This is a genomic window from Kumtagia sp. (assembly GCF_059502445.1).
The window spans coordinates 1-114,248 of record NZ_JCACER010000012.1 but is presented as its reverse complement, the minus strand read 5'-3'; the positions used below and the strand labels follow the sequence as shown (position 1 = coordinate 114,248).

Annotated in this window: 107 protein-coding genes (1 of these 107 running past the window's edge); 55 read left to right on the top strand and 52 right to left on the bottom strand. The window is 67.3% G+C overall.

Annotated features, from left to right (window positions below):
• Positions 1-2,196 carry the 5' portion of a S8 family serine peptidase gene (locus AC5JDC_RS06070; RefSeq protein WP_495840034.1) on the bottom strand. Its footprint begins 588 nt before the window's first position, so only the first 2,196 of its 2,784 coding nucleotides appear in the window; its start codon is at positions 2,194-2,196; its stop codon lies off the left edge, out of view.
• A 542-nt stretch (positions 2,197-2,738) separates the two neighbouring features.
• Complete coding sequence (locus tag AC5JDC_RS06065) at positions 2,739-3,932, bottom strand: YcaO-like family protein (protein WP_495840032.1); 1,194 nt, start codon at positions 3,930-3,932, stop codon at positions 2,739-2,741.
• 300 nt (positions 3,933-4,232) lie between these two features.
• Between AC5JDC_RS06065 and AC5JDC_RS06060 the strand changes: the two genes are divergently transcribed.
• Complete coding sequence (locus AC5JDC_RS06060) at positions 4,233-6,269, top strand: AfsR/SARP family transcriptional regulator (protein ID WP_495840030.1); 2,037 nt, start codon at positions 4,233-4,235, stop codon at positions 6,267-6,269.
• A gap of 83 nt (positions 6,270-6,352) precedes the next feature.
• Here AC5JDC_RS06060 and AC5JDC_RS06055 read toward each other — a convergent pair whose 3' ends face one another.
• The 11 genes from AC5JDC_RS06055 to AC5JDC_RS06005 form a co-directional block, all read right to left on the bottom strand.
• Positions 6,353-6,757, bottom strand: a complete 405-nt coding sequence (locus AC5JDC_RS06055) for a hypothetical protein (RefSeq protein ID WP_106771347.1) — start codon at positions 6,755-6,757, stop codon at positions 6,353-6,355.
• 17 nt (positions 6,758-6,774) lie between these two features.
• Positions 6,775-8,526: a peroxidase family protein gene (locus AC5JDC_RS06050; RefSeq protein WP_495840028.1), complete on the bottom strand. Its 1,752-nt coding sequence runs from the start codon at positions 8,524-8,526 to the stop codon at positions 6,775-6,777.
• 401 nt (positions 8,527-8,927) lie between these two features.
• The gene (locus tag AC5JDC_RS06045) at positions 8,928-9,296 is read right to left on the bottom strand and encodes a hypothetical protein (protein ID WP_495840026.1); all 369 of its coding nucleotides are present in this window, start codon (positions 9,294-9,296) and stop codon (positions 8,928-8,930) included.
• Between the two features lie 230 nt (positions 9,297-9,526).
• Positions 9,527-10,363 (bottom strand): sulfite exporter TauE/SafE family protein, encoded by an 837-nt coding sequence (locus AC5JDC_RS06040; RefSeq protein WP_495840024.1) that lies wholly within the window; start codon positions 10,361-10,363, stop codon positions 9,527-9,529.
• A 298-nt stretch (positions 10,364-10,661) separates the two neighbouring features.
• On the bottom strand, positions 10,662-11,405 hold the full coding sequence (gene pldH, locus AC5JDC_RS06035; protein ID WP_495840022.1) for a pyridoxal 4-dehydrogenase, SDR-type: 744 nt from the start codon (positions 11,403-11,405) through the stop codon (positions 10,662-10,664).
• A gap of 22 nt (positions 11,406-11,427) precedes the next feature.
• Positions 11,428-12,612: a pyridoxamine--pyruvate transaminase gene (ppaT, locus tag AC5JDC_RS06030; protein WP_495840020.1), complete on the bottom strand. Its 1,185-nt coding sequence runs from the start codon at positions 12,610-12,612 to the stop codon at positions 11,428-11,430.
• 25 nt (positions 12,613-12,637) lie between these two features.
• Positions 12,638-13,444, bottom strand: a complete 807-nt coding sequence (gene pldA / locus AC5JDC_RS06025) for a 4-pyridoxolactonase (RefSeq protein WP_495840018.1) — start codon at positions 13,442-13,444, stop codon at positions 12,638-12,640.
• Between the two features lie 54 nt (positions 13,445-13,498).
• Complete coding sequence (locus AC5JDC_RS06020; RefSeq protein ID WP_495840016.1) at positions 13,499-14,434, bottom strand: putative B6 ABC transporter permease subunit 1; 936 nt, start codon at positions 14,432-14,434, stop codon at positions 13,499-13,501.
• 4 nt (positions 14,435-14,438) lie between these two features.
• Complete coding sequence (locus AC5JDC_RS06015; RefSeq protein ID WP_106771355.1) at positions 14,439-15,536, bottom strand: putative B6 ABC transporter permease subunit 2; 1,098 nt, start codon at positions 15,534-15,536, stop codon at positions 14,439-14,441.
• Positions 15,533-17,107, bottom strand: coding sequence for a putative B6 ABC transporter ATP-binding protein (locus AC5JDC_RS06010; protein ID WP_495840014.1), 1,575 nt, complete (start codon positions 17,105-17,107; stop codon positions 15,533-15,535). Before AC5JDC_RS06010 ends, AC5JDC_RS06015 begins: the two co-directional genes overlap by 4 nt.
• Before the next feature lie 70 nt (positions 17,108-17,177).
• The gene (locus tag AC5JDC_RS06005; RefSeq protein WP_106771357.1) at positions 17,178-18,203 is read right to left on the bottom strand and encodes a putative B6 ABC transporter substrate-binding protein; all 1,026 of its coding nucleotides are present in this window, start codon (positions 18,201-18,203) and stop codon (positions 17,178-17,180) included.
• A 99-nt stretch (positions 18,204-18,302) separates the two neighbouring features.
• Here AC5JDC_RS06005 and AC5JDC_RS06000 point away from each other — a divergent pair, with 99 nt between their 5' ends.
• On the top strand, positions 18,303-18,722 hold the full coding sequence (locus tag AC5JDC_RS06000; protein WP_495840012.1) for a hypothetical protein: 420 nt from the start codon (positions 18,303-18,305) through the stop codon (positions 18,720-18,722).
• A gap of 13 nt (positions 18,723-18,735) precedes the next feature.
• On the opposite strand, the gene AC5JDC_RS05995 is transcribed toward AC5JDC_RS06000, so the two are convergent.
• The 9 genes from AC5JDC_RS05995 to AC5JDC_RS05955 form a co-directional block, all read right to left on the bottom strand.
• Positions 18,736-19,749: a TRAP transporter substrate-binding protein gene (locus AC5JDC_RS05995; protein WP_495840010.1), complete on the bottom strand. Its 1,014-nt coding sequence runs from the start codon at positions 19,747-19,749 to the stop codon at positions 18,736-18,738.
• Positions 19,750-19,769: 20 nt separating this feature from the next.
• The gene (locus AC5JDC_RS05990; RefSeq protein WP_495840008.1) at positions 19,770-21,041 is read right to left on the bottom strand and encodes a TRAP transporter large permease; all 1,272 of its coding nucleotides are present in this window, start codon (positions 21,039-21,041) and stop codon (positions 19,770-19,772) included.
• Positions 21,038-21,586 (bottom strand): TRAP transporter small permease, encoded by a 549-nt coding sequence (locus AC5JDC_RS05985; protein WP_495840006.1) that lies wholly within the window; start codon positions 21,584-21,586, stop codon positions 21,038-21,040. The genes AC5JDC_RS05990 and AC5JDC_RS05985 overlap by 4 nt, the downstream gene beginning before the upstream one ends.
• A 3-nt stretch (positions 21,587-21,589) precedes the next feature.
• Positions 21,590-22,519: a 5-formyl-3-hydroxy-2-methylpyridine 4-carboxylate 5-dehydrogenase gene (gene fhmpcd1, locus AC5JDC_RS05980; protein ID WP_495840004.1), complete on the bottom strand. Its 930-nt coding sequence runs from the start codon at positions 22,517-22,519 to the stop codon at positions 21,590-21,592.
• A 2-nt stretch (positions 22,520-22,521) separates the two neighbouring features.
• Complete coding sequence (locus AC5JDC_RS05975; protein WP_495840002.1) at positions 22,522-23,148, bottom strand: glutathione S-transferase family protein; 627 nt, start codon at positions 23,146-23,148, stop codon at positions 22,522-22,524.
• A gap of 33 nt (positions 23,149-23,181) precedes the next feature.
• Complete coding sequence (locus AC5JDC_RS05970; RefSeq protein ID WP_106771363.1) at positions 23,182-23,592, bottom strand: RidA family protein; 411 nt, start codon at positions 23,590-23,592, stop codon at positions 23,182-23,184.
• Between the two features lie 11 nt (positions 23,593-23,603).
• On the bottom strand, positions 23,604-24,731 hold the full coding sequence (locus AC5JDC_RS05965) for an LVIVD repeat-containing protein (protein ID WP_495840000.1): 1,128 nt from the start codon (positions 24,729-24,731) through the stop codon (positions 23,604-23,606).
• A gap of 75 nt (positions 24,732-24,806) precedes the next feature.
• Positions 24,807-25,958 carry a cupin domain-containing protein gene (locus tag AC5JDC_RS05960; protein ID WP_495839998.1) on the bottom strand — a complete coding sequence of 384 codons (1,152 nt, stop codon included), beginning with the start codon at positions 25,956-25,958 and terminating at the stop codon, positions 24,807-24,809.
• A 264-nt stretch (positions 25,959-26,222) separates the two neighbouring features.
• A complete protein-coding gene (locus tag AC5JDC_RS05955; protein ID WP_495839997.1) occupies positions 26,223-27,836 on the bottom strand; it encodes a GMC family oxidoreductase in 1,614 nt (537 codons plus the stop codon).
• A 222-nt stretch (positions 27,837-28,058) separates the two neighbouring features.
• On the opposite strand from AC5JDC_RS05955, the gene AC5JDC_RS05950 reads away from it, so the two are divergent.
• Positions 28,059-28,736, top strand: coding sequence for a FadR/GntR family transcriptional regulator (locus AC5JDC_RS05950; RefSeq protein ID WP_495839995.1), 678 nt, complete (start codon positions 28,059-28,061; stop codon positions 28,734-28,736).
• Between the two features lie 74 nt (positions 28,737-28,810).
• Here the strand turns inward: AC5JDC_RS05950 and AC5JDC_RS05945 are convergent, their stop codons facing one another.
• From AC5JDC_RS05945 to AC5JDC_RS05925, 5 genes are all read right to left on the bottom strand, one after another.
• Entirely contained in the window at positions 28,811-29,521 is a 711-nt protein-coding gene (locus tag AC5JDC_RS05945; RefSeq protein WP_495839993.1) for a hypothetical protein, read from the bottom strand.
• Positions 29,522-29,569: 48 nt separating this feature from the next.
• On the bottom strand, positions 29,570-31,690 hold the full coding sequence (locus tag AC5JDC_RS05940) for a S8 family serine peptidase (RefSeq protein WP_495839991.1): 2,121 nt from the start codon (positions 31,688-31,690) through the stop codon (positions 29,570-29,572).
• Between the two features lie 12 nt (positions 31,691-31,702).
• Positions 31,703-41,584, bottom strand: a complete 9,882-nt coding sequence (locus AC5JDC_RS05935) for a hypothetical protein (RefSeq protein WP_495839989.1) — start codon at positions 41,582-41,584, stop codon at positions 31,703-31,705.
• On the bottom strand, positions 41,578-44,001 hold the full coding sequence (locus AC5JDC_RS05930; protein WP_495839987.1) for an OmpA family protein: 2,424 nt from the start codon (positions 43,999-44,001) through the stop codon (positions 41,578-41,580). Before AC5JDC_RS05930 ends, AC5JDC_RS05935 begins: the two co-directional genes overlap by 7 nt.
• A 198-nt stretch (positions 44,002-44,199) precedes the next feature.
• Complete coding sequence (locus AC5JDC_RS05925; RefSeq protein ID WP_495839985.1) at positions 44,200-45,003, bottom strand: carbon-nitrogen hydrolase family protein; 804 nt, start codon at positions 45,001-45,003, stop codon at positions 44,200-44,202.
• 143 nt (positions 45,004-45,146) lie between these two features.
• Between AC5JDC_RS05925 and AC5JDC_RS05920 the strand changes: the two genes are divergently transcribed.
• Positions 45,147-47,408 (top strand): heavy metal translocating P-type ATPase, encoded by a 2,262-nt coding sequence (locus AC5JDC_RS05920; RefSeq protein WP_495839983.1) that lies wholly within the window; start codon positions 45,147-45,149, stop codon positions 47,406-47,408.
• Between the two features lie 536 nt (positions 47,409-47,944).
• Positions 47,945-48,358 (top strand): MerR family transcriptional regulator, encoded by a 414-nt coding sequence (locus tag AC5JDC_RS05915; protein WP_495839981.1) that lies wholly within the window; start codon positions 47,945-47,947, stop codon positions 48,356-48,358.
• Positions 48,359-48,871: 513 nt separating this feature from the next.
• Here the strand turns inward: AC5JDC_RS05915 and AC5JDC_RS05910 are convergent.
• Complete coding sequence (locus AC5JDC_RS05910; protein ID WP_495839979.1) at positions 48,872-50,107, bottom strand: amidohydrolase/deacetylase family metallohydrolase; 1,236 nt, start codon at positions 50,105-50,107, stop codon at positions 48,872-48,874.
• 39 nt (positions 50,108-50,146) lie between these two features.
• Positions 50,147-50,512 carry a RidA family protein gene (locus AC5JDC_RS05905; protein WP_495839977.1) on the bottom strand — a complete coding sequence of 122 codons (366 nt, stop codon included), beginning with the start codon at positions 50,510-50,512 and terminating at the stop codon, positions 50,147-50,149.
• Positions 50,513-50,764: 252 nt separating this feature from the next.
• On the opposite strand from AC5JDC_RS05905, the gene AC5JDC_RS05900 reads away from it, so the two are divergent.
• The 3 genes from AC5JDC_RS05900 to AC5JDC_RS05890 are packed head-to-tail and all read left to right on the top strand — an operon-like array spanning position 50,765 to position 53,128.
• Entirely contained in the window at positions 50,765-51,520 is a 756-nt protein-coding gene (locus tag AC5JDC_RS05900; protein WP_495839975.1) for an SDR family oxidoreductase, read from the top strand.
• Between the two features lie 39 nt (positions 51,521-51,559).
• Positions 51,560-52,618, top strand: coding sequence for a D-TA family PLP-dependent enzyme (locus tag AC5JDC_RS05895; protein WP_495839973.1), 1,059 nt, complete (start codon positions 51,560-51,562; stop codon positions 52,616-52,618).
• 24 nt (positions 52,619-52,642) lie between these two features.
• The gene (locus AC5JDC_RS05890) at positions 52,643-53,128 is read left to right on the top strand and encodes a hypothetical protein (protein ID WP_495839972.1); all 486 of its coding nucleotides are present in this window, start codon (positions 52,643-52,645) and stop codon (positions 53,126-53,128) included.
• 130 nt (positions 53,129-53,258) lie between these two features.
• Here AC5JDC_RS05890 and AC5JDC_RS05885 read toward each other — a convergent pair whose 3' ends face one another.
• Entirely contained in the window at positions 53,259-53,945 is a 687-nt protein-coding gene (locus tag AC5JDC_RS05885) for a D-lyxose/D-mannose family sugar isomerase (RefSeq protein ID WP_495839970.1), read from the bottom strand.
• A 379-nt stretch (positions 53,946-54,324) separates the two neighbouring features.
• Here AC5JDC_RS05885 and AC5JDC_RS05880 point away from each other — a divergent pair, with 379 nt between their 5' ends.
• Both AC5JDC_RS05880 and AC5JDC_RS05875 read left to right on the top strand, forming a co-directional pair.
• Positions 54,325-55,038 carry a helix-turn-helix transcriptional regulator gene (locus tag AC5JDC_RS05880; RefSeq protein WP_495839968.1) on the top strand — a complete coding sequence of 238 codons (714 nt, stop codon included), beginning with the start codon at positions 54,325-54,327 and terminating at the stop codon, positions 55,036-55,038.
• Positions 55,035-55,784, top strand: coding sequence for a helix-turn-helix transcriptional regulator (locus AC5JDC_RS05875; RefSeq protein WP_495839966.1), 750 nt, complete (start codon positions 55,035-55,037; stop codon positions 55,782-55,784). The genes AC5JDC_RS05880 and AC5JDC_RS05875 overlap by 4 nt, the downstream gene beginning before the upstream one ends.
• A 5-nt stretch (positions 55,785-55,789) precedes the next feature.
• On the opposite strand, the gene AC5JDC_RS05870 is transcribed toward AC5JDC_RS05875, so the two are convergent.
• Genes AC5JDC_RS05870 through motA form a run of 6 tightly spaced genes read right to left on the bottom strand, consistent with a single transcriptional unit; the run spans position 55,790 to position 60,575 of the window.
• Positions 55,790-56,221, bottom strand: a complete 432-nt coding sequence (locus tag AC5JDC_RS05870; RefSeq protein ID WP_106771381.1) for a BspJ family T4SS effector nucleomodulin — start codon at positions 56,219-56,221, stop codon at positions 55,790-55,792.
• Positions 56,218-57,297 (bottom strand): flagellar biosynthesis protein FlhB, encoded by a 1,080-nt coding sequence (flhB, locus tag AC5JDC_RS05865; protein WP_495839964.1) that lies wholly within the window; start codon positions 57,295-57,297, stop codon positions 56,218-56,220. The genes AC5JDC_RS05870 and flhB overlap by 4 nt, the downstream gene beginning before the upstream one ends.
• Positions 57,298-57,314: 17 nt before the next feature.
• Complete coding sequence (locus AC5JDC_RS05860; protein WP_106771383.1) at positions 57,315-58,316, bottom strand: flagellar motor switch protein FliG; 1,002 nt, start codon at positions 58,314-58,316, stop codon at positions 57,315-57,317.
• Positions 58,317-58,335: 19 nt separating this feature from the next.
• Positions 58,336-58,707 (bottom strand): flagellar motor switch protein FliN, encoded by a 372-nt coding sequence (gene fliN, locus AC5JDC_RS05855; RefSeq protein ID WP_106771384.1) that lies wholly within the window; start codon positions 58,705-58,707, stop codon positions 58,336-58,338.
• A gap of 24 nt (positions 58,708-58,731) precedes the next feature.
• A complete protein-coding gene (locus tag AC5JDC_RS05850) occupies positions 58,732-59,667 on the bottom strand; it encodes a FliM/FliN family flagellar motor switch protein (RefSeq protein ID WP_495839961.1) in 936 nt (311 codons plus the stop codon).
• A 26-nt stretch (positions 59,668-59,693) separates the two neighbouring features.
• Complete coding sequence (motA, locus tag AC5JDC_RS05845; protein WP_106771386.1) at positions 59,694-60,575, bottom strand: flagellar motor stator protein MotA; 882 nt, start codon at positions 60,573-60,575, stop codon at positions 59,694-59,696.
• 140 nt (positions 60,576-60,715) lie between these two features.
• Here motA and AC5JDC_RS05840 point away from each other — a divergent pair, with 140 nt between their 5' ends.
• The 38 genes from AC5JDC_RS05840 (at position 60,716) to AC5JDC_RS05655 (ending at position 93,826) form a co-directional block, all read left to right on the top strand.
• Positions 60,716-62,527 (top strand): DUF1217 domain-containing protein, encoded by a 1,812-nt coding sequence (locus AC5JDC_RS05840; RefSeq protein ID WP_495839959.1) that lies wholly within the window; start codon positions 60,716-60,718, stop codon positions 62,525-62,527.
• A 3-nt stretch (positions 62,528-62,530) separates the two neighbouring features.
• Positions 62,531-63,256, top strand: a complete 726-nt coding sequence (flgF, locus tag AC5JDC_RS05835) for a flagellar basal-body rod protein FlgF (protein WP_495839957.1) — start codon at positions 62,531-62,533, stop codon at positions 63,254-63,256.
• A gap of 118 nt (positions 63,257-63,374) precedes the next feature.
• Positions 63,375-64,739 carry a flagellar protein export ATPase FliI gene (fliI, locus tag AC5JDC_RS05830; protein ID WP_495839955.1) on the top strand — a complete coding sequence of 455 codons (1,365 nt, stop codon included), beginning with the start codon at positions 63,375-63,377 and terminating at the stop codon, positions 64,737-64,739.
• Positions 64,720-65,355 (top strand): hypothetical protein, encoded by a 636-nt coding sequence (locus AC5JDC_RS05825; RefSeq protein WP_495839953.1) that lies wholly within the window; start codon positions 64,720-64,722, stop codon positions 65,353-65,355. The genes fliI and AC5JDC_RS05825 overlap by 20 nt, the downstream gene beginning before the upstream one ends.
• Positions 65,356-65,431: 76 nt before the next feature.
• Positions 65,432-65,812: a flagellar basal body rod protein FlgB gene (flgB, locus tag AC5JDC_RS05820; protein ID WP_495839952.1), complete on the top strand. Its 381-nt coding sequence runs from the start codon at positions 65,432-65,434 to the stop codon at positions 65,810-65,812.
• A gap of 4 nt (positions 65,813-65,816) precedes the next feature.
• Positions 65,817-66,236, top strand: a complete 420-nt coding sequence (gene flgC / locus AC5JDC_RS05815; RefSeq protein WP_495839950.1) for a flagellar basal body rod protein FlgC — start codon at positions 65,817-65,819, stop codon at positions 66,234-66,236.
• Complete coding sequence (fliE, locus tag AC5JDC_RS05810; protein ID WP_495839948.1) at positions 66,233-66,541, top strand: flagellar hook-basal body complex protein FliE; 309 nt, start codon at positions 66,233-66,235, stop codon at positions 66,539-66,541. The genes flgC and fliE overlap by 4 nt, the downstream gene beginning before the upstream one ends.
• A gap of 11 nt (positions 66,542-66,552) precedes the next feature.
• Complete coding sequence (gene flgG, locus AC5JDC_RS05805) at positions 66,553-67,341, top strand: flagellar basal-body rod protein FlgG (RefSeq protein ID WP_106771396.1); 789 nt, start codon at positions 66,553-66,555, stop codon at positions 67,339-67,341.
• A gap of 4 nt (positions 67,342-67,345) precedes the next feature.
• Complete coding sequence (flgA, locus tag AC5JDC_RS05800; protein ID WP_495839945.1) at positions 67,346-67,801, top strand: flagellar basal body P-ring formation chaperone FlgA; 456 nt, start codon at positions 67,346-67,348, stop codon at positions 67,799-67,801.
• Positions 67,801-69,003, top strand: coding sequence for a flagellar basal body P-ring protein FlgI (locus tag AC5JDC_RS05795; protein WP_495839943.1), 1,203 nt, complete (start codon positions 67,801-67,803; stop codon positions 69,001-69,003). Before flgA ends, AC5JDC_RS05795 begins: the two co-directional genes overlap by 1 nt.
• 10 nt (positions 69,004-69,013) lie before the next feature.
• Positions 69,014-69,532 carry a MotE family protein gene (locus AC5JDC_RS05790; RefSeq protein ID WP_495839941.1) on the top strand — a complete coding sequence of 173 codons (519 nt, stop codon included), beginning with the start codon at positions 69,014-69,016 and terminating at the stop codon, positions 69,530-69,532.
• Entirely contained in the window at positions 69,529-70,233 is a 705-nt protein-coding gene (gene flgH, locus AC5JDC_RS05785) for a flagellar basal body L-ring protein FlgH (protein WP_106771400.1), read from the top strand. The genes AC5JDC_RS05790 and flgH overlap by 4 nt, the downstream gene beginning before the upstream one ends.
• Positions 70,234-70,244: 11 nt before the next feature.
• Positions 70,245-70,745, top strand: a complete 501-nt coding sequence (locus tag AC5JDC_RS05780) for a flagellar basal body-associated FliL family protein (RefSeq protein WP_495839939.1) — start codon at positions 70,245-70,247, stop codon at positions 70,743-70,745.
• Positions 70,742-71,473, top strand: coding sequence for a flagellar type III secretion system pore protein FliP (gene fliP, locus AC5JDC_RS05775; RefSeq protein WP_106771402.1), 732 nt, complete (start codon positions 70,742-70,744; stop codon positions 71,471-71,473). Before AC5JDC_RS05780 ends, fliP begins: the two co-directional genes overlap by 4 nt.
• Positions 71,474-71,654: 181 nt before the next feature.
• Entirely contained in the window at positions 71,655-72,641 is a 987-nt protein-coding gene (locus tag AC5JDC_RS05770) for a flagellin N-terminal helical domain-containing protein (protein ID WP_495839937.1), read from the top strand.
• 301 nt (positions 72,642-72,942) lie between these two features.
• Positions 72,943-73,932, top strand: a complete 990-nt coding sequence (locus tag AC5JDC_RS05765; RefSeq protein WP_106771404.1) for a flagellin N-terminal helical domain-containing protein — start codon at positions 72,943-72,945, stop codon at positions 73,930-73,932.
• Positions 73,933-74,138: 206 nt separating this feature from the next.
• Positions 74,139-75,134: a flagellin N-terminal helical domain-containing protein gene (locus AC5JDC_RS05760; RefSeq protein ID WP_495839935.1), complete on the top strand. Its 996-nt coding sequence runs from the start codon at positions 74,139-74,141 to the stop codon at positions 75,132-75,134.
• A 130-nt stretch (positions 75,135-75,264) separates the two neighbouring features.
• A complete protein-coding gene (fliF, locus tag AC5JDC_RS05755; protein ID WP_495839933.1) occupies positions 75,265-76,899 on the top strand; it encodes a flagellar basal-body MS-ring/collar protein FliF in 1,635 nt (544 codons plus the stop codon).
• Complete coding sequence (locus AC5JDC_RS05750; protein WP_495839931.1) at positions 76,899-77,528, top strand: hypothetical protein; 630 nt, start codon at positions 76,899-76,901, stop codon at positions 77,526-77,528. Before fliF ends, AC5JDC_RS05750 begins: the two co-directional genes overlap by 1 nt.
• Positions 77,525-78,751: a MotB family protein gene (locus AC5JDC_RS05745; RefSeq protein WP_495839929.1), complete on the top strand. Its 1,227-nt coding sequence runs from the start codon at positions 77,525-77,527 to the stop codon at positions 78,749-78,751. Before AC5JDC_RS05750 ends, AC5JDC_RS05745 begins: the two co-directional genes overlap by 4 nt.
• Entirely contained in the window at positions 78,748-80,109 is a 1,362-nt protein-coding gene (locus AC5JDC_RS05740) for a MotC family chemotaxis protein (protein ID WP_495839927.1), read from the top strand. The genes AC5JDC_RS05745 and AC5JDC_RS05740 overlap by 4 nt, the downstream gene beginning before the upstream one ends.
• Positions 80,106-81,692, top strand: a complete 1,587-nt coding sequence (gene fliK / locus AC5JDC_RS05735) for a flagellar hook-length control protein FliK (RefSeq protein WP_495839925.1) — start codon at positions 80,106-80,108, stop codon at positions 81,690-81,692. Before AC5JDC_RS05740 ends, fliK begins: the two co-directional genes overlap by 4 nt.
• Positions 81,616-82,209: a transglycosylase SLT domain-containing protein gene (locus AC5JDC_RS05730; protein WP_106771409.1), complete on the top strand. Its 594-nt coding sequence runs from the start codon at positions 81,616-81,618 to the stop codon at positions 82,207-82,209. Before fliK ends, AC5JDC_RS05730 begins: the two co-directional genes overlap by 77 nt.
• Before the next feature lie 225 nt (positions 82,210-82,434).
• Positions 82,435-83,100, top strand: coding sequence for a response regulator transcription factor (locus tag AC5JDC_RS05725; protein WP_495839923.1), 666 nt, complete (start codon positions 82,435-82,437; stop codon positions 83,098-83,100).
• 87 nt (positions 83,101-83,187) lie between these two features.
• Positions 83,188-84,447 (top strand): flagellar hook protein FlgE, encoded by a 1,260-nt coding sequence (locus tag AC5JDC_RS05720; protein ID WP_495839921.1) that lies wholly within the window; start codon positions 83,188-83,190, stop codon positions 84,445-84,447.
• 59 nt (positions 84,448-84,506) lie between these two features.
• Entirely contained in the window at positions 84,507-85,958 is a 1,452-nt protein-coding gene (gene flgK, locus AC5JDC_RS05715) for a flagellar hook-associated protein FlgK (protein WP_495839919.1), read from the top strand.
• A gap of 2 nt (positions 85,959-85,960) precedes the next feature.
• Positions 85,961-87,010 (top strand): flagellar hook-associated family protein, encoded by a 1,050-nt coding sequence (locus tag AC5JDC_RS05710; RefSeq protein WP_495839917.1) that lies wholly within the window; start codon positions 85,961-85,963, stop codon positions 87,008-87,010.
• Between the two features lie 20 nt (positions 87,011-87,030).
• Complete coding sequence (gene flaF, locus AC5JDC_RS05705) at positions 87,031-87,378, top strand: flagellar biosynthesis regulator FlaF (protein ID WP_106771414.1); 348 nt, start codon at positions 87,031-87,033, stop codon at positions 87,376-87,378.
• The gene (gene flbT / locus AC5JDC_RS05700) at positions 87,375-87,812 is read left to right on the top strand and encodes a flagellar biosynthesis repressor FlbT (RefSeq protein ID WP_106771415.1); all 438 of its coding nucleotides are present in this window, start codon (positions 87,375-87,377) and stop codon (positions 87,810-87,812) included. Before flaF ends, flbT begins: the two co-directional genes overlap by 4 nt.
• Positions 87,813-87,816: 4 nt before the next feature.
• Entirely contained in the window at positions 87,817-88,224 is a 408-nt protein-coding gene (flgD, locus tag AC5JDC_RS05695; protein WP_106771416.1) for a flagellar hook assembly protein FlgD, read from the top strand.
• Positions 88,225-88,233: 9 nt separating this feature from the next.
• Positions 88,234-88,500, top strand: coding sequence for a flagellar biosynthesis protein FliQ (gene fliQ / locus AC5JDC_RS05690; protein ID WP_106771417.1), 267 nt, complete (start codon positions 88,234-88,236; stop codon positions 88,498-88,500).
• 87 nt (positions 88,501-88,587) lie between these two features.
• Positions 88,588-90,675 (top strand): flagellar biosynthesis protein FlhA, encoded by a 2,088-nt coding sequence (flhA, locus tag AC5JDC_RS05685; protein WP_106771534.1) that lies wholly within the window; start codon positions 88,588-88,590, stop codon positions 90,673-90,675.
• Positions 90,672-91,424: a flagellar biosynthetic protein FliR gene (gene fliR, locus AC5JDC_RS05680; RefSeq protein ID WP_495839913.1), complete on the top strand. Its 753-nt coding sequence runs from the start codon at positions 90,672-90,674 to the stop codon at positions 91,422-91,424. Before flhA ends, fliR begins: the two co-directional genes overlap by 4 nt.
• Before the next feature lie 3 nt (positions 91,425-91,427).
• Positions 91,428-91,817 carry a hypothetical protein gene (locus tag AC5JDC_RS05675; protein ID WP_495839911.1) on the top strand — a complete coding sequence of 130 codons (390 nt, stop codon included), beginning with the start codon at positions 91,428-91,430 and terminating at the stop codon, positions 91,815-91,817.
• Positions 91,818-91,873: 56 nt separating this feature from the next.
• Positions 91,874-92,428: a rod-binding protein gene (locus tag AC5JDC_RS05670; protein ID WP_106771420.1), complete on the top strand. Its 555-nt coding sequence runs from the start codon at positions 91,874-91,876 to the stop codon at positions 92,426-92,428.
• 18 nt (positions 92,429-92,446) lie between these two features.
• Positions 92,447-92,854 (top strand): hypothetical protein, encoded by a 408-nt coding sequence (locus tag AC5JDC_RS05665; protein ID WP_495839909.1) that lies wholly within the window; start codon positions 92,447-92,449, stop codon positions 92,852-92,854.
• Positions 92,851-93,405, top strand: coding sequence for a hypothetical protein (locus AC5JDC_RS05660; RefSeq protein WP_495839907.1), 555 nt, complete (start codon positions 92,851-92,853; stop codon positions 93,403-93,405). Before AC5JDC_RS05665 ends, AC5JDC_RS05660 begins: the two co-directional genes overlap by 4 nt.
• A gap of 139 nt (positions 93,406-93,544) precedes the next feature.
• Positions 93,545-93,826: an SCP2 sterol-binding domain-containing protein gene (locus AC5JDC_RS05655; RefSeq protein ID WP_495839905.1), complete on the top strand. Its 282-nt coding sequence runs from the start codon at positions 93,545-93,547 to the stop codon at positions 93,824-93,826.
• Between the two features lie 52 nt (positions 93,827-93,878).
• Here the strand turns inward: AC5JDC_RS05655 and AC5JDC_RS05650 are convergent, their stop codons facing one another.
• The gene (locus AC5JDC_RS05650; protein WP_495839903.1) at positions 93,879-94,565 is read right to left on the bottom strand and encodes a GNAT family N-acetyltransferase; all 687 of its coding nucleotides are present in this window, start codon (positions 94,563-94,565) and stop codon (positions 93,879-93,881) included.
• Positions 94,566-94,667: 102 nt separating this feature from the next.
• The gene (odc2, locus tag AC5JDC_RS05645) at positions 94,668-95,801 is read right to left on the bottom strand and encodes an ornithine/lysine decarboxylase (protein WP_495839901.1); all 1,134 of its coding nucleotides are present in this window, start codon (positions 95,799-95,801) and stop codon (positions 94,668-94,670) included.
• 543 nt (positions 95,802-96,344) lie between these two features.
• Here odc2 and AC5JDC_RS05640 point away from each other — a divergent pair.
• From AC5JDC_RS05640 to AC5JDC_RS05625, 4 genes are all read left to right on the top strand, one after another.
• On the top strand, positions 96,345-97,538 hold the full coding sequence (locus AC5JDC_RS05640) for an amidase (protein WP_495839899.1): 1,194 nt from the start codon (positions 96,345-96,347) through the stop codon (positions 97,536-97,538).
• A gap of 179 nt (positions 97,539-97,717) precedes the next feature.
• Positions 97,718-98,617: a LysR family transcriptional regulator gene (locus AC5JDC_RS05635; protein ID WP_495839897.1), complete on the top strand. Its 900-nt coding sequence runs from the start codon at positions 97,718-97,720 to the stop codon at positions 98,615-98,617.
• A gap of 105 nt (positions 98,618-98,722) precedes the next feature.
• Positions 98,723-99,388, top strand: coding sequence for a DUF1007 family protein (locus AC5JDC_RS05630; RefSeq protein WP_106771426.1), 666 nt, complete (start codon positions 98,723-98,725; stop codon positions 99,386-99,388).
• 115 nt (positions 99,389-99,503) lie between these two features.
• Positions 99,504-100,625, top strand: a complete 1,122-nt coding sequence (locus AC5JDC_RS05625; RefSeq protein ID WP_495839895.1) for a nickel/cobalt transporter — start codon at positions 99,504-99,506, stop codon at positions 100,623-100,625.
• A 128-nt stretch (positions 100,626-100,753) separates the two neighbouring features.
• On the opposite strand, the gene AC5JDC_RS05620 is transcribed toward AC5JDC_RS05625, so the two are convergent.
• The 6 genes from AC5JDC_RS05620 to AC5JDC_RS05595 all read right to left on the bottom strand — a co-directional run bounded on the left by AC5JDC_RS05620 (position 100,754) and on the right by AC5JDC_RS05595 (position 104,935).
• Positions 100,754-101,581 (bottom strand): hypothetical protein, encoded by an 828-nt coding sequence (locus tag AC5JDC_RS05620; protein WP_495839893.1) that lies wholly within the window; start codon positions 101,579-101,581, stop codon positions 100,754-100,756.
• A gap of 190 nt (positions 101,582-101,771) precedes the next feature.
• A complete protein-coding gene (locus tag AC5JDC_RS05615; RefSeq protein WP_495840048.1) occupies positions 101,772-101,978 on the bottom strand; it encodes a hypothetical protein in 207 nt (68 codons plus the stop codon).
• Positions 101,975-102,733 carry an SDR family oxidoreductase gene (locus AC5JDC_RS05610; RefSeq protein ID WP_106771429.1) on the bottom strand — a complete coding sequence of 253 codons (759 nt, stop codon included), beginning with the start codon at positions 102,731-102,733 and terminating at the stop codon, positions 101,975-101,977. Before AC5JDC_RS05610 ends, AC5JDC_RS05615 begins: the two co-directional genes overlap by 4 nt.
• A 161-nt stretch (positions 102,734-102,894) precedes the next feature.
• Positions 102,895-103,200, bottom strand: coding sequence for a hypothetical protein (locus AC5JDC_RS05605; protein WP_106771430.1), 306 nt, complete (start codon positions 103,198-103,200; stop codon positions 102,895-102,897).
• 105 nt (positions 103,201-103,305) lie between these two features.
• A complete protein-coding gene (locus AC5JDC_RS05600; RefSeq protein ID WP_495839890.1) occupies positions 103,306-104,247 on the bottom strand; it encodes a cation diffusion facilitator family transporter in 942 nt (313 codons plus the stop codon).
• 4 nt (positions 104,248-104,251) lie between these two features.
• Complete coding sequence (locus tag AC5JDC_RS05595) at positions 104,252-104,935, bottom strand: GNAT family N-acetyltransferase (RefSeq protein WP_495839888.1); 684 nt, start codon at positions 104,933-104,935, stop codon at positions 104,252-104,254.
• An 84-nt stretch (positions 104,936-105,019) separates the two neighbouring features.
• Here AC5JDC_RS05595 and AC5JDC_RS05590 point away from each other — a divergent pair, with 84 nt between their 5' ends.
• Positions 105,020-106,219 (top strand): pyridoxal phosphate-dependent aminotransferase, encoded by a 1,200-nt coding sequence (locus AC5JDC_RS05590; RefSeq protein ID WP_495839886.1) that lies wholly within the window; start codon positions 105,020-105,022, stop codon positions 106,217-106,219.
• Positions 106,220-106,234: 15 nt separating this feature from the next.
• On the opposite strand, the gene AC5JDC_RS05585 is transcribed toward AC5JDC_RS05590, so the two are convergent.
• From AC5JDC_RS05585 to AC5JDC_RS05560, 6 genes are all read right to left on the bottom strand, one after another.
• On the bottom strand, positions 106,235-106,798 hold the full coding sequence (locus tag AC5JDC_RS05585) for a type II toxin-antitoxin system VapC family toxin (RefSeq protein WP_495839884.1): 564 nt from the start codon (positions 106,796-106,798) through the stop codon (positions 106,235-106,237).
• Positions 106,799-107,080: a hypothetical protein gene (locus tag AC5JDC_RS05580; protein ID WP_495839882.1), complete on the bottom strand. Its 282-nt coding sequence runs from the start codon at positions 107,078-107,080 to the stop codon at positions 106,799-106,801. It abuts the gene before it with no gap.
• A 110-nt stretch (positions 107,081-107,190) separates the two neighbouring features.
• Positions 107,191-108,075: a bifunctional helix-turn-helix transcriptional regulator/GNAT family N-acetyltransferase gene (locus AC5JDC_RS05575; RefSeq protein ID WP_495839880.1), complete on the bottom strand. Its 885-nt coding sequence runs from the start codon at positions 108,073-108,075 to the stop codon at positions 107,191-107,193.
• Between the two features lie 66 nt (positions 108,076-108,141).
• Positions 108,142-108,897 carry an SDR family oxidoreductase gene (locus AC5JDC_RS05570; RefSeq protein WP_495839878.1) on the bottom strand — a complete coding sequence of 252 codons (756 nt, stop codon included), beginning with the start codon at positions 108,895-108,897 and terminating at the stop codon, positions 108,142-108,144.
• A 189-nt stretch (positions 108,898-109,086) separates the two neighbouring features.
• Positions 109,087-109,935: a hypothetical protein gene (locus AC5JDC_RS05565; RefSeq protein WP_495839876.1), complete on the bottom strand. Its 849-nt coding sequence runs from the start codon at positions 109,933-109,935 to the stop codon at positions 109,087-109,089.
• A 16-nt stretch (positions 109,936-109,951) separates the two neighbouring features.
• Positions 109,952-110,380, bottom strand: a complete 429-nt coding sequence (locus tag AC5JDC_RS05560) for an ABA4-like family protein (RefSeq protein ID WP_495839874.1) — start codon at positions 110,378-110,380, stop codon at positions 109,952-109,954.
• A 143-nt stretch (positions 110,381-110,523) separates the two neighbouring features.
• On the opposite strand from AC5JDC_RS05560, the gene AC5JDC_RS05555 reads away from it, so the two are divergent.
• Positions 110,524-111,192 (top strand): TetR/AcrR family transcriptional regulator, encoded by a 669-nt coding sequence (locus AC5JDC_RS05555; RefSeq protein WP_495839872.1) that lies wholly within the window; start codon positions 110,524-110,526, stop codon positions 111,190-111,192.
• Here AC5JDC_RS05555 and AC5JDC_RS05550 read toward each other — a convergent pair.
• The gene (locus AC5JDC_RS05550) at positions 111,176-111,943 is read right to left on the bottom strand and encodes a tellurite resistance TerB family protein (RefSeq protein WP_495839871.1); all 768 of its coding nucleotides are present in this window, start codon (positions 111,941-111,943) and stop codon (positions 111,176-111,178) included. The genes AC5JDC_RS05555 and AC5JDC_RS05550 overlap by 17 nt on opposite strands.
• Positions 111,944-112,051: 108 nt before the next feature.
• Positions 112,052-112,981, bottom strand: a complete 930-nt coding sequence (gene trhO / locus AC5JDC_RS05545) for an oxygen-dependent tRNA uridine(34) hydroxylase TrhO (protein ID WP_495839869.1) — start codon at positions 112,979-112,981, stop codon at positions 112,052-112,054.
• Between the two features lie 172 nt (positions 112,982-113,153).
• On the opposite strand from trhO, the gene AC5JDC_RS05540 reads away from it, so the two are divergent.
• Positions 113,154-113,888 carry an N-acetylmuramidase family protein gene (locus tag AC5JDC_RS05540; RefSeq protein WP_495839867.1) on the top strand — a complete coding sequence of 245 codons (735 nt, stop codon included), beginning with the start codon at positions 113,154-113,156 and terminating at the stop codon, positions 113,886-113,888.
• Positions 113,889-114,248: the final 360 nt, after the last annotated feature.

Here is a 114,248-nt window from a genome sequence, read left to right as displayed (position 1 = left end):
CGCTTCGTCGAAGCAGATGGAGACCGGAGCGTTGAGCAGGAACTTCTGCGTTCCGTCCGACGACGGAATCGGCTCGCAGAAGGCTTCGATGACATGACGGTTGGTCATGATCAGGCCGTCCCCGATCACCGTGCCCGTTCCGACATGGACATGGCCGTCCGGCCTGCCGATGTCGATGCGGCCGACGGCGTCGATCAGCGGCTTCAGGAGCTTGCGTGCCGGCTCGAGCTCTCCCGCCCACAGCGCCAGCTCGGGTCGATCGAGATCGATGGAACCTTCGACGACCGGCACGGCCGGACGGTCGGTGATGCGCACGATCATCTCGGCCGTGGCCCGGGCCGCGCCGAGCACATCCGCCGGAATCGCCGTGCCGTGCGCCCAGGAATCGATCACGCGTTCCGCCTGCGATATGATTTCGTGACGGATCCTGTCCGCGTCGGCACGCCGGCGCTTTTGCGCGACCTGGCTCTTCAGCACGCTTTCGATACGGTCCAGCAGCGCCTTTTTGCCTTCCTGGACCGATGCGGCACGGCTGGCGGAAAACGCCCCGGTTGCCACCGCGCCTTGCGCCAGAACCTTCGCCGACGGCTTGCGCGGTCCGATATAGGGCGTGAGCGGTGCGACCGCCGCCGAGCGCGCGCTGCGCTCCGCCGGCAACTCGCCGCCGCCCGACCGGCGGATGGCGGCTTCCAGCGCCTGGCTGGGCCGCGGCGCGGCGGCGCTTTCCAGCGCTCCGACGCGTGTCGGATCCGTCCGCTGCCGCCGGTCCAGTGCCAGGAATCCCGCCTCCGCCAGGAAGCGTTCGGCATCGGCCACGCCTTCCAGCATCGACCGCCCGGGATTTGCGTCCGTGGAAGGCACGGGCCGTGAAACCCGCGCGAGCGGCAGGCCGAGCAGTTGCTCGGCATCGACGACGCCGGCGCCGAGGGACTGCGACGGCCAGTTCTCCGGCCGGCGGGCAGTCGCCTTGATCGCGGCGCGGAACAGTTCCTGGACGCTGACGCCGCGCTTCTCCGCTTCCGCCCGCACGGCGTCCGGCGAGTGCCTGGACAGCCACAGCGCCGCGCAGCCCGCGGCGATCGCCACCGCAAAGGAGGTGCCCTGGCCCGGTTCGACCAGCGACTTGTCGGCATCCGCCGGCCAATGCCGGCGCGCGACATAGACGTTCTCGCCCGGCGCCGAGATGTCCACCTTCGGGCCGTGCGAGGTTCCCCGCCACGCCCGGTCGTCGGCATCGACGGCGGCCACGGCGATCACGTTGGCGTCCCAGGCGGGATAGAGCACGGCATGCACGCAGTTGCCGGCCGCCGCCAGCACGATCATGCCGGCCTTGACGGCGCGATCGATGGCGCGCCGCAGATCCGCGCCTTCGATCGGGCCGCCCAGGCTCATCGTGACGATATGGCAGCCGGCCAGCCGGGCATGGTCTATCGCCGCGGCGACGGCGGCGCCGCTGCCGATGATGACGGAATTGGTGCAGCGGATCGGCACCAGTGTCGCTCCCGGCGCCGCTCCGACGATCGCCATGGACGGGCGGCTGACAGCCGCGCTCGATGTGGCGGTGCCGTGGCCCGGCGAGGCCATGGTCGGCGACAGCGGATCGATGGGAAGGCCGCCGCCCGCCAGGGTGTCGGTGCCCCTGCGGATGTCGATGGCGCCGTCGAGCTCGCGATGGTCGGCGACGCCGGTGTCCGGCTGGCCGATGACGATGCCCTGCCCGGTCGTGCCGAAGGCCTCCCAGGCGCGGTCGGCCCGCACCGCCGAGACCGCCCAGCGCGGCGCCTGCGGTGCCGGCGCATGCGACCGGCACAGCGTCCAGACGATGCCGCCGACCGATTCGGGCGCCTGATGGCCGAGTTCGTCGTCGGTTATCCATCCCGGATCGACGTCGGGCACGCACGAGACCAGGCCGCAATCGCCGACCAGGCCCTGCGCCACGTCGAACAGGAAGCCGGCGGACTGCTGGCGGATGACCCCCGGAAATTGCAGGACATGGATGAGCGGGTCCTCGCCGGGCGGAAGCGGGAAGAAGGCGAACCGGTCGCCGCCTATGATCCTGCTCAGCTTGTCGCGCTCGGTCTTCGGATCGGGCGCCTCGCGGTATTCCAGGGTGAATCGGACGATGCCCGGCGTCAGCGTCTGCGACTCCGGATCGCTGCAGGCTTCCGCAGCGGCCTTCAGGAATGGGCGATACATTGTGTCTCTTCCTCTGCGGCGGCCGGGCGCTTCGGCCGGCCGGGCCCGATCCCAAGACCGGCCGTGCATCGGCCAGCGAGGAAGACGGACCGGTTGCGGCCCGTCCCGCTCGATATCGGGATCGCGATTGTCTGCTTGCTCGGGAATGGCGACCCGCGCCGATGGGAGGATGGCGCGGGAAGCGCCCGCTATGGCAAGGCCATCGGCGAGCGGATATGTCGGTTGGTCATGCGGGACTGGAGGGGCAAATGCCTCCAGCCGATGTGAGTGCCCGGATCCCGGATGGACCGGAGCGGAAACCGTCGCCGTCCCGGGGCGGCGCACGGCAAACGGCAGGACATCGCCCATACCGCCATCGAAGCGCCCCTTGCCCGCAAAGCGGACCCCCGTCGCCTCGAACCTCCCTGCATCCGACCGATGGCCGGCCCAACTCTGTTCGACGTTCCTCATGGCTGCCCTCAGCTGCCAGACCTCACATCGGCAGATAGCCCGGGGCAGCGTGAAGTCAGCGTGAAGCGGCTGACGCTGCGGAAAACTTTTTGTCAGATCACCAGCGCGATCGGATTCAGGCGATCGGAATACGCCGTTTCCCAGCCCCGCTGCCCGGGCAGATGGCCGAGCCGAAAGCAGCCGAAGCGCGGCTTGTAGTGGGCAAGTCCGGCGGCGATCGCCTTGACCACGGGCACACAGATGTCGGGCCGCGACAGGTCGCTGAACCAGACCTCGTGGCCGGCCGCCGCCATCTCGTCCACCAGTTCCGGCAGCGCCGCGGCCCGCTCGGGCAGCGTCCCCGACGGATCGGAGCCCGTCAGGAAATCCAGCGCCGCAAGATCCGCCTCGTCCAGCCAGCGCGACATCCTTCGGTCGCTAGCCGGCCCCGGCAGTCCGTCCTCCATGCGGATCTCGTGGGCGTCGATGGACAGCTCTGTCTGCAGCATTTCGAGGAATGCCGAGCGCACGGCGTCACGCCGCGACAGCGCGGCGGCGAAGCCCGCTGCCAGTTGCCGGCCGTCCGGCGCGCAGGAAACCGCCGCCACGACGGACGCACTGCGGAAGGTCGAAATATCGAGGAACCAGAGTTTTCGCCCGGTGTCGTCGCGATGCCGCGCCAGCGCCGCCGCCAGTTCGGCATCTTCCAGAGTTTCGGCCGCGATGCGGGCGCGCCGGCAGCCCCGCCACCACCAGATGCCGGTCGCGTCGCGCTCGACCAGTTCGAGCACCGCGCGCCGCCGCGCCTCCTCCGGCGTCCGTCCGGCGGCGGAGCCGTTCGAATCGGCATTGAGGCCTGGATCGCCGCGCTCCCTGTCGCCAAAGCGGCCGTAGCAGAGAAAGGCCGGGCAAGGAGCCGATCGCGCGCCGGAGAGATCGTGCACGGTCGCCCAGTGCTCCGGCTCTTCCATATCCCCCGCCGTCGGGACGACATCCCATCCCCCCCATGTCCGATTGAGCTTTTCGTGGTCGCCGACCTGACGTTCGGAAAAGCCGAGCACATGCCGTGCTGAAATCCGCCAAGGCTGTTCTCCGGCAGCATCGAGCCCTGCCAGGCGCCGACGATCCTGCGGCCGGTACAACCAGCTTGCGAATTCCACCGCCTCGCCGAGGCAGCTGAGCACGGCCTGCGGCGCGGAAAAACCCTTGCCATTGACCGTGGTCGGACCTGAGCCGGACAGCCCGCCGATATGGAGATTGCTCGCGGCAAGCACTCCGCCCGGCACCTCGAACAGGTCGACGACCATGCCGTGGCGGGCGGCAAAGCGGCACAGGTTCGACCGGTCCTCGGCATGAGCCGTTCCGTCGCGTAAGGCGGGCCATAGCCCGGCGGCCGACAGATCCGCGCTATCGCGGGCCGACGACGCGGTTGCAGCAGTTTCAAGCGGGTTGCATTGCGCTACCGAACTGGCGCAAAGAAGTTCCCAATGGCGCTTTTCAAGCCGCACGTTCTTTCACCACTTAACGCAGGGTCCTGTACGGTATTACGATGCTTACCAAAGGTGCAGGATTCTTATTACGATGCTTACCAAAGGTGCAGGATTCTCATGTCGGTAGCGACAGTTGCAAGGCATACCGAGGACGGCCTCGTCGAGGCACGGCTGGAAGTCAAGCTTCTGGGCGGCTTCGAGATTCACAGCGCCGGCCAGGTGCATGTCTTCGACAAGCGCAAGGCGTGCGCGATCCTCGCCTATCTGCTGCTGAGCGGACAGTACCGGGAGACACGCGGCCGCCTTTCGGCGCTCTTGTGGAGCGACCGGGACGAGGAACATGCGCGCGCCTCGCTGCGGCAATCGATCCGCGACCTCCGGCAGATCGAGGTCCAGACCGGCGTCAACTTTCTGGCCGTGGACAAGCTCTCCGTCGGCATCGACCGCACCCTGTTCAAGACCGATATTGCGACCGTCCATCTCGCCCTCAAGCAGCGGGATTTCGCGATCGCCGACGGCATACTGGCGCAGCGGAGCGATTCGCTGTGCGCCGGCCTCCAGGACTGCGACCCGGTTTTCGACAACTGGCTGAGGATGACCGCCACGCATTGGTCGGACAGCCTGGTCCAGCAGCTGTCGAAGGCCCTCGATGCGCCGAATTCGACGGTCGCCGAGCGCAAGGCGATCGCCAGCTGCATATTGCATGTCGACCCCCTGCACGAAGCGGCGGCGATGGAAATGCTGCGCGCGCTCTACCGCGAAGGCGGCTTCGCCAGCGCGCACGGCTTTTTCGAGCGTTACTCCAACGACCTTCGCGCCGAGCTCGACATCGCGCCGCCGCGCGACATGATCCGGCAGCTCGAGGAGTTCAAGACCGGCGAGCGCAGCGATGTCGCGGGCGCGGCGCCGCAAGGCCGCATCGAACCCGACATGCTGCCCAACGTCGTCGAGAAGCCGACGATCGTTCTGGTCACGGAAAAATATCGGGCGAGTGATGCCCACATCCAGTTCGCCCTGGTGAGCGAGCTGTCCGCCTCGCTGTCGCGCTTCCGGCACTGGACCGCGATCCAGGCCGAGCTCGATCCGGAGATCATCCGCTCGCGCTCGATCGACGGTCTGCTCAGCGCCCTGAAGGACATTGCCGACGTGGCGGTGGTCATCAACACGGCCGAACGGGGAACCGAGCGTCTCTTCGAGATCTCGTGCGTTTCGCTCACCCACGGCGAGCTGCATTTCACCACCACCGCGCCGCACGCGCCGTCCGGCTGGCGAACCGTGTTCAACGAAATCTGCGCGCAGGTGGCCTCGCGGCTGCAGCTTGCCATATCGAGCACGCGGCTGCACCGCATAGACACGCTGTCGCCGAACTACATCTCGGCCTACGATCACTGGCTCGACGGGCAGCGACTGTCCATCTTGTGGCGCAACGACACCGAGGCCGCCGCGATTGCCCGCTACGAGGACGCGATCCGCCTCGATCCCAAGCTGGCCTGCGCCTATTCGAGCCTGGCCGCGATCCTGAACTCGCGCTGGATCGTGCTGCCGGGCTATCCGCTGGACAGCGCCGACCTGGAGCGCGCTTTCGATCTCGCCAAGCAGGCGGTGATGCTCGACCCGCTCGACCACCGCAATCAGGTCAACCTGGCGTGGAGCCATCTGCTCGCCCGCCGCTGGGAGCTGGCGGACTTCCATTTCGGCCTCGCCCACGACCTCAATGCCGCCAATCCGGCGACGCTCATCGCCTATGCGCTGGCGAGCGCCTTCGTCGGCAGCCCGGAGCGCGCCGTCGACCTGGCGCGGCGTTCCTTCGAGCTCAATCCGCTGCACGACCCGCACTATTACGGTTACCTGGCGACGATCTCGTTTCTGGCGGGCGACCTTCCCGGCTGCATCCAGGCGGTGGAAAAGAGCGACGGCCTTTTCCCGGACATCCGCGGCTGGTCGGCGGCGGCCCATGCGCTTTCCGGCAACGACGCGGCAGCGGGCGCCGACTTCCGCGTCTTCCTTCGCAGCATCTCCGCGGCCTGGTACAACAACGAGCGCCCGTCGCGCCGCGCTGCGATCGACTGGTTCAAGAATGTGTTTCCGATCCGGATCGAGGCCGATCGGGAACGGCTTGCGCAAGGCATCGACCGCGCCGCGCGGCTGGCGTGACGCGGTCGAGCTCTCTCTCTCTTTTGCCGCATGATCTTGTCCGAAAAGTCTGCAACTTCTCGGGTTCATGCCGCATGTCGCGCCTATTTGCAGCGCGACATCACATAGTCGCCGATGCGGCTGCGATAGCCGCGCAGCCGGTTGGCCTTCTTCTCCTCCGGCGTGGCGCCGGTGTTCGGGTCGAATTTGTAGTGGTCGGGGAACGGGTAATCCACACCCTCGCCCACCTCCGGCGCGATTTCACGCACGGTTTCCTCGACGTCGCCCGTGAACGGGAAGGAGATGTTGACGACATTCTCCTCGTCGAAATGCGGGACGATGGTGATCTCGTCCCAGGTCTTGCCGCGCGGCGACATGAATCCCCTCAGGAGATTCTTGATCTCATCCTGGGATCCCGTCTTGAAGGTCTCGATCGCCGCGGGATCCTTGATCATCCGCTGGATGAACTCCCCGAGCGCCTCGAACTGCACGTTCTCGAATTTGGCCATAATGCCCTCCTTTTCTTTCACACTGCGTTGCCCGTCCTTCGATGACCCCTTGCGGAAAGGTCGGGACGGACCGTCCTTTCCAGCAATCCGACGAGTTCGTCATCCGACACCAGCCTGTCGTCGGCAAGCCTCAGCAGGCCGGCCAGTGTATGCGGATGGACCGTCCAGGGCAGCGGTACGTGGATTTCGCTGTCGCTGGTATTGAAGAGTGCGGCGGCGACCGTCGCGCCGACGATATACGAGCCGACCGGGCCGAGCCGGTTCCCGTCGTCGCCGAGCACCGAGGCTTCCTGCAGCACGTAATAGGAAAGCGGCGTCTCCGTCAGGAACTGCGGGTAGGCATTCAGTGTCCGCTCCAGTTCCGCCGCATGGAAGGGGTAGCGCTCCTTGCACCACTCCGTCGGGAGCATGTCGGCACCGGACAGCACCCGCACATGGGCCGGGCCGTCGGCAAGCGCCGCCCCGACGGCTTCCGCGACCGCCTGCCCCGAAGGCAGCCCCAGGTGGTAGCAGCGCCAGCAGTCCATGAAGGCGATGGAGCGAGGCGTTCCGTCGAGATCGGCCGCGTGCTTCACCGAGGCCAGCTCGAAGGCAAGGAACGGGCTGATCCGGCGCGCCCGCATCATCCTGGCCGGGTCGCCCAGTTCGGCGAAGCGGCTCCAGTCGATCGCCCAGTTGACACGCACCGGCACGTCGCCGTGCGGGCGCTGGCTGGAGAAGGACAGCATCTCCCGCAGCGTGCCGGGGATATCGTCGAAGGCCTGGTTGACGGAATAGCGCTCGCGAACCATGCCGTGGGCGAAACGCGAGGCGCCGAAGGAAAACTCCATCGGCAGATCGGCGAGCGGCGCCAGCGTGTCCGCGCCCGGTCCGCGGAAGCCTTCGCCGCCGAAGAAATGGTCCCATACCTCGCGCGACAGCATCCGGCGCATGTAGTTGTCGACCACGACGCGCCGATAGACGCTGGTCAGATAGGCGCGCGCCTGCTCGAAGGCGATCTGGGCGGTGGCGCCGCGGTGTGCGATCTGCACGTCGACGAGACGGTTGTGCACCTGCATCAGCGCACAATGGAGTTGCGACAGGACCAGGTTGTCGTCGTTGCGCGGATCGGCGACGAGCGGGCGATATGGCCCCTTGCGCCCCTGCAGGCTCATGAAGCCGCTTGACCCGTCGACGCGCGGCAGGTCGCGCGCCCGCTCCACGGAGCCGTCCACCGGCAGCTTGACGTTGCGGTCGCTGACGCCGGGCAGGCCGAGCGGAAAACGGCAGAGCGCCGTGTCATTGGCCGATGCCCAGTCGTAGAGATGCGGGTCGACGACGGGACCGCGCCCGTAGAGGCCCGAAAGATCGATGCTGCCCGAGGAGGCATTGCGCAGCGCCCGCTCGCTGACGTCGCTGACGGGAGCGCCGAAGATGCGGCTGAAGACGATGTCGTGGAAGACGAACTGGCCGAAATAGGTGAATGCCGCCGGATTGTCGCTGAGATCGGTAGGATCGATCGGGCCGAGCATGCGGCTCGTAATGGCCGACAGTGCTTCCTGGGTGCGCTCGACCGCCGCGCTGCCGTTCTCCGCCTCCATCAGGCTTATCGGCCTGTCGGCGAGGTCGGGAAAGAGAAGACGCTCGCGCAACGCAGCCCCGGAGGCGCTCTTCTTCTCGATGGCGCTTTTCTTCTCCATAACGGGACAGCCCTCGGTCTGCCGCTGCGCCCCGTAGTTCCGCCGGTGATTGACCAACGCTTCGTAGTTGGTGTCTTCCCCGTGTCGCATGGTCAATCGCCCTCTTCTGTCATGCCAGTCCGACCAGGGAGCGGGTGCTGCGCGCCTGCTCCGCCTGAAATTCGACCCGACGCCGGCCTGTCAGTACGACCGGCGGCGGGCAGCCCTCCACCCCTGCTTCGCAGCAATCGCTGTCGCCGGCATACGGCGGGACCGTGGTCGCGGCCACGGATCAAAGCAAGGAAAAACGGCGGTATATCCGGCCGGGTCCGCCTGCCGGAAGACGGGACGGATCGTGTGGGAGGCCACGATCCGTCCCTGCAGCCGGCCCCCGCCGACCGGTGCTGTGTTGCAAGGAGCACCTTGGCAATGCGAGCCCGGCGGCATACCCGTCCTCGCCACAGCGCAATGCGCCGTGGCGCCACAGACCCGCCGATTTCCAGCCAGCCTCGTCAATCGCGGGCATGACGCGCCGAGATGCGCGCAAGCCCGCCGCGCTCCCGGGTGATGACAACTTCGACATTTCTATCCTTCTGGTTGGCGACCTGCAGGATCATGCGCGGCGACTGCTCCGGAGTGTCCGAGCGACGCATGTTCCGACGGATCGCCAGCCTGGCCCAGCGGGCCGAAGGCCGTTCGGGCCGCCGCCCCGGTCCCCGCGGCACCGGATATTCGGCGGGCGCCCATTTTCCTTCCGTCCAGATGCGGACCGAAGGTCGCTGGCGGGCCGGCGCCTGAATGCCGGGAATACGCACTTTGGCCGTCGGGTCCAGCTCGTCCGGGATCGATAAATCGAACCGGTGCGTGAGATGATCTGGCATGCTCCCCTCCTGCGCGGTGTTGATGGAGCATGTTTCGCAGGGCCAGCGTGAAATCAGCGTGAATTGGGCGGGGCGGGCGGAAAAAACCCGATGATTTTCCGTTTCCGTCGGCCGAACGGCATGACGGATGGCCGGCCGGCGACATTGGTCGGACCGGCGGACCGATCCGGCCGCTCGCCGCCCACCCCTGCGATTTCAGCCTGACGCCGAGCGCGAATCGCGCGTCCTTCTCAGGACAGCAGCATGCGGGCCGACGTCAGCGCCAGGAAGACCGCGAAGGCGAGCTTCAGGTAGCGGGCGTTGAGCGCATGGGCGATGCGCGCGCCGAGCGGCGCCAGCAGGAAGCTGGTCGGCGCGATGATCGCCGCCGCCGGCAGGCTGACATAGCCGAGACTGAATGGCGGCCGGTCGGCGACGTCGAGCCCTGCCCAGATGAAGCCGGCGACCGCCGGTACGGCGATCAGCAGGCCGAGCGCGGCCGAAGAGCCGACGGCGCGGTGGACGGGAAAGGAGAAGGCGGCGAGCGTCGGCACCGACAGCGTGCCGCCGCCGATGCCCATCAGCGACGAGATGAAGCCGATGACGGTGGCAATCGCCCGGTTGACGAGGCCGCTCTTCGGCAGGTGCTCGGCCAGGACCAGCGCCCTGGGCAGCGCCATGTTGACGGCGACCAGAACGCCGACCACGCCGAAGACCAGGCGCAGCCCGCCGCCGGGGATGTATTTCGACAGGATGCCGCCGATCAGCGCGCCGACGAACATCGCCGGCCCCCACAGCTTGAGCAGCGAGCGGTCGACATTGCCGCGCTTGTTGTGCGCCCGCATCGACGAGATCGAGGTCGGGATGATGACGGCAAGCGACGTCGCCACGGCCAGGTGGCTGATCACCTCGTCCGGAAAGTCGAGCAGCGTCAGCACCCAGAACAGCACCGGCACGATGACGATGCCGCCGCCGACGCCGAGCAGGCCGGCCAGCGTTCCGGAGACGACGCCCGTGAACAGCAGACCGGCGATCAGGGCGGCAACGGTCTCCCGGTCGAGCATCGACGCGTCAAATCCTGCTTCCAACTCGGTATCCCCTCAAACGTGATTCACCGCGCGCCTCGCGTAAAGGGCGGGGCGGCGAGTGGCAAGCGAGGCTGGTCAGGTCGGGCGGAGAGCCGCCCCCACTTGCCTCGCCCGCCATGCGCAGGCATCGATCAAGGCCGTCGGAAGGGCTCCGAAGCACTGTTTTTCGGGCCGTCCTGGCCTGAAATTCCGACGGACCTTAGCGAAATTCCAGTGAAACCGTGCAGCTTTTCGCCGGGATCTTGCGAAAAAATACAGGACATGAATTCGTCCCGCCGACCGACGAAACCGAACCGCTCTAGTGCCGAACCATGCCGGCATCGACATTGATGGTCTGGCCGGTGATCCAGCGCGCATCGTCGGAAGCGAGGAAGGCGACCACGTCGGCGATGTGCTCCGGCTGGCCCTTGCCTTTCATCGCCTGCAGCATCTCAACGAAGCCGAAGGCCTCGTTGTGCGGGCTCGCCTTGACGCCCTCGCTCTCGATCAGGCCCGGCGTCACCGCATTGGCGGTGATGTTGTATTTGCCGAGCTCGGTCGCCAATGCCCGGGTGAAGCCGATGACGCCGCCCTTGGCCGCCACATAGGCCGCCATGTTCGGCGTGCCGGCGAAGAAGGTGTTGGAGGAGATGTTGATGACCCGCCCGGCCTTGCCGGCGGCGCGCATCTGGTCGGTCGCGGCGCGCGTGACGATGAAGGTGCCGGTCAGGTTGACGTCGATGATCTTCCGCCAATGGGCGAGGTCGACCTCGTCCCAGGCGACGAAGGGCACGATGCTGGCATTGTTGACGACGATGTCGATGCCGCCGAGCGTCTGAATCTCCGAAAACAGCGCCTTCACCGACGCGGCGTCGGAGACGTCGGCGGCGATGGCCTGCGCCCTGCCGCCGATCGCGGCGGCTGCAGCCTTGCCGCCCTCGGCATTGACGTCGCTGATCACCACGGTCGCGCCGTCGGCGGCAAGCCTTGCCGCGATGGCCTTGCCGATGCCCTGCGCCGCCCCGGTTACCAGGGCAATCTTTCCTGCAAGCCTGTCGCTCATGTGACCCGTCTCCTTGTCCAGTTCAATTCGTGCCGTCGGCGTCGATCACCGCCAGCGCGGCGTCGATCCCCCTGCCGACGGGAAGCTTCATCCCGGCCGCGCTGAGCGCGCCGCCCAGCGCCGTCAGCGCCACCACGGCGTAGATCGGCTGGGCCGTCGGACCCATGTGGCCGATGCGCGTGAGTTTCCCCAGCGTCTCGCCGCGCCCTGAGGAGAAGACGACGCCGTAGCGCTCGCGCGCAGCCTGGCGCAGCGCCTTCTCGTCGATCCCCTCGGGGGTGCGGATCGCCGTCGTGGTCGGCGAGGCGATCGCCTCGCTCGCCGGCCACAGCGACAGGCCCATGGCTAGCGCCCCGGCGCGCGTCGCTTTTGCCGTCAGCGCATGGCGCGCCCACACCGCTTCCGGGCCTTCGTTGAGATAGAGGTCGAGCGCCACGTCCAGCCCGTTGACCTCGGCGACCGAGGGCGTGAACGGGAACGGCTTCTCCCTCGACCAGGCGTTCTCCCAGTCGACAATGCTGAGCATGGAGGCGCGCGGCGCCGCCGGGTTGGCCTTCATCCTGGCCCAGGCGCGGTCGCTGACACCCATCAGCGTCAGGCCGGGAGGTGCGCCGAGGCACTTGTTCGGCCCGGTGACGTAGATGTCGGCCTTGCAGTCCTCGGGGTGGGTCTTCATGCCGCCGAAGGAGGAGACGGCGTCGACGATCAGGTAGGCGCCGTGCGCCGCAACAAGCGCGCCGATCTCGTCGATCGGATTGATCGTGCCCGACGGCGTGTCGTGATGGCAGACCGAGACGATGGTGATCTCCGGATGCCTCTTCAGCATGTCGGCGACTGCCTGCGGATCGATCGCCTCGTTGTACGGCGTCTCGATCTCCAGGAGATGGGGCGAGTAGCGTTTGGCCCAGTAGCCAAAACCCTTGCCGTAGACGCCGGAGGCAAGGTTGAGCACCACGTCGTCCGCCGCGATCAGCGACGCGGCCGCGGCCTCCAGCCCCAGCACCGGCTCGCCATGCAGGATCACCGGCCGGTTCGACAGCCGCATCGCCTCCTGCGCCTTGCCGACCACGCTTTCATAGAAGCGCTGGAACGCCGGATCGTAGTCGTAGAGCACGGTCCGCCCCAGCCCCCGCAGCACGGCGGCATAGGCATTGACCGGCCCTGACGTGAGGGTGACGACCGGCTCGGCGTGGTCGGGATATCGCATTGTCGCTCTCCGGGAATGGCCGGCCTCAGCCGTAGAACTGGGTGCCGGTGCGGTAGGTCTTGAAGTTCTCCATGTCGTGCGAATAGAGCAGCTCGGCCTCGTTGTCCTCGGCAAGCTTGCGCACCCGGCGCATCGAGTCCACGCCGGCGACCGGGTCGATGTGGAAGGACGCCTGGCACAGCGTCTCCAGGCTCTTCTGCGTGTAGGCCGCGTCGATGGTGAACAGGATCGGCTTGCGCTTGGGGAAATGCACCATCAAGCTGTAGTGGCCGATCGAATGGCCGGGCGTGGCGATCAGCTTGACACCCTTGGCGAGGTCGACGTCGCCCTCGATGCCCTCGAAGGTCGAGTTGGCGCGGGTGGTGCCCTCCAGAAGCTGCTGGGTGGCGCCGCGCGCCTCCGCCGCCTCCGCCGAAAAGCTCAGGTCGGAATAGCCGAGATGCTCGAAAGGCAGCGGGTTGCAGGCCTGCGGCACCTCGCTCCTGTGGCAGATCTTCTTGGCATGCGGAAAATACTTGTTGCCGCCGCAATGGTCGAAATGGAAGTGCGAGTTGACGACCACGTCGATGTCTTTCGGCTCCAGCCCGAGCAGGGCCAGCGCGCCCGGAATGGTCTGGTCCTTGCTCTGGATCGGCTTCTCGAAAGGCAGCACCTTCATGACGTGGTCGTAGTCGTAGCCGGTGTCGATGAGGAAGCGGCCCTCGGCGTGCTCGATGAGGATCGAATAGACGGGGAAGCGCACCTCGCCCCCCGGCCCGCGGTTCCAGTAGACATGGTAGCCGTCGAGCACCAGCGAACCGCCGTCCAGCAGATAAACCTTGGTGTCTGACATCGTCGCCTCCTTGTTGCGGCGCGGTTCCCTGCGCGCCGGATCGGTTGATCGTCCTCAGCGCGCCCCGCGCTCATAGGGTATGCCCAGCGCCGCCGGCAGGCTGCCGCGGCGGCCGAACGCCACGAGCATCACCATGACAGCCAGGAACGGCAGCATCTGGATGACATCGGTCGGAATGTTGATGCCGGCGACCTGCATGGCCGTCGTCAGCGACAGGCAGAGCCCGAACAGCAGCGCACCGAGCAGCACCCACACCGGCCGCCCGCGCGCCAGCATCGCCAGCACGATGCCGAGGAAGCCGGCACCGTTGGTGATGAAGGGAATGAAGATGCCGGCGCCGACATTGGCGAGATAGGCGCCGCCCAGACCAGCGAGCGCGCCCGTGAACAGCACGGCGACGGTGCGCGTCCGGATGACGTCGACGCCGGCGACGTCGAGCGCCGCCGGCTTGTCGCCGGCCGCCTGCAAATTGAGCCCGAGCTGGGTGCGGCGGTAGACGTAGATCATGACGAAGACCAGCGCGATCGCCAGATAGACGACGAGGTGGTGACGGAACAGCGCCGGCCCGAGCACCGGAATGTCGGCGAGCAGCGGGATTTCGGTCCGCTCCGCCGCCGGCAGGCGCGGATAGCTGCGCGAGAACTGGAAGTGGTGGAGCAGAGCGGTCAGCCCCTCCAGCCCGAGCGTCAGCCCGATGCCGATGACGATCTGGTTGAGGCCCAGCCTCACGCACAGCAGCGCCATGAGAGCCGCCACGGCGATGCCGGCGCAGGCGCCGAAGAGGAAACCCAGCCACAGCGACCCGGAATAGAAGGCGGCGACGAAGCCGAGATAGGCGCCGCCGATCATCATGCCCTCGATGCCGATGTTGAGCACGCCGGCCTTTTCCGACATCTGCTCGCCGAGGCCGGCAAGCAGCAGCGGGATGGCGGCGGTGACGGCGCCGAACAGCAGCGCGCCGAGAAAAACTTCGCTGAACAGCCCGGTCATCGCGTCAGGCCCTCCGCGCCCTGGTGAAGCGGTGGTCGATGTATTCGGCGAGCGCCAGCATGATCAGCACGATGGCGACCAGCACCAGCGTGAAATGGTGCGGCACGCCCAGCCGGCGCGCCGCGCTCTCGCCGCCGATCGACAGGACAGACAGCAGGAACACGAAACCGATGGCGGCAAAACCGTTCATGCGGGCGAGGAACACCGCCGGGATCACCGCCATGGCGTAGCCCGGGTTCCAGTCGGCCCGCACATTGCCCTGCACGCCGATCACGTCGATGGCGCCGCCGAGCCCGGCCAGTCCGGCCGAGATGGCGAAGACGGCGACGGTCAGCCCCGGCACGCCGAGCCCGACATGGATGGCCGCCTTCGGATTGGCGCCGACCACCCGCAGCTTCAGCCCGAAGGCGGTCCGCGTCATGACCAGATGGACCGCCACGATGGCGACGAGCCCGAACAGCAGCCCGCTGGTGATGGTGGTGTCGAACAGCCGCGGCAGCCGGTCCTCGACCGGCAGCGTGCGCGTCTGCGGCACGGTCGTAGCCGGATCGAGGAAGGCGAGCTTGACCAGCACATTGGCGAAGGAGGTGCCGAGGAAGGTCATCATCAGCGTGGTGATGATCTCGTTGACGCCCTGATAGGCGCGCAGCAGCGCCGGCACCAGCGACCACGACACGGCCACGGCCGTCGCCATGAGAAAGGCGCAGGCGAGCGCCAGCCAGGCCGGCAGCACCTGCACCAGCACCGGCGCCGACGCCGCCGCGATGACGGCGCCAAGCAGGAACTGCCCGTCACCGCCGAGATTCCACATGCCGGCCCGGAAGGCGACGATCAGCCCGGCGGCGATGAACAGCAGCGGCGCCATCCGGGTCAGCGTCTGCTGGATGCCGGTCGGAGACAGAAGGCCGCGCTCGACGACGAAGCCGTAATAGGCGAGCGGATTGACGCCGACGGCAAGCAGGATGCAGCCGGCGAGCACCAGCGCCGCCAGGATCGGACCCAGCGTCATCAGCACGCGCCGCTGCAGGTGGCCGCGACCTGCCGCGGCGGCGGACTGCTCGATCGTCGCCATGTCGGAGGCTCGTGTCGTGTCGATGCTCATGCGGCCAGCCCGATCATCAGCCGTCCCACACGGGTACGGGCGTCGGCGGCATTGTCGACCGTGCCGACCAGCGCGCCGGACGCCATCACCGAAATGCGGTCGCACATGCCGAGCAGTTCCTCGAGGTCGGTGGAGATCAGCAGCACGGCTGCGCCACCCGTCGCGATGTCGCGGATGCGCTGGCGGGTCGCCAGCGTATTCGCCAGGTCGAGCCCGTAGGTCGGCTTGTTGAAGATGACGACCCGGGCGCCGTCGGCAAACTCGCGCGCGATCAGGATTTTCTGGATGTTGCCGCCGGACAGCCTGCCGATCGGCGTCTCCAGGCTTGGAGTCCTGACATCATAGGCGCGCACCAGCTCGCCGGCGCGCTTGTCGATCGCCGCGGTCTGCTCGATGCCGTTGCGCCAGAATGGCGGCGTGCCGATCTGCTTGAGGAAGAAGTTGATCGACACCGGGAAGCTGCCGACAGTGCCCTCGCCCAGCCGGTCGTCGGTGAGATAGCGCAGCCCCTTGCGGTGGCGCTCGCCGACGCCGAGCCCGTCCATGGCGTCGCCAGCCAGCCGGATCGTGCCGCCGCTCGCTGCAAGCTGCCCGGCCAATGCTTCGGCGAGCTGCTTCTGGCCGTTGCCGTCGATGCCGGCGATGCCAAGAATCTCGCCCGGCCGGACGGCGAAGGAGACGCCGGAGAGACCCGGCGTGCCCGAACCGGCCGGCACCGCGAGGTCGCGCACCTCCAGCAGCGGCGCGACGGCCTCCGGGAAGGCCCGTGCCGTCCGCTGCGCCTCTTCGGGGTCGCCGCCGGCCCTCGCGCCGAACATCATTTCGACGATCTCCGCGACGATCTCGTCCTCGCCCAGGCTGCGCAGCCGCTCGGGCGTGATCTCGCCGACCTTGCGGCCGAGTTTCAGCACCGAGATGCGGTCGCCGAAGGCGGCCGCCTCCTTGAGCTTGTGGGTGATGAAGACGATCGCCAGCCCCTTTTCCGCCAGGCGCCGCATCAGCGCACCGAGGTCGTCGATGCCCTTCGGCGTCAGCATCGAGGTGGATTCGTCGAGGATGAGCAGCCGGCTGTCGCGCAAGAGCGCCCGCAGGATCTCGACCTGCTGCTGCTCGCCCAGCGACAGGTCCTCGACCCGTGCGCCCAGGTCGACGGAAATGCCGAGGGTGCGGCCGATCTCGGCGGCGCGCGCCTGCAGCTCCCCGGCCTTCGGCCGGCGCCACCACGAGCCGCCGAGCAGCAGGTTCTCCGCCACAGTCAGCGTCGGCACCAGCATCATGTGCTGGAACACCGTGCCTATGCCCAGCGCCAGCGCATGGCGCGGCGAGGTGATCGGCGTCGGGGTCCCGCCCACCAGGATGCGGCCTTCCGTCGGCTGCTGCAGCCCCGACAGCATGCCGATCAGCGTCGACTTGCCGGCGCCGTTCTCGCCGAGCAGCACATGCACCTCGCCGGCGCGGATCGACAGGTCGACGGCGTTGTTGGCGACGATGCCGGGGAACCTTTTGGTCACCCGCTCGAGCGTGACGAGGTCCGGCTTGCCGGCCGGCCGGGGTGGAGATGCGCTGGTCATGGAATCCGCGGAGTTCGCCGCAACCGGTGCCGGAGGGGCGCTCGAGACGCCCCTCCGGCAGTTCTTGCGGTCACTCGGTGACGTTGGTCATCAAGGCGCGCACGGCACTGGCCTCGAAGACCGGCTCGACCTTGATCTTGCCGGAGAGGACATCCTCGCGCAGCGCCTGGACCTGCGACCAGACGTCGTCCGGGATTTCCCCCGTCTTGAGCAGCTTGACCGAGTCGTCCTTCAGGCCGATCGCATAACGCTTGGTGCCGAAAGTATCAGCCTTCAGGTCGGCGATCATCGCGGCGTAGACCGGCGTGATGTCCCAGATCACCGAGGTGAGCAGGAAACCCTTGTCGATCGCCGTCTTGTCGCCGATCACGTCGATGAAATGGACCTTGCCGCCATCGGCCGCCTTGGTCGTCTCCACCGCCTGCAGCATGCCGAAGCTGGAGCCGTTGCCCTGGCCGAAGATGATGTCGGCGCCGGCCGCGATCACGCTTTCGGTGACGCGCTTGCCGCCGGCCGCGTCGCTGTAGGCGGCCGGGCCGATCACCGCATAGGTGACCTTCACCTCCGGGTTCTCGGCCTTGACGCCCTGGGCGAACGCCGCCGACTGCGAGTTCCAGGACGGCGGCTCGCCGGAGACGACGATGCCGACCGTCTTCGAACGGCTCATCTTGGCGGCGAGCCGTCCGGCGAGATAGGCGCCCTCGTGGCCGCTCAGCGTGTAGTCGGCGACGAGGCCCTTCTTCAGCGCATCCGGCGTGTCGACGATCGCCACGGGCACCTTCAGCTCGTTGGCGATCTCGGGCGCCGAGGTGTTGTAGCCGCTGGCATGGGCGATGAGCAGGCTTGCGCCCTCTTCGGCCAGCTCCCGCAGCGTCGGCCGCACGTCGCCGTAGCCGAGGCCCTGCGCGACGATGACCTCGATGCCGGCGGCTTCCGCCGCGGCCTTCGCCGCCGCCACGCCCTGCTGGTTCCAGCCGTAGTCGGTGCCCTCCTCGGGCGTGAGGATGGCGATGGATTTCACCTCGCCGGCGAACGCCCCGCCCATCAGCAGGCCGCTCAACAGTATTGCACTTACACTTGCCTTCAACGATTTCATTTGTAGTCCTCCTATTGTTTGATGATCCCACTTTGTTATTGTTTTTGCGCCGAAGCGATTTAGAGTTGTCCGACTTTCTACTCCAGACTCAGGAAATCCATGTTCCGCCTCGCCCTCGCAATTTCCGTCGTCCTTGCCTCGTCCGCCTCCGCCGTCGAACTGCGGCCGATCGCTGTCAGGATCGGCACGGAGGGCCTGACGCGGCTGCCGCTGACGGTGACCAATGCCGACCGGGAGGCGATCGCCTGCCACGCCGAGGTCGCGCACTGGTATTCGCTGGAACTCGTCACGGTGGCGCCCGGCACGTCGGCTGAGATCGAGCTGTGGCGCGATCCGGCCACCGGAACGCTTGCGGCCCTCAACGACAAGCGCGAGAACCTGCCGGTCGAGCGGCTGTGGTGCGGCCGAGCGGGGCGCGCATATGCCACCCGCGCGCAGATCGTGCCCGGCCGCGACACTTCCGCGCCGGTGCTCGGCGTCACCTGCCGCGCCGGCACCGAGCGCATCGTCTGCGACTGAGGAGCGGCGGCGCTCACTGTGCCGCCTTCGCGTGGACGAGCGCCTTCAGCCGCTCGTACTCGGCCTTCACGCTCGGATCGGCCTCGACCAGCGTCGCGGCCAGCGCCTGGAACTCGCTCTCCATCCTGGCCTGGTCCTCGGCCGACAGCTCGTTGACCACGCCGCCATTGTCGGCCCAGACCTTGTAGGTCTTCTGGACGTTGTCGACGCCCCATTGGAAGACCGACGTCTCGGCGGCCCGGCCGGCCTCGACGATGGCCTTCCGGACCTCCTCGCTCTGCGCCTGGAACCAGTCCTCGTTGACGACGGTGACGGAGACGATCTCGGCGAAGCGCAGATCGGTGATGTTCTTGCCGACGTCGTAGTACTTGAATGCCGTGAGGATCGGCATGCCGACCAGCATGCCGTCTAGCCCGCCGGATTCGAGCTGAGGGATGACCTCCGTCAGCGCCAGCGGCAGCGGCGTCGCCCCCACCAGCTCCATCGGCTTGATCTGCATCGGCGAGGCGAAGGTGCGGATCTTCAGGCCCTTCAGCCCGTCCAGCGTCGTCACCGGCTTCATGGTGAAGACCACCGTCGGGCTGTTGTAGATGGCGCCGATGACGCGCAACCCCTTGTCAAGGAACATCTCCTCCAGATGGGCGCGGTATTCGGGGTCGTGTACGGCGGCGTCGACGTCCTGCGGCGTCTTGAACAGGCCGGGCACGTCGAAGGCCTGGAAGCGCGGATCGACGTTGGTCATGAAGGAGGTCGGCGTGGTGAAGGCCTCGATGGTGCCCAGCAGCACGCCTTCCGCCATGCGCGGGATCGAGCCGAGCTGGCTCGCCGGATAGATCTCGGTCTTCACCGCATCGCCGACCCTGCTCTTCAGCTCCTCGGCGAACACCTTCTGCCACTCGTGCTGGACGTCGTTGATGGTGGCGGAGGCGAGCTTCATCGTGCTCTGCGCCGCCGCCGGCAGCGATGCCATGCAGGCCAGGCCGATCGCGGTGCCGAGGGCGGCGGCTTTCAGGAGTGTGCGCAGCATCGGGTTCCCCTTTTTCTTGTTCAAAGCGATCGCCCGAGCGCCAGCGAGATCGCCGGCACATAGGTGATGATGACGAGCGCGGCGATCTGCACCGCCACGAAGGGCAGCACGCCGCGATAGAGCGAATGGGCGGGCAGACCGGTGACCGACTGCGCCACGAAGATGTTGAGGCCGAAGGGCGGCGTGAACATGCCGATCGCCAGGTTGACCGTCATGACGATGCCGAAATGAATCGGGTCGATGCCGAGCGAGATGGCGATCGGCACCAGCAGCGGCGCGAACACCAGGATCGCCGAGGTCGGGTCGACGAAGCAGCCGATGACCAGCAGCACCAAATTGACCGCGAGCAGGAAGCTGAAGGTCGACATCTCCAGCGCCTCGATCCAGGCGACGATCGCCTGCGGCACGCCCTGCGTGGTGAGCACCCAGGTGACGACGCCGGCGGTCGCCACGATCACCAGGATCTGCGCCGACAGCAGCGCCGAATTGCCGGCGGCGCGCACGATGTCGGCCCAGCCCATCGTCCGATAGACGAAGCGCGCCACCAGGATGGCGTACAGGCAGGCGAAGCCGCCGGCCTCGGTCGGCGAGAACCAGCCATTATAAATGCCGCCGAGCACGAAGACGGGCATCAGCAGCGCCGCGAAGGCGTCCTTGGTGGCCCGCCAGGCGACCGCCGGATCGAAGCGGCCGACGACCGGGATCTTCAGCACGATCGCCACGATGACGATGAAGATCGACATCAGCGCGGCGATCAGCAGGCCGGGCAGGATGCCCGCGATGAACAGCCGCGGGATCGACTGCTCGGCCGCCAGCCCGTACAGGATCATGGCGATCGAGGGCGGGATGACGATGTCGATGGCGCCGCTGGAGGCGAGCAGCCCGGCCGAGCGCTCCTTGCCGTAGCCGGCGCTCTCCAGCTTGGGGTAGAGCGTCTTGCCGAGCGCGGCGACCGCCGCGACGCTGGAGCCGGAGATTGCGCCGATGACGGCCGAGGCGCCGACCGTCGACACGCCGAGGCTGCCCGGCAGCCGGCCGACCAGCGCCAGCACCCAGGTGATCAGCCGCGCGGCGATGCCGCTGGTGCCCATCAGCTCGCCGGCGAAGATGAAGAAGGGGATGGCGAGCAGCGCATAATTGTCGAGCCCGCCGAACATCACCTGGTGCAGCGCCAGCGGCGGCGTCGGCAGAACGAACAGGAAGGTCACCGCGACGGCGGCGAGGAACACCAGGAAGACCGGCGTGCCGAGCGCCAGCAGGACGATGGGCAGAGCCGCGAGGGAGGCGATCATGATGCATGCCCCCCTTCAGGTCCGTTGCGGACGAGCGCATCGAGGTCGCGGACGAGCAGGACCCCAGCGACGATAGCGAGCCCGGCAAAACCCGCGACCAGCGCCGCATGCGGCACGGTCATAGGGATGCCCAGGCCCATGCTTGTCGTGCCGAGCCGCGCGATCCTGACAAGGAACAGGTAGGACGCATAGGTCGCGTAGGCGCAGGCGAACAGCGCGGCTGCGTCGTGGATGGCGTTGAGCAGGTGCCGCCAGCGGCCGGTGGCGTAGGACGGCAGCAGGTTGACGCTGATGTGCTCGCGCCTGGCCAGCGCCAGCACCGCGCCGGCCATGACCATCCACACGACGGTATAGACCATGAGCTCGTCGGCTCCGGTCATCGACATGCCGAAGAGGTAGCGGCCGGTGGCGTTGAAGACGTTGACGGCGACGACGAACAGCAGCGCGATGCCGAGGACGGTGTGCAGGGCACCGCCGGCGGCGCGTGCAACCTGCCAAGCCTCCCGATGATCAGTCCGACGTGCCTCCCTCACAGCCGGTCGCATCGCTCACTCCCGGCCTTCTAGAATTCGGCGGATGGCGACGAGCTTGCCGGCGCGCTCCTTCTGCAGCGCGGCTATCCTTTCGGGCGTGTAGCTGAACATTCCCTCGCCCGACTTGATGCCGAGCTTGCCCGCCGCCGCCTTCTCCAGCACCAGCGGCGAGATGTCGGCGCGGTTGGAGAGATCCGCATTGAGGAAGGACGAGACGGACTTGTAGATGTCGAGGCCGGCCATATCGAGCAGCGCCATCGGCCCGATGGCGGCGATCTTGTAGCCGATGCCCCAGGAGACGCAGGTGTCGAGGTCCTCGGCGTCGATGACGCCGCGCTCGACGAGATCGACCGCCTCGCGCAGCAGCGCATAGAGCACGCGGTTCTCGACGAAACCCGGCACGTCCTTCTTCACCACCACCGGCAGCAGGCCGATCGAGCGGATCAGGTCGCGTATGGCGGCGACCGTCTCCGGCGCGGTCCGTTCGCCGCCGATCACCTCGATCATCGGGATGATGTGCGGCGGGTTGGACCAGTGCATGCCGACCATGCGCTCGGGGTGGGAGATATGCGCCTGCAATTTGGTGATCGGGATTCCCGACGTGTCGGAGGCCACGATCACCTCCGGCGCGACCAGCGGATCGATGGCGCGGTAGGTCTCGGCCTTGACGTCGATGTTTTCCGGCACGTTCTCGATGACCAGATCGACGCCGTCCACCGCCTCGGCGATCGAGGCGGCGAAGCGCACGCCGCCCTCGCCGGAAGAAGGGACAGCGATGCCCAGCCGGTCGAGCACGTCGCCCGCGACCGGCAGCATGCCCCTGGCGCGCTCGACCGCCGCCTCGGAGACGTCATAGGCGCAGACCGACAGCCCGCCGCGCGACAGCCGCGCGGCGATGCCGGGTCCCATCGTCCCCAGGCCGATCAGGGCGACGCGCCGGATCATCGTCAGGCCGCCTTGGGCGCTGCCGGCGCGGCGCCGGTGGCGACCTTGAAGGCCGGCCGCTCGGCCATCGCCACCACCCAGCGCTCCAGGTTCGGCAAGGCGGGCCGCTCGATCTTGAAGTCGATGCAGCGCTTCAGGATCGGGGCGCAGGCGATGTCGGCGATGGTGAGCTTGCCGAGCGCCAGGAAATCCCTGCCGGCCAGGTGCCCGTCGATGATCCTGAGCTGGGCGACCAGATCCTTGACCTGCTCCTTGTAGTCGGCGGTCTGCTCCTCCGGGGTGAGCTTCGCGCCCTTGAAGGCGGCGAGATAGCCGGGGTTGACGGCGGCGAGCAGGAAATCCATCCAGCGCTCGACCTCGGTCTTTTCCGCCGCGGTCGCGCCCGTCAGATGGGCGCCCTTCCCGTTCGCGAGGTAGCGCAGGATGGTGTTCGACTCCCAGATCACGGTCTCGCCGTCGACCAGCGTCGGCACCTTCGAGGTCGGGTTGAGGGCCTTGTATTCGGCCGTCTGCGTGTTCTCGAACTGGCGGCCGTAATCCTGCCGGTCATAGCCGGCCCCGAGTTCCTCCAACATGAAGATGATCTTTTGGACGTTGCCGGAGGTCTGGCGCCCCAGAAGTTTGTACATGCCTTGCGTCTCCTCGAATGCGTTGCGGTTCGATCAGGATTTCGCCGCCGGCAGCGGCTTGTAGACGATCGCGTCCATCTCGATCTTGGTGTTGATGACGGCGCGCGCCTCGACCGTGGTGCGGGCGAGCACCGCGTCGCCGATCGCCGCGGTGAAGGCCTTGTTGTAGCGGCCGAAGTCGCGCACGTCCTGAAGGTAGGTGGTGATGCGCACGACATCGGAGAGCGTCGCGCCCTCATGCGCGATGATGCGCTCGATGGTCTTCAGCGTCGCCACCGTCTCCTCCTCGATCGTGCCGTCGATCATGTCGTTGTTCTCGTCCTTCGGCACCTGGCCCGAGACGAAGATGTAGTCGCCGGCGCGCACCGCTGGGTGGAAGGGCAGGTTCGGGTTCTTGTTGCCGATCGCGTAATGCGTTGCCGATTTCCTGGCGCTGTCCGACACGCGGCCCTCCCTCAGAACACGCTGGTTTCGATGATGTCGACGCCGCGGATGCGGTCGATCAGATAGAGGATGCCGCGCTCGTCGATGGTGACGTCGTTGGACGAGGCGCGCTCGGCGCCGGCCGGCGCGTCGGGAAGGAAGTGGCCCACCTCCTTCGGCGCGAACGGATCGGCGATGTCGACCAGGCGCAGCCCCTGCGCGAACCAGGCGAAGGGGATGATCGTGCCGCTGAAGCGCTCCGACGGCTGGTGGCAGCCCGTCATCGGCGGCTGCGGCGCGCCGTCCGGGTCGATGCCCGGAACCTGGAAGGTCGAGATCGGCAGCGGGTTGGTCTCGTCGGTGATGTCGTAGATCCAGGTGAAGGCCGGCGCGTGCGGGCGCAGCTTGGCCACGTCCTCGTCGGCCACCACCATGATGTTGCGGCCCTTCAGCGGCTGCGGGATCGGCAGGCAGGTGTGCGTCGGGTGCGGGAAGGCCGGGCTGGAATTCAGATGACCGACCAGCTTCGGCCGGCTCATGTCCGAGATGTCGAGGATGAACAGGCCGTGGTGCCAGTAGCTGACATAGAGCCGGTCGCCCATGCGCAGCGGATGATGGCAGCGCGGCGTGACGTAGTCGTGCCAGGGATATTCCTCGCCGCCGCCGGTCCACTGGCCGGGGATCCACCAGCGCCCCACTTCGACCGGGTTCGCTGGATCGACGAGGTCGAGGATCATGACGATATTGCCGACATAGCCGTCCGCCGTCGGCGAGATGTAGGCGTAGCGGCCGTCATAGTCGTAGCGGTGCACGCCCTTGCCGCCGGTCAGCCATTTCGAGATCAGCCTCGGCTCTTCCGGCCGCGACGTGTCGTAGATGGCGAGGCCGCCGCCGAAATCGGCGGGGCCTTCGCTGCCGAAGCGCTCGTGGTTGATGATCATCAGCCCGTCCTTGGCCCGCACCTTGTGCGAGTGCCAGCCCGGCGGGACGTCGATCGTCGTGATCTTCTTGGGATTGCGCGGATCGGAAATGTCGACCAGCGTCGTGCCGCTAGGCGGACGCATGTGGCCGATATAGAGGATGTTGCCGTCCACCCAGACCTGCCCGCCGCCGGGGCAGTCGATATGGCCGATATGCTTGGTGTTGACTGCGGAAACCAAAACGACACCCCTGCTGCCCGGACTCGAACGAAAAGCCTGCGCGCCAAGCGGGCGGCGCGCGCAGGTTTTTGGCGGTCAGGCGAAGCGCAGCAGGTCGCCGGCGGCGTTGCGGCCCCAGCGCTTGTAGAGAAGCAGCGCCTTCTGGGTAGGCGCGTCGGTGGCGCCGAAGAAGATCACCGGCTCGGTCGAGGAGCCGTTGACGTGCTCGACCCAGCAGCCGCCGGGCACGGCGAGCGTGTCGAACTGGTTCCAGTCGTAGCGCTTGCCGTCGATGATCGAATGGCCGCTGCCGCGGAACGGCGCCAGCAGCAGGCTGGCCGTCTCGCGCTGCGGCAGGGTCTTCTCGCCGGGGCGCAGCATCTGGACGTAGAAATTGATAGTGCGGAACACCGGGCCACCGGTGGTCGGGTCGACATAGTCGACGACGATGCCCTCATGCGGGTCGCCGTCCCAGTCCTTGTGGCGGTCGAGCACCTCCTGCATCTTCTCCCAGCGGTAGACATACATGGGAGACGACAGGCCGCCGCCGCGCTTGTGGTCGACGAAGCGCGGCATCAGCCCGCCCTCGCCGTAGATGCGCTGCGAATAGTCTCCGGGATAGCGCGCCGTCTGCACCTTCTTGACGACCTCCTTGCCGTCCTCGATCTCGGTGTATTTGTGGTCGAAATGCACGGCATGCAGCGTCTCGACCAGCGGCAGGTCGAGCACCGACAGGTTGACCGCCTGCTCGCCGCCGACCGTGCCGTGATTGTGCCAGGCGTCGTTCGGGGTCAGCACCATGTCGCCCGGGCCGAAGACGACGTCCTCGCCCTCGACGCCGGTGAAGTTGCCCTGCCCGGTCAGGCCGAAGCGGATGGCGCTCGGCGAATGCTTGTGCGGCGGCATGATCTCGTCGGGATCGTTCAGACGGTAGGCCGTGTACATGGTGCTGACAGAGGCGCGCTTCGGCGCCAGCCCCGGATTGACCAGGATGAGCGAGCGGCGCTCGCTGTCGTCCATGGTGACGAGCTCGGCGGCGCGCTGCAGCAGCGGCTCTATGTCCTTGTAGGCCCACACGAACGGGACGGCCTTCGCCGACCCCATCAGCTGCTTGATCTCGTCGTGGTCGATGTTGTCGGACTGCGCCCAGAACGGGAACATGTTCCTGGAATAGAGGTCGTCGTAGAGCGACTTCAGCGCCGCCTGCTTGTTGCTGACGATCTGGCTAGCCGGAGGCATGGCGCTCATGTCGAGGTCTCCCATTTTTATCGTTCAACCAACTCAACCGTAACACCATGGTTGCAACCGTCAAGCGCTGAATCGGCCTTTCGGTTGGCAATCGGAAAATTGTGATCGGCCCGCGCCGATCCTCCATGCACAATTGCTATGCATCTGATTATCAATGGATTTTTGTTTGTTGCAAAAAGCGACATGGAGCGCGCCCGGCTTTCCGGCCCGACCAAGCCCATGAAACCAGTGGTATTTTGGTTGAGAGGCCGGCCGCCGCGCCTCTCAGCCCGGCGCCGCGCCCTGGCGGATCAGGTCGGACGCCTTCTCGGCGATCATGATCACCGCGGCGTTGATGTTGCCGCCCGGCAGGTCCGGCATGACCGAGGCGTCGACTACGCGCAGGCCCGCGACGCCGCGTAGCCGCAGCTGCGGATCGACCACCGAGCCGGCGTCCGCTCCCATCCGGCAGGTGCCGGCCGGGTGATGCACGGTGATGGAGGTGCGGCGGATGTGCTCGTCGATCTCCTCATCGCTCTCGCACGCGTTGCCCGGGAAGAATTCCGCAGCCACGAAGGGCTGCATGGCCGGCTGCGCGGCGAGGTTCCTGGCGATGCGGAAACCGGCGCGCAGCGATTCCCAATCGCGCGGCGACGACAGGAAGTTCTGGTGGATGAGCGGCGCGGCCTCCGGATCGGCGGACGCGAGCGCCACATGCCCGCGGCTTTCCGGCTGGACGGCGACGATGCGTGTGGCGAAGCCGTCGGCGAAGGGTTTTTTGAACGGCGGGAAATACGGCCAGGCGGCCAGCGGCGCGGCGGTGAACAGCAGCTGCACGTCCGGCAGCGGCCGGTCGGGCCCGCTCCTGAGGAACGCCACGACGCCGCCCGGCACGTCTGCGGCAAAACCCTTTCCGGTGAGATAGGTCCTGGCGAAATCCAGCCCGATCCTGTCGGCCCGCATCATGCGGAAGAACGGCCCCGGCACGCGGCGGCGGTACATCAGGATGACCGAGACGTGGTCCTGCAGGTTCTTGCCGACCTCCGGCGCCTCGACTTTCGGCTCTATGCCATGCGCCGCAAGCTCGCTGCCGCCGCCGATTCCCGACAGCATCAGGAGCTGCGGCGAGTTGATGACGCCGCCCGCGAGCAGCACCTCGCGCCGCGCCGAAACCTCGTGCGTCGTGCCGTTGCGGCTGTAGCGGATGCCGCTGGCGCGTCCCTCGCCCAGCAGAACCTTCGACGCCATCGCCCCGGTCAGCACGGTGAGATTTTTGCGGCTGAGCGCCGGCCGCAGATAGGCCGTGGCGGCGGAGCAGCGGCGGCCCTGCCGGATCGTCATCTGCAGCCGGCCGAAACCCTCCTGGACCGCGCCGTTGTAGTCGTCGGTCTGCGGGTAGCCGGCCTCGCGGCTGGCCTCGGCGAAGGCCTCGATGAGGTCGTCCTTGTATTTGCAGAACTGCGTCGTCAGCGGCCCGTCGCCGCCCCGCAGCGCGCCGCCGCCCCTCTCCCAGCTTTCCTGCTTGCGGAAATAGGGCAGCACCTTGTCGAACGACCAGTCGGCGAGCCCGCCGGCCGCCCAGCGGTCGTAGTCGCCGCGGTTGCCGCGCACATAGGCCATGGCGTTGGTCGAGGAGGAGCCGCCGATCACCTTGCCGCGCGCGCACTCGACCTTGCGGCCGCCGACATTGGCCTCCGGCTCGCAGAAATACATCCAGTCGTGGCGGCGCTCGGTCAGGATCTTGCCCCAGCCGAGCGGGACGTGGATCATCGGGTCGCGGTCCCAGTCGCCGGCCTCGAGCAGCAGCACGCTGACGCCCGGATCCTCGCTCAGCCGGGCGGCGAGCACGCAGCCCGCCGAGCCGGCGCCGACGATGACGTAGTCGTAGGCTTCGCTCATACCGCCCCATCCTTGAAAAGCCGTCGCGGCAACCGACATGACGGCGCGAAGCAGGCCAACCACGACACTCAACCACTGCCCAACCGAAGTTGTCAACCGGCAGGGAATCTTGTATTTTGGTTGAACTGGTTGATCATTCACGACCACAGGCGATGGTTGTATGGTTCGGCCGGGTAGAGTTTCGGGTCGGCAATCCGGCGCAAATCAACCGAGGGTTTTCGATTGACCACGTTGGCCACACGCACGGCGCTCGGCAGTGTCGAGGAGATCGTCGACGCCGTCCGGGAGTACCGCAAGGACGGCGAGAAGCTGCCTTCCGAGCGGGACCTCGCCGAGATCCTCAACGTCAAGCGCCACCAGCTGCGCAAGGCGCTGGACATCCTGCGCCGCTCCGGCGACCTGCAGCAGACGCGCGTGCGCCGCGCGCCGACGGCGTCGCCCCGCTACAGCGAGGAGCTGGTGCGGCTGACCAACCCGCTGGAAGTGCTGGAGATGCGGCTGGTGATGGAGCCGGGGCTCGCCCGGCTGGCGTCGCTGCGCGCCTCGCCGCTGGAGATCGCCCGCATCACCGAGACGGCGACGACGCCCGCCGACGCATCGTCCGGCGAGGTCGACCTGTCGTTCCACCTCGCCGTCGCCGGCGCGGCGCGCAACCATCTCGCGGTGGAGTTCTACCGGATGCTGCGCCAGGTCGGCGTCGACGCCCGCGTCAGCATCGTCCAGGTCTCGGCGCCGACCTGCCCGAAGCGCATCGCCAAGCGCGACGCCGAGCACCGGCTGATCGCCGAGGCGATCGCCCGGCGCGACCCGGACGCGGCGGAGACGGCCATGCGCGCCCATCTGCTGGCGGTGCAGGAGCGCATCAACGAGCGCTGGAACGCCGGCGCCTTCGCGGCGTGAAGCTGTGGCAGCGTCAGACTAAACTACGGCAGCCTGAAATAGCGCCTTCGCTAACCGCTCCGCCCAGTGCACGGCTATTTCGCCGGCGTCTTGTTGGGCGCCTTCATCGCGAGATAGCCGGCATGGCTGATGCCGATGAGGGTAACCAGCGACGTCGACAGCAGCGGAAAGGAAATGAGCGCCTCCGTTCCCGGCGCGGCCCCGGCCGGCGGCGGCTGTGGCGCGAAGTTCCAAGCCCACAGGACGAAGCCATAGCCGACTGCCGCAGCCAGGGTGAAGACGAACATCTGCACCTTGGAGATGTCGACATAGGTGTAGTCGACAACCTCCTCGCCGAGGAAGATGTCGGAGAATTTCGGCCCTTGCGGCGTGCCGGCCTGTCCGGCCGCCTTGTCCTGGGCGGCAACCGGATTGACCTGCAGCAGTCCGCGGCGGGGTATCCCCGTCAGAGTCTCCTTGGACTTCGCCGGATCCGGCTCGGTTGCGGCCTTGTTGCTCTTGATAATCAGGGCTCCGCCGGCTGAAGCCAGGCTGATGCCGAGCAGGGCAAGGATCTCGTTCGTCAGCACGATGTTCATGGTGCCGTTCTTGATACCGACGGCGGCGAACAGCGGCACGATCAGCGTCGTCCACAGAACCAGCTGGAATTGCGACAGGCTGGCCTTGTTGCGGCTGTCGATGAGAATGCCCCACCACCGCCTGGAGCTCGTCTTGTATCCGAGTATGGCAATGAAGAAGAGGTATATGGCGAGAATGACCAGCCAGTACCAAACCAGGTCTTTCATGGTGCTCCCCCTTTTTTGTGACTGAACGGGACGGCTCCGAATCCGCCTTCAATACGGGCAGGACTTGTCCTCGTATTTGGTCTCCCGCGCCCCGGCGTAGCGGACCTCGAGCTCCAGCTTCTGTCCGTATTTCGCCAGGCGCTCGAAGAAGTCCGTTTCTTCCGCATCGTCGTTGATCTCGATGCAGCCGGCCGAACCGGTAGCGTTGCCGCCATGCACATACATGCCGCTGCGGATGACCTTGAAGCAGGTCTTCATCCGGTCCACCGTCGCCTGGTATGGTTCGATGCGCACGCGGAAGGAGCCCCAGGCATCCGATGACGCGAGCTTTTCGATGTTGGCGGGATCGATGGCGTATTTGCCCTGCGGCGTCGGACCGAGATCCTTCTCCGATTCCCGGGCGCTCTCGTCGGCCGGCCCGGAGAAGCATGCGTAGCTCTTGCTCTTGGCGCCGTGCCAGGTCAGCTTATAGCCGTCGAAGGTGAGCCGGTCGCCGCCGAGCACCTGCGAGCCGTTGCCGTCGCGGTCGACCGGATCGGCGATCACCACGTCGCTGCCGGACAGCCGTGGAGGCGCTCGCAGCGGTTTCGACGATTTGCGGATCTTCGCTGCCCTGCCGCTGCTCGCCGCTTCGCTGTGGCCCGCCGGAAGCGTCTTGCCCGTCGGCTTTGCCGCATAGGCCGCCGTCTCCGCCTTGGAGAGCGCTGCCGCGATGTTGAGCAGGCCGCCACCAAGCTTGCCTGAATAGACCGGGTTCAGCTTTTCAACCGGGGTCGCATTGTCCCGCAACAGCCGGACCACTTCCGCCACCGTTGTCTTGGGGCGGGCCGAGCAGATCAGCGCGGCGGCGGCCGTCACATGCGGGGCCGCCATCGAGGTCCCCTGCAGATAGGCATAGGATTGGCCGGGCACGGTCGAATAGATGCCGACGCCCGGCGCCGCGATGTCGACGCGCGAGCCGTAGTTGGAAAAGCTGGCCCGCCGGCCGCTGGAATCGAGCGCAGCGACGGCGATGAGACCGGGATAGCTCGCCGGATAGTGGCTGTTCTTGTCCATGTCGCTGTCGTCGTTGCCCGCGGCAGCGACAACCACCACGCCGGTCTCGATGGCGCCGGCGATCGCCTTCCGGATGCTGGTCACGTCGCCGGCGGTTTTCCAGCTCATATTGAGCACGTAGCGCTTGCCCGGATTGGTCCGCGCCGCCTGCGCGACGAAATTGATGGCGTCGGCGCGTCGCTGGTAGTCGGCGGTGCTGCCCATCAGTTCCACCTGCAGCGGCATCAGCCGGCAGCCGGGGGCGAGCCCGACCATGCCGCCGCCGTTTTCCGCCGCCGCCGCGGTGCCGCAGACATGCGTGCCGTGCCCGTCGGGATCGGTTGTGTCGCCTGCCGCCGGATAGACGAAATTCCAGCTTTCCCCGGCGGGCCGGGCGAGCAGGCTGGGCGCGATGTCGGCATGGGTCATGTCGCAGCCGGTGTCGAGGACGCAGATGACGACGTCCGGGCTTCCCCTGGTGATCTTCCAGGCGGCCAACGCCTTGACGTCGATCTCTTTTGTCCCGGCGACGCCATCGACCGTCTGGCCTGTGTTGTGCAGGCCCCAAAGATATTGCAGCTCGACCAGATCGGCGCCGCCGCCGCTCTGAAGACGGTCGTCGGTCGAGAACTCGCTGGGTTCGACAAACTCCACGTCGTCGCGACCGGATACCATGCGCATGGTCTGGAACAGGGCATAACCCTCCGGCACCGCGACCATGTAGAAGCCGGGCGTCCGAAACCGCTGGTTGATCGCAAGGTCCATCTTGGCCAGCACGGCTTCCGCCTTGGCCGGCGCGACGCCGGGCGCGAACTGCACCGCGAATTCGTCGGGCACGACGAGCCGTTCGTTGCCTTCGTCGTCCTTCAGCGCGGGAAGCGTGTTGAGAGGCGCCGCGCCGCCCGCCGCCGTGGCGACTTCCAACGTATCCTTGGGATCGGCAACCTCGACCACGCGGTAGCCGCGGGATGCGTCGACCCGCGGGCTATGCGCCTTCTCCTTCAGGATGGACGCGGTATCCTTCTCGGTAAAGCTGTAGACATACCTGTTGGGCACAGGCTCGAAACTGACCTGCTTGCCGGAGGTCTTGTCGGTGTAGAAGAATTCCTTCTCGTCGGCGGTCCTGTTCTTCATCTGCCTTCTCCCCTACTGGAAATCGAACCGGCAGCGCCGCAATCTGAGGATGCGGCGATCCTTGTGTCCGCCCTCCCCGTCGCCGGTCGCGAAGACGCGCGCGTCGGCGATGACGCAGCCGATCGGCCGACCGCCGCGCTTGGCGGGATGCTGCTTCAGGAACCAGTCGTGGATCGCCCCTGCGAGGTCTTTGGCCACGCTGACCGTAATGGCCTGCGTGATCCCGCTGCGCACCGCGATCACCGGACCGCCCTCCTCGCCCGAGGCATCCGGCGCGCCGCCTGCGGTGAAAAGCCCGGTCTCGTATTCGAACAGCACATCGGCGCTGCACGCCGGCGCGGAACCGCCGCTCGGCTTCAGCAGGCCGTCGAAGAAAGTTTCCAGCGCTTTCTGAATGCTCTCGATGCCACCGATCGGGTCGAATTTCCCCGCCGTCACGGTGGTCGCGACGTCGAGCGCCGGCACCGTCGGCTCGCCCGAGCCGATCGTGGGCAGCCGGTAGACGAAGCGCTTCTGCAGCGGCTCCGAACGTCCGGTTCCGTCACCGTCCTTGAAATCGATCCGCGCGTTGCGGGTCAGGCTTAGCTCCGTCCTCGCCGAGGCGAAATCGATGATGTCGAGCCCGCGTGCCTCCAGCCGCCTGAATTTCGGCTTCTCGTCGATCTCCGCGCCGGCCAACGGTTTGGTGGCGTCGCCGGAGTCTTTGACGAAAACCACGGGATCGGCATCGACGCCTCGCACCCCATAGGCGACGGAGCTGCTGACCAGGTCGATGCCGCTGCCCTCGACCTCGACCACACCGTCACGCTCGATCTCGCGCAGGATGATGCGGTCGCGCGGGCCGCTCGCGGCAGCATCCAGCGTCTCCGGCTTGACGAGCGGCTGCAACAGCCTGTCCCAGGCGCGGCGGGCGACCCAGGCATAGGCGTCGTGGTCGCCGGCCGCGATTTTTGCGATCTCGTTCTCGCTCTCGAGCACGAAACGGACAAGCCGCGTCGCCAGATCTTCCGTCTCCGCGCCGAGCGCCTGGCTTTCGCCGCGTGTCGCGTAGTGCACCTCGACGGTCAGGCGGTCGGTCGCCTTGCCTTCCCAGGCAAAGTCGCGCCGCGACGTCCACTTGCGCGCCGCCGCGAGGTTCGTCGCGGGATCATCGGTGTCGGCATACGCGTCCCGACCGAAACCCTCGTTCTCCAGGATCGGCAGGCGCGGAAGGCTGCGCAGCGGACTGGGGATGGTCGCGCCGTCGCGCGGCAGGGGGATCGACGCCCAGGACGGCGCGCCCGCCACGGCGTCCGGGTCGTGCAGCCGCAGCCAAGCTGTCTTGCGGTAATGGACGATGCCCTTCGAGGCCTCGGGATTCGGCAGCCGCTGCACATGCGTCAGGTCGAGACGTTCGGGCGGGGCATAGTGGTCCCGCGGATTGCCTTGTCCCGGCTCCGGCATGGCTTCGCACAGCAGGACGAGATCGCGGGACACCTGCCCGCCGTCCGGGGGAAGCGGAAGATTGTAGACGGCGATCCGGATGCCTTTCTCCGAATGGACGGCGACGCCGTGCCCCACCCGGTTGGCCAGCGGAACCTCATGGGCCCGCCGGTCGAAATAGGCGAGCAGGCTGGTGATCTTGTAGTGGCTGCGCAGGTCGCGCTTCAGTGCATCGGCCACCGCCACCACGATCCGCTTTTGCCGGTCGTCTGCTATCTCGCCATACCTGCCGATATCCCGGTCGAACGCGACCGCCAGCCTTTCGGCAAGACTCCCGGCCAGCCCCTCCTTGGCTTCCAGAAGCTGCTTGATGGCCTGGCGCGTCTGCGTCCGTTTGCCTGCGTCGGCGGCGTTGAGCAGCGGCACGGTGATCGCCGGCGAGAGCAGCCGTTCGAGCAGCGCCAGCGCCTCGCGGCCATAGGCGTCGGCATCGGCATCACGGATCTCGCGCCGGCGCTCGCTGCCGTCGGGTGCCTTCAGATCGGTGAACGAACGGCTGTAGGCTTCGGTCTTGAGCGGCGGCAAAGCGAGCGCGACCGGCGGTTCCTCGCCATAGAGCGATCCGTCGGCAAGTCCGTCGAAATAGCCGCGCCGGATCAGCCACAGGCCCGTTTCCGTCACGCCCGCCGTTTCGCCGTAACCGCTCGCAATACGATGGTCGGTCGCGATGGCCGCCAGCGCCTTGATCAGGTCCTCCGCATCGCCATGGCCGAGATCCCGCTCGGTCGGCTTCAGCTCTTCGGCCTTGAGGGCCTTCCCGCGCAGGTTCGGCGAGACGGCCTCGACCACCTTGCAGATATCCGAGAGCCCGGCGTTCGCCGCGGCTTCGGCGCCGTCATCGGTGAGTTCCTTCGGATAGAGCCGGCGATTCTCTGCGGGCACCGGCCGCTCGATCGCCACGCTCACCTGGAACTCGGCGAAGTCAGGGCCGGGCGACGCGCCATCGAAGACAAGCGGGATCACGAGGCCATGGTCCTGGCCGTCGATCCAGGCCTTCAGGCTATCGCGCAGCTCGCGTCGTGTCTTTACGCCGCTGGCGGCACGTATCTCTTCTCCCAGCAATTCCAGATTGTCCGCGGTCTGGTCGAGATGGCGCCGGAGAGGTGTTTTGTCCAACGGCACGGCATTGCCCAGCGTCGAGTTCAGGCTGACGGCAACCCGCGCATCGCCGAGCTGCGCCGCCGCGCGCCGCAGCATCGCGACGCAGCGGCCGAGTTCGTCGCGCATCGCCGTCGCCCATTGCGCCGGCACCGGCTCCGCGTCGGGAAGATCGAGGCCGTCGAGGCGGAGAAGCGGTTCGTAGTCGCTGCGCAGGCCGAGCTTCAGGCCGCGCGGCTTGGTATCCGGCCAGTAGGCCATCTTCACATAAGGCAGGCCGGTCAGGCCGAGCAGCCGGTCGTTGTAGACCAGGTCGATGCCGGTATCGGCGAACGGCTCGCGCCAGCCATTGCCGTAGATGTCGCGCCAGGCGGCCTTGACCCGCATGCTGCCGCCGACCAGGTCGTAGACCTCGGTCGCTTCCAGCCCGGCGATCTTCCGAACCGGCACCGAGACGCGATAGACGTAGTCGTCCTCGGCGACGGCGATCGGCTTTCCCGCGTCGTCCAGCTCGGGAAAGTCCGGACCGGTCGGGACGGACTGGTCGAGATATTGCGGCGTTCCAAAGGGTTTTCCCGCGGCGTCGCGGACCTCGATCTCCAGCGCCAGATTGGAGAAGCGCTGGCCGAGCTCGTCCTCGACGCTGTCCGGTGCCGCCGTGTCGGTACGGCGGATCACCAGAGGCACCACGCCGGGCTCGTGCAGCGGGTCGGCCGTGTCGCCGGCTCCGGTCGCGAGCACCGATCCGGGGCGGAAATCGGCCGGCGACAGCAGGGCATTGGCGAAAGGCAGACCGCTGTCGAGATCGGCAAGCGCGATCACCACGCGCAGCCAGCCACCGCCGGACAGCGGCTTCTGCCCGCCCGCCGCCGGCTCGAACAACGGACGCAGCTCCGCGGCAGCCTCCTTGTAGGTCAGATGATAGCCGCCGGTGTTGACGATCGCCGCCTGCCGCAGCAACTGCACGAACGCCAGCGGATCGCTGGTGTCCGCCACCGGTTCGATGCGCTCCTCCGCCGCGGCCGCCTCGCTGTCCGGCTTCGGCTCGACCGACAGGTTGGACTGCACGACGGTCGGGACCACGCCGTCCTGTACGCCGACCGCGACGAATTCTCCGGTTTCCGGGTCGTGCCGGTAGAGGCCGATCCATCCGATGCCGGGCGGTGCGCTCATGCCGCCGTCGATGGCCGGAGCGAAGGGATCGATGAGATTGCGCAGCGGCTCGGGTATCGCCTTGATCTCGAAGGCATCGGCGACGGCCTCGGGCGCTGCCGCGCCGTCGGTCCGCTCCGGGGGCCGGCGCAGGCCGACATCGATGACGATCGCCGGGCGCAGGCGATCGCGCTCTTCCTGCGTCAGCGCGGCGAAGTCGCGCTTTTGCGGGTCAGCCGGATCGGCCCCGAACAGCAGCGGCGCGGCCGCTGTCGAGAGCACGGTGCGGGCTTCGTTTCCGAACGCCCAGAGCCGGAGTTCGTCCGCCTCATGGTTCAGCCTGCTCGCCGCCGCATGGCTGCCGAGCGCGACGTAGCGGCGGCGCCTTTTCGACAGCGCGCCAAGCTCGACGCTGCCGGGCAGCACGAGGGACGCGGCGGTGGCGAGGACGGTTTCGGCGGTGCCGTCCAGGACCTCGACGGCGATGTCCTCCGGCGCTTCCAGCCAGCCGTCATAGGTTCCGGCCGGCACCTCGAAGCGCAAGGCGTCGCCGACGGGCACCTGCTGGCCGGCGAGCCGCAGCATCGCATGGAAGAAGCGCTTGTCGGGATCGACCGCCGGTCCGCTGTCGCGGCCGAGCGGCTCGAGCCAGGCAGGCAATGTGGCGGCGTCCGCATGGGCGGGATGCGGCAGCCGCTGGCCGTAGGTAAAGAAGCGGCCGGTGGAGACGGCCACCTCCGCCGCGACGCTCGGCAGGTCGCGGTCGCTCGCCGCATCCTTGCGCGCCACCAGCGCGGCAAGCAGATCGGCCACCGGCTGCGTTTGCGCGCCCTTGGCCTCGGCCAGCGCCGCCAGCCGCTGCACGGCGGCGCGCATGATCATCGCCGCCCATTCCTCGAACAGCGCCGACACCAGCGACTGGCCCGCCGCGGCGAGCGCGTCCTTGCCGGCCGGCGCCTGCGACCGGCTGAGCATGAAGCGCTCGAACGCCGCCGCGAGTTCCTGGCGATAGCGGTCGTCGACGAAGCGGTAGTCGGCGAGCCGGATGTCCTCGACCTGCTCCTCGTCGCCGCCCGCGCCCGGCCGGATGCGGCGGATCACTATCGTGTCCGGCATCGGCAGGACGACGCCCTTGACCGGTGCGCCTTCCTGCGGCTCGGCGCCCGGCTTCAAGGCTAGAACCGCGCCGGCGAAGCCGGCCCGCAGGAAGGCGGCGATCTCGGCATAGCCAGGCTTGCCGGCTCGCGGATCGGCCAGCCGGCGGGCGAGGCCGCGCAGCTGTTCGGCCGTCACCGTGCCCGTCCGCAGCGTCGCCGGCCGCAGGTCGTCGATGCCGGCGCACAGCGCCCAGGCCGTCAGTCCCTCCACCAGCCGCTCGACCGGCGACGGCGCCGCGCCCTCGCCGATTTCCGCCGCCATCAGGAATACCGCATGCGCCTCATGCCCCGCCGCGCCGGGCGCGACCGTCACGTCCGGCTGGATGGCCACTTCCAGCGCGATCCTGCCGGGCAGCTCCGCCCACTGTTGCGGCGACGGAACGAGGCTCCAGTCCAAAACCTCGCGCAGCGCGCGCGGCTCCCCGGCAATCGCCAATCCCTCGGCCACCCGGTAATATTCCTGGTTCTCCGTCCGTCCGAGCCGCTGCGAGAAGCGCACCGTGGTGTCGAAGCTGAAGGAGATGGCGATCTCGATGCTCTTGCCGAATATCTTGATCCGGCCGACGACCACCCGCACCGACACGCGCACGCCGACCTCGTAATAGAGCTCGGTCGCCTTGTCGGTCTCCAGCTCGAAGCCGACCTCGACATAGAGCTGGACGAAAACGCCCGCCTTGACGATGCCGAAATCGACATAGCCGTAGAGCTCGCCCATGACGCCGACCGCGCCGTGGACGACGATATAGGTGCCCTTCGCCTTCGTCGGCTTGTTGTCGGGATTGTAGAGCCGGCCGAAGCCGCCCTCGAGATAGCCGTAGACGGTGAGCGACAGGCCGGCATTGAGGATGCCCTGCGCCAGGGTGACGCCGAGCCCGACCCGCATGCCCATGCCGATCTCGGTGACCGGATCGTAGCGGAAGATCTCGGAATCGGGGTTGCCTTCAAGGTTCCCATCATCCCGGAGATAGGTGGGCCGGGACGGCAGCAGCCTGGCGGCCGCGCCCGAGACACGGCGGTAGTAGATGCCGCCCGCCCCGACGAAGGGAAAGATCGACAGCGCGAACGACCGCGAAAAATCCTTGTTGGCGGGATAGCCGAGGTCGACGCCCCAATTGCCGTCGGTGAAGATCTCGACGCCGATATAGGGCAGCGTGATGCCGGCCGCGCCGAACTGCCAATTCCGCAGCTCCGGCGGCAGCACGATCTCGGCTGAATAGACGCCGAGGTTTTCGGTGAGCTTGCGGTAGAGGATGTCGACCGAGAACAGGCTCTGCTCCGAGCCTTCGCTCAGCTTGACGTCGAGCAGGACGCCGGCGAGGTCGGGATCGCGCAGCGCGAAGCCGAGCTCGATGAAGCGGTAGATCATCGCATGGAAGCCGATGGTCCAGCCGCGATCGGGACCGAACGTGACCTCGGGGATCTTGAAGGGCTTGCCCTCCTCCTCCGTCACCCCGCCGGCCAGCCGGGCGAGCTCCGCGACCACATCGCGCGTCGTCAGCATCGTCCCGGGCAGCTTTCGCAGCGGATCGACCCGCTGCCCGAGCGTCAGCACCCTGAGGTCGATAATCGCGTCGCCCGGTTCCCGCTGATAGGCGAGGAACCAGCCGACGCCGTCCGAGCCGCCCAGCTTCTCCGGATCGACGAACAGGAAGATGTTGGCGTTGTCCTCCTCCGGCGGCAGCGGGTGGCCGAGCACCACCAGGCGGGCGTTGACGCCGCGGAAGCCGTAATAGGTCCCGCCGGTCTTCTCCGACTTGAGCGTCACCACCTCGTAGCGTTCGCAGGTGAACTGGAGAAAGCCCTCCAGGCCGATGTCGAGATCCTTGCCGTTGCCGCCGGCGAAGCGGAAGCCGAGATCCCAATTGACGTTGTTGGCACCGTCCAGGCCGAAAGCGAAGGCGAGCTCCATCTTGAACTTGGACAGCGCCGAGGCGAAGGAGCCCAGCGAGCCGAGATCGAGGTCGAACTTGAGGAAGAAGGGCGAGGCGCCGCCGGTGCCCTTGCCCAGCCCGAAATAGCCGAGCTTGGGCAGCGACACGGCGTCTCCCAGCCAGCCGAAGCCGCTGAACTTGATCGGCAGCGACCCGAAGAAGCCGCGCACGCCGTCCTTCAGCTCCGACATGTCGAAGTCGAAGATCAGCGCGCCGGGCGAGAAGCGGAATTTCGGCAGGCCGACCCTGCCGGACTCCGGCACGCGGAAGCGCAGGTCGAGCGACAGGCCGGAGAACGTGCTACGTTTGATGTCGAGGAAATCGAACGGACCGGTTCCGCCCGCGAGTTCCTTGAATTCCATCGAGCCGTCGATCAGGAATTTCGAGGTGACCAGTTCCTCGGTGCCTAGCTTGGCAACCTCGCTGACATAGGAGACCCGCGTGATCGTCGCCTTGTCGATCAGTGGAAAACGCTCCGGCATCTCGATCGCGAAGATCGTGTCGGTGAAGAAATCGTAGGTCTCGAAAGTGTTGCCGTCGACCATGCGCCGCTGCCAGCGGCCCTTGAGCAGGATCGTCTTGTCGGCTTTTTTCTCGTTGGTCTCGGGATCGCGCAGCGTGATCCCGGTGTCGTGGAAGAAGGCGCCGACCGTCAGTTTCAGCTGGCAGAAGAAGCTCTGCAGCGCGCCGTTGTCGAAGCCGACGCGGAGCTGGTCGACCTTGATGCCGAACGAGCCGTCGTCCGATCCGTTCGGCGCCTGTTGGGGGCCGTCGAAGTCGTCGGGCTTCAACTTCGTGTCGTAGTCGACCGCCTTCTCGCCCGCGCTGTAGTCGATCGCCGCGAAGGGCTTGCTCAGATTGCCGGCGCCCTCAAGCCGGCGCACCGGCACGGCGAAGTGATGGGCCTTCAGCCGTGCCGTGTCGATGCCGCCGAGCAGCCCCTTGACCTGCGTCGGCAGCACGCCCAGCGACAGCGGCACGTCCAGCACCAGCAGGCCGGTCCATGACGGGTCGGCGATCGCCGCCAGGAACGGTCGGTAGATCGGGTCGCCGCTCTTTTCCGCAGACTCCAGCGCGGCGATGAACTGCTTTTCGGCATATTCTGCCGGACTGTCACCGGTCAGAGAGCGCAGATAGGCCGTGCCCGACCAGAGCTGCGGCTTGCCGATCAGGTCCTTGATCGAAAGCCCCTCGAACCCCTTGACGATCAGCAGCGGCAGCACGGGCGTGTTGCCCTGGGCTTTGGTTTCCTGAGCCGTCTTCCACAGCTTCAGAAAGTCGAAGCGAAAACCCCACTCGGATAGTTGCAGCGTGCCGTCGAGCAGGAAATCCCGTTCCGCTGGTGCCGACTCGTCCCGCGGGCAGTTGGCGACGAGAAAAAGCTGGTTGCGGATCAGCGCGTTGACGATCGAGCCGGCGATCGGGCCACCTTCCCGATCGGTGATCGTCAGTTCCGCCGCCTCGACCCCTCCCGTCGTTCGCGCCAGGACGATCTTGGTTATACCATCCGCGTCTTCGACCACTTCGAAGCCGAGCGGGGTCGTGCTCGGTGCAGGAGCGGCCGCGGCGTCGGACCGCGAAGCGAGGTCCAGCAGCCCGCGGCGCTGGCCCGACACCAGCGCAGACAGCGAGGCTTCGGCCGGTGCGTCCGTCTTGTCCGACAGCGTGTCGTCGCCCGAAGGCCTCGGCAGCACCGGCACATAGCCGTCGGGCTTGTTCGAAAGACCTGCCTGCCTCCGCTCCAGGCGGAAGGGATCGTGTCTGAGCTCTGCGGCGCTGGCGTCCGCCGCCTCGCGGGCGACGAGGCGGCGGATGTCGCGCGCCTCGGAGACGACGGCGCTCGCCGTGTTCCGTCGCGACAGCTTCGCCCACGAGGTCTGGTCCGACGTCTTGTCCTCCGCAACCAGCAAGTCCTCGTCGGTGGTCGCCGCCGCCTCGCCCGCGATCTCCTTGAAATGTGCGGCGCCGCGGCGGAACGACATCATCAGCGGCGCATCGCCGGCGGCTTCCGAGCGCGGCGCTTCGAGATATTCGTGCTGCGTGTCGGCGACGACGATGCCGAAGCCGTCGTCCGGAAACGCCGCGGTCTGGTCGTCGTCGTCCGCCAGCGCGACGTCGAAGTCGCCTTCCAGCAGCAGGTTGATCCTGGAGAACTGGACGGCGCCCGCTTCCGTTTCGCGTGCGCGGCGCCGGACATAGGCGAAACGCGGCGGCATGGCGGCTTCGGCCGTACTGGACGTCAGCAGCACCTTGTGGCCGTGCGTGGTCCGGAATCCCGACACCAGCGTCTGGCCCGCTGCCGGACGGAAGAAGGTGCGCTCGGGGTTGAGCGCGTCCAGCGGATCGAAGGCCACGTCCAGCGCCACCGCAGCCGCGCCGCCAGGCCCCGCGCCGAGGATGAGCGGCCTGCGCTCGCTGCGGAACTGGTAGAACTTCTTCCCCGTCCCGTCGGCCTTGAGCTTGCCGCGCTTGGTGAAGTCCGAGACGAAGTCGTTGCCGACCAGGTTTCCGGGGCTGACGCCGGTTCCTCCGACAAAGGCGCCGGCCAGCGGCCCCAGGATCGGCATGCGCAAGCCGTCCAGCACGAGATCGCCGCTGCCATGGACGAGGGTATGACCACCGGCCGGGTTCGAAGGCACGAAAACGAGATTGTCGCCGCCTACCTCGAGCCCGCAATTGGCCAGGGACAGCGTGAAGGCGGCTTTCAACGTCACGCCGAGGCTGGATGGCTCCAGATATTTTCCGAGCAGGATCGGTATCTCCCCCTCCGCCACGATCGTTTCGGCGACGACGTCGGAACGGTCGGAGTGAAAGAACTGAAAGGCGACACGCCTGTCGGAGGAGGCTTCCTCCCTTGCGGTTCGAAGGGCGCTTTCGTAGCGGGCGAGATCGATATCGGTTGGGATACCGCCGGTCCAGACGACGAAGAAGCCCATCCGGGCCGACGCCGTGTCCAGTCCCATGGGCGACGGGGCGTCCTCTTGTTCCGGCAGGAAGGCCAGTCCGGCCGCTCCTGGATTTGCGGGATCGGGGAGGTAGAGGGCAAAGGAGGCATGCTTCGCGAGCGTCACCATTCGAATTCGCTCCCGGCAAGGGCTGGCAATCCGAGAAGCCGGCAGTCACGGCCATCAACGAGCGCTGGAACTGGCAGCGAAGCCCCCAAAGCTCTTATGAGAACGGGATTTGCGAGGCGGCTCGAGGCAGGAAAGGAAGGAAGACCGGAACCGGCCGCATCGTTCGCAAAGCAAGGTTCCAGTTCGCCGGACAGCATGAGTGCACCGACACGCGTGTCGATCGGCACGTGCCGATCCTGCCGCTTGCTCCGCACCGGCAGGAGGAGCGTGGGAACCACGTTCTGCCGCATGAAGCCGCAAAGCACCCCGACCTGCGACCTTGCGCCCTCGCAAGCCGGCCGAGGATGATTGACCGGCCCTGCGAGCTGAGCGTCGGGCAGATAGTTCTTGTAAAAATCGACAAGGAGGCCCGAGTTTTCGGCCGCCAGCAAGATCGCGTCTTTTTCGGAATTCGCCGCGTCGTCACTGCGATCGATGAAGTCGATCTCCTTCATATCCAGCGTTTTCCGGCCGGGCCGGGCCCCCGGCAAAAAGACGTTTACGAGGCGGCCACGAAGAAACCGCTCCAACGCATAGGGGCTTGCGAGATTGTAGAGGCCGTTCTTCTCGTCCGGCGGAACCGGAAGCTCGTTCTCGTCCTCGACCTTTGACCCTCCGACCGACATGCCCTGCACGGTCGGGTTGAGCGACACTGCGAGATAACCCTGGTGTCCCGAGGCAGGCCAGAAAGGACCGCTCTGGTCCGCGATGTTGCGCCACACGGCGAGAGGTGCGGCGTAGAGGTCGTATACCGCCGAGGTGCCGGCCAGGGCCATCGTGTACAGTTGTTCGGAAGGTGCCTCTCGTTGCAGGCCCAACCGCCCCGCATCTATTCTCAGCTTGAGCCCCGGCCGCAGCCCGAACATGCGCGTCGGCCGGTTGAAGTCGTGCGCATGCGCCAGCAGTCCGTCGAAATCGCGGGGCAGGTTTTCGAGCGCGGTTTCGCCGGCGCCTCGAACGAAAGCCGCCGCCTTGCTCCTCTCGGCCTCGACACCGGACTCCGCGTTCTTGCCGGCCTGCTGCGGCAGGCATTTCGCCAGCGCGGACCAGAAATCGGTGGTCCCCGTTTCGGTGAGCAGCAGCCCGGATAGAAGCTCGTCGATGCGGAGGCGGACGCGCCAGTATTCCGGAACCCCGTAGCCCGCCGCCCGCCGCTCGATTTCCGAGGGTGTCTTTCCGGCACCGGCCTTCGCCGATCCTTCGCCGTCCGTGCCCTCGATGACCGCCAGCGTTTCGGCAGGCGGCGGTGTTCCGGCGGAAGAGACGACGAGCACCGGCCCGACCGTGCCCGTCGCCAGTTCCAGCAGCAGGCGAGCCCGGTTCGGCCTGCCCTGGTTGCGGGTGACCGCAGGCACGACGCGCAGCCGGATGGCGAGGTTGGCCTCGTCGAAGCGCTTTGGGTTCGACGCCGAGCCCGGCTTCGGCGGCCAGGCGGCACTCGGCTCCAGCGCCGATACCGATTTCCCGGCATATTGCGACCACGCCGTTTCCGGAAAGGCGCCTGCGAGCGCCAGGCAGGCCGCCTCGCCGCTGTCGTGGAGCACGATCCGCACCGGCTGCAGCGGTGCGTTGCCGGCGGGGAAGTAGCGCATGCGCGGCTCGAACCTGAGCAGCCGCGCGAAATCCATGTCCGCCGCAGGGCCGAGCGCCATCGCTTTCGCGATCAGGTCGATACGCGGGCCGGCGATGCTCGTGCCGGAAAAGCGGATCTCCAGCCGCCGGTCGTTGCGCACACGCACGACCTTGTCTCTGGCGATTTCGCCCTTGCCTGCGGCAAGAGCCCCGCATGTCGAAGCTCCGCCCGGGGCAGGTGCCGCACCGGCGACATCCTCGACGCCGCACCACCAGGGATCGGCGCCGCCGCGTCCCTCTACGGCGATGGCGGGAGCCCAGCCGAGCCTGGCCTTGACCAGGCGCGAGAACGCCTGGGCGGCGGCATGGCCGCGCTCGTAGGACAGCCGGTAATTGCGCTCCGCATTGCCGGTCGCGTCGGCATGGCCGATGAAGCGGAATCCGGCGCTCGCGGCGGCCGTCCCGCTCGACCGGGAGGTGCTGGCGGCCGCGACGAAGATGTCGGCCAGCAGCCGCAGGCAGGTCGTCTCATGCGTCGCCAGTCGTTCTTCCCCGACCGGAAACGTCAGCTTCGGGTCGCCGGAGAAATAGCCGTTGAGCTCTGCGAGCGAGACAAAGAAGGAATCGACGGAGCTGAAGTCGAACCGTTCGTCCTTCTGAGCTGCCCCGCCCTTGCCGGCTTCCGGTGTGGGGTTCCTGAGCTCCGCCGCCAGACGGACGGTGACGGGACAAAGCTCTTTCGCGCTGGATGCGGCGGGCGCCTCGGATCCAGCAAAGCAAAACGCCAGCGCGAACAGCATTCGCACCAAGCAGCGCACGGAAACACCCCCACCCATCTTTGCTTGCTTGCAGAGACGTTAACGAACTCTCGCAAAAGTTGCAACGATAAAATCTACAACTTTAAAGAGATATACTTTGCGCAAGAGATCGGCCGGCCGGACAAACCCAGGGGAGGAGTATCCGGCCCGCTTTGTCGACGACGAGGCAGCCGCGGCTGCGGCCGGCTATGGCTGGACTGAAGCCAGCGTGCCGTAGAGGTCGGGCCGCCGGTCGCGGAGATAGGGGTTGAGCTGCCGCGAGCGCTTGAGTGCCGCGCGATCGAGATCGGCGAAGACGAGCTCTTCGCCCCGGCCGGCGCGCGCCAGCTCCGAGCCGTCGGGTCCGACGACGCAGCTCAGGCCGCAATAGTCGAACGGCGCCTCGCGGCCGCAGCGGTTCGCATAGGCGACGAACATCTGGTTCTCGTAGGCGCGGGCCGGCACGATGGTGCGCGCCACCACGTCGAAAGGCTGCATCAGCGCCGTCGGCACGATCGCCAGGTCGGCGCCCCGCAGCGCGAGCGTCCGCACTGCTTCCGGGAATTCGACGTCGTAGCAGATCATCAGCCCTGCCTTCAGCCCGCCGATCTCGAAGACTCCGGGCGCGGCGGCTCCGGCTGAAAACTGGGCGCGGTCGACGTCGCCGAACAGATGCGTCTTGCGGTAGCTGGCGAGCACGGCGCCATCGGCCCCGATCGCCACCGCCGCGTTGTAGACCTGGGCCCCATCGCGCTCGGGGTATCCGAAGACGAGAGCGATGCCGGTCTCCGCTGCAATCCTCCGGGCCTCGGTGATCCCGGCGCCGCCGACCGGCTCGGCCAGCCGGCCGACGGCTTCGGCACCGATGGCGTAGCCGGTGAGGAAGAGTTCGGGCACGACCAGCAGATCCGCCCCGCCGGCGCGCGCCTCGCCGGCTGTGCGTGCCAGCACAGCGAGATTGCCCTGCGGCGTGTCGGCTTGTGCAGGTCCCTGGAAGCAGGCGATGCGCATGGTGGTGTCCCGCATGAAAAGCCGTAGCACTGTTGGCCGCGGCCGGCGGAAAGGCAATCGCAAACCACCGCAAGAATCCGCTTGTTCCTCTAGTTGCTAGAGGAATTATCCTGCCTCCGGATGATGAATCTGGAAGGCACAAAATGACTGAAGCGGTTGAACGGAGCCGATTCAAGGTCGCGGGCATGGACTGCGCCGGCTGCGCCAAAAAGATCGACACGGCGGCCCGGCGCGTCGACGGCGTCACCGACGTCTCGGTCTCGGTGACCGCGGGCACCATGACGGTCGAACACCGTCCCGACATCGACCTGCCGGGCCTCGCCAGACGTATCGAAGGGCTGGGCTACGGCGTTTCGGCCCTGTCGCTGCCGCCGCTCCCCGCGTCCGCTCAGCCGGAGGAAACGCATGGCGCCTGCTGCGGCCATGACCATAGCCATCATGGTCACCAGCCCCAGCACGGGAAGGACGCACAGCACGAGCGCGTCGCGGCTCCGGAGCCAGGCGCCATGGCCTGGCCGCATGCGCATGGCGGCGAGGAAGGCCCGTGGTGGAGGAGCGCCAAGGCGCGGCTGACGATCCTGTGCGGGCTGGCGCTCGCCGCCGCCTTCCTGCTCGCAAAACTCGTGCCGGAGACGGCATCCTGGGCCTTCGTCGCCGCCATGGCGGTGGGATTGGCGCCGATCGCCCGGCGCGCCGTCATGGCTGCCGTCAACGGCTCTCCCTTCACCATCGAGACGCTGATGACCATCGCCGCCGTCGGCGCCGCCGTCATCGGCGCGGCGGAAGAGGCGGCGGCGGTCGTGTTCCTCTTCCTCGTCGGCGAACTGCTGGAAGGCGTCGCCGCCGGCCGTGCCCGCGCCGGCATCAAGGCGCTCGCAAGGCTGGTCCCCAGGACCGCGCTGCTGGAAACCGGCAGCCGGACGGTGGAGGTGCCGGCGGAAACCCTCGAGGTCGGCGCCACCATCCTGGTGCGACCCGGCGACCGCATGCCGGCCGACGGCACGATCCTCACCGGCCAGGGCGCGCTCGACGAGTCGCCCGTCACTGGCGAGTCGGTACCGGTGCGCAAGGCGCCGGGCGACCCGGTCTTTGCCGGCACCATCAACCTGGATGCGGCGATCCGCGTGGAGGTCACGGCGGCCGCCGCCGACAACACCATCGCCCGCATCATCCGGCTGGTCGAGGAGGCGCAGGAATCGAAGGCGCCGACCGAACGCTTCATCGACCGTTTCTCGGCCTGGTACACGCCGGGCGTCATGGTGGTCGCCGCGCTGGTCGCCGTCGTGCCGCCGCTGGGCTTCGGTCAGGACTGGGCGGAATGGATCTACAAGGGTCTGGCGGTGCTGCTGATCGGCTGCCCCTGCGCGCTGGTCATCTCGACCCCGGCGGCGATCGCCGCGGGCCTGTCCGCCGGAGCCCGCCGAGGCCTGCTGATGAAGGGCGGCGCCGTGCTGGAGACGCTGGGAAAAATCACCATGGTCGCCTTCGACAAGACCGGTACCCTCACGGAGGGCAAGCCGAAAGTGACCGACATCGTCGCCGCCGGGCATTCCGAGGCCGAGACGCTGCGGCTTGCCGCCGGCCTGGAGGTCGGCTCCAGCCATCCGCTGGCGCAGGCGATCCTGGCCGAGGCGCGCCGGCGCGCCGTCGAGCCGAGCGCGGCGGCCGACGCCACCGCGATCGGCGGCGAAGGCGTGACCGGCACCGTCGGCGGAGTGGAACTCTTTCTCGGCTCGCCGCAGGCGGTCGAGAAGCGCTCAGGGCTGCCGCGGCAGCTTCGTGAAGCCATCAGCCGGCTGAACGACGAGGGCAAGTCGGTGTCGGTGCTGCTCGCCGACGGCGCCGTCGCCGGCGCCATCGCGATGCGCGACGAGCCGCGCGACGATGCCCGCCAGGGCATAGAAGCGCTCGGCCGGCTCGGCGTCGGCGCGCTCATGCTCACCGGCGACAACAGGCGCACCGCAGCGGCGATCGCCTCGGGCCTGGGGCTGGAGCCGCGCGCCGAGCTGCTGCCGCGGGACAAGCAGCGCATCGTCGGCGAGTTGCGCCGGGCCGGCGAGCGTGTCGCCAAGGTCGGCGACGGCATCAACGACGCGCCGGCGCTCGCCGCCGCCGATGTCGGCATCGCCATGGGCGGCGGCACCGACGTCGCGCTGGAGACGGCCGACGCCGCCATCCTGCACGGCCGGGTGACGGACGTCGCCGCCATGGTCGCCCTCTCCCGCGCGACGATGGCCAACATCCGCCAGAACATCGCCATCTCGCTCGGCCTGAAGGCGGTGTTCCTGGTCACCACCGTGATCGGCGTCACCGGCCTGTGGCCCGCCATCCTCGCCGACACCGGCGCCACCGTGATCGTCACCGCCAACGCCATGCGGCTGCTCGGCTGGCGGGGGCTGAGGTGAACGAGGTTGCTGCCCTCGACCTAGCCCTCCCCGTGAAGTCCGCTATAGCATCCACAGGTCTCGGATTGGGCGTCGCTCGCGCGCTGTCCAGACGCAGCCAAATCGTCACCGGCTCTGGTTTCGCCACCGTCGAGGCATGGATTCCCGACACTCTCCGCTCGCTTCGCTCGCTCACGAGGTCGGGAATGACGACATCCACTGATGCCGTCGATAATCACAGACGTTGGCCGCTTGGTGAAGCGGACCATGACTGCCGTCATTCCCGACCTCGTGAGCGAGCGAAGCGAGCGGAGAGTGTCGGGAATCCATGCCTCGACGGTGGCAAACCAGAGCCGGTCCAGAAATCCCGGACAACCACGCGAGGTAAGCCCCACCCGAAGATGAGTGAATTCGAATCCCATCGAACGGAGAGGGCAAGGGTGAGGGGCGGCGTACCGGCTGCCTCAAGCGATTGCCCGGATCGTCATGCGGACACATCTTGACGGCCACCCGCCGCCGCACCAATCTCTAGTCTCTAGAGCAATGGAGTTTTCGCCATGCTGACGATCGGCGATCTGTCCCGCGCCACCGGCGTCAAGATTCCGACCATCCGCTATTACGAGCAGATGGGGCTGATGACCGAGCCGGAACGCTCGGAGGGCAACCAGCGGCGCTACACCCGCACGGAGCGGGAGCGCCTGTCCTTCATAAAACATGCGCGCGAACTCGGGCTGACCATCGAGGCGATCCGCGAGCTGATCGATCTCAGCCGCCATCCCGAGCGGCCTTGCGGCGAGGCCGACCGCATCGCCGCCGAGCAGCTCGACGCCGTGCGCGAGAAGATCGCCAAACTGCGCCGGCTGGAGAACGAGCTGGAGCGCATCGCCACCCATTGCCGCGGCGACACCGTTCGCGACTGCTACGTCATCCGCGCGCTCGCCGACCACGATCTCTGCGGCAGCGAGCATTGACAGGCAGGCGGAACCACAGGGGACAGTTTATTTTGTTTCCGCCCGCGCCAGCCTCGAAGCGGCAGTGCCATTCTGCGGAAAAAAATAAACTGTCCCCGGCCCTTATCCGAGACTTGCCCGGCTCGGGCCAAGCTGAAGAAAACAACGGGCGTCGCTCAGGGGCAAAATTTTATCCCCTCCCTTTCAACTTCGCGCATACTCGCCGTGAAAGCCGCTTCCTGCGGGAATCTGGTGCGCACCGGGTATCAGGAGGGAGCGTCGGCGCCGGGTCGGTCGTGCAATCGGTAGCGCGGCTGGCGTGAGCTGGAGACCCGGGCCCCAGCCGCGAAGGTCGCGCGAATGCGGGTTAGCGGACGGGCAAGAACGCCGGCGGGGCGCGGGTCACCGCGCCACGTATTTACTTAGAGAGGCTCGGCCCCGCGCCCCGCTTCCCGCACTTTCCTTTCAATGGCCAGACTGCAAAGCAGGGCGTGGCGAGGATGACGCACGGCTGAAGGGCACAGTTTGTCGATATCAATCGTGCGAGCAGCCGAAATGCCGGGCCGCGACCTCGACATGGCTGTGCGGCCGGTTGGGCGTGTAGCGCTCGATGTCGGTGAGGTCGCCGGCCGCCTCGTTCGGCCACCAGACGCCGCGGGCGACGATGCCTTGCGAAACCAGCCGCTGCTCCGCCTCGAGCTTCGTCCCGACCGAATCCACGAAGGGGAAGCGGCCGGAATGCAGCTTCAGCACCGCCACGTCGGCCGGTCCGCCGACGGTCAGCCTGCCGAGGTCGGGGCGCGCGATCACCTCGGCCGGCCGCGCCGTCGCGGCGCGCAGCACCTCGGCCAGCGGCATGCCGAGCGCCATCAGCTTCGACATGCACACAAGAATGTCGAAGGCCGGCCCGTCGACGCAATAGAGATGCAGGTCGCTGCTGATCACGTCCGGCGTCAGGCCTTCCTTGAGCATGGCGCGCGCCACCTCGAAGTCGAACGAGCCCATGCCGTGGCCGATGTCGAAGATCACGCCGCGCTCGCGCGCCAGCCGCATGTCCGGCCGCACCGCCCCCGAGGCGAACACCGGCGCGTTGGGGAACGGCCGGAAGCAATGGGTGAGCACGTCGCCGCGGCGCAGGCGCGGCAGCACTTCGGAGCGGCCGGGCGGCGGCTCGTCGATATGCGCCATGACTGGCAGGCCGACCCGGTCGGCGGCTTCAAGCGCGAGATCGACCGGCGCGATGCCGCTGCTGCCGCTGGCATGCTTGCCCGCTCGCACCTTGACGCCGACGATGACTTCGCCGTGCTCGCGCACGCAGGCGACCGTCTCGCGCGGATCGCACAGCCTAAGATCCCCGCATTCGCCCACCATCACCGTCCTGGCGAAGCCGAAGATGCCGGCAAACGAGATGTTCACATAGGCGAGGATGCGGACTTTCGAGCGCTCCATGACATGGCGGCGGAAGCCGAGGAAATTGCCTGCGCCGGCGCTGCCTGCGTCGACGAAGGTCGTCGTCCCGCTCTTCGCCGCCAGGCGGTCCGCGTCGACGCCGAGCGAGGTGCCGCCCCAGTAGACATGGCTGTGCAGGTCGACCAGGCCCGGCGTGACCAGGCAGCCGGACGCGTCGATGACGTGGTCAGCGCGCTCGGCCGGAATGTCCGTTTCGATGGCGGCGATGCGGTCGCCGGCGATCGCTATGTCGCGCGGCGCATCCAGGCCGGACGCGGGGTCGACCACACGCCCGCCGCGCAGGAGCAGATCGTAGGGCATGGGCGCTGGGCCTCCGTTGCTGCCGTGGTCGCGCCGGCGTCAGGCCGGTCGATACGCGACGGCTTCGATTTCGATCTTGATGTCGATCATCAGCGGCGACTGGACCGTGGTCCGCGCCGGCGGATTTTTTGGAAAGTGCCGGGCATAGACGGCGTTGAAGGCGGCAAAATCCCGCTTGTCCTCGAGCCATACCGTCGTCTTCACCACGTCGTCCATGCCGCAACCGGCAAGCGCCAGCGCCGCCTTGACGTTCCGCAGCACCTGCTCTGCCTGCTCGTCGATCCCGCCCTCGACCACCTTGCCGTTGCCGTCGACCGGAACCTGGCCGGAAACATAGACAAAATCCCCTGCCCTCACCGCCGGCGACAGCGGCACATGCGAGGTTCCGAAACACTGCTTGGACAAGTCATCCTCCTGTTCGACCGGATGCGAGATGGCGACCGCCGGAGAAAGCCGGGCCACGTCCCGCCTGAACACCGGCTTGCGTTTAGCCGCTCCCGACGGCGTATTCCATGCCAGAATGGGGAGGGATCGTCATGCAAGCTTTGTTAGAAAGCAACATGTTTCTGAATTCCATGTTGCTTTATTACACAACCGCGAGCATCCTGCCGCCGGCCTGCGCGGCCGGCAGGCGGGCCACAAGGGAAGGAGTGCCGCATGATCGATTTCGGCGGCCGCAATGTGGTCGTCACCGGCGCCGGCGGCGGCTTGGGCAAGGCGCTTGTCGCGGTCCTGGCGGCCGGCGGAGCGCGGGTGGTGGCCTGCGACCTGGAAGGCATGGACCTCTCCGCCGAGGGGATCGCCGAGGCGCATCGTTTCGACCTGCTGGACGACCGCGCGCTGGCTGATTTCGCGGCGCGCGTGAGCGTTGGCGAGCCCCCCGCCGCTGTCATCTCCAATGCCGGCTGGACACGCGCCGAGACGCTGGAAGCGGTCACCGCCGAGGCGCTCGACCGCGAGATGAACTTGAATTTCCGCAGCGCCGCCCTTCTGTCGCAGGCGCTGCTGCCGTCGATGCGTAACCAGCCAGGTGGCGCCGCCTTCGTCTTCATCGCCTCGGTCAATGCGCAGGCGCATTTCGGCAACCCCGCCTATTCCGCCGCGAAGGCCGGGCTGATCGCCTGGATGCGCGCCATCGCCACCGAGGAAGGCCGCAACGGCATCCGCGCCAACGCCGTCGTCCCCGGCTCGATCCGCACCGGCGCCTGGGACCACCGCATAGCCGAGAACCCGCAAATCCTCGCCTCGGTAGGAAAACTCTACCCGCTCGGACGGCTGGTGGAGCCGGACGAGGTGGCGCGCGCCGCCGTCTTCCTGGCGTCGCCGGCCGCGAGCGGCATCACCGGCGTCGCATTGAACGTCGATGCCGGGCTGATGGCCGGCAACCTGCCATTCCTCGAGCAGATTTCGTAGCATGGTCGAGACGCTCTGTTCGGGACGGGAGACAAGGCGATGCGCGTAGAGGATCTGGACACGCCGGCGGTGGTGATCGACCGGCGCATTGCGGAAGCAAATCTGCGGCGGGCGCAGAGACGCGCCGATGCCCTGGGCGTGAGGCTGCGGCCGCACATCAAGACCCACAAGCTGCCGCTCTTCGCCATACGGCAGGTCGAACTCGGTGCGGCAGGCGTCACCTGCCAGAAGATCGGCGAGGCCGAGGTGATGGCGGATGCCGGGATCTCCGACATCTTCATCACCTTCAACATCGTCGGCCGGCAGAAGCTCGAGCGGCTGCTGGCGCTGCACCGCCGGGTGACGCTGTCGGTGGTCGCCGACAGCGCCGACACGGTGGAAGGTTATGGCGGCGTCTTCACCGATCCTTCGCGGCCGTTGACCGTGCTGGTCGAATGCGACACCGGCGGCGGGCGCTGCGGCGTGCAGTCGCCGGCGGATGCGTTGGCGCTGGCGCGGCGCATCGCCTCCCATCCCGGCCTGCGATTCGGCGGCCTGATGACCTACCCGCCGCGCGGCAAGGTGGCCGAGGTCGACGCCTGGCTTCACGATGCGCTGGCGCTGTTCCGGTCGGAGGGGATGGACGTGCCCCGGGTCTCAGTCGGCAATTCCCCGGATTTCTACGCCGACCAGGTCTTCACCGCCGCGACCGAGCTCCGGCCCGGCACCTACATCTATTCCGATCGCATGCAGGCGGCCTTCGGCCACGGCACGCTGGCCGATTGCGCGCTGACGGTGCTGGCCACCGTGGTCAGCCGGCCGACGCCGGACAGGGTCATCCTCGACGCCGGCTCGAAGGCGCTCGCCGCCGATCTCTCGCCGGCGCCGGGCCACGGCTACATCGTCGAATACCCGGAAGCCGTCATCACGACACTCAACGAGGAGCACGCCATCGCCGATTTTTCCGGCTGCGCGGCGCGGCCGGCGATCGGCGACAAGCTCAAAATCATCCCCAACCACGTCTGCGTCGTCTCCAACCTGTTCGACGCCGTGAACCTGGTGGAGGACGGCGAGGTCGTGGAGCAGTTGCCGGTGGCGGCGCGCGGCCGCATGGGCTGACGGCTTGATCGAGCGGAGAGCACGATGACCTTCGACAGCAACCCGTTTCCGGCCGGTGACCCGGACCGTCACGCGCTGTGGGAGATGCTGGTGCGGCGCGACATCGACGCTTTCCTGGCCGCCAACTGGTCGATGGTGGAGGAAGACTTCATCGCCGACAGTTTTTTCGGCATGCACGCGCATTTCCTCGACGACGCCGACGCCTGGCGCCTGCAATTCCCCACGCTGGAGGCCTATCGCGACGAATGGCTGCGGCAGGCCCGGGAAACGGCGGCGAGCGAGTTCGCCGAGCCGCTGCGCGACGCGCTGTTCCGCATCACCAACATGCGCGACATCGACGTCCAGGGCGACCGTGCCGTCCTGCACAAGAAGTTCAACGGCTCGGTCGCCAAACCCGGCGGCCAGGCCGACCGGCTCAACTGGCAGACGCTGTATTTCTGCCGCAGGGTCGACGGCCGCTGGGGGATCGCCGGCTTCGTCGGCTACATGCCGCACCCGCTGGGACGATAGGAGACACGCGGGCAAGGCGAAAAACGCGTCTGTCGAAGCGAAAAGCCGGTCAAATGCCGAACGGAACGCGTCGAAATCGACTGAAAATCAGGAGGTTCGGCCTGAAAATCAGGCGTTCTTTCGTCCATCTTCACCGCGACAGGATGTGGCTGTCGTAATCGGACACCAAAAGGTGCAGCGGCGGCTCGTCCTCCTCGATGTTGGAGAACCGGCCGATCGGCTGGGTGAAGATGTTGTCGGTGAGGTCGTCGTTGACCGTAGACACCTCGCCGATCAGCACGTCGCCGCCCTCGCCCCAGAAGGCGTGCCAGACGCCGGGCAGCAGCGTCACGCTCTCGCCGGGATCGAGCGTCAGCAGGCCGCCGGCCGGCAGCTTGCGCATCACCCCGTCCGTCGGCACCTCGACCTCCCGGTGGCGATCGACGCCGCCGTCCTCGGCGGGCATGAACAGCTCGAGCACCAGCCTGCCGCCGCCCCGGTTGATGATGTCCTCCGCCTTCACGACATGGCGGTGCATGGGCGAAAGCTGGTCCTTGCGCGAGATCATGATCTTCTCGGCGTAGAGCATGCCCGTGCCCTTCGCCAGATCCTCGGCGCGGCCGTTGCGCACCGTGAACAGGAACAGGCCGAGCTCGTCGAATTTCTCCTGGCCGTAGTCGGTGATATCCCAGCCGAGCCGCGCACCGATGATGCCTTCCGGCCGGCGCTCCCTGAGCTGTTCGGGCGTCCAGTAGGCGAAGGGCGGCATCACATAGCCGAAAGAGCGGATGAAGGCATCGCCTTCGCGGATGATCTCGTTGATACGCGAGCGCTTCATTCTGTCCTCCCGGATGCGCGAGACTAGGTCATGCCCCGGAATCGGCCGTCCCGCAAGACCGGGATTCGTGGTGGAGGCAGGTGGCCGCAGCTTCGGCAAGCCGGTTTCATTTTGCGGTTTTTTTGTGATTTCGGCGTTTGATGTCCGATTCGCGAGCAGTTAAATTAAATGCGAATCAGTCGGGCGCGGTGGCCGCAACACCAGCGTGCTCGACAGGCAAGCGGGTCTCCCAGGAGGCTCGGGGGCATGGGGTTCGGGGTGGGTTCGCCTTCCGTCCATCGGCGGAAGCGCGCTTCTCGTAACAAGTGATGCGTTTTCATGTCCGATCCCGGTCTCCGGGTCCGGGCAGTTGGGGCGATTCGGGCTTCTCGCGGGCGAAATGACGGGGCTTGGCTATCAGACTGCGTTTCCGGCGGCATCCGGGAAACCGCTTGCTTCGCGCGGCGACCTGACCGCGTTCCTGATGGCGTTGTGCCAGCGGATCGGAGCCGACAGCTACATGCTGGTTGCCGTGTTGCACGATCAGCACAGAAGCGACGTCCGCATCGTCGCCTCCAACTGGGTGTATGACGCGATCCAGGTCATCGGCCATCGCACCATAGCGGCGATCGCCGAAAGCAGCCTGGCGGCGCCGCCGGGCACACGCCCCCAAGCCGTCGTCCCGTCGCGGGCAATGGGGATTGCCGGGGTCCTGGACGGCGAGCAGTGCAGAATGCTCGACGTGCTCGGCCACGGCGAGATCTTCCCGCTCCGCCTCAATGTCGGCCGCCAGCAGCTCTACCTGCTGTTCTCGACCGAGGAAGCCGATCGCCTCGATCCTGCCGAATTGACGCGGGCGCAGATGCGCTGCTGCCACGCCCTGTCGCAGGTGCCGGACCTGCTCGCGGCCACCACCCAGCACGATCCGCTTTCCGACCGTGAGCGCGAGTGCCTGCACTGGGTCTCGGAGGGCAAGACGACCGACGAGGTGGCGGTCATCCTCGGCGTCTCGTCCAATACGGTGAACGGCTACGTGACCCACGCGATCCAGAAGTTCGCGGCCACCAACCGGGTCATGGCGGTCGCCACAGCCATACGGAGCGGCATCATTTGACGCGGTCGCTCGCACGCGCGCCTGTGGAGGAACACAGGAATCCCTTCGGCGCTGCCGGACCCGACAGCGAAGCCAAGCGCACGCCCACCATCGCGGACGTGATCGGCCACTGCCGCTGGATCGCGCTCGATATCAACGCCGCCGCCTTCAGCCTTTTCGTCGTCGGCCCGGCGGGCGAGCGCAACGGCCTGGTGCCCCTCCTCGATCCCGATCATCCTTCCGATTCCTCCGCAACCATCCGGATGTGGGACGGCATCAGCGAAGAGATCGTCCGGCATGCGCGCACGTCGGCGCTGCCGCTGTGGTGGGCCGCCGACGGCAGCGCGTCCGCCGACGCCTTCCTGCAGCTTCCGATGGCGAAGCGCCTGAACGGCCCCTCGCCTGCCGGCATCGCCTTCCCGGTGTCGGCCGATCGGGGCCGATGCGGGCTGGTGGCCTTCCTCGGATCCGAGATCGCGCTATCGGACGATCAATGCCTCGATGTACACGCGCGCTGCTACTCGCTGTTCGGAGCCGCGATGCGGATCAGGCCGGACAAATCGCGCAAGGCGCCAGCCGTCTCCAAGCGCGAGCTCGAATGCCTAAAGCTCAGCGCCAACGGAATGACCAGCGAGCAGATCGCGGCGTCGCTGAAGCTGTCGGTTCACACCGCGAACCAATACCTGACCAACTCGACGCAGAAGCTGAACGCCGCCAACCGCACGCATGCGGTCGCCAAGGCGCTCAAGCTCGGCCTGTTCGAATAGTACCGTCAGACCGCCGGCTCCGAGCGCCGGATGCGCGCCGCCTCGATCGCGGTGACCAGGAAGGCCGTATTTTTCTCCGGATCCGGGTCCGGATCGTCGAAAGCGACGTAGTTCACCTCCACCGACGCATCGGCGTCGCAGAGCGTCAGGGTGAAATAGACCGCAGCGCCGCGCGGCCTGAGTTCCAGGTCAAGCTCGATGCGCGGTATCGTCGACCAGTCGACATGGGCCTGGCCGCCATTGCCGAGCCGGAAGGTACGCGGCAGGAAGAACAGCTCCGCCGCGGAATCGACCAGGTCCGAAATACAGGCGAAGTGTTCGAGCCGGATGAAGGCGATGTAGTCGGCCACGTCGACCATCCGCAATTCGCGGACGATGTCCGCGATGGCCTCGGCGACGATGATCTCGCGGGACGATGCATGCGACTGTCGGATCATGGTACCTTTTTCGGAGCCTGCTTGGCGTAGACGATGCGGATCAACTCGGCGACCGCCTGGTAGAACTGCTGCGGTATCACGCTATCGATCGAAACTTGCTTGTACATGGAGCGGGCGAGCGCGACGTCTTCGAAGACGGGTATGTTGTTCTGGGCCGCGATCTCGCGGATCTTCAGCGCGATCAGGTCCTGTCCCTTGGCGAGCACCACCGGTGCCGAGTTCTCCTCGCGCACGTAGCGCAGCGCGATCGCATAGTGGGTCGGGTTGGCGATCACCAGCGTCGCGCTCGGCACCGAAATCATCATGCGCCGCCGCGCCCGGTCGCGCGCCAGCGAGCGCCGCCGCGACTTGACGATCGGGTCGCCTTCCGACTGCTTGTGCTCGTCCTTCACCTCCTGCCGCGTCATCCGCAGTTCCTGCCGCCAATGGAAGCGCGACCAGACGAGGTCGACCGCGGCGATCACGGCCATGACGGCGACGATGGCGACGACGATGTCGATGGCGATGCCGCGGATCACCAGGCCGAACGCCACCGGCTGCGTGATCATGCCCGACAGCAGCGTGACGACGTCGCCGCGCAGGATGAAGACCAGCACCAGCGTGACCAGCACCAGCTTGCCGAGCGACTTGGCGAATTCGACGAAGCCCTGGATGCCGAAGAGCCGTTTCCAGCCTTCGCTCAGCGATATCCGGGAGGCCTGCGGCCGGATGCGCTCGCCGACGAACTGCGGCAGGTTCTGCAGCGCGGAGGCGGCGAAGCCGGCGGCCATCAGCATCAGCACCAGCGCGACGATGGCCTTGCCGATCTCGATCAGCACCACGCCGTAGAGCGTCGCGACGTCCGCCGCCGTGTCGAGCGGCCATGCCTCCGGCCGTTCGAGGAACAGCGCCAGGAAGCTGCCGAGCTCGCCGGCCTTCTGCTGGGCGAAGAAGACGAAGAAGAAGAGGATGGCGAGGAAGGAGGCGAGCAGCGGGGTTTCGCGCGAGACCGGCAGCTTGCCCTTCTCGATCGTGTCGCGGATCTTCTTCTCGGTCGCTTCCTCTGTCTTGCTGTCCTTGTCGGCGGCCTCGGACATGACGGCTCAACCGACGATCAGGCCGCGGCCTGCATGGAGGGAAGCTCGATCACGCCGTCGCGCGACAGCCGCAGCGCCGTCGCCGCGACCGTCTTGCGGGCCCGCAGGATGTCCGCCGTCTGGATGCCTTCCGGTCCCTGGCTCAGCTCGGCCTCGATCATGCGGCGGGAGCGGGCGCCGATCGCCGAGAGCACGGCTTCCGCCAGATGCGGCGGCGCCTGCCGCAGGCAGAGCGTGACCAGCTCCGTCGACAGGCCGTCGAAAAGGGTGACGCGGGCCCGCTGCGCCAGCAACGGAATGTCCTCGAAGGAGAACAGACGGGCGCGCACCGCCTCCAGGTCGGGCGTGCCCGCCGCCTCCAGATCCTGCATCACCTCGTCGAGCTGGGGCTTGTCCATCTCGTTGAGCAGGTTGGCGACCCGGCTCTGGCCGGCGGAGGTATCCTTGACGTTGCTTTCGCCGAGCACGCGGCTGCGCAACTGCGTCTCGATGAGGCGTGTCGCCGCCTCGGGAATGTTGGAGATCGACATCATGCGCTTGACGACCTCGCCGCGCAGCGGCTTGTCGAGAGCGAGCAGCGCGTTGGCGGCCGTCCCCGGCGCCACCTTCGACAGGATCAGGGCCGAGGTCTGTGAATGCTCGCCCGCGAGGAACGCGGCGATGCGCGCGGGCTCGAGCTTGTCTAGCTCGCTCCAGACCGGAGGCGGCTGATTCGCCGCCGTCTTGCCCTGCCCCATGATCGCCTGCACCTCCTCCGGCGACAGCGTATCGTTGAGGATGTCGTCGATCTGGTCGGCCGAATCGAGCTGGCCGGCACCCTCCATGAACTCGGCCTCGAACTCCGCGACGATGCGCTCGAGCTCGCCTTGAGGGATAGTCTTGAGAAGCCGGGCGCCTTCGATCAGCGCCTTGAGTTCTTCCTGCTTGAAGAATTTCAGCAGGCGGCTGGCCGACGGCTTGCCCATGGCGACGAGGATGGCCGCGGCCTTCTGCGCGCGTGTGAGATTGAGCGAGGTCATGGCGATGCTGGCTCCGAACTCACACTGAGCCCGTGGCGATGATCTCGGTCAGGCGGATGCCGAACCGCGACGGGTCGCTGTCGAGCACGGTGATCTCGCCGCGGGCGATGCGGCGGCCGTTGACGGTGACGTCGACCGGCTCGCCGACGCGCCGGTTAAGCGCGACCGTCGAGCCCTTCTGCAAGGCCATCAGCTCCGACACCGCCATGTCGGTGCTGCCGAGCACGATCTGCACCTCGACCGGGATGTTCATGATGATGCCGGCGTTGGGCGCGGCGGCGGGCCGCTGGGCACCCGCATCCTCGTTGAGAACGCCGCGCAGTTCCTCGATCGCGCGGTTGAGCTGCTCCTCGCCCTGGTCCTGCACCGCCGCCTTGCCGCCGTCGCTCATCGAAGCCTCCTTCACTACCCCTGCTCAGCCCTGCGCCAGTCCGTCGATGAGATCCTGCCGGACATCGAATGCCTGCCGGACCCGCACGGTGTAGTTCTGGCCGAGCTTGCCGAACTCGCATACGAAAAGAGTCTTGTGCCGGGCTGACAGCTTTGCCGCATGATGGGCGTCGTCGCCGAGTTCGATCACCTGGCCCGGGCGCAGGCAGGCGACCTCGGCAAGCGTCATGCGGGCGAGCGGCATGGTCGCTTCCAGCGTCACGGAGGAGCGCATGATCTCCTCGCCGAAGCGCTCGCCCCAATCGCGCTCGCTTCCGGCAGCCTGGCCGGGCGCCACGGGACCGCCGCGATGCTTGAGCAGGACCCGCTGCGGCATGAACAGCGAGATGCGGCCCGAACTGGGACCGGCGGCCACCGCGAGGTCGATGCGGACCGCCGGACCGTCGCGCATGACGCGGGCGTCGAGATCGGCCCCGGCGAAGGCCGCGGGCACCGGCAGCTTGAGGCCGAAGGCGCGCGGACCGGACCCGTTGACGGCCTTCGCCACCTCCTCGAACGTCATCGTCGCCACCTCGATCTCGGTCGGCGACAGCGGCCGCTCGATCGGCGCGACGGGAATATCCGGATCGCCGCCGAACAGCGCCGACACCAGGATCGCGATCGCACGCGAATCGGCGACGAGCACCAGGGCGTCGGGCGAGCTCGGCGAGGCGACGACCGTCATCGCGCCGTTGTCCTCCTGCGCAGGCCGCGCCGCCGTGAGGCGCGTCACGTCCACGCTGCCGATCTCGACGCTCACCGGCGCCGACAGGCTGCCTGCCAATCCCTTGCGGATTCCCGGCAGCACCCGCTCGGCGAGCGCCCGCGCCGTGGTGATGACGTGACCCGTCTCGCCGGTGGCGCCGACGAGCCGCTCGACGATATAGGCGCGCATGTCGGCGGGGTTGAGGGAGCCGGTCATCTGCGTTCCGCCTGCGCCGGCATCGCTCAGGCGGCCTTCTTGGTCATGTCGATGGCGCCCGTGTTCAGCGTGCTCTGCTCGACCGCGTCGATCGAAGGCCGGTCGTAGGACGAGATGGTCTTGCGGCCGAACTCGATGGCGACCTGCGGCAGCGAGCCGTTCATGTAGGCGAGCAGCGTCTGCTTGACGATGATGTAGAGGCGGTTGTTCTTCTCGCGCACGATCTTGATCTTGGTGGCGATCGGCCCGACCACCGCATAGGAGAGGAAGATGCCGAGGAAGGTGCCGACCAGTGCGGCGCCGATCAACGCGCCGAGGATTTCCGGCGACTGGTCGAGCGCGCCCATCGCCTTGACCACCCCCAGCACCGCCGCGACGATGCCCAGCGCCGGCAGGCCGTCGCCGATCTGCACCATGGCGTGATAGGATTTCAGCTTGTCGGAGCGGATCGTCTGGATCTCCTCGTCCATCAGCGCCTCGATCTCGTGCGAGCGGGCATTGCCGATGATGATCAGCCGGCAGTAGTCGCAGATGAAATGCGTGAGGTCGTAGCGCTTCAGCACCGAGGGGAAGGCCTGGAAGATCGCGGAGTTGTCGGGATCATCGATATGCGCCTCGACCTCGCTGCGCGATTTCGTGCGCAGCTCACGCATCAGGCTGTGCAGCACGCCCAGCGTCTCGAGATAATCCTTCTCCTTCGGTACGGCCTGCTTGAAGGCCTCCAGCATGGCCGTGCCGGTGTCCTTGACCGTCGACATCGGGTTGGCGACCAGGAAGGTGCCGACCGCCGCGCCGCCGATGATGACGAGCTCCCAGGGCTGCATCAGGACGTCGATATGGCCGCCCATGGCCATGAAGCCGCCGAGGACGCAACCCAGCGTCACCACCAATCCGATCAGAATGCCCACGCGAAAACCCTTCGCATCATGATGCCAGCCTCTAGGGCTAGCCGACCTGCCTTGCGTGAGGCTTGAAAGCGCGGCGCGATTCAGCTTCGCGCAAGCAACTTGACCTATCGTGGCGACAGTAGGCTGCGGAGTCGGGGCGCGTGATAAACACCTATCTGGACTATCGGCTGATCGCCAGGGACATGGGCAAGGCCATCGACCGCGTCGAGCGACAGCCTCAGGTCGAGCGCGAGACGGCCTACTACCTCGACAACATCGGCAAGGTGAAAACCGTCGAGGAGTTCGTCAACAACGACCGGCTGTTCCGCTATGCCATGAAGGCGCACGGCCTCAGCGACATGGCCTACGCCAAGGCGTTCATGGTCAAGGTGCTGAAGGAGGGCGTCAGCGATCCCGACAGCTTCGCCAACAAGCTGACCGACAAGCGCTACGCGGAATTCGCGGCCACCTACAATTTCGAGAAGCTCGGCGAGCAGGCCACCATCTACAACAGGGCCCAGCACGAGGTGCCGAAGAATTTCGGCCTGCAGGTCGACCTGGCGATGGGCCAGGAGGGCTTCCGCTTCTATCAGGCCGAAACGGCGAACTTTGTGGCGAACATCGGCAGCATAAAGTCGATCGACGACCTTCTCGGCGACCAGCGGCTGCTCACCTATGCGATGGCGACGTTCGGGCTGAGCGCCACGACCGAGACGCCTGCGCGGATCCGCGAGATGCTCGAAGGCGGCGTCGCCGACCCGCAGAGCCCCGCCAACAGGCTGGCGGACAAGAGCTGGGCGGCCTTTGTGGGCGCCTTCAACTTCGCCGAGCACGGCGCCGGGACGACGGCGCGCGACGCCGTGCAGAAGACCGTCCCGCAGCAATACGTCGCCCTCACCGAGATGGTGCTGATCAGGCCGCATGCCGACCACGTCAAGGCCGAGGCCGCCTACTACGCAGCCAATATCGGCAAGGTGACGTCGATCGACGGCCTGATGCGCGACACCAGGCTGCTCACCTACGCGATGGCCGCCTACGGGCTCGACGCCGCCACCGAAAAGCCGGCGACCATCCGCGAGATGCTGGAAGGCGGCGTCACCGATGCGGACAGTCCGGCGAACCTGCTGGCCGACAAGCGCTACGCCGCCTTCGTCGGCGCCTTCGACTTCGTCGAACACGGAACGCAGACGACGACGCGCGACGCGGTGACGAAGGAGACGCCTCGCCTCCACGGCGCGCTGTCCGAGCTGGGACTGGTTAGGCCGGGCGCCGACTACGTCAAGGCTGAGACGGCCTACTACCTGGCCAATGTCGGCAAGCTCGAATCCATCGACGACATGATGGCCGACAGGCGCCTGCTGAATTTCGCGCTGTCGTCCTACGGCCTCGATCCGGCGGTCGAGACGCCGCAGCGCATCCGCCAGATGCTGGAGGGCGGCGTCAGCGATCCGGCTAGCCCCGCCAACAAGCTGACCGACAAGCGTTACGCCGGTTTCGTCGCGGCCTTCAACTTCGCCGAATACGGCGAGAAGGCGACCACCATCACCCCCGCGCAGCTGCCGGCGATCGACAAGTTCATGCGCCAGACGCTCGAGGAGGATGCGGGCAATCGCAACGAAGGCGTCCGCCTGGCCCTCTATTTCGAACGCAAGGCGTCCGGCATCACCAACTTCTATCAGGTGCTGGCCGATCCCGCCCTGGCTCAGGTGGTGCGGACCGCCCTGTCGCTGCCCGACTCCTTCGCCTCCGCCGACATCGACCGCCAGGTCAAGTTCTTCGAGGAGAAGCTGGACATCAAGGATTTCAGCGACCCGCAAGCGCTCGAAAAATTCCTCACCCGTTTCACCTCCCTCTGGGAAATCGCAAATCCGACCTCTCCGGCGCAGGCGGCGACCTCGATCCTGTTCAGCCAGCCGGTCGAGTACGGCATCTCCACCAACCTGCTGTTTTCCATCCAGAGCATGCGGAGATAGGCCGTGCAGGACGCCCTTTATGTCGCGCTGTCCTCGCAGGTCGCGCTCGAACGCCGCTTGAATACGATCGCCGACAATGTCGCCAATGCCGGCACGGTCGGCTTCCGCGCCACCGGCGTCAAGTTCGAGGACATGGTCACCGGCATCGGCCAGAAGGCCGTTTCCTTCAGCTCTTCCGGCGACACCTTCATGTCGACGCAGATCGGCGCGTTGCGCGAGACCGGCAATCCATTCGACTTCGCCATCCAGGGCGACGCCTGGTTTGGCATCGAGACCCCTGCCGGCGTCGTGATGACGCGCGACGGCCGCTTCACCATGCTCGACACCGGCGAGCTCGTCACCCTGCAGGGCCATCCCGTGCTCGATGCCGGCGGCGCGCCGATCCAGCTCGATCCGCAGAACGGAACGCCGAGCTCCGGTGCCGACGGCGGGCTTACCCAGAACGGCCAGCCGGTCGGCGCTATCGGCCTGTTCAATTTCGATCCCGGCGAGAATTTCGTCCGCTACGGCAATTCCGGCATCGTGCCGTCCGGCGCGCCCGAACCGGTGATCGATCGCAACGACATCGGCGTGGCCCAGGGCTTCCTGGAGGAATCCAACGTCAATCCGATGCAGGAGATGGCGCGCCTGATCATGGTCCAGCGCGCCTTCGAGAATGTCGCGGCGGCAATCCGCGGCACCGACCGGACGCTCAGCGAGGCGATCACCACGCTGGGATCGAAAACCTAGAACGGACGTCTCTCGAAAGCGTGCAGCGGCGGCGGGATAAAGACATGCGCAAAATCATGAACCTACAGCCGGTCGGACGCTTACGGTGACAGCAACTCCTCAGCCAGGCCTCTCGGCCATGCCGATGCCTGACCCTCTCGACCTTCTGGAACGGAGCTGGCTGCGCTTCCGCGACGAGCGCACGCTGGTGCGGCGCGGCGGCAAGGTCGTCGAGGTCTCGCCGACGCACTATCGCGTGCGCGGGCTTTCGGCGGCGGCGCGGCTGGGCGACATGGTGGAATTGCGCGGCCATGGCGCGGCCCGCCGCGGCGAGGTCGTGCAGATTGGCGCGGACGAGGTCCTGGTCGCGCCCTTCGACCGCGCCTCGGACGCCGGCATCGGCGACCTGGTCATGGTGCACGGACCGTTCGCGGTTACCCCGCATGCGAGCTGGCGCGGCCGCGTGATCGACGCGCTCGGCCGCGCCATCGACAATGGCGCCACGCTGGTCGAGGGCGACCCGCGTCGGGCCGCCGACACGGCGCCGCCGTCGGCGCTGTCGCGCCAGCGCGTCGAGACCGGCTTCCGCACCGGCGTTCGCGTCGTCGACATCTTCACGCCGATCTGCTTCGGCCAGCGCCTCGGCGTCTTCGCCGGCTCCGGCGTCGGCAAGTCGACGCTGCTGGCCATGCTGGCTTCGGCGGGAGCCTTCGACACCGTCATCGTCGCGCTGGTGGGAGAGCGCGGCCGCGAGGTGCGCGAGTTCCTGGAGGACACGCTCGGCGAGCGCAACATGAGGAAGACGGTGGCCGTCGTCGCCACCAGCGACGAGAGCGCCATGATGCGCAAGCGCGCGCCGGACACGGCCATGCGCGTCGCCGAACATTTTCGCGACCAGGGCCATCGCGTGCTGCTGGTGCTGGATTCCATCACCCGCTTCGCCCATGCGCTGCGCGAGGTGGCGATCGGCACCGGCGAGCCCCCGATCTCGCGCGGCTATCCGCCCTCGGTCTTCACCGACCTGCCGAAGCTGCTGGAGCGCGCCGGACCCGGTGCCGACGGAAGCGGCTCGATAACCGCCATCATCTCGGTGCTGGTCGACGGCGACGACCACAACGACCCGATCTCCGACGCGGTGCGCGGCATCCTCGACGGCCATGTCGTGCTCGACCGGACGATCGCCGAGCAAGGTCGCTTCCCCGCCGTCAACCCGCTGTCGTCGATCTCGCGCCTGGCGCAAAAGGCCTGGAGCGGCGACCAGCGCGCGCTGGTGGCGCGGCTGAAAGCGATGATCGCGCGCTTCGAGGACACGCGCGACATCCGCCTGCTCGGTGCCTACCAGCCGGGTGCCGATCCCGATCTCGACATGGCTGTGCGCCAGGTGCCGACGATCTACGAGGCGCTCAACCAGTCGCCAGGCGATCCGCCGTCGGCCGATCCGTTCGCCGACCTCGCCCGTCACCTCAAAGCCAGGGAGAAGCCGAATGTTGTCCAGCCGGGCTGAGGAATCGCCACACCGTTCGGCCGAAACGGCACGCACCGCGCCGGCACGCCGGTGGAGTGTCGCGCGGCTGTTCCGCCGGCGGCAGTCGAAGCCGCGAAAGCCGCCCTTCAAGCGCAAGCGCAGCGACCTGGTCGTGGCCGGCCTCGGCATCGCGCTCGGCTTCGGCTGCGCCGTGTTCCCCTGGTACATCTTCTTCAACCAGGAGAAATTCGGCATCCGCGCGCTGAAGTTCGAGGGCGGCGGCGAGCGCACCGCGCCGATAATGCTCGGCTCGGGCGGCGAGCGCGTCGGCGCGCCGATGTCGGCGGACGACATTCCGCCGATGCAGCTCGACCTGTTCGCGACCGGAACGGTGTCGCCCGGCGACGACGACGATGAGGACGACGGCCCGCCCGAGCAATTTGCCGAGCAGCCGTTTCCGGAAGTCACGGTCGACTACCGGCTGGTCTATGCCGCTGCCGGCCGCGCCATGATCGCCGACGAGACCGGCATGTGGGTGGTGCAGCGCGGCTCGCTGCTTCCCGACAACAGCAAGGTGGCGTCGATCGAGCAGCGCGGCGGCAATTGGGTGCTGGTGACGTCGCGGGAGAGGATCGTGGAACTGTCGGCCAACTGACCGTCCGGCCACAAGCCCCGCGCAAGACTGGCCTCCTAGAGTTCCGGACAACCGCCCGGAATCCGGAATATCGTGCATGCAGCCCGTCAACCTCTTCAGCCTCGCCACCCGGCAAGCCGAATGGCTCTCGGCGCGCCAGGCGGCGGTCGCCGGCAACATCGCCAACGTCAACACGCCGGGCTACCGCGCCGTCGACGTCGAAGCCTTCGACAAGGTGCTCGACCGCACCGGCGTCAGCCTGACGGCGACCCAGCAGGGTCATTTCGGCCTGGGCGCCGAGCAGGCGAGCTTCAAGCTGCGCGACGACGACCGCAGCACCGTCGTCCTGCCCTCCAACAACACGGTGGTGCTCGAGCAGGAACTGATGAAGGGCGGAGAGGTCGCGCGCTCCTTCGAGCTCAACACGGCGATCGTCAAGGCCTTCCACCGCATGATGCTGATGAGCGCGAGGGGCTGACCGCATGGATGCGCTCACCGCCACCCTGAAAGTCGCCGCGTCCGGCCTTGGCGCGCAGTCCGAGCGTCTGCGCGTCGTCTCCGAAAACCTCGCCAACGCCCAGTCCACCGGCCAGGCGCCGGGTGCCGACCCCTATCGGCGCAAGACCATCAGCTTCGCGGCCGAGCTCGACCGCGCCAGCGGCGGCTCGCTGGTCGAGGTGGTGAAGATCGATCGCGATCAGGCGGACTTTCCCGTCGAGTTCATGCCCGGCCACGAGGCGGCCGACGACGGCGGCTACGTCAAGATGCCGAACGTCAACGTCATGATCGAGATGGCCGACATGACCGAGGCCAACCGCTCCTACGAGGCGAACCTGCAGGTCATCAAGCAGGCGCGCCAGCTCATCTCGCTCACCATCGACCTGATGAGGCAGCAATCGTGATCACCGGCATCGGCCCGCTCAGCCTCATCGCCCCGGTAGGCACTACGGGTGGTCCCGGCCCGTCCGGCGGCACCACGGCGGAAGGCGGCGTCTCCTTCGCGGAAATGGTTTCGGACACGGCCGGCCGCACCGTCGGCCGCATGCGCGAGGCCGAGCAGCTTTCGGTGGAGGCCCTGCAGGGCAAGGGCGACATGCGCCAGGTCGCCGACGCGGTGATGAGCGCCGAACAGTCGTTCCAGGCGGCGGTGGCGATCCGCGACAAGATCGTCGCCGCCTATCTCGAAGTCAGCCGCATGGCGATCTAGGAGCAGAAAAGATGAGAGCACTCTCCATCGCCGCCACCGGCATGAACGCCCAGCAGACCAATCTCGAGGTCATCGCCAACAACATCGCCAACATCAACACCACCGGCTTCAAGCGCGCCCGCGCCGAGTTCACCGACCTGCTCTACCAGGTCGACCGGCTGCAGGGCGTGCCGAGCCGCGCCAATGCCAGCATCGTGCCGGAGGGGGTGAACATCGGCCTCGGGGTCAAAACCGCGGCGGTGCGCAACCTCCACATCCAGGGCAGCCTCACCAACACCGGCAACAGATACGACCTGGCGCTGACCGGCAGCGGCTGGTTCCAGATCGACGGCGCCGACGGCGAGACGCTCTACACCCGCGCCGGCGCCTTCAACACCAACGCCACCGGGCAGCTGGTGACGCTCGACGGTTATACCGTGCAGCCGGCGATCACCGTCCCGCCGGACGCCGTCGACGTCATCGTCAACAAGTCCGGCCAGGTGTTCGCGCGCATCGACGGCCAGATCGAGCTGCAGCTGCTCGGCCAGCTCACGCTGGCGAATTTTGCCAACGAGTCCGGACTGGCCGCGCTCGGCGACAACCTTTTCCGCGAGACGCCCGCTTCGGGCGCGGCCATCGTCGGGGTGCCCGGCGATCCCGGCTTCGCCACCGTCGAGCAAGGCTATCTGGAGGCCTCCAACGTCGACCCGGTCAAGGAGATCACCGAGCTGATCTCGGCGCAGCGCGCCTATGAGATGAACTCGAAGGTGATCCAGGCCGCCGACGAGATGGCTGCCACAGTCTCCAAGAACCTGAGGTGAGACGATGCGCGGCCGGCTGCTTCCCGCTCTCGCTGCCACGGCACTGCTGCTCGCCGCCGCGCAAGCCGTGGCGGGCGAAGCCGTGCTGGTGCCGAACCGCGTCATCTATCCCGGCGAGACGGTCGAAGCCGAGGCCTTGAAGACGGTGATCCTCGCCGAGGGCAAGGTTGCGCCGGACGGCGCGGTGGTGGCGCTGGCCGACCTCGAGGGCAAGATCGCCAGGCGCACGCTGCTTCCCGGCCGCTACGTCAAGGTGAACGCGCTGCGCGAAGCCTATCTGGTCGAGAAGGGCGTGCCGGTGGAGATGGTGTTCGTCTCCGGCGGGCTCAGCATTTCGGCGACCGCGGTAAGCCTGCAGGCGGGCGCGGCCGGCGACATGGTCAAGCTGCGCAACGCCGACAGCGGCAAGATCGTGTCGGGCATCGTCATGGCCGACGGCACCGTCAGGGTCGGCGGCTGATGCGGCGGCTGTTGGCACTGGCGCTCGCGGCGCTGCTCGCCTGCCAGGCGGCCGCTGCCGACGACAGCCGGGCCGGCCGGCGGTTCGGCCCGGGCGGCGATGGCGGTACCGACAGCGGCGTGGGCGACCAGGCCGTGCTCTATGACGGCCGCGGCCTGACCACGGTACGCATCAAGGACATCGCCCAGCTGCAGAGCAGCCGCGACAACCAGCTGGTCGGCTACGGCCTGGTGATCGGGCTGAACGGCTCGGGCGACGGGCTGCGCAACGCGCCCTTCACCGAGCAGTCGATCCGCGCCATGCTCGAAAATCTCGGCATCGCCAGCGAGGGCGAGCGTTCGCGCGCCAAGAACGTGGCGGCCGTCATCGTCACCGCCAACCTGCCGCCTTTCGTCCAGCCCGGCGCGCGCATCGACGTGTCGGTGTCGTCGCTCGGCGACGCCACCTCGCTGCAGGGCGGCACCCTGGTGATGACGCCGCTCAAGGCTCCCAACGGCGAGATCTACGCGGTGGCGCAGGGTCCGGTATTCATCTCCGGCTTCACCGCGCAGGGGCAGGCCGAGACTTTGACGCAGGGCGTGCCCACCGCCGGACGCGTGCCCAACGGCGCCATCGTCGAGCGCGCGGTCGAGGCGGCGTTCGCCAGCCTCGGCACGCTGATCCTGCAGCTGCGCAACGCCGACTTCTCGACGGCGGTGCGCATGACCGACACCATCAACGACTATTCGATGGAGCGTTTCGGTCGGCGCGTCGCCGCCGAGCAGGATTCGCGCACCGTCGTCATCAAGAAGCCGGACAAGATTTCCGCAGCCCGCTTCTTCGCCGAGCTGGAAAACCTCGTCGTCGACGCCGACGCTCCGGCGCGCGTCGTCGTCGACGAGCGGACAGGCACGATCGTCATCGGCAACCAGGTGAGGATCGCGCGGGTCGCCGTCAGCCACGGTGCGCTTACCGTGCGCATCACCGAAGCGCCGCGCATCGTCCAGCCGGAACCGTTCTCGGAGGGCGAGACGGCGGTCGAACCCTTCACCGCCATCGAGGCCGGCCAGCCCGACGCGCAGGTGGCGGTGCTGGACGGGCCGGACCTGCAGACCCTGGTCGCCGGCCTCAACCGCCTCGGCGTCAAGCCGGACGGCATCATCGCCATCCTGCAGGGCATCAAGTCGGCCGGCGCGCTGCAGGCCGACCTGGTGCTGCAATAGGAGGAGCGCCATGACCCGACCGCATCGCCCTCGCACCGCAGGCCTCCGCAACGCCGCGCTTGCCGCAGCGCTGCTGCTGGCGGCCAGCGTGCCCGCCGCAACCGAGACGATCCCGCTCTCGGGCACGGAATCCGCCTCCGAGATCGAAAAGTTCTGCACCGGCATCGCCGACGCCGCGCGCGACCGCCGCTACTCCCTGCAGGCGATGGAATTGAAGAAGCTCAAGGACGACATCGACGAGCGCATCAGGCGGCTCGAAGAGAAGCGGCGCGAATACGAGGACTGGATGAAGCGGCGCGAGACCTTCCTCGCCAAGGCGCAGGAGGACGTCGTGAAGATCTACGCCACGATGAAGCCGGACGCCGCCGCCGAGCGGCTTGCCGAACTCGACGCGCGCCTGGCGGCCGGCATCCTGATGAAGCTCGATTCGCGCAAGGCGGGCGTCATCATGAACGAGATGAACAGCAAGGCAGCCGCGACGCTCACCGCCATCATGGCGAGCGCCGCCCGCCGGGAAGATCCCTCATGATGACACGATTGTCCGTCCTCGGCGCCGTCGTTCTGCTTGCCGGCTGCGCCAACAATATGAAAGAACTCGGGCGGGAGCCCGCGCTGTCGCCGGTCGGCGCCGGCGTCGCGGTGGCGCCGCAGTCGGCCTACAGCTACGCCAAGCCCGCGCCGCCGCCGGCCAAGCGTTTTTCCTTGTGGAACGACAGGCAGAGCCGCTTCTTCACCGATCCGCGGGCGATCGACGTCGGCGACGTCCTGACGGTCAACATCCGCATCAACGACCGCGCCCGTTTCAAGAACGAGTCCGACCGCAGCCGCAGGGCCGAGCGATCCATGGACATCGGACTGGCCGGCGACTGGAACGGCGTCAGCGGCGCGGTCGCCGGGACGGGAAGCGTCGAATCCACCACGTCCACGGACAGCACCGGCGCTACCGCGCGCTCGGAGGACATGGTGCTCAACGTCGCCGCCGTGGTGACCGACGTCATGCCGAACGGCAACCTGCTCATCCGCGGCTCGCAGGAGGTCAGGGTCAACGCCGAGCTCAGGGTGCTCACCATCGCCGGCATCGTGCGGCCGAAGGACATCGGGCCGGAGAACACCATCTCCTACGAACGCATCGCCGAGGCCCGCATCTCCTATGGCGGCCGTGGCCGCCTGACGGAAGTGCAGCAGCCGGCCTGGGGTCAGCAGGTCGCCGACCAGATCCTGCCCTTCTGACGGGAACGACGATGGCGGTCATCGAACAGAGTCCGGCACCGGCCAAGGGTCCATCCCTGGTGGCGCAGCTTGGCGCCCTGCTGCTGATGACCGCGACGGCGATCGGCGGCGGCTGGTTCGCCGGCGACTATCTCGGTGCCACGACCACTCACGAGGAGACGGCCGGCGCTCCCGCCGCACCGCATGCGGACGCGGAAGGCGCTGACGACAAGGGCGTGCCGGCAAGGCCAGTGCTGATGCCGCTTGCACCCATGACCACCAACCTCGCCGCGCCGAGCAGCGTATGGGTCCAGATGGAGCTGGCGCTCGTCGTCGATGCGCCGCAGCCGCCGCCGGAAGTCATCGAGGCGATCCACCAGGACCTGTTCGCCTACATGCGCACGCTGAAGATGCACCAGGTCGAGGGCGCCAGCGGCTACCAGCACCTGAAGGCCGACCTCGAGGAACGCGCCCGCATCCGCAGCGACGGGCAGGTCCGGCAGATCCTGATCCGCACCCTGTTGTTCGAATGACCCGTCTGTTCTGGATATTCGCGGCGCTCGCCGCCTCGACCGGCGCGGCCGGCGCGCAGCAGCTCGACCTCGGCGCCATCGGCCAGGCCGACGGCACCACGATCGGCTACATCATCCAGATGTTCGGGCTGATCACCGTGCTGTCGGTGGCGCCCGGCCTGCTGATCATGGTCACCAGCTTCACCCGCTTCGTGATCGCCTTTTCCATCCTGCGCGCCGGCATCGGGCTGCAGACGACGCCGGCCAACCTGATCCTGATCAGCCTGTCGCTGTTCATGACCTTCTATGTGATGGCCCCGACCTTCGACCAGGCGTGGAACAACGGCGTCCGGCCGCTGATGAACAACGAGATCGACGAGACGGTGGCGTTCGAACGCATCTCGTCGCCCTTCCGCGACTTCATGGTGCGCAACGTCCGCGACAAGGACCTCGACCTGTTCGCCGACCTGGCGCGCGAGCGCGGCCAGACGGTCGACGTCGAGAACATCGACCTGCGCGTGCTCATCCCCGCCTTCATGATCTCGGAGATCCGGCGCGGCTTCGAGATCGGTTTCCTGATCGTGCTGCCGTTCCTGGTGATCGATCTGATCGTCGCCACCATCACCATGGCCATGGGCATGATGATGCTGCCGCCGACCGTGATATCGCTGCCCTTCAAGCTGCTGTTCTTCGTGCTGATCGACGGCTGGAACCTCCTGGTCGGCAGCCTGGTCCGATCCTTCACCTGACGTTAACCATTTACCGCGCGTTTACCGTCCGGCTTACGCGTTTGGTAGGGACTCCCTGCCATCGTCCCTCCGGGATGGCGGGGTGATCTTTCTTCTTTGGTCATGGGCATGATGCCGCACCGTCATACCGGTCGACCCCGGTATGCAAGTTCAGTGCTGTGTACGAGTAAGGTAAACCTTCATGTCCAGTATCAATACCAACGTCTCGGCGATGACCGCGCTGCAGACGCTCAACGCGACCAACAAGAACCTCCAGGCCACCCAGGGCCGCATCTCGACCGGCCTGCGCGTCGCAGAAGCTTCGGACAACGCCGCCTACTGGTCGATCGCCACCACCATGCGCTCCGACAACAAGGCGCTGTCCACAGTCCAGGACGCGCTCGGTCTCGGCGCCTCCAAGATCGACACCGCCTACACCGGCATGAACAAGTCGATCGAGCTGGTCAACGACATCAAGACCAAGCTGGTCGCTGCCAACGGCGCCTCGGACGCCGACAAGGAGAAGTACGACACCGAGATCAAGGCGCTGCAGGGCCAGCTCAAGAGCTACGCCGATTCCGCGACCTTCTCGGGCGCCAACTGGCTGTCGACCGACACGACCTCCGGCCACGCCGCCGCCGGCACCTTCGACGACGTCAAGATCGTGGCCTCCTTCAACCGCAACGCATCCGGCGCGGCGTCGATCTCGACCATCGACGTCAAGGTGCAGGACATCAAGCTCTATGACGCCGGCTCGACCGACGGCACCACCGACGGCATCCTCGACGCCGTTCGTCTCGGCACCACCGGCGCCCGCCAGGCGGCGGCCTCGGCGCCGACCGCCGGCACCGACGCCGCCACCGACACCTACACGGTCTCGACCCTGTCGGTGAAGGATTTCAGCGACGCGCAGATCACCAAGATGCTGACGGTGGTCGAGGCGGCGCTGAAGGAGATGACGACGGCGGCCACCAATCTCGGCGCCGCCAAGACCCGCGTCGACCTGCAGAAGACCTTCACCGCCAGCCTGATGGACTCCATCGACCGCGGCATCGGCCAGCTCGTCGACGCCGACATGAACAAGGAATCGACCAGGCTCCAGGCGCTTCAGGTGCAGCAGCAGCTCGGCATCCAGGCGCTGTCGATCGCCAACGGCAACTCGCAGACCATCCTGTCGCTGTTCCGTTAAACCGAACCGCTCAGGCAACATGAGCGGGGCCGCGCTTCCGGGCGCGGCCTTTCTCTTTTGGCGGGTTTCATCGCGTCCGCGGAATAGCCTGCGGATGAGCGCGGCTGACGGTCCTTCTCCGGCTGGCACGGTGACCAAAAATTAACCATACCGGTTAGGACTTTGGTAGCCATCGCCCATCATAGTTAACGTCAGAATGGCGGATTGATCTCCACGAAACGATCATTGGCATGATGCCGCACCGTCATACCGGTCGAGCCGGTATGCAAGTTCAGTATTGCCTACGAACAGGTGAGTCCTCATGTCCAGCATCAACACCAACGTCTCGGCGATGACCGCGCTGCAGACGCTCAGCGCGACCAACAAGAACCTCCAGACCACCCAGGCCCGCATCGCCACCGGCCTGCGCGTATCCGAGGCGGCCGACAACGCCGCCTACTGGTCGATCGCCACCACCATGCGCTCCGACAACAAGGCGCTGTCCACCGTCCAGGATGCGCTCGGTCTCGGCGCCTCCAAGATCGACACCACCTACACCGGCATGAACAAGGCGATCGAGCTGGTCAACGACATCAAGACCAAACTGGTCGCCGCCAACGGCGCCTCGGATGCCGACAAGGAGAAGTACGACACCGAGATCAAGTCGCTGCAGGGCCAGCTCAAGAGCTACGCCGACTCCGCGACCTTCTCCGGCGCCAACTGGCTGTCGGTCGACACCACCTCCGGCCATGCCGCCGCCGGCACTTTCGACGACGTCAAGATCGTCGCGTCCTTCAACCGCAATGCATCCGGCGCGGCCGCGATCTCGACCATCGACGTCAAGGTGCAGGACATCAAGCTCTATGACGCCGGCTCGACCGACGGCACCACCGACGGCATCCTCGACGCCGTTCGTCTCGGCACCACCGGCGCCCGCCAGGCGGCGGCCTCGGCGCCGACCGCCGGCACCGACGCCGCCACCGACACCTACACGGTCTCGACCCTGTCGGTGAAGGATTTCAGCGACGCGCAGATCACCAAGATGCTGACGGTGGTCGAGGCGGCGCTGAAGGAGATGACGACGGCGGCCACCAATCTCGGCGCCGCCAAGACCCGCGTCGACCTGCAGAAGACCTTCACCGCCAGCCTGATGGACTCCATCGACCGCGGCATCGGCCAGCTCGTCGACGCCGACATGAACCGGGAATCGACCAGGCTGCAGGCGCTTCAGGTGCAGCAGCAGCTCGGCATTCAGGCGCTGTCGATCGCCAACGGCAACTCGCAGACCATCCTGTCGCTGTTCCGCGGCTGACGCTCTTCCAAAACGCCGAACCATCGGCTGGCCGCGCTCCTCCGGAGCGCGGCCTTTTCGTTTTCCGCCTCCCCCAGCCGGCTGGCCCGGCGTCTTAACACCGTATTAACCATGTTCGCATTAATCATGGTTAATCGAACCTTACGGCCGTCCGGCACATACGCTAACATGCTGATTCGGATGGCTGTTTAAATGGGGTGGCTTTCGTGACGAGCATCATGACCAACGCTTCGGCGCTGACGGCGCTGCAGAGCCTGAATGCGACCAACAAGACGCTCGAGACCATCCAGGCGCGCATCTCGACGGGCTTCCGCGTCGCCGAGGCCGCCGACAACGCCGCCTACTGGTCGATCGCCACGACGATGCGCTCGGACAACAACGCCATGTCGACCGTGCAGGATGCGCTGGGCCTCGGCGCCTCCAAGGTGGATACCGCCTACACGGCCATGAACAAGGCGATCGATCTCGTCAACGACATCAAGGTCAAGATCGTCGCGGCCACCGGCGCGACGGCCGCCGACAAGGAGAAGCTGCAGACCGAGATCGGCGTGCTGCAGGGCCAGCTCAAGAGCTACGCCGACGCCGCGACCTTCTCCGGCGCCAACTGGCTGTCGGTGAACGCCACCGTGGCCGGCGGTCATTCGGCGGCCGGCGTCCACAGCGACGCGCAGATCGTGTCCGCCTTCAACCGCGACGCCTCCGGCAACGTGACGCTCGGAACCATCAAGATCCAGGTCCAGAACATCAAGCTCTACGATGCCGGCGCCACCAGCAACGTCAACAAGGGCATCCTCGAAGGCCTCCGTCTCGGCACCACCGGGGTGCGCGCCAACACCGCCACGGCGGCCGCGGCGGGTACGATAAACGCCAATGACGGCTACTCCGTCTCGACCCTGACCGTCGTCGGCTTCACCGACACGCAGGTCACCCAGATGATCAAGGTGGCCGACAAGACACTCGCCGAGATGCAGGACGCGGCCGTCATCCTCGGCGCCGCCAAGAAACAGATCGACCAGCAGAAATCCTTCACCACCAGCCTGATGGATTCGATCGAGCGCGGCGTCGGCCAGCTCGTCGATGCCGACATGAACAAGGAATCGACCAGGCTCCAGGCCCTCCAGGTGCAGCAGCAGCTCGGCATCCAGGCGCTGTCGATCGCCAACTCCAACGCCCAGCGCGTGCTGTCGCTCTTCCAGCAGTAGCGGCGATCGGCCGCCACGCGGTCACATTTCGTCTTTGCAAGGCCGCCTCGGGCTCCCGACGCGGCCTTTTCATTTTCGCACAAGCTTCGGCAGATAGCCTCCAGCGAAAGCCGTGTGGAGCCCTTGATCCGTGCCGGAGCAAATCCAGAAGATCGTCGTCAACCTGCAGGAGTTCGGCCCGCGCCGCCTCGCCATCATGGCGGGCGTCACCGTCCTCATCATGGCCGTCCTCGGCGTCGCCTCCGTCTACCTCAACCGGCCCGCCTACGAGACGCTCTATGTCGGCCTCGAGCGCTCCGACGTGAACCAGATCGGGCTGGTGCTCGGCGAGGCCGGCATCGGCTTCGACGTCGCCTCGGACGGCACCACCGTGCTCGTGCCGGCGGGCCGGACGGCGGCGGCACGCATGCTGCTCGCCGAAAAGGGCCTGCCGACCAGTGCCAATGCCGGCTACGAGCTGTTCGACAATGTCGGCTCTCTCGGCCTCACCTCCTTCATGCAGCAGGTGACGCGCGTGCGCGCCCTGGAGGGCGAGATCGCCCGCACCATCCAGTCGATCAGCGGCATCAAGGCGGCACGCGTCCACATCGTCATGTCGGAACGCGCCAGCTTCCGCCGCGACGAGCAGCAGCCCTCCGCCTCCGTGGTCATCCGCGCCACCGACCTGATCGCCTCGCGCAGCGCCGGCGCCATCCGCCATCTGGTGGCCGCGGCCGTGCCGGGACTGGGCGTCGACAAGGTCACCGTGCTCGACTCCAGCGGCACGCTGCTCGCCGTCGGCGACGATCCGACGAATTCCAGCGTCAGCCGCTCGATGGGGGTGGCACGCGACATCGAGATGCAGGTCGAGGAGAACATCCGCCGGGCGCTCGCTCCCTATCTCGGCCCCGACAACTTCCGCGCCAGCGTCAAGGCCGACGTCAACACCGACCTGCGCCAGTCCGAGGAGACGATCTTCGATCCGGAGTCGCGGGTCGAGCGCTCGGTCCAGGTCGTGCGCTCGAACGAGAACACCAGCCAGCAATCCGCCGCGGCGCCGGCCTCGGTCGACCAGAACCTGCCAGAGACCGAGGCGCCGACGACCCAGGGCCCGCAGTCCTCGGGACAGAGCGAGCGCCGGGAAGAGACCACCAACTACGAGATGAACTCCAAGCGCATCTCGACCACCAGCAACGGCTACACGCTGACCAGGCTGTCGATCGCCGTCGTCGTCAACCAGCAGCGGCTGGCCGCCGTCCTCGGCGAAGGCGCCACGCCGGAGCGGATCGGCGCGCGCATAGCCGAGATCGAGAAGCTGGTGGCCTCCGCCGCCGGCGTCGAGGACGCGCGCGGCGACAGGCTGAACGTCTCGGCCGTCGAATTCATCGACGGGCTGGACGGCAGCGAGATCGCCATGCCGGGCCTTCTCGACAAGGCGGGCCAGCATGTCGGCACGCTGATCAACGCCGCGGCCTTCATCGTCGTGGTTTTCCTGCTCGCCTTCTTCGGCCTGCGCCCGATGATCTCGGCGCTGCAGAAGTCCGGAGCGGCAGCCGCAATCGCCGGCCCGTCCTTCGAGGAGGTGCAGCGATCGCTTCCCAATCCCGAGCAGGGAGAGGCCGTCGCGGCACTGCCCGGCCGCGGCGGCGGGTCGACGCCGCTCGACGACCTGCGCCAGAAGCTGAAGCCCGCGCCGCAGGAGCGGCTGGCCCGCATGGTCGATCTCAATGAGGAGCGCACGGCCCTCATCCTGCGCAAATGGGCCAACCCGGAAGCGGCGGGCTGATGGCGGCGCTGAGGCTCATAGACGCGCTGCCGGACTTCGGCGCGCCGGTCCACGCCGAACGCGAGGCACGCACGCCCGATACGGTGCACAGGCCCGCCTCGCCGCCGCAGCCTCCGGCTGTCGACATCGAGGGGATGATCCGCGCCGCGGTGGCGCGCGCGGAGGAGGCACTGGCGGCGCGGCTTGCCGCCGAGCACGAGGCGGCCCTGCAGGCGGAACGCAAGCGTTACGCCGAAGAGCTTCAGGCTCTGGCAAGATCCTTCGGGGACGAAGCCGGTGCAACCATCGCCGCCAGGCTCGCCGAGATCGAGCGCGGCGTCGGCGAGCACGTCTCGGCGGCGGTCGCCCGTCTGCTCGGCGGCATCCTCAGCGGCGACCTCCAGCGCCGATCGCTCGACAGCCTCGCCAAGGCGATCGCGGCGGCGGTCGACGACGCGGATGCGGTGCGCATCGAGGTGCGCGGCCCGCAGTCGCTGTTCTCCGGCCTGAGCACGGCACTCGCCGGCCATGCCGCCAGCCTCCACCACGTCGAGGCCGACGGCTTCGACCTTTCCGTCACCATCGACGGCACCGTCTTCGAAACCCGCCTGTCCGAGTGGTCGGCGATCCTGTCGGAGGTGCTGTCGTGAGCGCCGGCGAACCCAATCGCGAGATCGTCATCGTGCGCCGTGCGCATGGCGACCATGACGACGATCACCACGGCGGCGTCTGGAAGATCGCCTTCGCCGACTTCATGACGGCGATGATGTGCTTCTTCCTGGTCATGTGGCTGATCAACGCCTCGAACGAGCAGACCAAGGCAGCGGTCGCCAGCTACTTCAATCCTGTCAAGCTGGTCGACCGCAACGCCACCCGCAAGAGCCTGGAGGAGGTCGGCGAAGGTTCGGAGCAGACGGCGCCCGAGACGGAGAAGCCGGAGACCAAGGGCGGCGCCGCGAAGTCCGGCCCGTCCTCCAACGAGGGCACCGTCGACAGTTCCGATATCAAGAAGGAGGCGGACGAGAAACTCTTCGCCGATCCCTATGCGGTGCTGGCGGAGATCGCTTCGGACACCGGCATCAAGCAGAACATCAGCGACAAGGGCGACGGCGGCGCGCAGCTTGCCGGCCCGGCCACCGGCGCTTCCGGCGGCGAAGCCTATCGCGACCCCTTCGCGCCGGATTTCTGGTCGCAGCAGGTGGCCCTGCCGAGCGAGGCCGAGGCGAGCGCCGAGCCGGAGCGGACGGTCGAAGGCGGCACCGGAGAAAGCGCCGGCGACGGCCTGAGCGAGGCAGGAGCGGCAGACGCGCAGCCGCATTCGCCCGCTACGCCCGAGCAGGCTGAACAAGCCAAGGCCGAAGGGCGGGAAAAGACCGACAAGCCCGAACTGCCGCCGGCTCCCACGGCGGAGGCGCGCGCGACCGCCGACCGCATCCGCCAGGAGCTCGCCCGGGCGCTGCTGCCGGGCGACAAGATGAAGGACGGCATCACGGTGGTGGCGACCGACAAGGGTGTGCAGGTGTCGGTCACCGACCAGCTCGATTTCGGCATGTTCGAGATCGGCTCGGCGATGCCGCGCCGCGAGCTCGTGCTCGCCATGGAGAAGATCGGCAAGGCGATCGGCAACCAGGCCGGCCGGGTGACCATCGCTGGCCATACCGACGCCCGCCCCTACAGGGGAAGCGGCTACGACAACTGGCGGCTGTCCACCGCGCGCGCCCATTCGGCCTATTACATGCTTGTGCGCGCCGGCCTCGACGAGAAGCGCATCACCGAGGTGGCCGGCTTCGCCGACCGCAAGCCGAAGGACCCGTCCACACCGCTCGCCGCCGCCAACCGCCGCATCGAGATCCTGCTCGAGATCGGCGGATGAAGGCGGCGCCGGCTTTCGCGGCAGCGCTGCTCGCCGCCGCGCATCTGGCAGGCGCCGCCGGCGCAGCCCCGGCGGGCGAGCTCGAGCCATACCAGATGGTGCGTTCGCTCCAGCACGTGCAGGACCGCGTCGCGACCGGCGACCATGCGGCGCTGCCGATCCAGCGCCGCCTGCTCGAGATGATCGACCGGCGCCTGCGCACGGCGAGCGCGGCCGAACTGATGCAGCCCGTCAACGTCCAGGCCATGCTGATCTACGCGATGAGCGGCGGCAATCCGGCGACGTTGCAGTCCATCCTGGAGCGGCTGCATCTCGGCGAGCGGGACGGCCGCATCGCTGCCGGCATCATCGGCTATCTCAACGGCGGCACCCGCTCGGCCGCAGCGGCGCTGAAGCCGATCGAGCCGATGCGCGAACCGGCCGAGATCGGCGCCTTCCTGGCGCTGCTGAAGGGCTCGCTGACGTCGCTGGAGGATCCGCGCAGCGCCCTCGGGCTGTTCGACCAGGCACGGCTGCTGTCTCCGGGCACGCTGGTCGAAGAGGCGGCGCTGCGCCGTTCCGTCGCCCTGGCGGCGACAACGGGAGACTCCGGCCGGTTCGTCCAGGCCGCCGGCCAATATGTGCGCGGCTATATCCGCTCCCCCTATGCCAGCCAGTTCGCCGATGCCTTCGTCTCGGGCGTCGTCACGCTGCACGACACCGTCGATCTCGACGCGGTCGAGGCCGTGGCGGCGTTCATGAATCCGGAACAGCGCAAGGTGGTCTATCTCAGGATCGCGCGCCGCGCCGCCATCGACGGGCTGGTGGAGCTTTCCAACTTCGCCGCCGCCAAAGCGGCCGCCATCGACGTGCCCACCGAGGAGCCTCAGGACCCGCGCCTGCTCCTCTATTCGAGCCTCACCGGTGTAGCCAGCGAGCCGGCCGAAACCATCAGGGCGAGGCTTGCCGGCATAGATCGCGGCAAGCTTTCCGATGGAGACCGCAAGCTCCTGGAAGCCGTGCTTGCCGTCAGCGACGAGATCGTCGGCAAGCCGGCGCCGCAAAAGCCCGCGGCAACGAAAGCGGCCAAGCCGCCAGCCGCCGAGGGAACGGCTCAGATATCCGCACCGGCGGAGCTCGCCGAACCGGACCCCGACATACCGGTTGCGGCCGCCGTGGCGGACGAGGAGCCCGCGATGCCGCCCGTCTCCGATATGCCGCGCGCTGTCGAAGCGCCCACACCTGCACCGGCACCGACAATGGCGGCCGAAGCACCGGCGACCGCGGTCGCACCGGAAGAACCAGCCGATCCGACCCTTGCCGAAGGACGCAAGAGATTGGCGGAGATCGATGCCTTGCTGGCGGGAGCCACGGATTGAGAACGACGGAAACGCTCGACGCCAGCTTGCCGAAGCCGAGGCAGGCGCATCGCCCCGCTGCTCCCGGACGCGGCGACGTTTTTCGCGTCCTTCTGGAAGCAGGCGACGCGGCCAAGCCCGAGCCCCGCAAGGCCGCCCGCGCGGATGGCGAGCCGCCACCGGCGGCAGGCTCCGGTCGGCAGGAAAATACCCCGCTGGAGCGGCGTGTCGCTCGCAGGGACCGTGCCGACGGGTCCGAGCCGCAGGACAGAACCCTGCCGCGAGACGACTTGACGACTGGCTGGCCGATGCCGGCCATGTCCGCGACTCCGCCTTCAAGCCAAAATGTCGGCGTCTTGGCGGACGGTATCGATCAGCCACGGCAGTCGACCGATTTGCGGGACGAAGCAGGCCCAGCCGAGCCGTCAGCCGCCGAAGAAGGGAGTTCGGCATCGCCAAGGCCGGAAACGGGTGACACCGCTATCCAGCAACGGCAGGGCGACGAGACCGTGGCGGGTGGTCCGGCGGACACGCCGAGGCGAACCGCAGCTCGGCCGTCCGACAACGGCGAAACGCAGTCCCGGCAGGATTTGGAGCAATCCGGCAAAACCGCACCCAAGGACGTTCCTCCGATCGCGACGGCGGTCCAGGCTATCGCCGCCTCGACGGCAACCTCCGCCACCGCGATACCGGCGGATGCCACCGCCGCAGGCGCGGGGCATGTCAGGACGACCGCCACGCGCGCCACCGAACCGCAATCGGGCGGCGACAGCGCCCCGGAACACAGGAAGAGTCTGGAACGGACCGGAAGCCTGCCGACCGAATCTCGTCGGGAAATCCTGCTCGTCGAGGTGTCCGCCAGTCACAACAGCACTACCGCCGACGGCGAGCCGGGTCAGCCATCCGCCGTTCCCGCCCCGGCACGATCCCAGCCGGGCCGGGCGACCTTCGCCGCCGAACTGACCGCAGCCGCCGCGAACTATACCCTGCCCGCCTCCAGGGAACACGGTTCCGACGTCTCCCCCGCTCCGTCATTGCAGTGGTCGCCGGTGGCCATGCTCGCCGGGCGACCGCCGCAGGCCACGTCTCCGGCATCCCTGGTGGCTTCCATTCTCGCTGCCGAGCCAAGTTGGCAGTCCGCGGCTGTTGCGTCCGCGACACAGTCACAGGCCGTTCACGCTTATGTGTCGCCGAGAGTGCTGCAGATACAGCTCAATCCGAGCCGTCTTGGCGTCGTGACGGCCACCCTGCGCCTATCCGGAGCACAACTGACGATCGAGCTGGCCGCCTCCAGCGCCGAAGCGCGCGAGCATCTCAAGGGCGAGGAACACGTCATCGAGAAGGCTATCAGAGCCTTGGGCTACGACGTCGGCCAGGTTTCCGTAATACAATCTTCAGTTGTGATCGCCACGCATTCCCGGACGGACATCCCCGTGTCGTCCGGGCCAGCGCGCGACCAGCCGTCGACCGATGCAGGCCCGTCGTCGGGTAGCGGCGGGCAATCGAACTCCCGGCAAGGAGGAGACCATGGAGCGGAGCGTTCCGGCCAGGCTGGCGGCAAGCTTGCGGCCGATCCTGGCGGCGGCCGCGGTCTTTACATCTAGCGCCTGCCTTCCCGCCGCCGCCGCTCCGGCCAATGCCTGCGAACCCGAGATCCTGCGGGCGGCGGACCGCTACGGCGTGCCGGTCGGCATCCTCTATGCCGTCGGCCTCACCGAGACCGGCAACAAGGGCAGCCTTCAACCCAACGCATTGAACATAGAAGGAAAAGCCGTCTTTCCCGGCAGCCGCGAACAGGCCGTCGCCGCCGTGGAGGAAGCACGCCGGGGCGGCGCGAAACTCATCGATCTCGGCTGCATGCAGATCAATCATCACTATCATTCGCAGCACTTCGCCGGCACCCGCGACATGCTCGATCCGCGCAAGAACGTCGACTACGCCGCGCGCTTCCTGGTCAGCCTTCATGCGCGCCATCGGACCTGGTCTATGGCCGTCGCCCGCTATCATGCCGGCCCCGACAACGACCCCGCGCAGAAGCGCTATGTCTGTCGGGTCATCGCCAACATGGTCGCCACCGGCTTCGGAAAGTGGACGCCGAACGCCCGGACATTCTGCAACTAGTAGTAGTTCATACTGGCCGACATGTCGCGCCGACCCTGACGTCGCGGACTGCCGGCCACCACCGCGGCCGCCATCCTCTCTCCCGCAACCCTCGACCGCAGGGTACAACTTTCGCGCGTTCCGACTCCCAAGAAACCATCCACAAGAAATCATGGTTTTTCGGGCGACGCCGTCGCGTTTACCCCTCGTTCACCAGTTCACTACGAATGATTCGGAGGCGGGCCGATGATCGTGATCGTGGACGAGCGGAAGCTCGTCACTGAGGGCTATTCTTCGCTGTTCTACCGCGAAGGCGTTGCCACAACGGGGTTCAGATCGAGCGAGTTCGGGGAATGGGTCTCCAGCGCCGCGGATGAGGATCTGAGGTCGGTACGGGCCGTCCTCATCGGCGATTGCGGACAACCGGTGTCGCCGCGATCGATCCGCGACCGCACCCGCGCGCCGGTGATCGCGCTCAGCGATCAGCATTCGCTGGAGAACACGCTGCGGCTCTTCGAGTCGGGTGTCGACGACGTGGTCCGCAAGCCGGTCCATATCCGCGAGATCCTGGCGCGCATCGCCGCCATCCGCCGCCGCGCCGAGGACGAGAAGGAGCCGGAAGTGGCCGGCCGCATGCGCATCTTCATGGATGGGCGCGATCCCGAGATCGACGGCGAGCCCCTGCCGCTGCCGCGCCGCGAACGGCGCATCCTCGAATACCTGGCCTCCAACAACGGCCGCCGGGTCACCAAGACGCAGGTGTTCAACGCCATTTACGGGCTGTTCGACAACGACGTCGAGGAGAACGTCGTGGAGAGCCACATCAGCAAGCTGCGCAAGAAGCTGCGCGAGAGGCTCGGCTTCGATCCGATCGATTCCAAGCGCTTCCTCGGCTACCGGCTGGTCGCCTGACGGCATCGGCCCGGGCCGCGCCGACAGCCTCGCGCAAGACAGCGCGGTTAGCCTCTGTCGAAGCCTGAATCTTGAGGAGACCTTCCGATGAGCCTCTACGGAATGATGCGGACCGGCGTGTCGGGAATGAACGCGCAGGCCAACCGCCTCTCCTCGGTAGCCGACAACATCGCCAATGCCAACACCACCGGCTACAAGCGTTCGAGCACGGAATTCTCGTCGCTGGTCATCCCCTCGGCCGGCGGCAACTACGCCTCCGGCGGCGTGACCACGGTCGTGCGCAACGCCGTCTCGCAGCAGGGGGATCTGCGCTTCACCAATTCGGGAACCGACCTTGCCATCAACGGCAACGGCTTCTTCATCGTCCAGGACGACTCGGGCCAATCCTTCATGACGCGGGCCGGCGCCTTCACCCCGGACGACCAGGGCCGGCTGGTCAATGCGGCCGGCTTCGTCCTGATGGGCTACAGCTACGCCAACGGCACGCCGAGCGCCAACGCCAACGGGTTCGGCGGCCTCGAGCCGGTGAACGTAAAGCTCAACGAGATCACGGCGAGCCCCAGCCGCACCGGCATCTTCAGCGCCACCCTGCCGGCCAGCGCCGACATCGTCGATCCGGACGACCTGCCCTCGGAGAATGGCAGCGGCGCGAAACATACCGCGAAGTCCTCGCTGCTCGCCTATGACAATCTCGGGCGGGAGGTGCTGCTCGACGTCTACAGCACCAGGACCGGCGAGAACACATGGGAGGTCGCCATCTACAACCAGGCGGATGCCGCGGCGAACACCTCGTTCCCTTACGGCCAGCCGGCTCTGGCGACACAGACGCTCACCTTCGACGGCACCACCGGCAAGCTGACAGGCACCAGCCAGACGAGCATCACGCTCGACGTTCCCGGTGGCGCCAGCCTCGCCATCGACCTGTCGGGCATGAAGCAGCTCGGCCAGCAGTACTCGGTCAGCACCGCGAAGCTCGACGGCTCGGCGCCGAGCGCGATCGACACGGTGCAGATCGGCAACGACGGCATCGTCTACGCCCAGTACGGCGACGGCTCGATCAAGCAGCTCTACCGCATCCCCGTGGCGACGGTGCAGAGTCCGGACCAGTTGCAGGTTCTCGCCGGCAACGTGTTCGCCGAAAGCCCGCTCTCCGGCACGCCGGAAGTCGGTTTCCCCGGCGAGAGCTCGCGCGGCTCGATCGTTTCGGGCGCGCTCGAAAGCTCGAACGTCGACATCGCCGAGGAGCTGACCAACATGATCGAGTCGCAGCGCAGCTACACCGCGAATTCCAAGGTGTTCCAGACGGGCGCCGATCTGATGGACGTTCTCGTCAATCTCAAGAGGTAAGGCCGGCCGCGAGGGGCGTCGCCGCGAACGCCGCTCCGGTCGCCTGAAAGTCAGCAGGTATGTCGCTTTCCACCGCCCTCAACATCGCCCAATCCTCCCTGCTCAACACCGGGCGCCAGACGAGCGTCGTTTCGCGGAACATCCAGGAGCAGAACAATCCGGACTACACGCGCCGCGTGGCGACGCTTTCCAGCCTCGCCCCCGGATCGCGCGTCGACGTCCAGCGCGCCACCAACGAGCAGCTGTTCAAGCAGAACCTTGCCGCCCTGTCGGCATGGAGCGCCCAGGGCACGCTCTATGACGGGCTCGAGCGCCTCGAGATCGCGATCAACGGGGTCGACAACGGCTCCTCCGCGGCGACCGTCCTGGGCAAGTTCCAGGAAGCGCTGCAGACCTACTCGGCCTCGCCGTCCAACCGCAGCATCGGCGAGAACGCTGTCGACGCCGCACGGCAGGTCGTGCGCACGCTGAATGCCGGCACCGCTTCGATCCAGGCTTTCCGGGTCGACGTCGACGGCGAGATCGCCGGCGCGGTGAACGAGCTGAACGGATTGCTGACGCAGTTCAAGGAAGCCAACGACACGGTGGTCATCGGCACGCGCGCCGGGCGCGACGTGGCCGACGCCCTCGACCGGCGCGATGCGCTGCTGAAGAAGATTTCCGACTACGTGCCGCTCTCCACCCTGTCGCGCAACGACAACGACATGGTGCTGATGACCAGGGACGGCGCGACCCTGTTCGAGAAGGTGCCGCGCACCGTCTCCTTCGAGCCGGCCACCTCCTACGGCGCCGGTTCGGCCGGAAACCCGGTCTATATCGACGGCGTGCCGATCAACCTCGGCGCCGGCGGTAACACCGACGCGTCCGGCAAGATCGCCGGCCTCGTCCAGTTGCGCGACGGCGTGGCGCCGCTGATGCAGGCCCAGCTCGACGAGATGGCGCGCGGCCTGATCACCGCCTTCGCCGAGACCGGAACGGGCGTGCCGGCCGCCGCCGGCCTGTTCACCTGGTCCGGAGCCCCCGCCGTCCCGGCCGAAGGAACGCTGGTCGACGGGCTCGCAGGCGCGATCCGCATCAACGCGGCCTTCGATTCCAGCGCCGGCGGCAATCCGGAACTGCTGCGCGACGGCGGCGCCAACGGCGCGGCTTATGTCGTCAACACCTCCGGCGGCGCCGGCTACGCCGACCTGCTGATCGACTATGGCGACCGCATGGACCGGCCGATGCAGTTCGACAGCGCCGCCGGGCTGGCGACGACGCTTAGCCTCAGCAGTTTCTCGACCGCCGCGGTCGGCTGGTTCCAGGCCGTCCGGCAGGACGCCTCGGCAGCAGCCGAGCAGAAGGAGGCGCTGGCCGTCCGCACGCGTGAAGCCCTCTCCAACGCCACCGCCGTCGACGTCAACACCGAAATGGCGCTGCTGCTCGAGCTGGAGCATTCCTTCGATGCCTCCGCCCGGCTGATGAAGGTGATCGACGACATGCTGGCCTCGCTCCTTGCGGCGGTGAGATAGCCATGAAGACGACCTCCGTCTCCACCGCCGCCCTTTCTCAGTCCCTACGCTTCTCGCTGGTCCGGGCCCAGATGGAACTCACCAGGGCGCAGAAGGAACTGCAGACCGGCAAGGTCGCCGACACCGGGCTTGCCCTCGGCGCGGGAACCGCCCGGACGGTATCGCTGACGCGCGACTTCGAACGCATGCAGGGCATCGTCGATTCCAACAGCCTGATCTCCGGCCGGCTGAAGATAACCCAGGATGCGCTGAAGCAGATCGCCGAGGCCTCCCAGACCTTCCTGTCGACGCTGACCACCAGCAGCTCGGGCGACGCGCTCGGCAATGTCACGCAGGCCAGCGCCCGGACAATGCTGGATCAGCTCACCGGCATCCTGAACACCAGCTACAATGGCGAGCACATCTTCGCCGGCACCAATACCGACGTGACGCCGATCGACGACTTCACCGCCCCGGGCTCGGGCGCCAAGGCCGCCTTCGACGCCGCCTTCCAGGCGCATTTCGGCTTCCCGAAAACCGATCCGGCCACGGCCTCGATCACCGCGGCCGAGATGGACGGCTTCCTCGCCAGCGCCGTGGAGCCGCAGTTTCTCGGCGGCGGCTGGGAGGCCAACTGGTCGTCAGCCACGGACCAGAAGATCGTCAGCCGGGTGACGCTGACCGAGACGACCGAGACCTCCGTGAGCGCCAACGACGTCGGCATGCGCAAGCTCGCCATGGCGGCCGCCACCATCACCGACCTGTTCGACGGCAATCTCGGGCCGGGCGCACGGCAGGCGCTGATCGACCGCGCCTTCACGCTCGTGTCGGAGGCGGTCGGCAGCATCGCCGACCTGCAGGCCACGACCGGCCTCATCGAGAAGCGCGTAAGCGACGCGACGGCGCGGCTGAACGTGCAGATCGACCTGTTCGAACGCCAGATCGGCAACCTGGTCAGCGTCGATCCCTATGAAGCCAAGACCCGCGTGGACGCCCTGCTCGGCCAGGTCGAGGTGTCCTACGCCCTGACGGCCCGCTTCCAGCAACTCAGCCTCCTGCGCTTCCTCAGCTAGGAACGGAACACGGACAGAAGATGTACCAATTCTCCTATGCCGACATACAGACCGACTCGGTCGCCGACGCGCGGGACCGGGAACGGCAGTTGCTGGACCGTTGCATCGTCCTGCTCGATGAGGCGCGCCAGGCCGGTTCCGATTCGATCAAGGCCATCGAGGCCCTGCATTTCACCAACCGCCTTTGGACGACCCTCGTCGAGGATCTCGGCAGCGCCGAGAACGCCCTTCCCAAGGACCTGCGCGCCAACCTCATCTCCATAGGCTTGTGGGTGCTGCGCGAGGCCGAGGAAGTGCGTCAGGGGCGCTCGGACAATTTCGACGGACTGATCGAGGTGTCGCAGATCATTCGGGACGGGATACGATGAAACCGACATTGAAGCTCTCGCTCAAGGCTAACGAGAAGATCTATCTGAACGGCGCGGTGATCCGCGCCGATCGCAAGGTGACGATCGAACTTCTCAACGACGTGCAGTTCCTGCTCGAAAGCCACGTGCTTCAGGTCTCGGAGGCCTCGACGCCGCTGCGCCAGCTCTACTTCATGGTGCAGGTCATGCTGATGGACCCTAGCGGTGCGCAGCAGGCCCGCGACATGTTCCGCAAGTCGCTGCCACTACTGATCGCCAGCTTCGACGATGCGCGCATCTCGTCCGCCCTCAAGCAGGTGGATGCGCTGGTCAGCGAAGGCTCGGTGTTCGAGGCGCTGAAGACGATCCGCTCGCTCTACGGCCTGGAAGCCGCCGCGATGGGAAACACCAACGACGTCGGGCAGCCCCTGCGGCTGGTCGCGGCGGGAGGTTGAGGCGATGGTCACGGCGGTCAACTCCGTTCAGCAGAACAGCACGACGACCACAACCGATTCGGCGTCGAAGACGGCGGTCGACTACCAGTCCTTCCTGCGGCTGCTCGTCGCCGAGATGAAGAACCAGGATCCGACCAATCCGATGGACTCCACCCAGTACGTGGCCCAGCTCGCCGCGTTCTCGCAGGTCGAGCAGTCCGTGCAGATCAACAACCGCCTCGACCAGTTGCTGCAGGCGTCCACGCTTGCCCAGGCCGACGCCCTGATCGGCAGGACCGTCACCTCCGCGGACGGCAAGACCAGCGGCGTCGTGCAGGAAGTGCGCCTGACCTCCAACGGCGCCGTCGCCGTGCTGGAAGGCGGCAAGCAGGTCACCGTCGGCCCCGGCATCGTCATTTCGCAAGGTTCGTGAGCCGCACGCGTGAACGAGGCCGACGCGCTCGACATCGTCCAGTTCGCCATCTGGACCGTGCTGACGGCCTGCGGCCCGGCCGTCGGCGTCGCCATGGTCGTCGGCATGGGCATCGCGCTCGTCCAGGCGCTGACGCAGATCCAGGAGATCACGCTCACCTTCGTTCCCAAGATCGTCGCCATCCTGCTGGTGATCGCACTGACCGGGCCTTTCATCGGCGGCCAGATCTCGGCCTTCGCCAACGTGATCTTCGAGCGCATCGAGACGGGGTTCTGACGGGACCGCCCACCCTCGCACAAGCTTGACCGTCTAGCCTGATCCCGCCGGGCGATGCTCCGGCATCGGATCGAAGCGGAAGGCGGCATGGCAGTCACCGACACCCTGACGGCGGGCACGCCGGCGCGAAACAGCCGCGACATCTTCTTCGCGCTCGGCATCGTCGTCATCCTGGCGGTGCTGTTCCTGCCGATCCCGGCCTTCCTGATCGACATCGGCCTGGCCTTCTCGATCGCGCTGTCGGTGCTGATCCTGATGGTGGCATTGTGGATCCAGCGGCCGCTCGACTTCACGTCCTTCCCGACGATCCTGCTGATCGCCACCATGCTGCGGCTGTCGCTCAACATCGCGACCACCCGCATGATCCTGTCGCATGGCAGCGAAGGAACGCATGCGGCCGGCTACATCATCAGCGGCTTCTCGCAACTGGTCATGAGCGGCGACTTCGTCATCGGCCTGATCGTCTTCCTGATCCTGATCGTCGTCAATTTCATCGTCATCACCAAGGGCGCGACGCGCATCGCCGAGGTCGGCGCCCGCTTCACGCTGGACGCCATCCCGGGCAAGCAGATGTCGATCGACGCAGACCTCTCGGCCGGGGTCATCGACGACAAGACCGCGCAGTTGCGCCGCCGCGAGCTGGAAGAGGAAAGCTCCTTCTTCGGCTCCATGGACGGCGCCTCCAAATTCGTGCGCGGCGACGCCATCGCCGGCCTGATCATCACCGCCGTCAACATCGTCGGCGGCATCGCCATCGGCTATTTCCGTCACGACATGGGCATGGCGGAAGCGTCCGACGTGTTCATAAAACTGTCGGTCGGCGACGGCCTGGTCACCCAGATCCCGGCGCTCATCGTCTCGCTCGCCGCCGGCCTGCTGGTCTCCAAGGGCGGCACCCGCGGCTCGGCCGACCAGGCCGTGTTCGGCCAGCTCGGCGCCTATCCGCGCGCGCTCTATGTCGCCGCCGGCCTGCTGGTGCTGCTGGCGCTGATGCCCGGCCTGCCGATGTTCCCGTTCCTCTTCTTCGCCGTCGCGATGGCGGCCATCGGCTACCTCATCCCGCTCCGCCACAGGCGCCGGATGGAGGAAGAGGCGGCGATCGCGCAGCAGGAAACGGTCGCCAAGGAGGACGAGGAGAAGAACTCGGTCAAGGCCTCGCTGAGGACCGCCGAGATCGAGTTGCTGATCGGCAAGCAGCTCTCCACCAAGCTGCTGGTCTCGCACCAGGAGCTCGCCTTCCGCATGGCCAAGATGCGCAAGAAGTTCGCCTCGCAATACGGCTTCGTCGTTCCCGAGGTGAGGCTGACCGACGATCTGGCCCTGCAGAGCAAGAGCTACCAGATCAAGATCCACGGTACGGTCGTCGCCGAGCACCAGATGCGCGTCGGCGAGCTCATGGTGCTGCTGGGCAAGCGCGACGTGCCGGAAATCCCCGGCGAGGAGGTGCGCGAGCCGGCTTTCGGCATGCGCGCCTATTCGGTGCCGGAGATGTTCGCCGAGGATCTGAAGCGCGAGCAATACGCCTATGCCGACAACATGTCGGTGCTGCTCACACATCTCTCCGAGGTCATCCGCAACAACCTGCCGCAGCTTCTCTCCTACAAGGACATGAAGGCGCTGCTCGAGCGCCAGGACGCGGAATACAAGAAGCTCGCCGACGAGATCTGCACCTCGCACATCTCCTATCCCGGCCTGCAGGCGGTGCTGAAGCTGCTGCTCGCCGAGCGCGTGTCGATCCGCAACCTGCATCTGATCATCGAGGCGATCGCCGAGATCGCGCCGCATGTGCGCCGCACCGAGCAGATCGTCGAGCATGTGCGGGTGCGCATGGCCCAGCAGATCTGCGGCGACCTGTCGGAGGCCGGCGTGCTCAAGGTGCTGCGGCTCGGCAACCGCTGGGACCTCGCCTTCCACCAGGCCCTCAAGCGCGACGCCAAGGGCGAAATCCGCGAATTCGACATCGATCCGCGCCAGCTCGAGGAATTCGGCCAGGAGGCGACCAAGGCGATCCGCACCCATATGGAGGCCGGCGAGCGCTTCGCCATCGTCACCGCGCCGGACGCACGCCCCTATGTGCGCATGATCATCGAGCGCCTGTTCACCACGCTGCCCGTGCTCAGCCATGTCGAGATCGCCAAGGGGGTGGAGATCCGCATTCTCGGCACCATATCGTGAGCGGACTGACCGAAAGCGTCGTCGTCGCGGCGTTCCTCGCCTTCTGCCGTATCGGCGGCTGCTTCATGATCATGCCGGGCCTTTCCAGCGCGCGCGTGCCGATGCAGGTCAGGCTGTTCGTCGCGATCGCCGCGACGGGCGCGCTGCTCATGCATCTGTGGGACCAGATCCTGCCCTTCGCCAGCCGCGAGCCGGCGATCCTCGTTCCCATGGTGATCTCCGAACTGCTGACCGGGGGGCTGATCGGCCTGGTGGCGCGTCTCTACATGCTGGCGCTGCAGTTCGTCGGCTCGGGCATCACCATGCTGATCGGGCTCGGCGGCGGCGCGGCGCCGGGCATCGAAAGCGGCGAGCCGCAAAGCGCGCTGGGCGACATCATCTCGCTGTCCGCGCTGCTGCTCCTGTTCGTCTTCGATTTCCACCACGACATCGTCCGGGCGCTGGTGCGATCCTACGAGATCGCTCCGGTCAATGTCTTCTTCGACCCGCGCCGGGCGCTGGTCGACGTCACCGACACCCTTGGCGAATCCTTCCTCATCGCCCTGCGGCTGGGCAGCCCGTTCGTCGCCTATGCCATCCTGGTCAACCTGAGCATAGGCTTCGTCAACAAGCTGACGCCGCAGATACCGGTCTACTTCATCTCACTGCCGATGGTGATCGCCGGCGGGCTCATCCTCTTCTACTTCGCCGTCGCGACCATGCTCAGACTGTTCGCCGACGGTTTCCTGCCGACGGTCCTGGGAGTGTGAGGCATGACCAGCCGCCGGGAAAGGCTGCGCAAGCTGGTGGTGGTGCAGGAGCAGTTGAAGTCGCTGCACGAGACGCGCCATGCCGGCTATGTCGTCGCGGCCGCCGCCGCCAGCGCCGACGCGCAGGAACTCGCCGCCCGCTTCGACGCGGAAGGCTCGCTCGCCGGCCTCTTCCCGGAGGTCTACAACCGGCGCATCTCGACGGCGCTGGGCAAGGCACAGGCGAATCTCAGGCTGGCCGAGACCGAGGCGCAGCGCATCGCCACCGCCACCGCCCGCACCAACATGGTCGCGCGCGCCTGGCGCGACGCGGCGCGACTGGACGACCGCGCGAACACCGAGCGCGAATTGCTGGAGTTACTGGAACGCAAACCGGGCGACGACGGCAAGTAAGGCTCCCACAAGCTTTCGCGTCCACAGTGGACACAGACAACCGGAGAAGCCTGCCCTTGGCGATTTCCCCACCGAGCGACATCGTGCTCGACGTTGCCCGCGCGGTCGAGCCGGCGGGTCTCGAAGCCGCGCGCACGGCGCTGGCGCAGCGGACCGGCGCGGCGGCGCCGGCCGGCGTGGACGCCGCGTTCTCGCTGGCGGAAGCGTCCGGCACGGCGCGGCGCGGCGAGCCGGTGGCGCAGGCCGATGCCTTCAAGCGCTTCGAGGCCGTCGTGCTGAAGACCTTCATCCAGACCATGCTGCCCAAGGATGCCGAGCAGGTGTACGGCAAGGGCCTGGCCGGCGACATGTGGAAGTCGTTGATGGCCGAGAAGATGGCCGACGCCGTGACCGAGCGCGGCGGCATCGGCATCGCCTCGCGGCTGCTGGCCGACCACTATGTCGAGAACGAGAAGCGGCTGCCGCTCGGTCCCGTCTCGCACGGGCCTGAACAATCGGAAAGCGACCGCCAGTCGGCGCTGTCGACGGCGCTCGTCCATGACCTGCAGCGCAAGGCGGCGCAGTCGCTGACCGGCAGCCGCGACGACGCGCCCGGCAGCAGCCAATCGTAAGCGTACGGAAACCGACCCATGAGCAATCACCCCTCGCCCGCCCTGCGCACCGGCGCCAACGATGCCGGCTCGCCCGGTCGCCCGGCCAACCTGGCCACCATCATCGCGCGCATCGAAGAGGCGGTGGATGCCGAGACCGCAGGGCTCCGGAGCGACCGCGATTTCGACCTGGCCTCCTCCAATGCGCGCAAGAGCCGCCATCTCTATGAACTCACCCGCGCCATGAAGGGCGTCGGCGAAGCCGAGGCTCTCGCCGAGCATCGCGACGGCCTGACACGGCTGCGCGACAAGCTTGCGCGCAACGAGGCGACGATCCGGGCGCATCTCAGCGCCGTCAACGAGGTTGCCACACTGATGCGCGACGTCATCCGCAAAGCCGAGGCCGACGGCACCTATTCGGCCTCTGAATTCGGATACGGCACGTGATCAAATTCGTCCTCGCCGCGGCCTGGATCTGCCTGGCGACGCTCGGCGCGGTCTTCTACGCGTTTCAGGCCGCCGGCGCGAAGTCCGCCGATGCGGCCTCCCGCCCGGCCTCGATCATGGGCGGGCTCGACTACGTCAAGACGGAGGTGATCTCCGTGCCGCTGGTCCGCGACTCGGTCGTGCACGGCTACTTCCTCGCCCGCCTGGTCTATACGGTCGAGCCGGCGGAACTGCGCAAGCTGGTGGTGCCCGCCGAGGCGCTCATCACCGACGCCGTCTATTCCTACATCTACTCCAGTCCCCTCCTCGACCTGCGGAAGCAGAAGACGCTCGATCTCGAGGCTTTCCGCGCCGGCATCCGCGACGGGATCAACAAGCGCGTCGGACAGAACCTCGTTCAAGATGTGTTGATCGAGCAGGTCGACTATCTCACCAAGGACGAGATCCGCGCCAACGCGGCGAAGCGGCGAAAGCCGGGCGGCGACAAGGTCGTGACCTTCGGAAAGCGCGAGGACACCGGCGCGCCGGACGAGGCCGCTTCCGCCGATTGACCCGGCGGCAGGCGGACTGGCAGTTGACCGGCGTCATGCCGATGACGTAACCGTCAGCCAGTTTGACAGCCATGCGCCGAACCACGGCGGCTGCCCTGGGCAGGCATGGCCGGCCGATCGCGACAACCAGGAGGACGGAATGGGCGTTCAGCAAATCGTGGAACAGTTGCGGCCGCGGGTCGAAAGCTCGGATTTCGGCAAGTCCGTGAAGTTCGACACCGGAAGCGACGGGGTCATCGTCATCGACGGCACGACGATCTCGACCGCCGACGCCCCGACCGACTGCACGATCTCGCTGACGCTCGACGATCTGGAGGCGCTGCTCTCCGGCGACCTCAGCCCGACCATGGCCTTCATGACGGGGCGCATCAAGGTCCAGGGCGACATGTCGGTCGCCATGGCGCTGAGTCAGTTGCTTTGAGGCAGTAGGCAATCGGCAGTAGGCAGTAGGAACCCAATCCTACTGCCTACTCTCACGCCGCCCGCGGCAGACGCGTGGCGGCGTTGGCTTTCCGGCCGGCCGGGCGCAGCACGCCGCCGGCGCCGTCGAGCGCGCCGGGCACGAGCTCAAGCGCCAGCAGGCGGTGCTTCTCATAGGGTCCCGGCATCGCCAGCGATCCCGTCTTCTCCGCCGAGAAGCCGAAGCGGCCGTAATAGAGCGGGTCGCCGACGAGCAGGACCGCCTTGTGGCCGAGCCGCTTCGCCTCGGCGATGGCGTTCCGCATCAGAGCCGATCCGATGCCGGCGGCTTTCATCGACGGATCGACGGCCAGCGGGCCGAGCAACAGCACCCCCTCCCCCCTCGAGGGGGAGGTGCCGCCGAAGGCGGCGGTGCGGGTTGCCGCGGCAGCGCTCGGCGCCCCGGCGGTGCCTTCTGAGGCTACCCCCTCTGGCCGCTTCGCGGCCATCTCCCCCTCGAGGGGGGAGCTTCCCAGCGCCACATCCCACAGCCGCACCGTGCCGACGATGCGACCTCTCTCGTCCTTGGCCACCAACGCCAGGCCTTGCGACGGTCTGCGGCCGCGGCGCAGCTTCTCCGACGACTTGCGCCTGCGGCCCGGCCCCATGGCGCGGTCGAGCAGCGCTTCGCGTGCCAAGGCGTCGACGGCCTGCTCGGCGACGATCGTGTAGTTCGGAATATCGGTATCGACTGCATTCACTTCGAAAAATCCTTCACAAGCGGAGGTCTGTTCCACAAGCGAACCCGTCGCCGGCGAGATGGCGCCGGCGATCGGGAAGTGATCTGAGGGGCTGTGAGCCCGTCAGATCACGTAGGATCGGAGAGGCTCGAAGCCGTTGAAGGCGACCGCCGAATAGGTGGTCGTGTAGGCGCCGGTGCCCTCGATCAGCACGTCGTCGCCAATGGTCAGCGACAGCGGCAGCGGGTACGGCGTCTTCTCGTAGAGCACGTCGGCCGAATCGCAGGTCGGGCCGGCGAGCACGCACGGAGACTTCTCATCCTCGTCCCGCGCGGTCACGATCGGGTAGCGGATCGCCTCGTCCATCGTCTCGGCGAGACCGCCGAACTTGCCGATGTCGAGATAGACCCAGCGCACATTGTCATTGTCGGCCTTCTTCGAGATCAGCACGACTTCCGACTTGATGACGCCGGCATTGCCGACCATGCCGCGGCCCGGCTCGATGATGGTCTCCGGGATGCGGTTGCCGAAATGCTTGCGCAGCGCCGCGAAGATCGCCTGGCCATAAGCCTGCGCCGCCGGCACGTCCTTGAGATAGCGGGTCGGGAAGCCGCCGCCCATGTTGACCATCTTCAGCACGATGCCCTCCTCGGCCAGCGTCTCGAAGACGCGCTTGGCGTCGCCCAGCGCGCGGTCCCACGCCGTCAGGTCGCACTGCTGCGAGCCAACATGGAAGGACACGCCATAGGCGTCGAGCCCGAGCGCCTTGGCGCAGCGCAGCACGTCGACCGCCATCGCCGGCACGCAGCCGAACTTGCGCGACAGCGGCCACTCGGCGCCCTCGCCGTCGGTCAGCACGCGGCAGAACACGCGGCTGCCGGGGGCGGCGCGGGCGATCTTCTCGACCTCCTCGACGCAGTCCACCGCGAACAGGCGGATGCCGAGCTCATAGGCGCGAAGAATGTCGCGCTCCTTCTTGATGGTGTTGCCGAAGGAGATGCGGTCGGCGGGCGCGCCCGCGTCCATGGCCATCTCGACTTCGGCAACGGACGCGGTGTCGAAGGACGAGCCCATCGCGGCAAGCAGGCGCAGGATCTCCGGCGCCGGGTTTGCCTTCACCGCGTAGTAGATCCTGGAATCAGGCAGCGCCTTCTCGAAGGCGCGGAAGTTGTCGCGCACGACGTCGAGGTCGACGACGAGGCAAGGCCCGTTCGGACGTCGGGTCGCGAGGAAATCGAGGATGCGCTGCGTGGCCATCGGATCTCTCCAGTCGCGCGGGTGCTGTCCCACGCTTCATTGCAAGGTGCGGACCGCCCTCTGGGCGTTCATCCGCGGTGGACAAAGGGGCGAGACGTCTTCTCGTGGCGCCAGCCGGTGGAGACCCCGGAACCACGAAAACGCGTCACGCGCGTCGGCTTGCTGAGACCTTGCGGTCCGCGCTCGCTTTGTCTGCCTTGGCTTGGATGGGAGACCCGTCCGCACTGCCGGCAATGAAGGTGTGCCTCTTCAGTAATTGTCGGCGTTGGACTGCCGACAGAGACCAGAAAGGCCCGCACCGTCGTTGCTTCAAGACGTCCTCGGATCGGCGGTTGGCCGCTGAACCGACCGGGCTCGTTACCTCCCGGGTACCGTCCCGACATCTCGCCATTCCGAGGGTCGGGGGACGCCCACAGGCACGTGCGACTTTGGGCAAGCGCGATATAGGAATCTTGGCTGTCACAATCAACGAAAAAATGCATCCCGCTTGCAAATAACGGCACATCGAACAATGCTGGGCGAACCAGCCTGATTTGGTGAACGATGACCGTCGCTGCCGATACGTTTCATGCCTTCGTGGAGAGGACGCGACCTCTAGCTCCGGCTGCGGAATCCGGCACGCTGGCGGGCCTGCGGCTGGCGGTTAAGGACATATTCGACGTCGCCGCCCATCGCACCGGCTGCGGCAACCCGCAGAAGCTGGCGCAAGCGCTGGTTGCCGACCGCCATGCGTCCTGCGTGCGGGCGCTGGTCGATTCGGGTGCGCGTCTCGTCGGCAAGACCGTCACCGACGAACTCGCCTTCTCGCTGTTCGGCCAGAACGTGCACTTTCCGCTGCCGATCAATCCGGCGGCGCCCGACCGCTACACCGGCGGCTCGTCCTGCGGATCGGCCGCCGCGGTAGCCGGCGGGCTGGCCGACATCGCGCTCGGCTCCGACACCGGCGGCTCGGTGCGCGCGCCCGCGAGCTTCTGCGGCCTGATCGGGCTGAGGACCACGCATGGCCGCATTGCGATCGACGGCACCATGCCGCTCGCGCCCTCTTTCGACACGGTCGGCTGGTTCGCCGCCGACGTCGAGATCTACGAGGCAGTCGGCAAGATTCTTCTGGGCCGCGACGCCTACCGCGCTCCCCTGACGCGCGCCGTGACGCTGGCTCCCCTGGAGACCTGGCTCGCCGGGCCGCCGGAGGCGGCAGAGTACGGACGCATGAAGCAGCGTGTCGGGCTGCATGTCGAAAAGCTGAGCGCCCTGCCCTTCTCCGCATCGCCGGATGAACTCTATTCCTGCTTCCGCAATCTGCAGGCCTACGAGGCCTGGCAGGCGCACGGCGCCTGGATCACCGCGCATGAGAATACGCTGGGCGCCGGAACGCGCGAACGGTTCCGCTATGGCGAGACGATCGGCGAAGCCACCGTCCAGGCGGAGCGCGAGCGCAGGCAGACGTTCCGCGCCGAGATGGATGCGCTGCTTGCCGACGGCACGGTGCTGGTGCTGCCGACGGTGCCCGGCGCCGCGCCCCTCAAGAACGCGACGCCGGAGGAGCTGCAGGCCTATCGCGAGCGGGCGCTGCACCTGCTCTGCCTCGCCGGGCTGGCTGGCCTGCCGCAGATCACGCTGCCGCTGGGACGCATCCACGGCGCGCCGCTCGGCCTGTCGATTGTCGGCCCCAGGGACAGCGACATCGGGCTGATCCGGCTGGGGCGGAAGATTCTTGCGGGGTTGAGAGCAGAGTGATGTCACCAACGAGCACACCCCCTCCACCACGCTGCGCGTGGTCCCCCTCCCCCGGAAACGGGGGAGGATCAAGGGCGTGCCGGCCTCGCCGCCAGTTCCTCCCCTGCGAAGCGGGGGAGGGGGACCACGCGCAGCGTGGTGGAGGGGGGCCGTGCATTCCTTCACTTGGGTACGCCTGAATGGATACGCTGACCCGCATGCGCGCCTTCCTCGACGTGGTCGAGGCCGAAGGCTTTTCCGCCGCGGCGCGCAAGATCGGCCGTTCCAAGGCGCTGCTGTCGAAATATGTGCGCGAGCTGGAGGACGAACTCGGCGCGCTGCTGCTCAACCGCACCACCCGCCAGTTCTCACTGACCGAGGCCGGCCATACCTATTACAAGCGCGCCTCCGAGATCGTGCGCGAGATCGACAGCCTTGCCGACGCCGTGCGCGAATCCTCCGGCGACGTGCGCGGCCGCATAAAACTGTCGGCGCCGCGCACCTTCGCCGATGCGCCGATCGGCCAATCGCTGATCGACTTCGCCAAGGCGCATCCGGAGATCGTGCTGGAGATCCAGCTCGACGACCGCTTCGTCGACCTGGTCGAGGAGGGGTTCGACCTCGCCATCCGCATCACCCGGCTGGAAAGCTCCTCGCTGATCGCCCGCCGGCTGTCGCCCTTCTCGATAAGGCTCTGCGCCTCGCCCGAAGTGATCGAGAAATACGGCATGCCGGAGCGGCCGCAGGATCTGGCGAGCCGCCCCTGCGTCATCGACACCAACGGCCGCTGGCTGTCGAACTGGCCCTTCGTCGGCGAGAGCGGCGAGACCTTCACGGTCTCGGTCACCGGCCGCATCGAGGTCAACAGCCCGGCGGCGGCGCGCGCCGCGGCCGTCTCCGGCCTCGGCTGGGCCGTGCTGCCCGACTTCATCGCCGAGCCCGACATCGCGGCGGGCCGGCTGATCTCGGTGCTCGACGACCGCATCCCGCGCGGCGGCGGCATCTTCGCCGTCTACCCGCACCGCCGCTATCTGCCGGCGAAGGTGCGCGTGTTCGTCGATTTCCTGGTGCAGTGGTTCAGGAAGAACGGGGCGGCTTGAGCGGAGCCGCCGCGCATCCCTGCGTCAATCTCACCCTGTATCCGGTCCCATTTTCGCCCCGATTCTGGTAATCCTCGGGGATCGCAAATCAGCCCCGGACCGAGGATGAGACTTTTCCGCCAATTCGCAAGGCTAACGGCCGCGGCTGCGTTCCTCGCCGCCTCGAGCGCGCCGGCGCTGGTGCATCCGCACGTCTTCGCCGAAGCGCGGCTGGACGTGGTGGTCAATCCCGACCGCACGGTCAAGTCGCTGCGCCATCTCTGGCGCTTCGACGACCTGTTCTCCTCGACCGTGCTGATGGAGTTCGACAAGAACGGCGACCTCCAGCTGGACGACGCCGAGTTGCAGGACGTCGCCGACACGGTCTATTCCTCGCTCGCCGAGTACAAATATTTCCAGATCGTCACCCTCGACGGCAAGGATGTCGAGATGCAGCCGCCGCCGAAGCTGATCGCCAGCTTCGAGGGCGAGCAGCTCATCATCCTGTTCGAATCCACGCCGAAACAGCCGCTCACGCTCGCCGGCAAGGTGGATTTCGGCGTCTATGACCCGACCTTCTACACCGCGATCGACTTCACCGAGGACGACAACATGTCGGTGGTGGCCCTGCCGGCCGACTGCAAGCGCAGCGTCATCCGCCCCGACCCGGACGAGGCGATCGCCCAGAACCAGTCGACGCTGACCGATGCCTTCTTCAACGATCCGACCGGCACGGACATGAGCAAGATCTTCGCCACCAAGCTGGAACTCACCTGCCAGGCTAGCGGCTGAGCATGATCATCCCGAGGAGTCGCAGGCTTTTCGGACGAGGATCATGCGACGGAACAAAGAGATAGAGCGGGACGCCGATCCATCGTGATCGCATCCCGCTCCAGCAGGAGCGGACATGAAGAAATGGACCGTCAGGGTGGTCTTCGCCCTTCTCGCCTTCACCTATGTGGCGACGCATTTCCTCGGCCATGCCCACGCGCAGAGTTCGCTGGGTATCGGCACCAACGAGGCGATGGTGCCCTCGACCGGCATGTTCGCAGGCCTGATGAACTGGATCAACGTCCAGCAGCAGGGTTTTTACCGGGCGCTCACCGGCGCGCTGAAGGCGATGCGCCAGGACGGCGGCCAGCTCTGGATCCTGGTCGGCCTGTCCTTCGCCTACGGCGTCTTCCATGCCGCCGGCCCCGGCCACGGCAAGGCGGTGATCTCCTCCTACATGCTGGCCAACGAGGTGGCATTGCGGCGCGGCGTCATGCTGTCCTTCGTCTCGGCCTTCCTGCAGGCGCTGACGGCGATCGTGCTGATGACGATGGTGTTCCTGGTGCTGCGCGGCACCGCCATCTCGATGACCAACGCCACCTGGTTCCTGGAGGTCGCGAGCTACGCGCTGATCACGCTGTTCGGCGCCTGGCTCTTGTGGAAGAAGGCCGGTCCGCGGCTCGCCGGCCTGTTCGGCCACAACCCCGCCTACAGCCTGTCGGCCGCGCACGCGCACGGCCACGGCCATTCGCATGCGGGGCATGACCACCATCATGGGCACGCCCATGCGCATGACGATCATGGGCACGGCGCCCATGCGCATCATCACGACCACGCTGCCCACTCGCATCATCACGGCCATGCGCACGCACCGGGCGAGGTCTGCGAGACCTGCGGCCACGCGCATGCGCCCGATCCGGCGATGATCTCCGGCGACCGCTTCGACTGGCGCACCGCCTGGTCGGCGGTCGCGGCCGTCGGCCTGCGGCCCTGCACCGGCGCGCTGATCGTGCTGTCCTTCGCCTTCCTCAACGGCCTGTGGATGGGCGGCATGCTCTCGGTGCTCGCCATGGCGGTCGGCACGGCGATCACCGTCTCCCTCCTGGCCACGCTGGCGGTGACGGCGAAGAACTGGGCGGTGGCGTTCGCCGGCGACGGCCGCGTCGGCAACCGCGTGCATGCCACGATCGAGATCGCCGGCGCCGCGCTGGTGTTCCTGCTCGGCCTGGCGCTGCTCGGCGCCAGCCTCAACGCATGAGCTGCGGCCTGATCGGCTTCGCCCTTCGATAGGCGGCGGCATTCGCCGACAGCACGGATCGTCGCCACGCCGCGCAAAATCCGCGGGGCTGTCAATTCTTTCGCTCGTCGCGTCCGGCGAAGACCCCGTCACGACGTGTCGGGGCGTTGCAGCGCCTCGAAGGCAAGTCCGTGCAGGACATCCAGCACCTCGTGGACCTCATGAACGGGTTTTCTGCGCCGCCAGCCCGGCGGCCGGCCGGGCTTCAGCGGCGAGTGGCGGCCGAACCGGCGTGGCTCGCCGGTTTCCCGCTCGCGCGCGAAGGCGGCGTCGCGCCGGGCCTTCCAGCGGGCGAAGCGTCTTGCCTGGCCGGGAAGATCGTCGAGCGCGAAAACCAGCGCTGCAAGTCGCGCATCCAGCCGCCTCGCGTCGATCGGGTCTTTCGGCGACCAGGCGGGGATGCGGAACGGCTCGCTGTAACCGGGAACGCAGATGCGCGGCACGCCGCAGGTCTGCGGCCCGTAGCGACGATGGCTCCAGGGCCGCAGCGCGTCGAGCAGAGGCAGGGTCGCGCGACGGGCGCGGATTTTCGGCCGCGCCGGCATGCGGACGGGGCCGGCCCCGGGGCGGAATTTTGGCTGCGGTTTCTGCCGGGGCGGAGGCAAGGCGACGATGAGGCCACGTGCTGCCACGACGATGAGGCGCCGCACCGCTGCTTCGGCGGGACGCAGAAGCCGCAGGATGGCGCGGTGGAGGCGGCGTGGCAGGAAGAGCGCGGGGGCAAGTGCCGGCGTGAGCGCCGGGGACAGTTTACTTTTTTCGGCCCGCGAAAACCTTGAAGCGGCTGTGCCCTTCTGCCGAAAGAAAGTAAACTGTCCCCTGAGTTCCTCGAGTTCCAGGCCGGCCATGGCGACGAGCATGGCGAGGATGCGCTTCAGCGCTTCGCGATTCTTCTCGATTGCCGCATCCCAGTCCACCGCCGCCTCCTTTCAAACAGGCGGCGAGATTATCGCTCGGGCCGGGAGGGGCGGGGGTAAAATGACGGAAAATAATCCTGACGGATGCTGACAAGGAGCAACGGTAGCGCAGGGGGATCACATGTGAGTCTATCCCCCATCCCTCAGGGGATTCCGGGAGCAGCGGCTGCGTGCCGCCCGTCCAACCTTCCTACTCGTCCCGGCGCTGGCTTCGCCCGCGCAGCCAGAACACCAGGAAGAAGGCGGCGACGAACAGGATGCCGAACAGGGCGGCGGCCAGCGTCGAATAGTCGCCGAGCGCCAGCATGACGGTCGGCAGGTAGAAGGCGCCGAGGCCGAAGGCCAGCATGATGACGAAGGCGGCCAGCGCCGCGTTGCGCGTCTCGGGGTCCATCAGAGCGAGAAGCCGCCGTCCACCTTCATCACCGTGCCGGTGGTGAAGGCGGCTTCGTCGGAGGCCAGATAGACGACGATCGGCGCGATCTCGGCGGCGTCGGCGACGCGACCCATCGGCTGCCGCTGCACAAACATCTCCAACGCCTTCTCCTTGCTGCCCCAGCTCTTGCCCAATTCCTCGACGCGTCCCTCCCAGGAGGGCGAGCGGAAGGTGCCGGGCGCGATTGCATTGCAGCGTATACCCTGCCGGATGAAATCCGCCGCCACCGATTTGGTGAGGCCGATCACCGCAGCCTTGCTGGCGCCGTAGGCGTAGCGGTTGGGGATGCCGCGCACAGAGGAGGCGCCGGACGCGATGTTGACGATCGACGACGTCCCGCCGCTCGCCCTGGCGCGCTCCAGCATGCCCGGCAGGAACGCCCTGATGGTGCGATGCATGGATTTCACGTTGAGGTCGAAGGAAAAATCCCAGTCCTTCTCGCTGGTGTCGAGCACCGTGCCGTGATGCACATAGCCGGCGACGTTGACCAGGATGTCGACGGGTCCGACCTTGGCGGCATAGGCCTCGACCGCCTTGGTCGACAGCACGTCCAGCTTCGCCTTCTTCGCCTTCGCGAGACCGTCCAGCTTGTCGCGGGCGACGTCGGAGGCATGGACGGTCGCCCCTTCGGCGAGGAACGCCTCGGCGATGGCTCGGCCGATGCCCTGCCCCGCCGCGGTCACCACCGCGATCTTGCCTTTCAGCCGTCCGCCCATTTGTCGTCCTCGAACTGGACTCGGAACCTGATCCCCAGACGTCGCGAGCTCTCAGAGATCGTAAGATTGAACAAAGAATTAGGCTACGAACCGCACCTCGTCGGTCCACCTTGGCCGGGTCCGGTTACATCACCGGTTTGCGGGGAATTCCGCGGAAAACGTCACCTTCTGATGCGGCGCACGTCGACGACACGGCCGTTATGCGCGCTCACGGCGATTTCGAACCGGTTGCCGCCGCGCCAAGCGCGATAGATCAAAAACCGCCCGCGGCAATCCACCCGACGAATGTCGCGGAAGCCGCGATTGCGCAGGATTCGCTCGCCTCCCCTGCAAGTGACAGCACGGCCTCTATTGAGGCTGGTGCCAATAGTGATGTCGATCGTGACCGCATGAGCGGGTGTTGGAAGCGTTACCGGCGCGACAAGGCTCAGCGCCAGAGCCAGGCACGCGAACAGGGGCCGATGCATGAAATTCCTCCACGATGCGTTTGCGCAAGATCATTTGGGCAAGGGCTGGTTGTCAAGGAAAGGCGAGCACGTTTCACGCGGAACCGGCTGCCCGGAGGCGGCGCGTCAGTGCCCGTGTGTCAGCGACTGGTCGGCGCAGGCGCCGAATTCCGGCTCGACCGTGGCATGGTCTATTCCGTGCTTTGCCGCAAGCCGCGCCTTGATGGCGCTCACCGCGCCATGCGGATCGGTACCGTCAAGCAGGCAGGCATGCAGCGTCGCCATGGTCTTCTCGCCGTCGAGCGACCACACGTGCATGTGGTGGATCTCCCGCACGCCCTCGACATGCGCCGACAGGTCGCCGGCGATGCCGTCGCGGTCGAGGTTTTCCGGAACGCCTTCGAGCAGGACATGCGCGGCCTGGCGCATCAGCGACCAGGCGGTCGACAGGATGAGCACGGCCACCAGCACCGACAGGATCGGGTCGATCGGCGTCCAGCCCGTCGCCAGGATCACAAGCGCGGCGGCGATGGCCGCGACCGAGCCGAGCAGGTCGCCCAGCACATGCAGGATGGCGCCGCGCATGTTGAGGCTTTCGCGGTTGCCGCCGCGCAGGATGAGGAAGCCGGCGATGTTGACGGCCAGCCCCGCCAGCGCCACCACCAGCATCGGGCCGCCGAGCACCGGCCCCGGATCGAAGAAGCGCACCACCGCCTCGTAGACGATCCACAGCGCGATGGCGAAGATGGTGACGCCGTTGGTGTAGGCGACCAGCGTCTTGACCCGGCCGAGCCCGTAGGTGTGGCGCGCCGTCGCCGGCCGGTCGGCAAGGTGGAAGGCATACCAGGCCAGCCACAGCGCGATCGAATCGGTGAGCATGTGGCCGGCATCCGCCAGCAGCGCCAGCGAGCCGGTGACCAGGCCGCCGATCGCCTCCGCCACCATGAAGCCGCCGGTGAGCAGCGCCGCGATCAGCACGCGCGTCTTGTCGGCGCCGCGCAGGTCGTGGGAATGGTCGTGATGCCCGGCCGCCCCCTGGTGATCGTGGTGCGGATGGGCATGGCTCATGGTTTCAGGCTCCCGCGGCCCGCAACTCCTCGAGCCGTTTCTTCTGATTGCCGGCCCGGTCGAAATTCGCCGGGTCGAGCCAGGCCTCGTAGGCACGCTTCAGCGCCGGCCATTCCGTGTCGATGATCGAATACCACGCCGTGTCGCGGTTTTCACCCTTCACCACCAGATGCTGGCGGAACAGGCCCTCGAACCGGAAGCCGAAACGTTCGGCGGCCCGCTTCGACGGTTCGTTGCGGTTGTTGCATTTCCATTCGTAGCGGCGGTAGCCGAGCTCGTCGAATATGTAGCGCAGGAACAGGAACTGCGCCTCCGTCGCCGCCGGCTTGCGCGAGACCAGCGGCCCCCAATAGATGTTGCCGATCTCGATCACGCCGTTGGCCGGGTCGATGCGCATCAGCGTCTGCCGCCCGGCGATTCTTCCGCTCGCCTTGTCGATCACCGCGAAGAACAGCGGGTCCTCGCTGGCAACCGCCTTGTCCAACCAGGGCTGGAAAGCCGGACGATCGGCGGGCGGAAGGTCGGGCAGCCAGCGGAAGCGGCCGTCGGCATCGGCGACGGAGGAAGCCTCGAAAAGGCCGTCGCCGTGGCGGGCGGCATCGAGCGGCTCCAGCCTGACATAGCGGCCTTCGAGCACAATGCGCCCGGGGCGCGGGCGGGCGGTCCAGTTTTTCAGGTCGTCGGACACCGCAGCGCTCCATTTCCTTTGACTTTGCTCGTCCGACCATCTCAAAAGCGGAAAAAGCCTTACAGCACCAGATGGGATACGGGAATGCTCCAAACGATTGCCGCCTTCGACCGCATCGGCGAGGAAAACGCCTTCGCCGTGCTCGCCCGCGCCACCGCACTCGCCGCCGAGGGCAAGGACATCATCAATCTCGGCATCGGCCAGCCGGATTTCCGCACGCCGGATCACATCGTCGAGGCGGCTATTCAAGCGCTGCGCGACGGCCATCACGGCTACACCCCGGCGACCGGTCTGCTGGCGACGCGCGAAGCGGTGGCGCGGCGCACCTTGACGACCACCGGCGTCGAGGTCTCGCCGGACACCATCATGATCCTGCCGGGCGGCAAGCCGACCATGTATGCGGCGATCGTCATGTTCGGCGAGCCGGGCGCGGAGATCCTCTATCCCGATCCCGGCTTCCCCATCTACCGCTCGATGATCGAGTTCACCGGCGCGACGCCGGTGCCGGTGCCGATCCGCGAGGAGAACGGTTTTGCCTTCTCGGCCGAGGAGACGCTGGCGCTGATCACGCCGAGGACGCGGCTCCTGATCCTCAACTCGCCGGCCAACCCGACCGGCGGCGTCACGCCGCGCGCCGAGATCGAGAAGCTGGTCAAGGGGCTGGAGAGGCACCCCGACGTCGCCATCCTGTCGGACGAGATCTACGACGTCATGACCTATGACGGCGAACAGCACTGCTCGCTGCTGCAGTTCCCCGAACTGCGGGAGCGGCTGATCGTGCTCAACGGCTGGTCGAAGACCTGGGCGATGACCGGCTGGCGGCTCGGCTGGTCGATCTGGCCGAACAGCGAGCAAGGCGGGCGGCTCTACGACAAGGTGCGCAAGCTGGCGGTCAACTGCTGGTCCTGCGTCAACGCGCCGGCGCAGCATGCCGGCATCGCCGCGATCGACGGCCCGCAGGATGCGGTGGACGCGATGATGAAGGCCTTCGACCGGCGCAGGAAGCTGGTCGTCGAGGGGCTGAACAGACTGCCCGGCGTCTCCTGCATCACGCCGAAGGGCGCCTTCTACGCCTTCCCCAATATTTCCGAGACCGGCTGGAAGGCGAAGAAGCTCGCCTCGGCGCTGCTGGAGGAGACCGGCGTGGCGCTGATCGGCGGCCCGGATTTCGGCATCCTCGGCGAGGGTTACATCCGGCTGTCCTACGCCAATTCGGAAGAGAACATTTCGCGGGCGCTGGAGCGGGTGGAAAAGTTCCTCGGGCAAAACCCGCGGGCCTCGTAAGCCGCCCTCTTCCGATCAGAGGGGCCGATAGAAGATGGCCCTGCCGGCAGGGAGCATCTGAAGCAGAAGATCGAAGTCGCCGACATTCGCGGTGAGCACGGTCAGACCAAGCTTCTGCGCTTGCACGAACAGAACGCAATCGTGCAGGGCGCGGTATCGATCGTCGGCTGCATAACCCTGGAGCCGGCACAGAATTCCAGAGAGCATTGCGCCCTTTGCGAGCATGTCCGTATCGGGAGCAAAGACCCGGTGCGGCGGCATCGCCTTGATCAGGCCGCCTATCCGGTCGATGGCCACCTTGCTTCCCGGATGCCGGGGATCGAGAGCGCCGACAGAGTGCATGAGTTCCTGAACGGCGACCGCGGAATGATTGACGATACGCAGGTCGAGCAGGTCCGCAACGGCGTCGGGAGTTCGCCCCTGCAAGCCATCGATATAGACGCAGGTATCGAGAAGCAGTGCCTGGCCCGCGCTGGCGTTGTCGAGAAAAGGCAATTCATCGCCGGATTGGCGGGAAAGAGTCTTGCGGGGCGCGAAGCGCGCCCACCGCAGGGTGGCGTCGAAATCGAAGTCGGGCAATCAGAAGCCGAGCTTCAGGGCCGGGTCCACCGTGCCGCGAGCATTTCTGAAGGTTTTTGCAAACTCGTCGTCGAGCGCGACATTGGCCAGCGCGAACTCGATCAGGTCGGTGTCGGCCTCGATGCCGGTCCGCTGCTTGGCCCGTTCGATCAAGGCGGGGCTGATACGGCCGCTGAGCCGCGCGCTCTTTTCGCCCAGCAGCCCGGATTTCTCGGCCGCCTGCATCACCGCCCGGAGCCGGGGCTGTCCGCTCTCGCTGGATTTCTTGGCCAACTTTGGCATGGCTGCCGCCTTGTTGAACGATCTTCGATTTCGTCAGACATAGCACAAAGCGCGACGATCATCCATCCAGGGGATTGCGTCGCGTCCGTCGGCCCCGGAGTGCGCGACCCCTACAGCCGCTTCTCGAACCAGTGGTGGGCGTAGGGATTGTCGTTGTAGCGCCCGATCTCGCGATAGCCGAGCTTTCGGTAGAGCGTGTGCGCCTCCGTCAGCGTGCGGTTGGTGTCGAGTCGCAAGGTCTTGAAGCCTAGCTCACGGGCGATGGCCTCCAGCCTGTCCATGATCCCGGTCGCCACGCCCTTGCCCCGCATGGCGGAGCCGCACCAGACGCGCTTGATCTCGCCGACATCGTCGCTCAGCCGCTTCAGCGCGCCGCAGCCGACAGCCGCGCCGTCGAGCCGCGCCAGCACGAGGTAGCCGTGCGGCGGCACCATGTCGGCGGTGTCGAAGCTGCCGCCGGCCTCGGCGTCGAAGCCGGTGTCGAAGCGCCGCGCCAACTCGGCATAATAGCTGTCGAGGCAGCGGCGCGCGTCGGCGCTGTCCGGAGCCTCGAGGGCGACCTCGACGGCCGGCGGGCGCATCAGGCGCTCCACCTCCGCCATCGCGGCGACGAGGCGCCGGCGCTCGGGCTCGCCCAGAGGCTTCAGGATCGAAACGGCGAGGTCGTCGGAGAGCGCGTCGTAAGCCCGGAATTCGGCGCGACCCGTCTCGGTCAGGTGCACCTCGCGCGCCCGGCCGTCGTCCGCCTTGCGGCGGACCTCGACCAGCCCCTGCCCTTCGAGCGCGCGCAGCAGCCGGCTGAGATAGCCGGAATCGAGGCCGAGGCGTTCGCGCAGGACGCGGATATCGGCTCCGTCCGTGCTGCCCGCTTCGAAGATCAGCCGCGCCTCGCCGAGCGGCCGGCCGCGCGCGAGGTAGCTGTCGTCGAGCGCGCCGACGCGCTGCGTCACCGTGCGGTTGAAGCTGCGCACCTGTTCGATAAGCTTTTCATCCATTACCTGACTTTAGTCAGATAATTCGCGGGCCGCAAGTGGGGCGATGGGACGAAAGGTCCCGACATGCTATCCCCGCCCGACGAACGGCATCTTGGTCGCCATCACCGTCATGAACAGCACATTGGCGTCGAGCGGCAGGCTGGCCATGTGCAGCACGGCGTCGGCGACGCGCTGCACGTCCATCACCGCCTCGGCGGCGATGGTACCGTTGGCCTGCGGCACGCCGACCGTCATCGCCTGCGCCATCTCGGTCAGCGCGTTGCCGATGTCGATCTGGCCGCAGGCGATGTCGAAGGGCCGGCCGTCCAGCGCCAGCGTCTTGGTGAGGCCGGTGATGGCGTGCTTGGTGGCGGTGTAGGGCACCGAGCCCGGCCGCGGCGCGTAGGCGGAAACGGAGCCGTTGTTGATGATGCGGCCGCCCATCGGCGACTGCCGCCGCATGACGCCGAAGGCGGCGCGGGCGCACAGGAACGAACCGGTCAGGTTCACGCCGACGATGTCGTTCCACACCGAGACAGGGATCTCGTCGATCGGCGTCGACTTGTAGCTCGATCCGGCATTGTTGAAGAGCAGGTCGACGCGGCCGAATGTGTCGACCGCCGTCCTGAACAGCGCATCCACCTGATCTTCCCTGGTGACGTCGCAGGAGACGGCAAGCGCGCGCGCCTCCGTCTGTCCGGCCGCGGCCACGGCCTCGTCGAGCACCGCCTGTCTGCGGCCGCAGAACACCGTGTTCCAGCCCTTCCCGAGCAGCGTGGTGGCGACGGCCCTGCCCACGCCGGTGCCCGCGCCAGTGACGATTGCTGTCTTGCCGTTGTGCATGATCTGTCCTCCTGTCGGAGGTGGCATTGCAGATCGCTGGCGGGGAGGCAAGCCGGTCGACAAAAAGGGCGGCCATTGGCGACCGCCCGATCTGAACCGCTTGGGAGGAGGAGGAGAGCGGATCCGACTACTAAAATGATGCGCTTCAAGGGTTAACGAAAAGTTAACGCGGGCCGCCGTGCCCAGCCTCTAACCGATCCACGGCAGGAAAGGCCGGCCGGGAAGCGCCTCGGCGAAAACCCAGATGACGAAGCCGGCATAGATCGTGGCGAAGAGCCGGACCGGCAGGCGGTTCGCACCTCCGAACAAGGCCGCCGACAAAAGGCCGAAGGCGGGAATGAAATGCAGGGCATGGGTGGCGAAGAAATGCGCCACCCTCAGGTCGCCGCCGTCGCGCGCCCAGCCCATCAGCGGCAACCCTCCGGCATCCGTCCCTGCCCCGCCGACGGCGTGCGCAGCGAGGGACGACATCGTGCCGGCGGTCGCAAGCGTGAGCGGCAGCACGAGGCCGAGGCCGATCACGACGGAACTCTTCAGCGCCGGCGCGAGCCCGGTCGCGGGATTGCGGGCGATCAGCCATGCATAGACGGCCGTCGGCGTGGTGAGCAGAATCGCGCCGAGCCCCATGGCTGAATAGATCACGATGCCGATGGGAGTCCGGTTGAAATGGGAGGCCGTTCCCAGCATCGCCGCTCCGCCGATCCAGACCATCTCCGCGACGATCGCCGCGATTACCGCCAAGCGATAGGCGCGGTACCAGCGCCGGCCGGTCGTGCCCGCCGGCAGCCAGTGCGCGAAAAGAGCGAGCGTGAGCAGGTAGACGATCAGCGCCAGCTCGAACTTCAGCGGCTTGATCCAGACATTGATGCCGAGGAAGGTTCGCGCCTCGATCCCCGCGGCGAATGCCAGCGGCGTCGCCGCGAACAGCAACGCGACGGCACAGCCGAAGAAGCCCGGCTCGGCGGTGCGCAGCGATTGCGGCAGGCGGCCTGGCCTGAAAACAGGGGCGGCTCTTTCGGCGACAGCAAGAGCGGTCATGGATTTCTCGCGTGTTTCAGGCGACCGCGGCGCGACCTTTGCGCGCTCCGCGTATCGCGGTGAAGGTCAAGAACCCGGCAGGGCCGAACAGGAAGGTGAGGCCGAGGCAAGGCAGGACGAGCAGGAACGGAACCGCCTCGCGCCGCGCCACCCGCACGATCCAGGCGCCGACGAACAGGTCGAAGGCGAGATAGTGGATCCAGCCGGCCAGCAGCAGCTGCCGGGACTCGAACAGACGCGCGACGTTATCGAGGCTGTCGAAGCCGCCCTCGCCTTGCGTCCAGAAGGCGAGGATCAGTCCGGTATAGGCGACCGCCAGCAGGAGCGGGACGGCGAGCCCCGACACCCGGTCGGCAGCGGCCGGAAAGAACGGGCTGCCAAGCAGAACGGCCCAGCCGGACAGGGCCGTCATGTTGGCGATCTGGAACAGGGCGTCGGGCGACATGGCTGCTTTCCGGCTCATAAACTTGACACTGGCAAGATGAAGGATGGCAAATGATCTTTACGCCGTCAAGTTAATTTTTACGCCGTCAAGATTGAGGCCGAGGCAAGCCGATGCTAAGGGGCAGTTCGAAGCAGGATGGGCACATGGCGGACAAGAAGGGGCGGCGGCCCCGCTATCACCACGGCGATCTTCGCGAGGCACTGCTGGCGGCGGCCGAGCAAGAACTGGTGGACAAGGGCATCGAGGGTTTCACCCTGCGCGGCGCGGCGAAACGGGCCGGTGTCTCGCACGCGGCCCCGGCGCATCATTTCCGCGACACCCGCGATCTTCTGACGGCGCTGGCGGCGGTCGCGGCCAACCGTTTCTACCGCAGCATGAAGGATCGGCAGGAGAAGGCGGAAAAGACCCCGCGGGCGCAGTTCGTCGCCCTGGGCCTCGGCTATGTGGAGTTCGCGCTCGCCAGCCCCGCTCTGTTCGGCCTGATGTTCGGCTCGAAACGGCCCGACTACGCCGCCGCCGAGTTGTCCAAGCCGGCGTCGGACGCCTTCCGGCTCCTGGTGGACGACATAGCGGCGCTGCGCGACGAGGACCCCCTGGCGACGCCGGACGGCCGCGCCGACATCGCCGCCGCATGGGCGCTGGTCCATGGGCTGGCCGAGCTGTTGATCGCCGGCCGCCTGGGCTTCCTCAAGCAGGATCTGGAGGGCGACCTCGAAGGCGCGATCCTGAGGGTGATCGACCACATCGTGCCCGGGGGGACGGCGGCGCCGGCCGCGCCGCCGGATAGTTCGCAGCCTACCAGCGCGGGTTGACGTTCGGATTCGGGGCGGAAGCGGTCTGGGCCTCCCCGACCGGCACGGTCTGCGGCGCCTTGGCGGCGGACACCGTCGCCTCGACATGGTCGACGAGCGCGTCGGGCAGGCCGAGCCGCCCGGCGAGCAGGTCGAGATAGCCGCGCTCGGCGCGCGAGTCCGGCTCGATCGCCAGCCGCGAGGCCGTATAAAGTTCGACCTTCTGCTCCTCGGTCCTGGCCGCGGCGGTCAACGTGTCCAGATCGAGCGGCGCGTCCAGCTCGGCCATCAGGAATTGTTCGGCTTCGGCATCGATACCGGCCAGGCGCAGCTTGCCGGCGATCTTGCCGCGCTCCTCGTCATCGACATGGCCGTCGGCCTTGGCGGCGGCGATCATGGCGCGGATCAGCGTCAGCGCGAACTCGGCGTCGCCCTGCGGCGCGTTGGCCGGGTGGAAGCCGGTGTCGGACGGCGGCGGCAGCAGCTCGGGCTGCGACTGCGGCGTCTCCGCCGGCTGCTTGCCGGCCTGGTAGTTCTTGTAGGCCTGGTAGGCGAGCCCGCCGATCGCCGCGAGACCGCCGATCGTCGCCGCCTTGCCGGTCACCGACCGGCCGGTCTTGGTGCCGAGCAGCACAGCGACCAGCGCGCCGGCGGCCAGCGGATTGTCCTTGGCCATCTGCGCCGCCTTGCCGGCGCCGTCGCGCACCGAAGTCTTGGTACCCGGCACCTGCGAGCCAAGCAGGTCGTCGAGCAGCTTCTTGGGATCGAACATGAAGGCCTCCGCTTCGCTGGTCCCGCCGTGCGGGACGTTCCCGTCCGCCAGACTTAGGCAGCCGCCGGCGACAATGCAATGACGGCCCGCCGCTGGCAAGCGGCCGCGTCAGCCGCCGATGGGCATCGGCAGTCCGAGCGCCTCGGCCCGCTCCACCTGCCGCTGCCGCTCGGCATAGCGGGCGCGATCCTCGTCGGTTCGCAGGTCGTGGCAGCGCTCGCAGGAGATGCCTTCGCGGAATTTCGGCGATTTGCGCTCTTCCGGCGTGACCGGCATGCGACAGGCGCGGCAGAGCTCCGCCTCGCCCTCCGCCAGCCCGTGCGTGACGGCGACGCGCTCGTCGAAGACGAAACATTCGCCGCGCCACAGGCTTTCGCCTTCGGGCACGTCCTCGAGATATTTCAGGATGCCGCCCTTGAGGTGGAACACCTGGTCGACGCCGAGCGACTTCACATAGGCGGTGGCCTTCTCGCAGCGTATGCCGCCGGTGCAGAACATCGCCACCTTGCGCCCGTTCAGCTCTTCCCGATGCTGCCGCGCCCAGGCGGGAAAGTCGCGAAAACTGCGGGTTTGCGGATCGACGGCGCCGGCGAAGCTGCCGAGCCGGACCTCGTAGTCGTTGCGGGTGTCGATCACCACCGTGTCGGGGTCGGCTATCAGCGCGTTCCAGCCGGACGGCTCGACATGGGTGCCGGCGCTGGCCGTCGGATCGATGCCGTCGACGCCCATCGTCACGATCTCGCGCTTCAGGCGGACCTTCATGCGGTGGAACGGCATCTCGCGGGCTGAACTGTATTTTACGTCCAGGCCGGACAATTGCGGGATGGCCTCCAGCCGCTCGATGAGCGCGGAAATCGCCTCCGGGCGGCCGGCCACCGTGCCGTTGATGCCCTCGGACGCGAGCAGCAGCGTGCCCTTGATGCCTTGCCCGCAGCAGAAGGCGGCAAGCGGCGCGCGCAGGCTCTCGTGGTCGTCGAGGCGGCAGAAGCGGTAGAGCGCCGCGACGCGGAATTCCGGCTGGAAAGGGGATAGATCCATTGCGGCAGCGCCTAACGCCTCCGTTCCGATATTGCAAGAAGAGCAGCAATTACGCGGAGTTCGGGTCGAAAAGGCGGCGTCCAGCCGCGAATTCACACCGAAAACCGTCGCGAATTTGTCCCCTTCTCCCGCTTCGCGCTCAAAATCCGGCGAGATGAAGGAGCCGGAGCGCATGTTCACACAGGAAAGCATTTCGGAAATCGCCGCCGTGGCCGCCGGGATCGGCATAGAGCCGGCGGCGCTGCTCGCCGTGGCGGAAGTGGAGAGCGGCGGCAAGGCGTTTGCCGTCGTCGACGGCAGGAAGGAGCCGCTGATCCGCTTCGAGGGGCATTATTTCGACCGCCGGCTGACGCCGGAGAAGCGGTCAGCGGCCCGCGGCCAGGGCCTCGCCTCGCCGCTTGCCGGAGCCGTCGCCAACCCGAGCACCCAGGCGGCGCGCTGGAAGCTGCTGGCCCGCGCCGCCGCCATCGACCGCAAGGCTGCCTATGAATCCGTGTCGTGGGGGCTCGGGCAGGTGATGGGCGCGCACTGGGCCTGGCTCGGTTATGCCGGCGTCGAGGCGATGGCGGCGGAAGCGCGTGCCGGCGTCGCCGGCCAGGTGCGGCTGATGGCGCGCTACATCGACAAGGCGGGGCTGAAGCCGGCGCTTGCCGGTCGCGACTGGCATGCCTTCGCCCGCGGCTACAACGGCCCGGACTACCGCCGGCACGGCTACCATGCGAAGATCGCCGCGGCCTACCGGCGCCATGCCGCCATGCAGGCCGGCAAGAGCGCGGACGCGCCGCCGCTGACGGCTTCGACGAAGGCGCCGATCGCTGCAAAGCCGGCCGAAGCCGCGGGGAACAAGAGCGCGCTCGGCCGGTTCCTGCAGCGGATGCGCGGATGGATCGCAGCGGCGGCCAGGTAGCGTCCGGGCTCGAACTCGGGGTATCGAGGTGCCTTTCGACCCCCTCGCCGCCTCGCTTCGCTCGGCACCTCTCCCCACTCCATGAGGGCGAGGATTCGTTTTTGGCGATTGGCGTTTCCTCTCCGCAGTCGATCGCTATCGGATTCACACATTTGAACTGGTCTCACCGGCATCGCGGAAGAGATTTTCGTCATCGGCTGCGTCTGGACAGTACGCGAGCAACACCCAATCCGAGATGGGTGAATGCGATAACCCGTCGATCGGGCAGGGCTATCGCATATGAGTTGTATCGGAGCGGCAAACAGCTCTGCGTCGTCATTCCGGGGCCGCGCAGCGGAACCCGGAATCCAGAGTGCCGAC

Coding starts and splice junctions, on each gene's coding strand:
- AC5JDC_RS06065 (WP_495840032.1), bottom strand. CDS start 3,932: ATGGTCGTCGACCTGTTCGAGGTGCCGGGCGGAGTGCTTGCCGCGAGC.
- AC5JDC_RS06060 (WP_495840030.1), top strand. CDS start 4,233: ATGTCGGTAGCGACAGTTGCAAGGCATACCGAGGACGGCCTCGTCGAG.
- AC5JDC_RS06055 (WP_106771347.1), bottom strand. CDS start 6,757: ATGGCCAAATTCGAGAACGTGCAGTTCGAGGCGCTCGGGGAGTTCATC.
- AC5JDC_RS06050 (WP_495840028.1), bottom strand. CDS start 8,526: ATGCGACACGGGGAAGACACCAACTACGAAGCGTTGGTCAATCACCGG.
- AC5JDC_RS06045 (WP_495840026.1), bottom strand. CDS start 9,296: ATGCCAGATCATCTCACGCACCGGTTCGATTTATCGATCCCGGACGAG.
- pldH (WP_495840022.1), bottom strand. CDS start 11,405: ATGAGCGACAGGCTTGCAGGAAAGATTGCCCTGGTAACCGGGGCGGCG.
- ppaT (WP_495840020.1), bottom strand. CDS start 12,612: ATGCGATATCCCGACCACGCCGAGCCGGTCGTCACCCTCACGTCAGGG.
- pldA (WP_495840018.1), bottom strand. CDS start 13,444: ATGTCAGACACCAAGGTTTATCTGCTGGACGGCGGTTCGCTGGTGCTC.
- AC5JDC_RS06020 (WP_495840016.1), bottom strand. CDS start 14,434: ATGACCGGGCTGTTCAGCGAAGTTTTTCTCGGCGCGCTGCTGTTCGGC.
- AC5JDC_RS06015 (WP_106771355.1), bottom strand. CDS start 15,536: ATGAGCATCGACACGACACGAGCCTCCGACATGGCGACGATCGAGCAG.
- AC5JDC_RS06010 (WP_495840014.1), bottom strand. CDS start 17,107: ATGACCAGCGCATCTCCACCCCGGCCGGCCGGCAAGCCGGACCTCGTC.
- AC5JDC_RS06005 (WP_106771357.1), bottom strand. CDS start 18,203: ATGAAATCGTTGAAGGCAAGTGTAAGTGCAATACTGTTGAGCGGCCTG.
- AC5JDC_RS06000 (WP_495840012.1), top strand. CDS start 18,303: ATGTTCCGCCTCGCCCTCGCAATTTCCGTCGTCCTTGCCTCGTCCGCC.
- AC5JDC_RS05995 (WP_495840010.1), bottom strand. CDS start 19,749: ATGCTGCGCACACTCCTGAAAGCCGCCGCCCTCGGCACCGCGATCGGC.
- AC5JDC_RS05990 (WP_495840008.1), bottom strand. CDS start 21,041: ATGATCGCCTCCCTCGCGGCTCTGCCCATCGTCCTGCTGGCGCTCGGC.
- AC5JDC_RS05985 (WP_495840006.1), bottom strand. CDS start 21,586: ATGCGACCGGCTGTGAGGGAGGCACGTCGGACTGATCATCGGGAGGCT.
- fhmpcd1 (WP_495840004.1), bottom strand. CDS start 22,519: ATGATCCGGCGCGTCGCCCTGATCGGCCTGGGGACGATGGGACCCGGC.
- AC5JDC_RS05975 (WP_495840002.1), bottom strand. CDS start 23,148: ATGTACAAACTTCTGGGGCGCCAGACCTCCGGCAACGTCCAAAAGATC.
- AC5JDC_RS05960 (WP_495839998.1), bottom strand. CDS start 25,958: ATGAGCGCCATGCCTCCGGCTAGCCAGATCGTCAGCAACAAGCAGGCG.
- AC5JDC_RS05955 (WP_495839997.1), bottom strand. CDS start 27,836: ATGAGCGAAGCCTACGACTACGTCATCGTCGGCGCCGGCTCGGCGGGC.
- AC5JDC_RS05945 (WP_495839993.1), bottom strand. CDS start 29,521: ATGAAAGACCTGGTTTGGTACTGGCTGGTCATTCTCGCCATATACCTC.
- AC5JDC_RS05940 (WP_495839991.1), bottom strand. CDS start 31,690: ATGAAGAACAGGACCGCCGACGAGAAGGAATTCTTCTACACCGACAAG.
- AC5JDC_RS05935 (WP_495839989.1), bottom strand. CDS start 41,584: ATGGTGACGCTCGCGAAGCATGCCTCCTTTGCCCTCTACCTCCCCGAT.
- AC5JDC_RS05925 (WP_495839985.1), bottom strand. CDS start 45,003: ATGCGCATCGCCTGCTTCCAGGGACCTGCACAAGCCGACACGCCGCAG.
- AC5JDC_RS05920 (WP_495839983.1), top strand. CDS start 45,147: ATGACTGAAGCGGTTGAACGGAGCCGATTCAAGGTCGCGGGCATGGAC.
- AC5JDC_RS05915 (WP_495839981.1), top strand. CDS start 47,945: ATGCTGACGATCGGCGATCTGTCCCGCGCCACCGGCGTCAAGATTCCG.
- AC5JDC_RS05910 (WP_495839979.1), bottom strand. CDS start 50,107: ATGCCCTACGATCTGCTCCTGCGCGGCGGGCGTGTGGTCGACCCCGCG.
- AC5JDC_RS05900 (WP_495839975.1), top strand. CDS start 50,765: ATGATCGATTTCGGCGGCCGCAATGTGGTCGTCACCGGCGCCGGCGGC.
- AC5JDC_RS05895 (WP_495839973.1), top strand. CDS start 51,560: ATGCGCGTAGAGGATCTGGACACGCCGGCGGTGGTGATCGACCGGCGC.
- AC5JDC_RS05890 (WP_495839972.1), top strand. CDS start 52,643: ATGACCTTCGACAGCAACCCGTTTCCGGCCGGTGACCCGGACCGTCAC.
- AC5JDC_RS05885 (WP_495839970.1), bottom strand. CDS start 53,945: ATGAAGCGCTCGCGTATCAACGAGATCATCCGCGAAGGCGATGCCTTC.
- AC5JDC_RS05880 (WP_495839968.1), top strand. CDS start 54,325: ATGACGGGGCTTGGCTATCAGACTGCGTTTCCGGCGGCATCCGGGAAA.
- AC5JDC_RS05870 (WP_106771381.1), bottom strand. CDS start 56,221: ATGATCCGACAGTCGCATGCATCGTCCCGCGAGATCATCGTCGCCGAG.
- flhB (WP_495839964.1), bottom strand. CDS start 57,297: ATGTCCGAGGCCGCCGACAAGGACAGCAAGACAGAGGAAGCGACCGAG.
- AC5JDC_RS05860 (WP_106771383.1), bottom strand. CDS start 58,316: ATGACCTCGCTCAATCTCACACGCGCGCAGAAGGCCGCGGCCATCCTC.
- fliN (WP_106771384.1), bottom strand. CDS start 58,707: ATGAGCGACGGCGGCAAGGCGGCGGTGCAGGACCAGGGCGAGGAGCAG.
- AC5JDC_RS05850 (WP_495839961.1), bottom strand. CDS start 59,667: ATGACCGGCTCCCTCAACCCCGCCGACATGCGCGCCTATATCGTCGAG.
- fliI (WP_495839955.1), top strand. CDS start 63,375: ATGCCGATGCCTGACCCTCTCGACCTTCTGGAACGGAGCTGGCTGCGC.
- AC5JDC_RS05825 (WP_495839953.1), top strand. CDS start 64,720: ATGTTGTCCAGCCGGGCTGAGGAATCGCCACACCGTTCGGCCGAAACG.
- flgB (WP_495839952.1), top strand. CDS start 65,432: ATGCAGCCCGTCAACCTCTTCAGCCTCGCCACCCGGCAAGCCGAATGG.
- flgC (WP_495839950.1), top strand. CDS start 65,817: ATGGATGCGCTCACCGCCACCCTGAAAGTCGCCGCGTCCGGCCTTGGC.
- flgG (WP_106771396.1), top strand. CDS start 66,553: ATGAGAGCACTCTCCATCGCCGCCACCGGCATGAACGCCCAGCAGACC.
- flgA (WP_495839945.1), top strand. CDS start 67,346: ATGCGCGGCCGGCTGCTTCCCGCTCTCGCTGCCACGGCACTGCTGCTC.
- AC5JDC_RS05795 (WP_495839943.1), top strand. CDS start 67,801: ATGCGGCGGCTGTTGGCACTGGCGCTCGCGGCGCTGCTCGCCTGCCAG.
- AC5JDC_RS05790 (WP_495839941.1), top strand. CDS start 69,014: ATGACCCGACCGCATCGCCCTCGCACCGCAGGCCTCCGCAACGCCGCG.
- flgH (WP_106771400.1), top strand. CDS start 69,529: ATGATGACACGATTGTCCGTCCTCGGCGCCGTCGTTCTGCTTGCCGGC.
- AC5JDC_RS05780 (WP_495839939.1), top strand. CDS start 70,245: ATGGCGGTCATCGAACAGAGTCCGGCACCGGCCAAGGGTCCATCCCTG.
- fliP (WP_106771402.1), top strand. CDS start 70,742: ATGACCCGTCTGTTCTGGATATTCGCGGCGCTCGCCGCCTCGACCGGC.
- AC5JDC_RS05770 (WP_495839937.1), top strand. CDS start 71,655: ATGTCCAGTATCAATACCAACGTCTCGGCGATGACCGCGCTGCAGACG.
- AC5JDC_RS05765 (WP_106771404.1), top strand. CDS start 72,943: ATGTCCAGCATCAACACCAACGTCTCGGCGATGACCGCGCTGCAGACG.
- AC5JDC_RS05750 (WP_495839931.1), top strand. CDS start 76,899: ATGGCGGCGCTGAGGCTCATAGACGCGCTGCCGGACTTCGGCGCGCCG.
- AC5JDC_RS05740 (WP_495839927.1), top strand. CDS start 78,748: ATGAAGGCGGCGCCGGCTTTCGCGGCAGCGCTGCTCGCCGCCGCGCAT.
- AC5JDC_RS05730 (WP_106771409.1), top strand. CDS start 81,616: ATGGAGCGGAGCGTTCCGGCCAGGCTGGCGGCAAGCTTGCGGCCGATC.
- AC5JDC_RS05725 (WP_495839923.1), top strand. CDS start 82,435: ATGATCGTGATCGTGGACGAGCGGAAGCTCGTCACTGAGGGCTATTCT.
- AC5JDC_RS05720 (WP_495839921.1), top strand. CDS start 83,188: ATGAGCCTCTACGGAATGATGCGGACCGGCGTGTCGGGAATGAACGCG.
- flgK (WP_495839919.1), top strand. CDS start 84,507: ATGTCGCTTTCCACCGCCCTCAACATCGCCCAATCCTCCCTGCTCAAC.
- AC5JDC_RS05710 (WP_495839917.1), top strand. CDS start 85,961: ATGAAGACGACCTCCGTCTCCACCGCCGCCCTTTCTCAGTCCCTACGC.
- flaF (WP_106771414.1), top strand. CDS start 87,031: ATGTACCAATTCTCCTATGCCGACATACAGACCGACTCGGTCGCCGAC.
- flbT (WP_106771415.1), top strand. CDS start 87,375: ATGAAACCGACATTGAAGCTCTCGCTCAAGGCTAACGAGAAGATCTAT.
- flgD (WP_106771416.1), top strand. CDS start 87,817: ATGGTCACGGCGGTCAACTCCGTTCAGCAGAACAGCACGACGACCACA.
- flhA (WP_106771534.1), top strand. CDS start 88,588: ATGGCAGTCACCGACACCCTGACGGCGGGCACGCCGGCGCGAAACAGC.
- AC5JDC_RS05675 (WP_495839911.1), top strand. CDS start 91,428: ATGACCAGCCGCCGGGAAAGGCTGCGCAAGCTGGTGGTGGTGCAGGAG.
- AC5JDC_RS05665 (WP_495839909.1), top strand. CDS start 92,447: ATGAGCAATCACCCCTCGCCCGCCCTGCGCACCGGCGCCAACGATGCC.
- AC5JDC_RS05655 (WP_495839905.1), top strand. CDS start 93,545: ATGGGCGTTCAGCAAATCGTGGAACAGTTGCGGCCGCGGGTCGAAAGC.
- odc2 (WP_495839901.1), bottom strand. CDS start 95,801: ATGGCCACGCAGCGCATCCTCGATTTCCTCGCGACCCGACGTCCGAAC.
- AC5JDC_RS05640 (WP_495839899.1), top strand. CDS start 96,345: ATGACCGTCGCTGCCGATACGTTTCATGCCTTCGTGGAGAGGACGCGA.
- AC5JDC_RS05635 (WP_495839897.1), top strand. CDS start 97,718: ATGGATACGCTGACCCGCATGCGCGCCTTCCTCGACGTGGTCGAGGCC.
- AC5JDC_RS05630 (WP_106771426.1), top strand. CDS start 98,723: ATGAGACTTTTCCGCCAATTCGCAAGGCTAACGGCCGCGGCTGCGTTC.
- AC5JDC_RS05625 (WP_495839895.1), top strand. CDS start 99,504: ATGAAGAAATGGACCGTCAGGGTGGTCTTCGCCCTTCTCGCCTTCACC.
- AC5JDC_RS05610 (WP_106771429.1), bottom strand. CDS start 102,733: ATGGGCGGACGGCTGAAAGGCAAGATCGCGGTGGTGACCGCGGCGGGG.
- AC5JDC_RS05605 (WP_106771430.1), bottom strand. CDS start 103,200: ATGCATCGGCCCCTGTTCGCGTGCCTGGCTCTGGCGCTGAGCCTTGTC.
- AC5JDC_RS05600 (WP_495839890.1), bottom strand. CDS start 104,247: ATGAGCCATGCCCATCCGCACCACGATCACCAGGGGGCGGCCGGGCAT.
- AC5JDC_RS05590 (WP_495839886.1), top strand. CDS start 105,020: ATGCTCCAAACGATTGCCGCCTTCGACCGCATCGGCGAGGAAAACGCC.
- AC5JDC_RS05580 (WP_495839882.1), bottom strand. CDS start 107,080: ATGCCAAAGTTGGCCAAGAAATCCAGCGAGAGCGGACAGCCCCGGCTC.
- AC5JDC_RS05575 (WP_495839880.1), bottom strand. CDS start 108,075: ATGGATGAAAAGCTTATCGAACAGGTGCGCAGCTTCAACCGCACGGTG.
- AC5JDC_RS05570 (WP_495839878.1), bottom strand. CDS start 108,897: ATGCACAACGGCAAGACAGCAATCGTCACTGGCGCGGGCACCGGCGTG.
- AC5JDC_RS05565 (WP_495839876.1), bottom strand. CDS start 109,935: ATGACCGCTCTTGCTGTCGCCGAAAGAGCCGCCCCTGTTTTCAGGCCA.
- AC5JDC_RS05560 (WP_495839874.1), bottom strand. CDS start 110,380: ATGTCGCCCGACGCCCTGTTCCAGATCGCCAACATGACGGCCCTGTCC.
- AC5JDC_RS05555 (WP_495839872.1), top strand. CDS start 110,524: ATGGCGGACAAGAAGGGGCGGCGGCCCCGCTATCACCACGGCGATCTT.
- AC5JDC_RS05550 (WP_495839871.1), bottom strand. CDS start 111,943: ATGTTCGATCCCAAGAAGCTGCTCGACGACCTGCTTGGCTCGCAGGTG.
- trhO (WP_495839869.1), bottom strand. CDS start 112,981: ATGGATCTATCCCCTTTCCAGCCGGAATTCCGCGTCGCGGCGCTCTAC.
- AC5JDC_RS05540 (WP_495839867.1), top strand. CDS start 113,154: ATGTTCACACAGGAAAGCATTTCGGAAATCGCCGCCGTGGCCGCCGGG.